Genomic DNA, 115,343 nt, shown 5'->3' on the forward strand with positions numbered 1-115,343 from the left:
GACAGCGCAGGCACCACAGGCAAGACAGCCGGGGCCGCAAATGCCGGGGCAACGATCCGCCCTTCTGCCCCATCTGATGCGGCGAACACTGCACCGAAGAGGTCGGGGGCTAGGCCGAAGACACCGGACAGCGCAGGCACCACAGGCAAGACAGCCGGGGCCGCAAATGCCGGGGCAACGATCCGCCCTTCTGCCCCATCTGATGCGGCGAACACTGCACCAAAGATCCCGGAGGCTGGGCCGAAGACGTCGGGGGCTGGGCCGAAGATACCGGACAGCGCAGGCACCGCAGGCACCGCAGGCACCGCAGGCAAGACAGCCGGGGCCGCGAATGCCGGGGCAACGTTCAAGCAGGGTATGAACGGCGTCGCCGGGAACCTGGCCGGAGGCGCGACCCAGAAGGCGATCGAAGGAGACGGCAGCAGCGCGACCCGTCGTAACGTCGGGCGTTACGCGGGAGCTGCTGTCTCCGGTGCCGTGGCCGGCGCACAGGCTGGCGGGCTTCCGGGAGCCGCCGTTGGCGCAGCGAAGAACGTCGCTGTCGAGGGGGCCCAGGACGCGGTCAAGGGCGTGTCCAAGGCCACCGGCGGCAGCCCGGACGCCAAGCCGGCCGACCAGCGCGAGCTGGGTGTCGGCGGCACGGGCTACGAGCGCAGTGCGACGAAGGACGACGAGGGCCTGGGCTCGAAGGCGGCCAAGGGCGTCGCCGTCGGCGGTGGTGCGGCGGCTGCTCCGCCAGCCGTGGGCGTAATCATGGCCATGGCCTTACTGAACTGGCTCAAGTCCATGTTCTTCGCAGCCATGGCGATGGCCGTCAACGCCGGGAAGCTGCTGTGGATGCTCATCGTCAACGTCGTCAAGGCGGTTGCTCACGCGATCGCTGCGCCGTTCATGGCGATCGGCAGCTTCCTGGCCAAGGGGGCCGGCGCGATCCTGGGCATCACCGTCACTGCGACGATGGCCCCTGTAGCGGCAGCGCTGTCGGGTGTGGTCGCGATGACCGCCACCGTGGCCCTGCTGGGCACGGTCTTGACCGGTGTCCTCAACTCGACGGCGTTGACCGAGGGACGCATCAACGCGAACAGGGCGGCGTGCGTCGTCAACGCGGGTAGCGTCGGCAACGGTTCCGGTGCCACCGTCCCGGCGGACGTGGAGAAGAACGCCAAGGAGATCTACTCGGTACTCAGCAGCTGGGGGATGCCGAAGGCGAACATCGCGGGCATCCTCGGAAACTGGTCGCAGGAGTCTGGGATCGACCCGACGAGTGTGCAGAACTTTCCGACGGGGACGTATGCCATGACCGCCGCGAAGGCCAGCGCCGCGCAGAACACGGACAACGGTATCGGTCTCGGGCAGTGGACGTTCGGCCGCAACACGCTGCTGCGCCAGTACGCGAACGGCAAGGGCGTCGACTGGTTCACGATCAAGGCCCAGTTGGCCTTCATGGTCGATGGTGACAACCCGGGCGACGTTGCGGTCTTCAAGGACATGCTCAGGAAGTCGCAGGGCTCGCCGCGTGCGGCAGCGCTGCACTTTCACGAGAACTGGGAGCGCTCCGCTGACGGCGCGGCCGGGATCTCTGCACGAGGCGACAAGGCCGAGATGTGGTTCGGCAAGATGAGCGGCTGGTCGGTCGACAGCTCGATCGTGGGTGGCGTCGAGGACATCGTCGGCGGGATCATCGAGAACATAGCGAACGGGATCGACACGATCCTGGGAAACTGCACCTCCACCGGCAGTTCTGTCTCGCTGAAAGACGGCGGGATGACGCAGGAGGAGGCCCAGGCCCTCGTCGACCTCTTCAACAAGGAGGGCGACAAGTTCCTCGACGACCGGTACGGTCCGGGCGGCGGCCCCGGTTCCTGCGGCGACAACCACGCAATGAACTGCGTGAGCTTCTCGACCTACTTCGTGAACAAGTACACGACGTTCCAGGCCTACCCGGCCGGTGATGGCAAGCAGACGGCCTACTCGATCGCACAGGGGACCGGCAAGACGATGCAGTCGACCCCTGCCCCCTACTCGGTCGGGTCCGGGCCGGGTTCCACTCCCGTCGGCCACACCCTCGTGGTGCTCGGCGTCCAAGGGGACAAGGTCATCGTCGGTGAGGCTGGCTACTGCGCCTACATGGGCCGGGTCCGCGTCGACAGCGCAGCGCGGCTGGCTGCCGAGGGCTGGAAGTTCGTGGACATGTCGGATGCGATGCTCACCTCCGACAAGATCAAGACGGCCTGATGCGCGGCATCTGACCTGGGAGGAAGAAGCCGGTGCTCGGCGATCCGGGCACCGGCTTCTTCGTGTCCGAGTCAGGCCCGCGCGCCAGTCCCACCTTCGATGCCCTCACTGAATGGATTCAGACTCGGCCGCGAATGGCTTTTGATATAGGCTCGAGTCGTTTATGAGGACAATGCGGAGTGAGGAGCGTTCCGTGACGACACCCCCTGACGAGTCCGAGAGCACCGGATCGGAGCGGGAGAGCGAGTCGATGCCCGAGAAGAAGCCCGCGGCATCGAAGACGCACACGAAGGTCACCGGAGTTGAGCTCGAAGAGCGCTTCGCGGGCTGGATGATGCGCCAGCGCGAGAAGGGCCAGGCCCGCGCCCCAGCGGACAACGCGCGCCTGCTCCGCCGTGGCCTCACCGCGGTGATGAGTACCGGGATCCTCGCCCTGGTCGTCGCTACGGGCGTGACCGGAGAGAGCTTCAAGGCGACCACAGCGGACAACGAGGCCCGGATCGTCCAGCTCGAGGAACAGTTGGACGATGCCCAGTCCACGCCCGTGAAGGCGGACGCCGGCGCGCAGTTGTCGAAGCTCGCCGAGGCGGCAGCCGCCGACGCGAAGAAGGTCGCGGCGGGCGAGCAGACCTTCGCCACGCTGTACCACCAGGCCAGTGTCCAGCCCAGCACGAACAACGGGGCTCCGAACCAGGCCACGTTGGAAATCGTCGAGCACCGACGGGACCTGGCGCCGCTCTTCGGCAAGGACTCCTTCCTCGTCAGCGACAAGGAGGCGTACAGCACCTCGTCACTGACGCCGTTCGATGCGACCACCGAGATCGATCCGCGCCACGCCTGGTACATCCGCTATGACGGCGAGAAGGCAGCTGCCCCGAGCACGTACGCATGGAAGGTCGAGACGGTGATGCCCGATCTGAGCGTGAAGGGCGGCCCGGGCGCGACGAACCAGGCAAGGGTCGTCTGGCTGTGCCGGGACACGACGAGCGGCGAGGTGCTCGCCTGGGCGAGCGCGCGCTACGTGCGCAACGGCACGGCGGGGGCCTTCGACCACTTGGCCCTCGTGGTAACCGCCGCCGGGGCTCAGTACGAGAACCCGGCGGTCAAGATGCCGGCCGGGTCCGGAGTACCCGAGCTCAGCGGCACGGGCACACAGGAGGAGGGCGGGAAGCGATGACGGAGCAGACGGCAGCACCCGCGCGGCGGGGATTCTTCCGGCGCAACATCTCGGTCCTGGGGACGGCAGCGGTCCTCGCGGTCGTCGCGACGGTTGGCGGAGCAACCTGGAGCAGCCAGCACGCGGCCGTGGTTGAGCAGGAAGCCCGGATCAACGATGTCGAGGGACGTCTGGCGGCAGTCCAGAAGAGTCGCGCCGAGCAGGCGAACGCGGACGTCATGGCGGCCCTGGGTGTCAGCCAGAGCCGGCTGAGCACCGACGGTGAGCGCATCAGGTCGCTGCTCTCGATGGTCTTCACGTGGGACTCGGGGCAGAGCTACGAGGCTGCGCGCGAGAGACTGAAGAGTCGGTTCGACCTCACCGAGAACGAGATGTTCCTGAAGTCGTTCATGCCCCCGTCGAGGTTCAACGAGGATTCCCAAGGGCGGCGCTACTACTACATCGACACGGTTGGCCTGAACTCGACCCTCGGCGCGGATCCGGACATAGAGGTCATCGACGCCAAGGCGGGCGTCTACACCTACGCCGTCCTTACCGACGTCGAGGCCACCTCCGACGCGACGTCCCAGAACAAGGCGAGCAAAGCCAGCGTCACGGCGCACCGGCGCGCGCTGCTCTTCGTCACGGTCGACGCCCAGGGCAAGGTCTCGAACCTCTCCGGCGTGCCGGCGAGCGGCGAGACTCGCCATTCCAAATGACTCACACTCCCTTTCGACTCGCCTCGCTGATAGAGTTGCGCTGATATTCGAGTGGAACGGTGAGTTGAGGTCTAATGGCATCGACACAGGCCGAGGAGTCGAGCGGGTCCACGGTACGCAAGACGCGCTTCGTCGCGACGTCCGGGTCCTCGCAGGAGGGCGCGGACGCTCCTGAGCACACGGAGCCCGCGGGCATCCTGCGCAAGCCCACCCTTGCGGCCGGCCTGAGCATGGGTGTCGGCGCACTGCTGTGCTTCGTACTCTCCGCAGGAATCTCCGGCGGCCAGAGCGCGGCGCGCGGTACGGCCGTACCGGAGATGTCCTCTCTGCAGGAGCAGATCAGGATCACCGAGGCGAAGACCGCGGCGCTACCGAAGGTCGGCGACGCCGAGCGTGGTCTGACCACGGCCCTGACGGCGGCTGGTCAGGTCGCGAAGCTGCAGAACGACTACCGCTACCTGACGCCCAACGTGGCGGCAGCCGGCGGCAAGCTCGACGCGGCGACGTCTCAGTCGACGCTGCGCAACCTCATCCCCTACTTCGCCCCCTCGGTACACCAGGGAGACCTGGGCCCGTGGTACCTGCTCGCCAGCGACAAGGACGTACCAGCCGGCGTCGGGATCCCCATGAGCTTCAACTCCGGCTTTGAGTGGGCCGTCCAGGCGCCTTACCTGGTCAACGACGACGGCACCATCGCGGTGACCTGGCTGGCGATGGAGACCAGGACCGGTGCGGGCGAGAAGCCGGCGGTGCTGGCCTGGGCCCGCGCCGACTACGACCTGGTCCGCAACGCCTTCGTGAACATCCAGACCGGTACGACGGCCACGGGCGAGGCTCTGGAGCAGGAGGTGAAGGCACCGTGAACGAGGAGACCAAGGACAAGTTGCGACTGCACGCCGGGAGGATCCTGCTCGGCGGCACCGGGGCGCTGCTCGCGCTCTCGGTGGTCACGCTCGGAGCCAGCCTGCTCAGCGACGCTCCGGCTGCGTCGGACGTCCAGGACGACGCGGTCGTTCAGAAGCTCGAAGGCAACCTCAGCGACGCCCAGACCGAGCTCGCGGCACAGCACAAGGCGCTGCTGGCCCAGCTGCCGGGCGTGGACATCGAGCGGGCGAACCGTGACAGGACGACGGGCCGGTCCCTTCTACTCGGCCTCACGGACAGCTCGGCGACGAGCCGGACCGTCAAGGAGCAGCAGGCGCTACTCGACGCGCGCTACGGCTTCCTCGACCACGAGTCCCGGGTACTGACCGAGTTCGTGCCCGAGTGGATGACTGCGACCGGAGCCACGAAGGGCGCTGGGACGACGTACGCGCTTGCTGATCTGGACGTCCACGTGAGTCGGGTGCAGGGCCTGAACTACTCCTACACGGGGGTGGCCCGTCTCGATCCGGTCCGCGTTGGCCCGACTCAGAGCAGCACTGCCAAGAGCGAGTTCGTGGTCCTCACTTACTCCACCTCTCAGGACGGCACGGCGACGTCGCTGGACGCCTACCGGGCCTCCAGCAAGACCCGCGACGCCCTCGTCGGCGCCAGCGAGGAACAGTCCTCCCCCAAGCCGAAACGGTGAGCGGAGCGCCCACCGCTTCGGCACGCACCCCAGAAGACCCCTACGAAACGTAAGGACACGAACATGTCGACTCAGGCCCTGGAGAAGACCGAGACGACTGTCCCGACGAGCACGGCCGCGGCGGCGAGGAAGACCACGGCGAAGCCCGAGGAGGAGCACGAGGATTCGAAGCTGCGCACCGGATGGCGGCGCCTGGCTCCGAAGAATCAGGCCGGTAGGTTCTCCGTCGTGGTGTGGGCGGGGTTCTTCCGGGCCGTCGTCCTTCTCGCCGACTATCTGCTGGCATTCATCACGGCCGTGGTCATCCTCCCGCTACTGGGCGCGTGGCTGCACCAGCAGTCGGGCGCATCCCGGGGTGCGCTCAGCGCGGATGGAACCATCGCCATGTGGCTGATGCCGCTCCTCTTCCTGGTCGTACTGCTCGCGGCGGGCGAGATCGTCGTGATGCGCGGCATGTGGCGCTGGGCAACTCGGATGATCGCGAAGATCCAGGACGTCCGGGGCGAGGCGACCGGGGCCGACGTCACACCGAAGTCCACGACCAGGCCCACCCACACGAACAAGACCAACCGCAAGAGGAGCAAGTGATGCGTACCGCAGGACTGACGATGAACGACGTATGGGCCCACCGCGTCCTGCGTGAACGAGGAGTGGAGACGTACCGGCTGGAGGGGGTGGTCGCCGAGCTCGGCGTCATGGTCGAATCGCTCGACCTCAAGCATCGGGGCGTGGAGGAGAACTATCGTCCGTATCTGCACATGACGGGCGAGCTGCGCTCGGTCACCCCGGCCGAGGCCCTGCCGTTCGGTATCTCCCAGGTGACCTACTCCCCCGGCCAGGGCGAGAAGGTGGACGCCTTCTACGAGTTCGACGACCAGCAGCTGGTGGTGCTGGCCGGCAAGGGATACTTCACGAGTGGTTTCACCGTGCCCGAGCAGGTCACCGGGATCGAGTGGGAGCTGCCGGCCACGGCGGACATGCTTGTCCTCGCTCCGTCGGAGGTTCAGACCGAAGGTGACGTGCCCGTGGTCTTCGCCCAGATCCACGGCATCGGGGGCTTGGAGATCGATCTCGAGTCCAGCGGCTATGACCTCGCCGGCTACTTCGCCGACCACTCCAAGAACGGCGTCCCGCGGGCCGAGGCCGTAGTCGATGCACGTGGGCTGAAGTCGCGCTCGGACGCGATCAACCTGCTGTTCACCGAGGACGAGCTGGGCCTGGACACCGAGGTCAAGCAGGTCGTCGGAGCGCCCGTGCCCGAGGCAGCGCCGGTCGCTGACGGCATGAACGCACGCTTGCGGCAGATCGAGGCGGAGATCGCCGCCGAACGGGAACGGTACAAGACCGAGCGTGCGAGCACCGAGGGCACCACGGAGAACCTCTACCGGGAGCGCGTGGCTGCACCACTGCACAGGGCTGAAGAGGAGAAGGTGCCGTCCGCTTCCTCGGTTCCGACCCGTGAGGCGCAGCGCGACCTGGACCTGGATCCCGACCTGGAGGCGGAGGAGCAGGAGACACGCCGACGTGAGGTCAAGCCCGTTCCGAGCCTGGACGAGCGCAAGCTCCAGGTGGCCCAGCGTGCGGCCGATCTGGACTTCGGCGTTGACGACGAGCAGAGCTTGGGCTCCTGAGGACGGATCAGGCATGACGTGCGCGGCCCCGGGTGCTGGCGGACAGCAGCCGGGGCCGTAGTGCATCGGTAGCGAGACGGGAAGGAGAGCGACGATGGGCCTGAAGCAGGACATCGTGATCGTGAACGAGTTCAGCGTGCCGCTGCCCGGTGGCAAGGGATCGCGCGGCGCGACGCCGGGCGACTACGTCACCCGGTACATGGCCCGCGCGCAGGCGACGGAGTCTCTGGCTCCGATCCAGCGTCTGCGCACCGACGACTTCATCCTGCGCTACACGGCGCGGGAGTCCGCCGTCGAGCGCGTCGGCATCTCGCGGGGTGCGACGAAGCACGAGATGCGCCAGGCCCAAGGCGACGGCGGCGTGGCTTTCGGCTACGGCTCGGTCTCGCTCTCGGACGAACAGCTCAAGGCGGCCAGCAAGGACATCCAGCGCTACTTCGACGCGGGGCACACCGTGTTGAAGACCGTGCTGTCCTTCGACGAGGAGTACCTGCGGAAGCAAAAGATCGTCGCCGATGACTTCCACTGCGAAGCCCGCGGTGACTACCGCGGCCACATCGATCAGATGAAGCTGCGCATGGCGATCATGTACGGCCTGGAGCGGATGAGCTCGGGCACCAGCGGCTTCGACGACCTGCGGTACGTGGGGGTCATCCAGGTCGACACCGAGCATGTGCACTGCCACCTGGCCATGGTCGACGGCGGCCGGGGCCAGGTGACGAAGAACGGCACACAGCGGGGCAAGCTACTGGACCGGCACAAGTTCCGGCTCCGCCGCGGCGTCGATGCCTGGCTCGACGAGAAGCAGGCGGTGGCTCACCTCTCCAGCGCCGTCGGCTACGAGCGGCGCAACGTCACCACCTTCATCAAGCGGTGGGCGCACGAGCGAATCCGTGCCGAGTCTCTGCCGCAGTTTCTGCTCGCCTGCCTGCCTGTGGACCGAACGCTGTGGCGCGCCGGCTCGAACGACGCTCGCATGCGCAAGGCGAACCAGCTGGTGACCGAGCTCGTGAAGGAGCAGCTCGAACGTGCTGGGTCCCCGATGCCGGAGGCCATGGGGCGCATCGTCGACCACGCCAACGAGCGCCGCGCGAAGGAGTCCCTGAGCGCGGAGGAATGGCAGGAGCTGGTCGAGCAGGGACGTACGCAGATCACGGAGCGCGCCGTCAACGGCATCTACCAGATGCTGCGAACCATGCAGGAGTCGGAACTGCGCGTGCGCACGCCGATGCTCGAAGTCATGGGGATGGACTATCAGCAGATGGCAGCGCTGGCTGCAGATCGTCAGGTCGACCACGGGAACACGGAAGCCGATCTGGTCTCCTTCGGCTTCCGGCTGCGCAGCTACGCCTCACGTCTGCAGCATCACCGGGAGAAGGTCGAGGTCTATCGCGATCTCGCTCACCAGTGGGAACGGGCCGACAAGGCCGGTGTTGCCGCCGAGGATTCGCGCCCGCTCTACGACTTCTATCGCTTCGAGGAGGACTACCACTGGAGGCTGGTGGGCAAGTACCGGCACTTCCTACCCTTCGTCGGGGATGCAGGCGCGTGGCACGAGCAGCAGCAGGACGTGGCGGCTTACGGCCAGCGGCTGCTCTCGCTCATGGCCCTGCGCGCGGATGCCTCTCTGCAGCGGACGAAAGACTCCGAGGAGGCCGAGAATCTGGGCCGGACGATCTACGATCAGCCCGGCGGCAGGCTCCTGACCGAGGGCAAGCGCGGCCTGGCGGTGCTGGACGCGCGCATTCGGACGATGAAGCAGTCCTACGACCAGAAGCTGGACGGCCTCCGGGCCGATCTCGCTTCCTCCGGCCTGGTGCTGCGCGTGGGGTCGAGCGCCGAGGACCGGGCGAGTACGGAGACCGACGCGGTCAGCACGGACTTCAAGGTCGTCGTCAGTGCCGCGTATGACTTCGACGAGGTCAAGGGCTTGGATCTACACCACCTGGGCTACGACTTCGTCACCGACGTCGCAATCGGGCAACGCGCACACCAGGCCTTCGTCGAGACGGCAAGGGATCGCCGACGGCTGCTGCTGGCGGCGATGGACTACCTGGACCAGTCCGGTCAGGCAGAGGCAATTCCCGATCTGCCGGTGAACGATGTCGCGGCGATGACACGGATCTCCCGGGAGCTGATGCCCCAGCAGTCGGGCGAGGGATCCGGCTCGCTCGTGTTGCGTTCCCGAATCGCGGAGCTGCGCGCCGGGCGCGGGCAGGCCGAGCGGATGCGGCAATCCACGGCTTCCTCGCTGGACGCCGGCCTCGTCGTGCGGGTCCAGGCCCGAGTCGATCAGGCTGTGACCACAGTAGATACCGAGATCGCCAAGGCCGCGGGGCCGAACACCGAGCCGATCCTGGACAAGGACGGCAACGAGGTCGGCACCGTCTACGACTTCAAGGGCAATGTGGTGCCCGCGACGCACGGCACCGGCCCGGTGGTCAACACCAAGTCCGTCGAGGCCTCCGACTTCAAGGTCGACAGCGAAACGCTGGACAACCAGTTCGCCTTCATGCGCGCAGCCCGCGATGCCCAGGCCGCGGCCAAGGAGTCACAGGCTCAGGCTTCGGCCCCCGAGATCGAGCGGGAGCAGGCAGCCGAGGTCGAGGTCGACCAGCCGACGGTCGGCTGAGACCAAGGTCGAGGCCGAGTTGACCCCTCGAAAGGCCCCTGGAACGACATCCAGGGGCCTTTCGGCTACACGGGACACGAGCGGGATGGGGCGACGAGCCATGACGGCTTCGCTGGAGCGCTATCGCGGGGCGCCTACCTGCCAGTCAGCTCACACCACCGAGAGCACTGATCGCGCGGCCGCCGGCTTCCGATCCAAGGCCCAGCCAGTGAGCGTTTCGACTACCAGCCCGAGCAGCCCCAGGCGCCGAAGGACAGCCAGCCCGAGTGCAGCGGGTGGGCAACCCTCGACCAGAGCGCAGAACGAAAGGACTCGGAATGCGCTCAACAACCCTTCCAACCCCCCATCAAGTGCCCTATCAAGTGCGACTCGTGATAGGTTTCGACTGATTTTCCAGTTGAATCATCAGTCCTGTCGAGAGGTCTTGTGTGGCATGTTTCAAGAGGTGCAGCTCGACGAGCGCTACCGGCTCCTGTCCAAGCTCTCGGAGCCACTGAAGAAGGCCGAGCGCGACATCGTCGGCCGCGAGCACGAGACGACACAGCTGCTGGCCTCGATGAGCCGTCCCGAGCTGTGCAACGCGCTCCTGTTGGCCGAGGCCGGCACGGGCAAGACGGCCCTGGTCCAGGCCACGATGCTGGTGGACAAGGACCGCCTCTACCTGGAGGTGGACCCAGCGCGCATGATCTCCGAGGCGGGCACCGCCGAGAACATGGCCGCGGTTCTCAAGGGCTTCTTCGACGAGGCCGAGGACTTCGTCAGGAACGAGAAGCACGAACTGATCCTCTTCATCGACGAGTTCCATCAGGTGGTTCAGCTCTCCGACGCCGCCGTCGAGGCGATCAAGCCGGTCCTCGCCGCATCGGGAACCCGCGGCATCAGGATCATCGCGGCGACAACCTACGAGGAGTTCCACAAGCACATCTCGCCGAACCAGCCGCTCGTCGAGCGACTGCAACGCATCAACCTGAACCCTCCCGACCAGTCGACGACCATCAAGATCCTGCAGGGCATGGCCGAACGATACGGGGTGGCCGACGAGTTCTACGACGACCACATCTTCCGGCAGATCTACGAGTACACCCAGCGCTACATGCCGGCCAGCGCTCAACCGCGCAAGTCGATCCTCGTGCTCGACTCCATGGTCGGCTGGTCTCGCCTGACGCACCGGCCGATGGACCGGGACCTGCTCTCGGACGTGCTCATGGAGACCCTGAACGTCAACGTGGCCTTCAAGGTCGACGGCGCGAAGATCAAGAAGCAGCTGGACGAGAAGGTGTTCAGCCAGGACTGGGCGACCAGCGCGGTGGCACGTCGCCTGCAGCTGGCGGTGGCGGACCTCAACGACAAGGGTAAGCCGATGGCGAGCCTGCTGTTCACGGGCTCCACCGGTGTCGGCAAGACCGAACTCACCAAGCAGCTGGCGAAGCTGCTGTTCGGCGATGACCAGCGGCACCTGATCCGTTTCGACATGACGGAGTACGCCGAGGACTCGTCATTCGCGGCCTTCCGCTCCGAACTCACCAAGCGGGTATGGGACCTCTCCCACGCCGTACTGCTCTTCGACGAGGTCGAGAAGGCCTCGGCGATGGTCACGCGCGTGCTACTGCAGGTGCTCGACGACGGCCGGCTCAACGACGACAACAACCGCGAAGTGAGCTTCCTCAACACATACATCGTCCTGACGACGAACGCCGGCACGGAGATCTACAAGAGCATCTCGCAGTACGCCGCCGACGACACCGGCTCGGGCAAACAGCTGATGGAGTACGAGAAGCTGATCCGCCGCTCCATCTCCTCGACGACGGGCGACAACCGGTTCCCGCCCGAGCTGCTGGGCCGCATCGACGCGATCGTACCCTTCCAGCCGCTGTCGCTGCCGACGCAGCAGAAGATCGTGCGAAAGAAGCTGCGGCAGATGGTGCAGGAGGTGTTCATCAAGCACAACGTGCGGGTCGACGTCGATGCGAGGGTCCTGCAGTACCTCATCGAGGACAAGGGTGACACCGACTCCGATGCCGGCGGCGCGCGTGCGGCCATGGCGAAACTGACCGACGAGGTCACCACCGCTGTGGCGACCTTCCTCAACGAGCACCCCTCAGAGCGACGGATCCGCATTGACGTCGTCGGCGACTTGGTCAGCGACGACAAAAACCTGCTGAGTTCCGATGCCCACATCGAGGTCAGTGCGGTGCGATGAGTCGGTCAAGGCAGGCAGGACCCAGTCGACTAACGAGTCGATAGCCCTTCGAGGTCTTGTAGTTGCCTACTCTGACAAGACGACGATAGGATGCTCATAAACCAGGCGGACTGTGTTCTTTTGGCGAGGGGATCGGCATCAATGGGCATTCTGGGAACGGCGGCGGTCCGCCAGAAGAAGGAACGGAAGAAGAAGCCCCACGAGCTTCTGGCCTCCGTGGTGAGGGAGACGGCGATCCCGGCAGCGGTCGAGTTGCTGCGGTCGAACACTCCGTTCGTCTTTCCCAGCGGCACGGCCTGGGTGATGCTCGTGCTTGCTGCCGACGAGATCGGCGGCTTGAGCATGCGGCACGGCCGGGACGAGGCGAAGGGCTCGATCATCGAGCTCATCAGCTCCGACCAGATCCGCACGGTGGCCACGGCAGAGATGATCGAAGAGGAGGTCTTCGGCATCATCCCCACCGACGAGACCCTCGCGCGCATGGAGGAGTACTCGCTGCTCACCGGCGCCACCTACGCCTGGGCCGTCGTGTGGCAGAAGCCCGGCGGCGATCTGCTCGTCGATCTGGTGAACGATGCGACCTTCGCACAGGCGCGTTTTGTCGCTGCAGGTACCACGAGCCTCGAAGAAGCCGTGGGCAAGAAGGCGTGGGAAGAGCACAGCGGCCTGGTCGCCGAGGCCGGGACCGCTGTCCCCGCCCCGGCGGTCTTCTGGGAGGACGAGGGGGATGCGATCTTCGATGAGATCCCCGGTGACGAGGGGGCTGGCGAGGGCCTGGACGACGAGCCGCGTTTCAGCGACGTCGTCGACGACGGTGAAGGGGTGGACGCACCCGTGTTCGACGGGGACGACGTGGGCACCGCTTCGGTCGAGCCAGAGCCGGACTACGACGGCGACGAGGTGACCGGCTACGAGGGCTTCGACGAGACCGACGCCGGCTACGGCATCGAAGGCGACCACCAGGAGGCCGGAGACGCTGTGCTGCTGGCGGATCAGGCCCAGGTGCGCGACGTCATCGCCCGCCGGTTCCTCTCCGAGGAACTGGACCTGGACGTCCGGCTCGATGAGTTCAACGCGACCTTCGCCATCGGCGCACCGGTCGTACAGATCGCCGTGCCCGAGGGAGCGACCGAGTGGCTCGGGGACCAGGTCGCCCAGCTCAACCGGCAGGCCAACGCAGACTTGATGCAGCTCCGTTCCGCGCACAAGGACGAGCTGCGTGCGCTCTACGTCAACCTCATGTCGGCACACACCGAGCAGGTCATCCGTGCGGTGGCCACCGACCGCGAGGGCTCCCGGTACAAGCTGTTGAAGGACGCGGCTGAGGCTGAGCACCAGCAGCGGCAGACGGAGAGGGAGGAAAAGATCCGAGCCCGCCGGGCGGAGATCGCCAAGGACTATGAGGCGCAGGCCACCAAGGTGGCCCAGCAGGCGGCGCTCTCGGCGGAGCTGCAGTACAAGGAGCGCAACCGCTCGCGGATGGAGCGCGAGCAGATTGACTCCACCGCCGAGATCGAGCGGGACATCGAGGACACCCACGCGCACAACCAGCAGGAAATCCTGCGGGTCCGGCGGTCGGACGCAACGCTGAAGATGCAGACCGGGCAGACGCGGATATTCGAGGTGCTGGCCGAGCGGCAGTCGGAGTACCTGGCGGCCGAGGAAGAGCGTCTGAGGCAGTGGAAGTCCGAGATCCAGCGAATCGTCGACGACAACCGCAAGGCCGACATCGCCCAGTTCGAGGCGCTGGCCGAGCAGCAGCGGACCACGGACGAGATCGGCATCCTGCGCCGGGAACAGCGGGACCTCCTGGAGTCGGTGCGCTCTGAGCACGCCGACCGGATCCGCCGTATGGAGGACGAGCTCGAACGCAACCGCAAGGACGCCATCGCGCAGATGACGACTCGGGACGCCGACTGGCAGCACAACCTCAACCTGGAGAAGGAGAAGACCAACTCCCAGGTGACGCGGGTCACCGACCTGCTCAAGCAGCTGTCGATGGTCGAGGATTCGGTGGCCAAGCGGTACGAAGCACGCCTGACGGAGATGCAGGCCGACAAGGAGTCCTACGCCAACGAGCTGGCGCGGGCTTCCGAGATGCAGAGCCGCTCGAACAAGATCCTCATCGTCTTGATCGTCACGCTCTCGCTCCTGATGGGCGTGGCCGGCTTCATCGTCGGGGTGGTCTCGATCCGTTGAGCGATCCGGTCAGGACCGACGGGGTGATCTGACGGCGCATGGGGCGCGTTCCCCATGCGCCGTCGTCGTCTGCGCAGCCGGGCGCACTGGACGGCGGGACAGCGAAATGAGCGAGGCTCGAGAGCAAGGAATCACGATGGCCACGAACAGGCGGAAGGCAGCACGGCCGAAGGCGAGCAGCTGGGAGAAGATCTCGGCGCGGACGCCCGTCGAGACGCTGACGAACCGAGACGTCTACGACAACCAGCAGTTGGACCGCAGCAAGTTCCTGACCCTGAGGTCGACCAGACCGGGCACCGTCGTCGCGGTGATCGCCGGAGTGCTGGTGACGGTCGTTGCCTGGGTCTTCTACTCGCTCATCGCCGCGGCGGTGCTGTCGGTGAGCGTGTCCGTGGGCTCGAGCGTGTCCGGCAGCGGCAGCGGCAAGCCGAGTGCGTACTACGTTCAGGACACCGCGACGGGTGCGGGCGGCTCGGTCGTGAAGTGTTACCGGCCCCTGACCAAGGACGGCAACCCGGACGTGAAGGCGAAGTGTTACCCCAGCGCTGAGGCTGTTCCGGTGCCCATCTGGTACACCGCGGCAAAGGACGACGAGCTCAGCGCCGGCAGGCCGGCTGAGCCCGAGAAGAGCGCGACGACGGTCGGAGAGCAGCTGGCCGACGTCTCGGGGTTCAAGCTCTTCATCACGCTCGGCTCGGGTCTGATGGTCGCCCTCATCATCGGCACGTGGTTCTCGCGGAGGGTCGCCGCGGCGAACCTGATGAACACCACGAGCGACATCAACCAGTACCAGAACGACCAGCACATCGCTCTGCCGGAAGAGATCCAGCAGAACTACGACTGGTTCCCCGACGCCGGCGCTCACTCGAGCGTGCAGGTCAGCTCGATGCTCAGCCACATGATGCTCAGGCAGAAGGGTCTGGGCACCGTCGAGGTCGCCCAGCGCGCCGAGAAGGACGTCATCGATGAGGAGGGCAACCTCGCCTATTACGCCGGCGAGGTCATGGACGACGACGAAGGCAGTCCGCTGACGCAGACCCTGCCGATCATCGACGAAGGCTTCGGCGACGAGCTGTTCGAGGCATCCGGGCTCCCCGATGTCAAGACCCTGCGGCAGAAGTACGACACCACTCGCATCCCGTACAACCCTGACGGCAAGAACCGGGACAAACTCGGCTTCGGATCGGACACGTACAAGACCGTCGCCGCCCTGATCAAGGAGGACTGGACGTTCCCGGCGTACGAGGTCCAGCGCCCTGCCGGGGCGTACGTGGTCGATACCGCGCCGGTGAACACCATGGTGCTGGCCATTACCCGAGCCGGTAAGGGCCAGACGTACATCGAGCCGGTCATCGACATGTGGTCGCGGGAGAAGAAGCCCTCGAACATGGTCATCAACGACCCCAAGGGCGAGCTGTTGGTGAAGAACTACGTGCCGCTGGTCACACGTGGGTTCGAACCGGTGCAGTTCAATCTGATCAACTCCATGAAGACCGACATCTACAACCCCCTGGGGCTGGCGGCCGACGCAGCGCGTGAGGGCAACTTCACCAAGTGCGCGCTCTATGTGGAGAACATCGCCGGGATCTTCTTTCCGCTCGACGCCGGCGAGGACCCGGTCTGGCCCAACGCCGCCAACAACGCCTTCAAGCGCGCGGCCTACGGACTCATCGACTTCTACCTGGAGGAGGAACGGGAGCTGCGCAGCGCCGCGGCCGCGCTGAGCATGGACCCGGCGCTGCTCGAGCAGAAGCTCGATGACCTCTGGGGCAAGGTCACGCTCTACAACTGCTACCAGCTCTTCGTGCAGATGAGCTCGAAGAAGATCAAGAACCCTGAGGCCGAACTGGAGAAGCGGGTCAAGGCCGGCGAGTTCGAGAACAACGGGGACGCCCTGGCCGAGGCGCAGGAGAAGGCAGCGGCCCAGGCCTTCATGTGGGAGGGCAAGGCCGATCAGGACATGCTCAGCCTGTACTTCAACGCGAGCGAGGAGCTGCCCCGCAACAACATGCGCACGTTGGTGGGCAACACCCACAACGCGCTGCGCTCGATGGCCGGGGCGGAGAAGATGCTCGCTTCGGTGTACGGCATCGCGATCACCGCCATGTCGTTCTTCACCGACCCCACGATCTCGACGCTGACCTCGGGCAAGCCGTCGCAGAACACCGACCTGGCCGGCCTGAGCTTCCCGCGCCGCCTCGGCGTGCGCTTCGCGCCGAACTACGTCAAGCGCGACCACCTCGTCGGTCAGCAGGCCGTGTGGTCGGCCTACGCGGACCCGATGTTCACCAAGAGCCTCGGCGAGGACTTCGAGCACGAGGAGATCGTCGGCCGCGAAGGTTGGGCCCGGTACAACTTCAAGGGCAAGTTCCCTGACGACGAAGCCTGGCTCAAGCTGGAGCTGGTCAACCCGCAGACGAAGATGCTGGTGCGCACCTTCTACTTCAGCTTCACGAAGACCCACCAGGTCTCGCTCAATGGCCGGCACTACGTGGTCGAGCCGGTGACTGGCAAGAAGATCGTGAAGAACGGCGTGATGCGTGAGCTGAAGCCGGTGCGTGAGGGTGGCACTCGGGACGGGAAGATCCTGTCCTTCCAGGCCGGGGACACGCTCTACCCGGACACGCGGATCGACTTCTCCGGCGGCGGCAACCCGGAGAAGGTCTCGTATCAGGCACGGGCGATCACGCAGAAACTGTCCCGCTACTCGGAGTCCCCGAAGGCGCTGTTCCTCGTGACTCCGCCGCACCTGATGAAGTACGCGAAACTGATCCTGATCTTGGTCAAGCAGCTGTTCGACGTGAGCGCCGACCAGGCGTACATGACGAAGTCCAACCAGAAGCCGCTCTACCGCACGCGGTTCATGCTCGACGAGCTCGGCAACCTGCAGTCGGAGGGCAAGGGCATCGACGGCTTCGCGACGATGCTCTCCATCGGCCTGGGCCAGGAGCAGCAGTTCACGCTCATCCTGCAGACCCTGCAGCAACTGCGCGACGTCTACGGCGAGAGCGTCGACAAGATCGTGCAGGGCAACACCTCGAACATCGTCTTCTTGAAATCCACGGACGACTCGATGATCGAGACGCTGGAGAAGATGAGCGGCAAGACTCACCGGTCGTACAGGGACAGCAAGCAGATCAGCCAGGATCTCGACAAGGTCATCGGCGGCAAGACCGAGGGCCGGGTCTCCTACACGATGAGCACCAAGGAAGAGCCGCTGATCAGCTACAACGACATGGCCTTCCTCTCGCCGCGCAACTCGATCGTCTTCCGGGCCGGCGATGCGCCGATCTGGAACCGCAACCAGACGATCCTGCCGATGTCGTTCCGGCTACTGGGGAACACGATCAAGCACCCGGGGCACACGTACTCGCTGCAGACGATCCCAACGCTGTCCAGTGCCATGGACTTCGACGTGCGGATGAATCAGCCGGACTTCGTGAAGATGCTGGAGAAGCGCATGCGGCAGGCGGTCAAGGCCGCGGACGCGAAGGCGCAGTACAAGGAGATCTACGGCTACCAGGAGGTCGACGTCGAGCGCCTGGACCCGGATGTCTACGCCGACGAGGTCATGGAGGTCATCACGACGATGACCACGGTCGACAAGGGCCAGGACCCCAACGCTCCGGTGGTCGTCGACCCCGACGAGTACGAGGGGATGAGCATGTTCGACGAGGACCAGTTCATCGAGAACGTCGAGGTCGGGGTCGCAGTCGCCGAGAGCCAGGCGGTCAGCGTCGAGCGGCAGCGTCTGCTCTACGCGGAGGGGACGATCAGCAAGGAGATGCTGGTCAATCCCGACGGCTCGGCAAAGGTCAAGAGCCTGGACATCGAGATCGGTGAGGCTTACAAGTCCGCGCAGACCGAGTTGGAGCAGGATCGCGAGCACTTCTCGGTCGGCGGCGACGGCGAACTGCGCAGCGCCGATGGGTCTCAGACCTACATCAGCCAGATCCGCTCGGACGCATACGCCAATGCCGCCCGCCGGATCAACGGCCACGTGAACGGCAAGGACTCGCGGGTGTTCGCGGAGGAGGACGTCACCGAGGAGGACCTGAAGTCGCTGGCGACGGTGAAGGTCTACTCGGCCTTCTACCAGTACCTGGCCTCGCTGCCGAGCTGGGAGGTGCTGGCCGACGGCCGGTTCGACAGGGCGATGGCCATCGAGATGAACTCGAAGTAACTGACGGCCACTCAGGGGCGGACAAGGATCACAACCAGTGCCGAAGCCATCTCTCACCTATGGGAGACAGCCTCGACACTCACCTTACAAATAGCCTCCGACTCTCTTTCGATAGGCGATGTAGTCTCTATGTAACCCGGAGCATTCACAGAAGGCTGATTGACTATGAAGAAGGCGCGCGGACTGCGCAGGTACTTCTACGAGTACGTCTACTACAAGGCAGTCGAGCAGGCCCGGGCGCAGACCGGACAGGTCGTTCCGATCTCCCAGGCCAAGGCGATCCGCGCCCGAGTCGACGAGATCCTCGGTCAACGGGGCACCGCACTGGCCGACCCGCGGCTGGGCATCACGGACTGCCTCTCCGCCATCGACCGGGCGTTCGAGGAGAAGGTGTCCGGCTACGAGCCGCAGTTCGGTGATCATTCCCCGCAGAACGAGCGCTATCAGCAGTCGCAGCGGGAGTTCACCCGCGTCACCGGTGTCGGTGCCCAGGTCGACCCGAAGTCGGCCGGGCTGCCGATCAGCCCCTATGACCCCGACTGGTCCGAACGCGCGACCGTGAAGCGCGCCGGGACCGCGCTGGTGTACCTGCCGGACGAGACCATCGGACGCGTGGCCGGCGGCGAGGTGGAGACCCTGGCCGATCCGCGGCACGGAAACATGGTGCTCTGGCGCATCGACGACGCTGGCAAGCCGTTCGAGGCGGGCCGCGCGATGACGAACGACGACGCCGCTGGACTCACCGCGCTGATGGACAAGATGAGCCAGCGGGAGTACGACCAGGTGCGCGAGTGGGTCATCGACGGCGCCCGGGACCCGCAGACGAACCGCGTCGACCGCAACCGCTTCATGTCCCGGCGCGCCGTGGCGCGCTCGGCAGCACTGCTCGAAGAGCTGAAGGCCCAGGGCGTGTCCTACGAGGTGGTGCGCGACCGCGAGCCAGGTCAGATCAAGGCGAAGATCGCCGGGACCGGCATGGAGATCCGCCTCACCGACACACGTCAGGAGGAGTACGCCGGAGCTCGGATATACGACAACGGCACCGTGCTGCGCTACTCGACGAACTACCGGGTTCCCGGCGGCATGGCGGTCTACTCTCCCTCGCCGGCGGAGGCCGTCCAACTACTGCGCTTCGCCCAGGGACGTCGGGTCGAGCGTACGGATCTGCCGGGGCGCGCCGCCGGCGAGACCGGCGCGACACACCGGGAGCGCGGCCGTGACGGCACGGTGGTGGATGTGCCCGACAGCTACCACGTTGCCCCTGAGTCGATGTTCGTGGTCGGCGACTACGTGGCCCCCGGTGAGTCCGGCCCTCGGCCCGGCTCGAAGGTGATGCTGCGCCGGGACGCGAAGAACCGCTCCCTGCCGGCGTTCTTCCTCGACACCGAGCCGGCCGAGGCCTATGCGAAGACCGCCGTCGAGAGCGCTCGGGAGAACCTGCAGGCAGCCCTTGGCGTCGAGGATCTCATTGCTCGTGCCGAGACGGAGCTGGAGCGAACCGGCGGACAGCTGGATGCGATCGAACCGCCGGAGTACTCGGCTGACTCTGAGGTCGCTGCCATCCAGCGCTCGTACTGGGACGTGCTCACGGGTGTGCGCAGCGAACTGCTGCGCCCGGGTGCGACCGAAGAGATGTACCAGGAACGGCTGGACGAGATCGGCGAGCTGCAGGCCGAGGAGGCGCCCGATATGGGCAACCTCGTCTACGGCGGCACCGCCGTCGAGAAGGTCCGACAGCACGCTGAGGACGTTCCCTTCGAACTCATCGGGACCTGGGAAGCGTTGCCCCATGACGTCGACGGCGAGTGGGTCGATCAGCGCTTCAACCCGGAGCGGGTGGCGCGATACATGACCAGCCCCACCGGGCAGTGGTCGAACCTCGACAACCTCGCCTCCGCGCTTCGTCGTTGCGAGATCTCCCCCGACGAGATAATGGGCTCGACCTTCCAGACGACCCGGTTCAAGGACCGGCTCGTCCGCTTCAACGCCGAGCGTTCCGTGCCGATCGCCGATCACGAATCTGCGTTCATACGGCGTATCGGGGTCACCGTGCGCGAGAGCATCGAGCGCAACGCGGCGACGGTCTCCGAGATCCTGGTCGACGAGCACGGCGTCATTCGCTGGAGCGGCGAGAAGCTGCGCCGTGACGGCAAGGGAACTCCGATCTCGGGTGAGATCGGCCAGGTCTTCGACGTCGGCGAGTACGGCGAGATCACCACTGCCTTCGCCAGCGGGCAGAACGCCCTCATCGTGCCCGGCTACGAGGCCACGATCACGGCCCAGACTCCGGGCGAGGCTCCGACCTCGGTCGAGGAGCGCACGCGCCTGCGCGGCTACGAGCAGCTCATGCACGAGCGCATCCAGTACCAGATCGCTGGTGACCTCAGCGCCTGGCGGAGCGAGACCGGCGAGCCCTCCTCGCTCAACACGGTCTACTCACAGCTGTACGGCACCAAGCACCCGATCGACTTCATCGAGCGCGCCACCACGTACCAGCGGGACGGGTCCACCGGCGAGATCAAGGCGCACCTGGAGGAGTGGACGGCAGCGATCCTGCAGACCGAGGCGCGCCGTGTGCGCTACTCCAACGAGATCAAGGCCGGCTCGACGGTCTACGCCGAGTACAGGGCCCAGCGCGACCGAACCGACCCGGCTGATGACAACCGCTTCGACGCCTGGCGGCTCACCGGCGGGCGGAACATGACGGTGCTCACCGGCAAGGACCGGAACAACGTGGCCGCGCCCAGCGGCTACTTCGACCCGGTGATGACCGGAGGCGCGACCAACCAGGGCATCGTGCGGTACCTGACCGCTCAGGCCCGGATCGACACCGACGGTCGGATCGTGCCGGGCGACGAGAGCGTGGCCGGACAGCGTGCGCCGCTCATGGCTCTCCCCGAGCTCGAGACGCTGCGGTACGACCCGTTCGACCGGCAGCAGATGACGGCCTCGACGATCATGCAGTCCTCTCAGGTCACCGCGCCGGCGAAGACGGCGCTGATGACCTTCGGCGGCTGGACGGCTGATGACCCGATCGTGGTGTCGAAGGAGTTCGCCGGGCGCCACCGCATCCGCGGGGCCGGCGGTCAGGAGCGCGATCTCGTCGTGGGCGACAAGATCTCGGATCTGCACGGCAACAAGGGCGTGATCTCGCTGATCGTCGACCGGGACATGCCTCTGCACGACGCGCAGCAGCAGGCCGTCGTCGAAGAGGTCAACTGGTTCCGGGCCAACCCGGGTCTGGACGTGGTGATGAGTCCGTTCAGCCTCATCTCCCGGCGCAACGCGGGCTCGGCGCGCGAGCTGATGAGCGGGAACGTCTCCGATCTACGCTCGCCCAACGGAGAACTGCGGCCGAGTGCCATGGGCGAGATGCGCTTCGTGGTCACCCATATGGCCGTCGACGAGAAGACGAAGATCTACAACGAGGAGCAGGTGCGTGCTGGCAAGGGCCGTAAGGCCTCTTCTCAGCTGGCCTGGGCGCTGCAGTCTCAGGACTGCCCGGCGATCATGCGCGAGTTCTACGGCCACAACAGCGGGGCCGAGTCGAGCCTGCGCGAGTACCTGCTGGTATCCGGCATGGACATGGACGCTGACGGCACGCTGCGCGTGATCGGCCAGGCAGAGGGCCTCGACGAGCGTACCGAGCGTCGGTTCATCCCGATGCCCGACTTGCTGCGCACGCAGCCGCGCAAGGCGGGCCAGCTCCCGGGAGTGAACACCATGGCGATGCGCCAGTCCTTCGGCCACCTCATCGGCGACCGCGGCGGCGACATGGAGATCCCGTTCCCGCTCACGTATCCGACGGGTGAGCAGACCGAGACGGTGAGCGCGAGCTCGTGGAAGCTGCCGGTGATGTCCTCGCATCTGCGCAGTGGTCAGGAGTTCGAGGACGGGTCCTCCGTCACGCACGACTACACCCGCGGCTACCAGGACGTCTTCGCGGAGGCTTGCCGCTACCGCTACATGGCCGAGCAGCTGGACGGCCAGGGGCTGTCCGCCGCGAAGCGCGCCGAGGTGCGTCGCGGCATGAGCGAATCGGTCTCGCGCGCTCAGCGCGCCTTCGAAGGGATCACGACCGACGTCCAGAAGCGAGTGCTGACGGGCAAGAGCAACATCTTCAAGACCGGGCTGATGGCCTCACGGCTCACCGACTCGGCGACGATGGTGTGGACCGCGGACCCACGACTGAACGTCGACCAGGTTGCGCTCAGCTCGGTCAAGGCTGAGCAGCTGGGGCTTGCCGAGGGCGACCACGCGCTGGTGTGGCGTGACCCGGTGCTCCGTGACGCCGGCGTGCGCTACATGCGGGTCGCGATCGACGACCGGCTCACCGGCGCCGCGATCAACCCGGTGATGGACGCTTGCTTCGACGGCGACTTCGACGGTGACGCCGTCGCCGTGGTGAAGCTGCACAGCGATGCCGCCAAGGCCGAGGCCCTGGCGAAGCTCTCGGTGCCGGCCAACCTGTTGGACACCGGAGTGGTCAAGGGCGATGGTTCACACCCGCTGGCCATGCAGGTGTCGCTGGACACCCAGGTCGCGCTGTCCAAGGACGCTGGATTGGCCCATGAGTTGGAGGGTTCGCGGAGCCAGGCGAACCGGCTCCGGCTACAGGCACTCACGGGTTCGGATTCGCCGGAGGACATCAAGCTCGCCCAGCAGGTCGTGACGGAGGAGCTGAGCGGGCTGTACCGCCAGGCGCAGCGTGGCGAGTTCGGCGCGGCACTGACGTTCTCGGATCGCGAGGCGCACCTGCAGAGCGTGCGCGAGGTCTGTGTCGAGACCGGCGCCAAGGGGAACGAGAAGAAGCTCTCCGACTACGCCCGGAACCTGGGCGACGCGCAGGGCACGCCCGGCATCACGCAGGCCGACCAGGAAGCCTCGATGTTCGCCACGGCGATCAAGTCCCACGGCACCGGCCTGGGCGGCTCGTTCAGCCAGCGCGCCGTGCGCGCGCTGCGCGGCGAGGACCTCAAGGCCGTCCTGGAGGTCACCTACCCGGTGACCCAGGCGATCCTGCAGGCCAAGCACGACGCCGCCGAGGCCCGACACAAGTACGCGATGCTCCAGGGCCCCGGCCGCGATCTCTGGAGGGGCCGCAGCATCGAACACGTCGGCCCGGGCCTGTGGCACACGGCATTCGTCGACGGTGAGCCCGTCCAGGCTAGGGCCGCGGAGTGGGAGAAGCAGTTCATCGAGTTCTACGAGTCCAAGGAGGGCTTCGGAGTCACGGTCAACCCGGAGTACGTGGCCCGCGTGGCCAGTGCGCTGGCGGACCCGACGACCGGGCTCATCCGCAACTTGGAAGAAGATGTGTCGCTGCGGGGCACCGTGATGGACCGGATGGCCTACGGCGGCACGTTCGCCGATCTGGTCGAGGCGGCCAAGAACCGCGAGAACGTCTACGACGGCGAGAAGAACGAGCAGTTCGCGTCCTCGGGGACTCGGAAGGCTCGGGCGGAGACTTCTCGGCAGCTCGATCAGCTGGGCTCCGCGGAGAAGCACGGCCTGGACAACGCCGTGATCGCTGTCGATGACTCGGTCGTCAAGCGCGACGTGATCTCTCAGGACGCGGAGGCCGCGCGCACCCGCGGCTCGCATCGCCGCTCCGCGCATGCCGTCGGCGTGGGCGCGGCGCGCCGGGTCTACACGCCGAGCATCGAGATCGATCAGCCGGAGGTCAACGACGACGGCTACGGGATGGGGTACTGAGATGGCACAGCCCAAGGAACTGGGAACAGGACCCGCGGGCCGCCGGCGCGCGATCAAGGTGCTTCCGGTTGGCGACGATCGGCTTCAGACCCGTGAGCCGCGAGGCAACACCTATGCCCGCTGGGACTCGCGCTCGGACGAGCCGATCGACGCCGAGGTGGTCGACGATCCGGGGCCGCAGGACGCAGACGGTGCGCGCGCCCGGCGCGAGCGGCTCCGGGACCGTGCCCGCGAGTTCTTCGGTGAGAAGACCCGGAAGCGGATGGCCGACCGTGAGCGCGTGCACGGGATCGACGTCGACCGAGCCGAGGGCGAGGGCGTGGATCAGCGCGAGCAGCTGCTCAAGCTCCGGGCGGAGACGCGGCTGGCCGGCGAGAAGTACATGGCCTCGCTGCGGGACTCGAAGCTGTTCGTGCCCGGCTTCAACGACGAGGAGCGGACGCAGGACCTCGGCGTCATGCACCACGTCTACATGCAGATGATGATGCAGTCGTGTCTCAAGTCGCTCTCGCGCGGAGTGAATGCCAACTCGGTCATCCAGGCGGTCGGCATGGTGATGACGATGCGGATGCTCGCCCCGGACTTCAAGAAGGAGATGGACAGCTACCTCCAACCCCTCAAGGACAAGGTCCAGGAGCGCATCGACACGAGGGCCCGTGGCATGGTGGCTTTTGCCGAGAGCGACATTGCGCACCGGCAGAGGATCTTCAAGGACCTGCCGAGCGACGCCCGGCGCGAGCGCCTCATCGGCAGCACGGATCCGCGTGACCACCTGACGAAGAAGTGGCGCAGGCGCTTCGACGCCATGCAGCACCGTGAGCGCGGCCACCGGGAGATGTTCACTCCGGACTCGGCAGCCATGACCGAGGTCGCGCTCATGGAGAACGCCTTCTGGAAGATGCGCGAGCCGGGCGCGGACGTTGGCCTGATCCGCGATGGCTACCGGGCGATGCGCAAGCGGCTGCACGAGCAGATGAGCGAAGACGGCCTGGAGCGCCGGGAGGTCGTCCAGCGCGCCCGAATGATCATCGGCGAGCGGATGGAGTACGAGCCCGAGCTGCGCACGATGTTCAACGGCGTGGCCCACGGACGGATCGTCAAGGCTCCTGCACACGAGCAGCAGATCGCGGGCTCCGACCGGGTCCACACCGTTTGGAGCGGGGAGTTCGACGACCAGCTGGGCCAGCGTCTGCCCGAGGACGGGATGTTCACACTGCGCCGACCCATGGACGCGGACGCCCACCAGGTTCAGCTCGCCGAGACGATGAAGACCTCGCTTCTCAACGCGCTGGGCCGCGGCGACCAAGAGGCCTACGGGGGCAACATGCTCGGTTACCTGGTCGGCTTCGCGGCGCAGAAGCAGGGTCTGGACACCAGCGGGCTGCCCGACATGCTCCAGCACCGCCTGGACCAGTCCGAGGTGATGATCGCGAGCATGGACATCGACGGTCTACCACCCGAGGAGCAGCAGCGGGTCTACTCCAACGCCTATGTCGACGCGATGGAGGCAGTGAACGAGGAGTACCCGGATCTTGAGGCTCAGCTGAAGCGGAGCCTCGGAGAGAACTGGCAGCAAACACTGCAGACGGCGGTCGACGACCCCGGGGCCTTCTTCGAGGAGCAGCGACTCAAGCCGCGGTCGCGCCCTACGGGGCCGTCGGCCGAGCAGGAGGCCGGCGCGCAGAACAACGGCCCGAACGCCGAGGCCGACTCCGAGGACTACCAGCCCACCTGAGCGCGATCCGAGAACACGAACAAGGAGCAGGAGGAGGGGGCATGAACCAGGAACAGAACGAGGGACAGCAGGTCAGGTTCGGATCGCGCTTCGCGCGGATGTTCGGCTACGTCACACCGGAGGATCGGAGCCGATGGGAGCAGCAGCGGGCGCAGAACAAGTCGAACGTCAGCGCGATCCAGCAGGGCGCGAAGTCGGCACTGAGTTCGCTGATGGAGTTCGGAGAGCGCAACATCGGCACGAAGCTCGATGCGGCCCACCGCGTGGCGGCGCAGCGGCGGTCCGAGGAGTCTCACAACAAGATCATGAACCACCGCCGCGATCCGAACACGCGGAACATCATCGAGTCGGTCGACTATGAGCCCGAGGACGATCGGGAGGGGATCGAGCCAGATCTGGAAATCTAGTCAAATGAGCAACGATAGGCATGCCGATTGCACTTGATACGCCCAACTCCCCTTCTCCACTCATGACCATATCCGATAGACTGGTTTCTAAGTGGAACTGCGTCATGAACAGTGATAGGACAGGGTGTAAACATGGAAACGACGAAGACACCGCGTGTCAATAAGCGCGAATTCATCTCGCGGGTCGCGACTCGTAGCAAGTTGCCCATCCCGGTGGTGAACAAGGTATACGAGTCGTTGCTTGGTGAACTCACTGGGGCGGTGAGCTGCGGAGAGGCGGTCGTACTCACGAGCTTCGGCCGCTTCTACCGGCAGGACCACAAGGGCCACAAGGTGCGCTTCGGCAAGAGCGACGTCGATGACTACGTGGTTCTCAAGTTCTCCGCATCGAGCACCTTCAACCGCCGACTGGGGAGCAATGCCGACGCCTCACCGGATACCTACGGGACGATCGGGGATGCCGACAAGTTCGAAAACTCCATTGAGGGTCGTGAGCTGCGGCCCGCATCGTAGACAGCGAGGAGCCGGCAGAAAAGAGAGTCCCCGTGATGCCCACAGGCAACACGGGGATTTTCTTTATGGATGAAATGAGTTCGGCCGCGAGGCTCAGCCGTCGGCGATGACGAAGATCAGCACGAGCGCACTGACCCCCCAGCGGGTGCGTGCCCGGCGCGCCTTGCTGGATCCGGGCCAGCTGGTTGAGGGCCACGCGCAGGAGCCGGCTTTCTGGTCCACGAGGTCGCGTCACCGCAGCGTCGTGGAGAGTCTGGAGGTCCTACTTGAGACCGACGGTCGGCACGAAACGGATGGCAGGCCGACGCTCACTCATGAGGCTTCTTCTGCTGGGCAGCACGGTAGTCATCCGCCCACTGCTGACCGAGCGGGCCGAGGCTCTCGGCCAGCTCTTCGGTGGTCATGCCCGCCTCGCTGGAGGCGTCGGACTCCTGGATGCGACGGGAGAGCTCGGCCTGGAAATCAGCCTCAGCGTGGACGTGGGCCGCGTGGTCGTACTTCATGAGCCTGAGCTGGTCCGTCGGGACGACATTGACAGAGAACTTCGGGAGCTCGGCGCCTGGAGTGCCGTTGTCGTGAGCATCGTCGTTGCGAGTCATGCCTTCAGTCTACTCAGTCGAGATCAACTTCTCGTCGACTCGCACACGAGGGTTCCCGCCGAGTCGATATGGGCGTCGAATGATGGCTCACTCCATCTCCGAGAGGCGGGCCAGGCAAGAGAAGGAGGAGCCCGTGGTCCAGTCCCGCACGGTGCGGGCTGGAGCACGGGCCCTGACCGATGGACAGCCACGACTTCAGAAGTTCCCCTCGTCGCCCTGCATGCAGACAATGCCGAGCGAGCGCCACCGGGCCACCACTCCTGCTCCAGGACCCGATCCGCCATCGCGCGGTCGAGCAGCGTGACGGCGCCGTCCGGCCGATGCTGGCCAGCCCGGGAGGTCGCTTCGGCGCTCAGTTTGTCGACGGCCGTCCCGAACCGGGCGAACGCCCGGGCCGGAAGCGCTTCGACGAGACCACCGCGCTGATACAGGGCGGGAGTCAAGCGGGGGCCGACGAGCACCAGGCGATGACCATTGGCTATCCATCAGACAGGATTCCGACTACCATTCAATCCCTTATTGCACCTACTTGGATTCAACTGTGAGTAGAATGTCAATGTCGGACATGGATGACTCTGCATGCTATTCATAGAGGAGTTGGGGTAGGGATGGCGGCTACGATTCAGAGGCCAGCGGGGACGGCGTCGAAGCCGACGGCACGGACGAGAGCAACGGCCGGGAGTCACGCCGGCCCGATGGGCTTCGGCAGCGGGCCGCTCATCGCAGCCATCGTCATGGCGGGCGGAGCGGCGCTCTTCGCCGGCTGGGGCCTGACGCAGCTCGCGACTTCCGACGGCGGCTTCACCCGGGCACTGCAGGGCAATCACGCCCCGGCCGAGGCACCGGGGAACCCTGACGAGACGAACGCCGGAGACAGCAGCGCCCAGCAGCCGAGCGAGGGCGGCGCGGGGAAGCCGGACGAGAGCGAGGCGAGTCGGGCTTCGCCGCCCGGTCGCGGCAACGAGGACGAGCGCAACGGATCGGGCGCACCGGCCGAGCCCGCGCCGAAGGCGAAGCCGCACACCATCGAGCCAGGCGATACGCTCGCCGCGATCTCGGGGGCGACGGGGGTTCCGATCGGCATTCTGGTCGAGGCGAACAAGATCCAGAATCTGGATCTCATCTACGCGGGGGCCTCGCTGCTCATCCCCCGGGTGTGACGACGCGACAGGGCAACACCGTCACGTACTCACGTACCGAGCCTGAATCGACGCCCTGGCGCCACGAGGCCGTCAGGGCGTCGCCGTCTCCTCAGGCGGGCTCATCGCCATGCGTCACCCGGGACCGGCGTGAGCCGGTCCACGGAACGCCTGCACTCCGCCCGGGTTCGACACCGGGATCAGCTGTGCCGATCCCCCTCGTTGCGAGAACGCAGCGCCGTAACAGCGTCAGAGATCAGGCGACCCCGCCGGCAGCCCGGCCAGCGGGGCCGTCTGATGTACAAGATCGTGGTCCCTCACGCCGCATCAGCCTCATCGGACTCACCTCGGCCGAACAGGAATCCGCGGACCTCGCCGTTCGTCATCATGTCCTGCAGATGCACCAAGAACACCGCGCGCTGCGTGGCCCGGCGATCGACCAAGGGCTCGTACTCGCGCAGTACCTTCAGGTCGACGACCCAGCCGTTCTCGCGAGAGATGGCCTGGTCAAGCTGCGAGTCCGGCACGACGTCCATCCCGGTGAAGTCGTGGTCGAACTCGGAAGCGATGTCGAGGTGTTGATTCGGCCCGTCGATGTAGAGCGTGTCAACGCCGACCTGCTGGCCGGCCTCGTCGAATGCCACGAGGAACACGCGGTCCGCCCTGGTGGTGTTGTCGACGTGGACCGCCGCAACGTTGGCATCACCAACGAAGCTCGTCTCCTCGAACCGCTCGCACACGCGGACACGAGCCTCGTAGCACCACATGATGCGCCGGGCTTCGTTGAAACCTTTGAACTCATCAGAGTTGGACGCCTCTGGGTGAGACTGGATCATCGGTGGGATCCTTCCAGGTTCCTAGGCCGTTGCATGACCGGGTCCGGTGGACCCGCCTTGAACAGGGCGGGTAGTTCAGCGATGGACTAACCACAGGGCATAGGATCGACGCGCGAGCAGAGCCCCATCATCAGGTGCGATACAGAAACGTACGGTAGATGCATGGATCGATCAAGCCTGTTGCCGTTAGGGTTCTCTCATCGCCACCCGAGGTCCAGACCGCCAAGTCGCAGGAGTTCATGTGCCACGTCAATTCGACGGCAGCCGAGTGCGAGCTGTCAGACGGGGTAGGGAGCTCAGCCAGAAGGAGTTGGGCGCGAGAGTAGGTGTCCGCGGCCCGACCGTGGCGCGATGGGAAAGCGGCGAGGAGTTCCCCAAGGGGGAGAAGCTCCCGGGGATCGCGTCGGCACTTGGTCAGGACCTCGACGTCCTCTTCCCCTACGACGGCGCCGTGGACCTGCAGTTGCTTCGCTGCGACGCCGGCCTCAGCGTGGCGCAGGCCTCCGAGGCCATCGACGCCAGTCGCGTGCCGCTGAGCAACGCGGAGTCCGGCAGGCGTCGGCTCCAGGATGCCTACGTGGGACCCCTCTCGCACGCCTACGGGGTGACGACGGAAGAGCTACTGGCCGCGCAGGACGTCTCGTTCGGGCTCCGCAGGGTGCGGCCGCTGAGGGAAGCCCGTCCGTCTGCACCTCGCACGGTCGGCGAGAAGATCAACTATCTCCTGGAGCACGGGTACGCAGGCCAGACGTCTCCGTCCAACGAGCAGATCGCGCAGGCCGTCAACGAGCACAGCGGCACGACGCACATGACTGCCGATGACATCGCCGCGCTTCGTTCGGGCGCCCCGACGGCTGCCTCGGACGCAGTACGTGCCGGCCTGGCTCATGCTCTCCAGGTCGACATCGCCCTCTTCCAGGACGACGCCGAGTTGAGCCCTGCGGCCGGTGAATTCCTCGAAGCCATCCGCTTCCTCGGGTCGATCCACCAGGGCCAGATCCTCGGCCTCGCCGCCCGCGGCAACCAGGCGGGGCTGTCGGCCGGCATGATGGCCAAGATCAACGAAGTCGTCGGAGAGCTGAAGAACAAGCTGCCGGGCAAGCAGAGCGAGCAGTGACGCCGGCGCCACGCCTCAACAGCGCCGCCGAGCCGTCCGCCCCTGGCCATGGCGGGGCCGGACGCTTCCCGCCCTCAGCCTGACGCCCTTCGCGGCTGAGCTGCAGCTTGGGGCCCGCCCGATGCGGCGTGTCGGGGTAGCCGACGGCCGGGCTTCGTCCGGGGTGAAACGGCACCTTCCGCGTACCAGATGTGGTCCCACGGTTCTGACGCGTACGACCAGGGTCCCGAGCCGCACCGGCACAACGCAGATCCCCGGCCGTTGACCACCTCGCAGTGAGGTGGCCAACGGCCGGGGACGGCTGGACCAGGCGCCTGCCCGGAGGCCGGCTACGGCGCGGCGGTGAGGTCCACGCCCAGCAGGTTCGACAGGTCGGCCACCGTCTGCTTGGGGTCCTTGTTGTGCACCCCCGCGAAACCGAGCCGCTCCGCCGCCTGGACGTACCCCTCGGTGTCGTCCACGAAGACGCACTGCTCGGCAGGCATCTCCATGAGCTTGAGCGTGATCTCGAAGAGCTCGGGGTCGGGCTTGCGCAGCTGGTGGTGCTCGGAGATCACCACGACGTCGTACAGCCCTTCGAGGTCGTAGCCGTCGTAGAGGTCCCAGGGCGCGAGGCCCACCGAGTTGGACAGGATGCCCACCTTGATCCCCGCTCGCCGCGCCGCGGCGGCCGCGTTGATCAGCAGCGGCTCCGGACGCAGGCCTCCGAAGATCCTGCCCATCAAGTTGTCGGGAGAGACGCCCAGCTTCTTGCCGGCAATCTCGTTCCACTCGGTCTGGCTGACCGCTCCACGCTCGAGGTCGCTGGTGATCCGGACGCCCTCTTCGTCCTGGTACAGGGCCGAGATGCATGCACCCTGGGGAAGCCCTTCACGCTGCTCGAAGGCGAGCACCACGGGCAGGAGCGGTGTGGTGAGCACGCCTCCGAAGTCGAGGACGAGGCCGGTGCGCTGAGACATGCAGGAACTCCAGTGCTGAGAATCTGGGCGCCGCCCGTGCTGGACAGCGTTCCGGCCCCGGCGTACGCGTGGCGGCGACAGCGCCTGCGCTTCGCTTTCCAGGGTCGGCGGTATTTACAGGGCGGAAAACGATGCCGCCCATTGTATGGCCACGGTACCAGCCACCTCTTTGCGGGACTGGCGGCCCCGCCCGAATCTGAAGGGCGGCAATAGCACCTGGGGCTAGGCTATTTCCTATTTCACGCGACCTCCCAATTGAGTCGACTTCTTCAGCCGCAAGGAGCAGCACCTGAAACTCGAATGGCGTTTTCGGGCTGCAACGTTTTACGCGTCCGGTTCAAGACTCAGCTCCGCAGACTGCTGCAGAAGCTCTTGAGCGTCGCCCGGGGTGATGACCGCGTATGCCTTGCTCACTCGCACGAGCCAGGCTGCCTCGCTGTTCGTGTCGACGAAAGGTTTCTCCTGGAGCGGGCCCGTCGCGTACTGGCTGGCCTTTGTGGAGGCAGCGGCACGCAGCGCCGCGGCGATCCAGTACGCCTCGGCGCCCGGCTCGGGGTCGGGGTGCGACGCGGTCGTCTCCTCAGCAGCCCACAGGAGCGTCTCCGGGGCGTAGTAACGGAGCTTCTCGCAGGCATCGGCGACGTCCTGGGTCCATCGGTCCAGGCGGACATCGCTGGGGACCCGCATGTGGATCAGCTCGGCCAGGCGCGACCCGGGCGGGTAGAGACTCGTTCCGGGGAAGGCCTTCACCAGGTCGTACCAGAGCGGGTGAAGCCGGTAGAGGGTCTTCCATGTCTTCCAGCGAGCAGCAACGACGCTGGTGGTGGGGATGCTCGCGCCTACAGCCACGATCAGGAAGAGCAGGTTCATCCACATCGCCGTGAGATCAATGAGCATCTCCATTGTCGAATGGCTCAACGGGAAAAATACCGCCGTCCACACGATGACGATTCGGGCAGTCGTGTGGAGGAGCCCCATCCACATCGAGATTCCCATGAGCCTGAGACCGATTCGCATGCTGGGCGTCTCGGCTTCTCGCGCCCCACGCGACCACTGGTAGCCGCAGACGGCGGTCGTGACGAGCGGGAAGAAGTAGAAGACGCTCATATACACAGCGGCGCCCAATTCCCCTGCATGATCGCTGAGAAAGTCTTCACTTTGCCGCTGGCGGTCCACAACGGTGAAAAAGAGAATGGTGAGCAGGGTCACGCCGATTGCGCCCACCGGGTAGGAGGCACGGGCGATCCAGCGCGACACCGTGACGTGTCGGGGCACCACGGCCTCGGAGCTCTTGCCGTAGCTGGTCGCAACGTACGTCAAGGACGCGATGATGGCGGCGGTGCTGGCGAAGTGCCTGAGGAGAGCGTTCAGGTCGATCACGGGGATGTGGTCCACGGCGTGCATCGCTGCTGGTGTGTAGAGCCACAAGGCCACGGAGAATCCGGCGTAGCCGCCCCAGAGGGCTCGGCGGTGGGCGTCACCGTACCGGACGGCGGGGAATCGCCAGACGGCTATGAGGGTCATCACTGCCGCGGTCAGGTACCTGAAGAAGTCGAGCATGCCGTCCGTTATTCGTTCTTGGAGCCACGCCGCGGCGGAGCAACCGGGTGGGAGAGAGAGGACTCCAAGAGGCTGACCATGTCGTCGCCGGCCACCTGCTGATGGCGGGCCAACCGCTTGATCAGGGACGCCGACAACTCGGCCTGCTGCTCCTCCGGGCTGTCGTAGTTCACGCGGCCTTGGACCAGAGCCGAGGGGAATCGACGAAGGACTTCGTCCCGGATGTGCTCAGGGACGTATCGCTCGACCTCTTCATCGGTCAGGGTGCTGCCGTGGTCCAGCCACTCGTGCGCCAGCTCGTGAAGGATGATGTGCTCGGTCTGGTTCCGGCTGGATCGGCGTCGGTAGAGCACGACCGTGAACTCCGGCGTCCTGACTCGGAGGCCGCAGGCTGTGCCCAGCCCTCCATCCGGGTCGTCAAAGGGCACCAGCCGAATCTGACGCTCCAGTGCATGCTCCATGTTCCGGACCAGCGCCTCGACACTGAAGGGAGTGGGCACGGGCAGATCGGCAAGCAGCTTCTCGCATTCCTTCAAGAGGGCGCGTCGCGAGGGGTCCCTGCGCCACCGCATGACTGCTCTCGCGAGGTGCATCGGCGTTCCACCGCCTGGTTCTGCACGCAACCCGCCACTCTCCCCGCTCCGGGCGGCCTTCCGTCGAGCAGCCCACCTCATCGCCCCGTCCCCCTCGCCCCTGCCCCGTTAACTCTCGGGGCGCCACCCGCCCCGTGCTCAGGCATGCGTTCGGCAGGCTGAGCCAGTAGTCGTCAGACTTTCCGCGTGTGCAGTGAACCCCCGCTTCGCTGCCCAGTGACCACGACGGCAGCGGTGCAGAGACAGAACAGGCCCATGCCTATCGGCAGACTCAGGACGCCGGCGTACGGTTCCATGAAGTACCGGACTTCAGCGACAACCTCGAACGCAACGGTGAACACGAAGGCCATCGCGATGACGGCGCCCGTGAGCGCCCGGGTGGCAATGCGGTGGACTGGTCGTGATCCGCGGACACTGCGCGGGCGGAAAATGTTGTCAAACGGCTGCGCCCGGCGCTTGGTTTTCTCAACAATGTTCCCGGCTGCTCTGCGTACGGCAGGGCGGCTGACCGCATGCCCCTTGCCGACGCGGCGAGCTTTCCACCGCATGTACTGGCCTTACCCCCCGTTGCGGAACTGAACAGTACGGCCAGGTCAACCAAAAATGTTGATCATCTAGCCCACTTGATGAGCGGTCGTACGATATCCCTACACGCAACGATCCTGTCAAGTCGATTGGATTTGGCCTACGTTCGGGTGCACCCGGGATCCGTGCTCGCCGTGGTCCTGCCCCAACCCTCATGCGGGGGGACGGCCACTTCTCCAATGGTCTGGTCGGCGGTTCGGCTGAGTGGACGCCACCGGAGGGTGGTCGGCAGCAGGGGTGAAGTGGCGGCGCGTGGCCCAGAGCACGACGGACCGGGCGGCAACACCTGCGGCTGCCGCGGGAGCAGTGGCCGGGCAGTGCGGCGGCCGTGATGGCCGGGACAGGGGCGGGGTCGGCAGGCGTCGGCAGGGAGCCGACCGCAAAGCCGCAACCGATCGCGCGGAGTTGACGCGAGGGCGAGCCGGGCCAGGTGCGGCGTCCGTAAAGGAGGCCGCCGATCAGGCTGCCGACTGCGAGCGCCGCGGGCCTCAACGCCGAGAGGTACTCGGCGTGGTGACGTTCGGCTGCGGCGAGGGCGACGACGTTGAGTGCTCCCAGGGTGATGCCCGCCCCGAACAGGGCTGCCGCCAGGGCGCGCAGGCCGGGGGTACGGATCGGGCCGAGCCCGTAACAGCGCGCACCCGGCGAGCACGATCGCCGCTGTGGCGATGAGCACGACGGTGGTGCCGGTCAGGGCGTGCAGGGCCAGGACGAGTAGCGGACCGCCGATGAACACGAGCTCCGGGGCGCAGGCGTCGAGCGAGAGCGCGGCTCGCCGTTCGTGCGGGCTGCGCACGACGTGCGGCCACAGAACGCGCAGCGCGGCCTCCAGCGGCGGGGTGCACAGGCCGGCGACCGCGGCGTTGGCCGCGGCCAGGTCGGGGTGGGTGCTGGACCGGGTGAAGAGGGTGGGCCTCCAACAGGGTGCCGATCTGGGCTTCCAGTGCCCGGCGCTGTTCGTGGACCGCGGCGAGCGAGCGGGCGGGCGAGGGGATGACCACGCCGAGGGTGCCCGTTCCCGGGACCACTACGGTCTGTTCGTCGAGGGCGTCGAAGACGTCCTCGATCAGCCGGGTGGCCATGCGCGGGGTCTTGGGCCGGGTCAGCTCGATGAGTCTGCGGCGGCCGGCCTTGCGCAGTGCGGCCGGGGATCCGTAGCGCTCGAGGAGCCAGGCGACGGCAGGGTGGTCCAGCCGTGGGCCAAGGACCCGCTCCAGTGACGGGTGGAACCGGGTGAGCAGGCCGCGTATCCGGTTGCTGGTGCGGGTGGCTTCTGCGGCGAGGTCTTGGTCGAAGCCGGTCAGGACGGTGAGCCCGGGCCGCATCCGCGATCACTGCCGCGTCCTTCGCATCCGTCTTCGCCTCGCCCGGGTAGAGGGCGGCGATCCGCCGCATGGCGAGCCCGGGCAGGTGGGCGACCTCGCAGCCTGCGTCGCGGGCGACGGTCAGTGGCGGGGCACCGATCGAGGCAGGCTGGTCCACGATCGGCACAACACGGTGCCGAACTTGGCCTTGAGCTTGTCCGGGGTGATCCCGTGGCCGTGGTGAGCCGTCCTGCCGACGTCCACCCCGAGGAAGACGCCCATGCCTTCGGTGTCCAACATCGCACCCCTCCGCAGGTGTTGACCGTCCCGGCCCCGGCAGTGTGGCTTTGTAGGTGAGTCCCGGGAACGCCTGTTGCTCGGAGGCGAGAAGGCATTCCGCGACGTGAAAATGATGTCGCTGAAATTGGGGAACGCCGCGGTGCTTGCTTCGGGCCCATGCTTGTGCTCTTCAGGGAGAGGTCCCCCAGGTCCAGGCCGACGCCGGAGCATTCGCCCGTCGCCCCACGGGCGGGATGCGGGACATCAGGAGGCGTGGGCAGAAGGGCTGTCGGATGCGGGGGCTATGGTCGGCGGCGTACGACCATCAGCAGCAGGAGACCTCATGCCGTCAGGGCACGTACAGCAGGACATCTCTGGGGCCCGGCCGGCCTGGCCGCGCCTGTTGGCGCCGATCCCCTTCGATGTCGAGTCGGTCTTTCCGGAGTTGGCCGGTGCGGCGCGCACGGCCACCCTCCTCTACCCCCGGGCCGGGCAGCCGGGCCCCGGCAACAGCTCCATCGGCGGGCCCCTGCTGTGGCCGGCCGGCGAGCCCTGGCCCATGTGCGCCGAACCGGACCACTACAAGCCGCTCGCCGAGCCCGTCGGACCCGACCCGGTCGCGATGGTCCCGGTGGTCCAGCTCTACGCACGGGACGTGCCCGGTCTCGTCTTCCCCGCCGGTACCGACCTGTTTCAGATCCTGTGGTGCCCGCTCGTGCACGAGGACGACCAGCACGCGGCCAACCCCCGCCTCCACTGGCGCAGCGCGACACTGACGGCCGCCGACGTCGCTGACGGGAAGGCGCCCCGCCCGCACACCGCGGAGGAGGACTACCTGCCCCGCCCGTGCACGGTGTCCCCCACACCGGCCGTGGAATACCCGCTTCGGGACCTGCCGGGCGAACTCGGCGAGCGCTTCGAGGCCCTCCATGAGGAACGCGGATTCGGTTACTTCGAGGTGGCCACCACTCAGCAGAGCAAGGTCGGCGGATATCCGAGTTGGACCCAGGCGCCGGACTGGCCTGACTGCGCGAACTGCGGCACGCACATGGAGCACCTGCTCAGCGTCACCGCGACCGAACCGGGCGCGGGCCGTTGGCTGCCGCTGGACGAGCGGAACCCCAGCCAGGACCAGGCCGCGACCCCGTCCTGGCGAGCCGAGGCGGACCCCGCCGCCCTCGACACGTTCGGACACCACATGTACCTGGGCGGCGGGGGCATCGACTTCTTCGTCTGCCGTACCTGCCTGGACACCCCCTACACCCACCGCTACGACCGCTGAACCCCGTGCCGCTCGGCCTGCGGCAGCTGGATCCGTCGCCGACGTCGATGAGGATCCGCGCTCCGGCCCTGACGCCGATCCCCGGCATCGACGTCACGACCTTGGAAAGGGGGTGGTCCTCCAGCAGTTCCTCGATCCGGGCGGCGAGGAGCTTCCGCTGGCCGAGAATTGCTCGGAGCGAGGTGGCGAGGTGGCGAGGCCGGGAAGGGTCAGCACGGCCGCGTCCGTGCCCGGGACGACGACGGTCTGTTCGTCCAGTGCGGTGAAGACGTCCTCGACCAGTCGCTCGGCCATCCGCGGTGCTTTCGGACGTATCAAGGTCACGAGTCGGCGGCGTCCGGACAGGCCGTCAGGTCCAGTGCGGAGGGCGCCATCGTTTTCAGAAGAGGCTGAGTACCTCGCTCACTGCATCGCGGACTCGCCTCCCGAAGCCTGGACTGCGCCTGGCGCAGTCCAGCCGGCGACCCGCCGGTAGAGCCCAAAGGCACACCCAGCGAAGGCCAAGTACAGGAGCGCCGCGGAGACGGGGTTCGCCAGAGCGAAGAGCGCCTGTGCCGGGACAACGGCGGCAGCGAGGTTGAAGCCCAGGTGCAGGAGCACGCAGGGCCACAGCACGCGGGTGTGTTCGTAGATCAGGGCCAGGAGCACCGCCAACGGCAGGGTCGAGGCGAACTGCACGGCGTTGCCGTGCAGCAGGCCGAACACCACGGCGGTGACCAGCGTGGAAGCGAGGATGCTCACCCGCTTGCGCAGCAATGGGTAGACCAGCCCTCGGAACAGGGCCTCCTCCCCCACAGGAGCCGCGACCATGGCGAGCAGCAGGGTCGCCAGCACTCCAGCCGCGTGCCTCGTCTGGTTCGACGTGTCGAAGCCTGTGGACCCGGTCGTGGCGTAGATCCACAAGGCCAGCGACTGCCCGGCGAGGAATGCCAGGACCGCGCAGCCGACGACGGTCCACCCGAAGCGCGGAATTTCCGTGCTCGGCCGCGGGGCCGGCGCATGCGCGAGCCACTGGGGCCGCAGGATCCTCACCGAGCCGACCAGGACGACAACAAGCATGCTCAGGACGGAGGTCGCGACGATCGGCTCTCCGATGAGGCGGACCGCGACGGCGCCCAGACCGAGGTAGACCGCGACGACGGCGAACGGCACGAGGGCGCACCACCCGATGCCGAGCAGACGCGAAGTGGTCGGTGGCGTCGTCATGGTCTTCTCCTCTACGGGGCTCAAGCAGCCCTGGTGATCTGTTCGTTGATGACGGCCTGGACGCGGGTGTCGCCGCGGAAGGTGTTCGGCTGCAACGTCGCCGTGAAGCGCAGCGTCCCGAGCTCGGTACGGCTGGCGCGCTGCACGAAGCTCTGGATCACGTCGAACTTCTCCTCAGCGACGTTCCACCACAGAAAGGACAGGCAGGACGGGCCGGACCGGGTGATCAGGCGCAGGTGCTGCGATTCGGATCCGATCCGGTCCACGCGCAGGCCCAGGGGCTCGATCGCGATCTCGACGACCGCCGTGGTGAAGCCGTGCCCGAAGGGCTTGAGGCCCCCGGTCCGGCGCACCAGCTCGAACAGCGACTGCAGATCTTCAAGGCCGGCGTCGCAGTCGGCGTCCGGGCCCAGCACGAGATCGCCTTTGGAGCCATCGGCGCTGACGGCGAGCAGGGCAACCTGGGTGGTCTCCTGGAGCACGGCGACTAGGCCGCCCGACTTCTCGGCCTTTTACCATGACGTCGGCACCGTCGGCGGTGAGCACCGCGAAGCACGGCTCAAGCGCGGCCCCCGTGCGGCGCGGGCTGTTCATCGCCGGGGCGGCGAGGTAGAAGCCGAAGAAGCCCTCATCGAGGTCGTCGACGTCTCGGATCTCGCCGACCCGGGCGAAGGCCTTGAGCACGAGCGCGAAGCCCTCGCAGGCCCGGAGGAAGACCGGGTGATGCGGCTCGGTGCGCAGCAGCTGCATCAGTATCGACTGTTCGATGTCGATGGCATCGGGGTCGGCGTCGAACCCACCCCAGGGATTGGGGATGGTCTTCGGCGCGGCGCCGCGCAGCAGGCGGATCTCCCAGAGCTTCTCGGGCCAATGCACACGGGTGCATGCCTCGATCACCTGGTAGAGGACGTGGGCACCGCAGATCCCAGTGTGGGCGTAGGTCTCGTCGATCCGGCACGGGTCGACAGTGATGTCCGCGGTCGAGCCCGGTGCGAGCTCCTCGTGGCGGTCGGCCGCCAACGTCGTCCAGCCCGGGGCACGCGCGGCGGCGATACCGCGGTGGGAGTTCACTCCGCCGTCACAGGTGAGCAGAACCCGGGTGTCAGGCGACTTCGCATGGATCTCGGCGACGTCCTCTTCGGTGAGCGAGTGGTCGTCGACGGCATGAAGCGTGGACATGCTGGAGGCCCTCTCGATCGGGGTCGCTGGTCGGTGGAGAACGGGGCATGAAACACCTTTCAACGCTGCTGCGATTCTAGCAGTAACAGTCACTCCCTCTGCCAATTCACCAGCATCTTTGAGTCTCATTCAGGCGCCAAATGGCGCACTTATGTCGAATGATTGCGACAGGCTTTCCAAAGTACTTGCGCATCGGCTACTCTCGCCGGTATGGCTATTCGAAGCATTGTCGAGTCAGATCTCAGCGGTAAGCCGGATGCGGCTACCGTGACCTTCGGCCTGGGAGACACCTGGTACGAAGTCGATCTCACAGTTGAGGAGAAGAAGGGCCTCGAGGCTGCGCTGAAGTCGTACCTGGAGGTCAGCCGGAAAGCCGGGAAGCCCGCGCCCAAGAAGCGAGTCGTACCTGAGACGACTGCCGAGGAGCGGGACAAGATCCGCGAGTGGGCCAAGGAGAAGGGTCACGAGTTCGCGGATCGGGGGCGCATCCCGAAGAAGGTCATGCAGGCCTACGACGAGGCTCACGACATCGATCGGAGCAACTAGCGCTGAGCCTGATGTTCGCCTCCTGGCCGACTTCTCCCGTTCGTCCCCGAAGGGCCCTGCAGCACCCTGCAGGGCCCTTCGCGCGTCTTCAGACCGGATGGATCACGTTGGTCGTCTTGATCCCAGCAGCTCGCGCTCGAGCCCTGCAGCGGACGGTGCCGTGCGAGAAGTGCCCCGGTGCATCCGGCATGAGCTGCTCCGGGCTCCGCTTCGGGCATCCGGGCTTCTGGCAAAGGCCGAGGAAGGCCGTGCACGGCACCTGAGCCCCGGCCTCGCGGAAGACCTGGGCGGCGTCGACCCTCACCCGGTTCCGCTGGAAGCCGGCTGCTCCCCCTGTGGGCCGACCGATCGGCGGGAAAGATGACGATCTCGAAGCCTGCGTCCCGTCACATCGGTTCAGCCATGGCGTCGGCCCCCTTGGGACAGTGCCCCGGAAGAAGCACCGGCCGGGTGACGTTCTTGGGCCCCCAGCCGCGCCAGGCGCCGTTGAACGTCTCACGCATGCTCTTCGCGTCGCTCCAGCTGCGGGAACCGGCGAAGAGGACGACGTGCGAGCACGATTCCGGAATCATTTCAGCAATCATTCGACTCTCCTCTCCTCATGACTCGGCGGTCTCCACAGCCGGAGTCGAGAGCTGTGGTCATGGCGTCTGGGCAGGCGCGGCGGCCTGCATGCCGCTGCCCCGTTCCGGCCAGCCGGTACTGGACCCGATCACGGCCAGGCCCTTCTCCCGATGGAGCTCGACGCGGATCTGATCGTCACTACCCATCGGCATGAGGTGGACGACGTACATCCCGTCACCGCTGCGGGGGATGTTCACGGTGACGAGCGCGCTGCTCTCGTCGTCGGTGGAGTCGACGTTACCGACGTCCCCAACTTCGCCGGAGCGCATCCTCGGCGACGGCTTCGCTGTTCGATTGCTACAACTTCGGCACGCAGCGGGCTCCTCCATCGCCGGACGAGTTCAGGCTGGGACTGTGTCGTGGTTGTGCCTCTTCGTGGACGTGGACTCGGGCGGGGTAGCGACCATCGAGTGCGGACCCGATGGGGTCCGTGCGATCTCGATGTTCAGCCCAGCTCCCGCGCCAGCCCTGCTGGCTGACGACCCGGTAGATCCCGCTGGAGTGATCCACCCCGGCCGGATCGCACTGCGAGCCACCGCGCGGAGCGTCACTTCTCGCCCGAGCCAGGCGCTGCGCGCCTGCCCATCCACTGCTGCACCCTTCGCCCCTGCCCGCGCGCCTGTGGACAACTGCGGCGGGGGCAGTGTTGGGGATCGTCTCTCAAGCGCAGGGCTGGGCATCGCCCGAGGGAGCGCCGGCGACCGACGGACCGGCGAGCTGAGCGACCGGTGGAGCCCGTCGGCCATGCCTGACACGTCATCGGAGCACAGTGAAGAGGCCGAGCGGAGCGAGGGTCCGCAGGACACGCGTTATCAGTTTCCCTTATGCCCTTTCACTTCCTTGTAGCCGTCCCCGCTGTTCCACGGCTGGAGCATGAGCGGAAGCCTGGAACATCAGGGGAAACGGTCCGTACCCTCTCGACTCGTACCCCTCCCCCCTTTCGGGCAGCGGGGGTACGGGTCTGGCTGTTTCCCCTGGTCATCACACCTTCTGGCGGTACTGATGTTTCGTCGTTCGGGATACGGCCGTACCCCCGTGCCGATCCGTCCTCGTGAGGCACGAACGAGGCGCGGTACGGGTCTGCTCCGGACGGGGCACAGCTCCGGTTCATCACCTTGCTGCCGCAGGCGGCACAGCCCTCGCCCAGCAGCGAATCCGCCCTCTCGCGACGCCGTCGCTTCGGCTGTGGACAACGCTCTGCTTCATCGCTCGCTGCTGACGGCGTAGCCGGCCTCGCACCATCGTGTTGCGCTAGTTGCACCAACCTGGATCTGCTGTGCCCTGGTCGTTGCTCCGGTGCTGCCGCGACAGCGTGCCAGCACGTCACGCACCGCGTCCGGGGCGGGCGTTCGGCACCACCTCGTCGACACACGATCCGGCCCCGGGCCGTGTTTCGTTTCGCGCTCGCGCGGCGAGCCCGGGGCGGTCTCTCGTGAACGCATCAGAAGAAGAGAGCCCCGGCTGCTGCGACCATCTGCCCATCGGGCACAGCGAGCACAGCGAGCACAGCGAGCAGCTCGAGGCGTATCGGAGCGTTGTCGCCTTCCTCCAAGGCGTGCCTCCGCAGCAATGCCTCCGCGCCTCTCCTACCCCACGGCCGATGCTGCGCAAGCACGTCGTTCCTCGCACGCTCGCTGGGCGTGGGGGCCCACTCCCCCCTTCGACCCTTCTCTCTCTGCCCAACCTTGTCGGCTCGATGACGCCCCTGTGCCGACCGCCGCACCAGCGCTGTGTCGGTGTCTCGGTGACAGCTGTGCTGGCCGCGCTCCGCCAGCGGTCCGTGACCGTCTCGACGTACCCGCCGGATGACTTTGGCAAGGGACGCGGTCAGGCCTCGCGGCCCCGTGAATCAGCACTTCCCTCGCGTCTCTGCGGTGACCCATCGAAACACGCAGGGGCCGCGACTGGGACACGTACAAGACACCGACTGCTGCTGTCGGGTCTCCCAGAGTCCCGTGCGTGTCCGCACAGCATCTCGCGCGCGCTCCAACCGTGCCGCCCCGGTGTCGCGCACAGTGCCCTCTGAGGACACATCTGCGTCGGGGAGCCGGGTGGCGTCTCTCAAGAGACACGGTCGGGACACCAGCGGGAGCTCACGTGTGCCCCCATGCGGCTTCCCCGGGACCACGCCCTGACGTCAGGTGTCTCGCAGGTGTCCCGCGGGAGCCCTTGTTGCGTTGCATGGGGGACTCATAGGCGCATGGCGCCCTCGGCTTGCGCCCAGTCGTCTCCAGCAGGGGCATTGCGGCGTCTCGCAGGTGTCCCCACCAGGGGCGACTGGGGACAGCAATGGCGTCCAACTCGCGTATCGAGTGGGACTTGCATGCGACTCAATAGGGACAATAGAGTGGGCTCATAGCGATTCGCATTCGAAGCGAAACATGAGGGGTGGCGAGCCCACGTGACAGGGCGAGAGGCATCCGGCGAACGATCGGATGGAGTGCAGGAGCGAGTGGCAGGGCGAGGTGAGTGCAATGGCGAATCAGCCGAGTGAACCTCGCAAGGTCCGCTGGACCGTGCCCGCTGCCGACACCTCGGTGATCGAGTGGCTCGCTCAGCAGGAGAACATCTCGCAGTCGCTGCGACTGCTCATTCGGGAGTCCATTCAGCGCGACGGATACGTCGACGTCTACTACAAGCCCGTCGAGCAACTGCCGCGTCGCGGCCGTCCGCCGCTGGAGAGCGCCGAGCAGCGCGAGGACGACGAGGTGGTCACCGAGCGCCGTCCGGCCGCCATGCCCGTTCAGCCACGGCCCGTGGTCGCCGACCAGGCCGACGCCGTCGTCGAGAAGACAGCACCAGCGCCGTTGGCCCAACCCGAGCCGGTTGCGACACCTGTTGAGACGGTCGCGGATCCTGCGGCAAGTACCCCCGGCCCAACCTCGGAGCCGCCGAAGCAGGCCTCCATTGACGAAATCATGGCGAGCACTCGGCGCTGAGTGGCGCGGTGAATTTCATTTTCCAGGCAGACAACACAACACCGAGGGACCGAATTCATGAGCGCCAACAGCAACGACATCATCACCCTCACCGGCGGCATCGACGTCGGCAACGGCTACGTCAAGGGCGTCATCCAGAATACGAAGCGGGAGATCTTCGACGAGATCGATCTGCCCAGCGCAGTCGTCTCGACTTCCCGCACCTCGCCGAAGGTGCCGCTCCCCGATGCGGATGCGGCCTCCGTGATGGCCGGCGACTTCTACAACCAGCTGGACTGCTCGCTCACCACGACCCTGGTAGCGGCGTCGGACCGCCGAATCTTCGGCCGGGCAGCGCTGAGCGTGCGCGGCTCGAAGTTCACCGAGTTCGAGGTACTGGGCAAGCACTCCAAGGCTGATCAGGAGCTGAGCAAGGTCCTGGTCCTGGGTGCCTTCGCCGCGAAGGCCCTGCGCGACTACGTCCGCGAGAACGGCACGCTGCCCGATCACGAGCTGCGCGTGCAGGTGCGCGCCGGCCTGGCGCTGCCGATCTCCGAGTTCGTCGCGCGCCGCCACTCCTACGCCGCCGAGTTCATCGGTCTGCTGGGCAGCTCCGACCCCGCGGTGCACCTGGTGACGATCAAGAACTTCAGCACCCCGGTCTCGGTGCGCCTGCAGTTCGTCGACGTTCAGGTGATGGCCGAGGGTGCCTCCGCGCAGTTCGCCATCACCGACAAGGGCGAGCCGCTGGCCCAGGCTCTTCTCGATGATCTGCGCACTCGCGACGCCTCCGTCGTGGAAGGGGTCTCGGCCTCCGATCTGGTGGCGGCGCGGAACACCATCGGCGTCGACGTGGGTGAGGGCACCGTGAACTTCCCGGTCTTCACCGACGGGCGGTTCAACCCCGAGGCGGCATCCACGCTCGACGAGGGCTACGGCTCCGCGCTGATGAACGCCATGGAGCGCATGAGCGAGTCGGACGCCACGCTGCAGTTCTCCTCGCGCAAGCAGCTGGCGGACTTCCTCCACGCGAAGCCGTCCGTGCTGGTGAAGAACCGTCACCAGCGCGCCGCCGGCTTCGTCGAGGACGAGGCCAGCTACCTGGTCGACGAGATCGCCTCCTCCTTCGGCGACGTCCTCTCCCAGGCCGGTGCGACGACCGAGGTCGTCTACGTCTACGGCGGCGGCTCGGGCCCTATCAAGCACCTGCTGCACCCTGCGCTTCTGAAGGCCGCTGGCGATGTGCCCGTGCTCTACCTCGACTCGAGCTACTCGCGGCACCTGAACCGCGAGGGCCTGTACATCGCGGCACGGCACGTCGAGCAGCAGGCCCTCGCGGCGAAGCCCGCGGGCAAGCACAGTTAAGGAGGTGGCCTGAGGTGCGAAGCGCTCGCATCCATCCACGATGAGGTCAAGGATCCTTACCGCTGGTCCGATTCGCTGCGTCTGGTCGGGATGGTCCACCTCAAATTGCGGGCAGGTCCCGGACCAGCGGGCAGCGGAACATGACGAACCAGCCCAGGGTGCTGGTGTCCGGACGCTCCACCTCGCGGGTCAGCGGCCGACGGTAGGCGCGCACGCCGAAGAGGTTCTTCGCGGCCCGCGCCTGATCGTGGGCATCGAGATGGGGCAGGTAGGAGGAGGCCGGACCACCCTGCCGGTCGTCCTTGAGCAGCGGGCAGCGGTCGTTCGAGTCGGACAGTTCGCCGATGTGTTCGCGGATCGTGGCGATCGCCTGGTCCACGGCATTGATGGATTCGGCAGTGAGACCCCCGGCGCTGCTCTGCAGCGGAGTCCCTAGCTCACGGCAGTACTCCTGGCGTGGACGTGATCTTCCGAAGGCCAGACCGGATCAGCTCCGCTGATCATGCAGAAGAGGAGACCCCAGTCGGCTACGGCTGGATACAGATCCGCCAGGAACGCGGGCCGGACGGGTGCGCGCTCACACCGGCTGGAAGGTCCGGAAGTTCTGCCACGGGACCGTACGCGCGGTCAATGTGGGCGAGGCGTTCGGCCGTTGCCGTGATGGCGTCCAGGTAGATACCGGCGGGGTGCGGTTCTCCCGACCGGCCGCGCCCCGCTCCGCCCCGCTCCGTGAGCGGGATCATGTGGCGTTCGGTCGTGCTGCCCTCGACGGTCATGAGCCGCAGCGTGGCGCCCCCACCGGCGAGCGGATACGCCATCCGGATTTCCGCGACGGTCGGCAGGGCGGCGAGTTGACCCGCACGCATTCGCTCCGGCCGCTCGGTCATGGTGGCCGACACCTGGGAACACTCGCCGCCGACTTCGCGCACCATCCGAACCAACTCCGCGTTTCTGGTGTGGTACACCGCACAGGTGCATTGCGGAAACCGGCGGCCGTTGAGCGTCTCACCGGGAGGGACCGGCCAAAGGCCCCGGATCCGGAGGCGCCGTGGCGTTAGAACGGAACGCGGTAGAAGCGCGTGCCATCGGCGCACACGTGCACGGCGGTCTCGGCTCCCGCCACACACGGCGCGTTGTCGCACCGGCTGTGACCGGTGATCCCGTCCGTGGACCGGTCAAAGTGGGTGATCACGCCGCGCTCTTCGCCCGAGCCGCACAGCGGTTCCGGGGCGTGCAGAGTCTCGCCGGACACGCGGGACAACGGGGCCAGGGCGGTGGCGAGGTCGATCTTCCGGCCTCGGACGATCTCGGCGGTTGGGACATCGATGCGGAAGCCGCCGGCCGGGTGGTCCGGGTCGTCGGAGAACACCACGGCACACGTCCAAGCGCCGGAGTGGCGCTTGCGCGGCAGCGGCTCCTCCTCGGCACCCCCAGGCAGAGCCTCCTCCCGGAACTCGATCGGCACCACGACGACGCGGTATGCCTGGTGAGTGCGCGGCTGCTGCCGGGGCAGTTCGACGAGCAGGTCCTTGGGCCACTCTTCGATGGTCACGGGCAGAGTTGACAGGTAGTGGTTCAGCGAGCCTTCGTCGGCCTGGGCCAGCCGGGTCCGCTCCTGCTCTTCGGTCTCGATGCAGCCGATGCGGCTGAGGAAACTCATGATGGTCCGTGCTCCTTGGTCAGTGCTTGTGTGTGTGGGGGGGTGGGCCGCCCGCATGGGTTCGAAGAAGACGAGTTCGTCGAGTTCGCAGCGCCCGCCGTAGATATGTGCGGCCTCCAGGGCGGCGAGGTCCTGGTGAACGAGGTCGTCCGGCTTCGTCGGGAGAGAAGCAGCCGCTCAGCGTGTTTCGCTGTAACCGCACTCGGAGCACGTGTGCGTGGCCTTCTTGCTGGCGCGGATGCCGTAGGCGCTCGACTCCATGTCGCTGGCGCAGTTGGGGCAGTTCATGGCTCGACTCCTGGGCGGAACAAGGACGTTCTTCAACGTCAGATCCGGATCAGCTCTGCTGATCCCTCGTGCTCACTGCCTTCACGGGGCGAGTAGGGCGAGCCACGAAAAAACCCAGCACCCCGGCGCCGCACCTGCCCGAGGGCAGAGCGCGCACCGGGGTGCTGGGGTAGTTGGAGCTGCAGAGATCTCCAGGGACACGCCGCAGGGATCACCTGCGGCGTGCGGGAATCGAACCTCTTCCGTGGTTGGTCTGCACGGTGTGCCCACTGGCGTACGCCGAGGATCAGCCGGCGCACTGCGGATTTGAACCGCTCCGTGCAGAATTCTGTGGTGGGTTTGTCAGGCCAACCGCCCTACGGCTAGCCGAAATCCTTCGAAGGTGACGGGCCAGACGGTCTTCCTCCCTGTCGCGCGGCATTCGCGCCCAGGAGGCCGAACCTCCAGCACCGCTTCACGCCCATTCGGACATGACCTCCTGGATCAGGGGCAGCACCGATGGAGGCTGGAGGTTGAGGGTGGCCAGGGCCTGGGGGGTGGTAAGGGGGGTCTCGACGAGTTCGTAAGTGCCGCGATCGACACGCGTGAACTCGCTGCCGGTACGGTCGTCGAAGGCCCAGGTGCGGACCTCGGCGAGATAGATGTGCTGGATCTCTTCGCGTTCGGTGTCGGCGAGAGTGCCCAGCAGCCGGACGATGTGAGCCTTCCCGGCAATCTCCTCGTGGATCTCACGGTGGAGAGCCGCTTCCGGGGTGGGGTCGCCGTCCTCGATGCCGCCGCCGACGAGGACGTGGTAGACGTCGCGGCCGGGGACGGTGCGGCGGATGACGAGCATGGTGTGGGCCGGGGTGATCAGGACGGCCCGCACGCGTTCTTTCACTGTGTCTCCTCAAGCGTTGCTGTCGAGGAGATCAGTTCATCATCCAGCCGCCATCAACGTGGAGACGTTGGCCGGTGATGAACCCGGCCGGAGGAGATCAGTTCATCATCCAGCCGCCATCAACGTGGAGACTCTGACCGGTGATGAACCCGGCCGAAGGACTTGCCACGAAGGCGACAGCGGCGGCGACGTCCTCCGGCCGCCCGCGGCGGGGAACGCACTGGCGGGCGATCTGGTGCTCGGGGGACACCCGGGCGGAGGGCGGGAGGAGATCTTCAGCAGGAACCTGGATCGCTCCGGGCAGGACCGAGTTGACGGTGATCCCGCTCGCGCCGACATCGCGGGCCAGTGACCGGGTCAGTCCGATCATCGCGGCCTTGGCCGTGGCGTAGGGGGTGAGCTGGCGACGGCCCACGAGGGCATTGATCGAGCCGATGTTCACGATCCTGCCCCACTGACGTTCCGTCATGCTCGCGGTGACAGCGTGGCACAGACGGCGCGGAGCGTGGAGGTTGATGGCGAAGGACTGTTCCCAGTCGGCCTCGTCCAGGTCCTCCCAGGGGATACGGGGGTAGGCACCGGCGTTGTTGATCAGGATGTCGACGGGTGCGAGGGCGTCGGTGACGGTGGCGATCAGGGCGGTCGGGAACATCGGATCGGTGAGGTCACCGGAGACGGCGATGCCTCGGGTGGGCAGCTGGTCCAGGAGGTCGGCGGCGGCAGCGTCCTCGTTGAAATGGGCGACGGCAACGCGGGCGCCGGCGGTGGCGAGGGCGCGGCAGATCGCGGCGCCGATGCCACCGGTGGCTCCGGTGACCAGAGCGGTGCGGCCGAGCAGGGGTCGGCTGCGCAGCGACTGATCAGTGATGGGGAAGGTGGGGTTCACGGAAGCTCCGTTTCAGAGGTGTGCTGAGTGAAGAACTCGGTGGCGTTGCTGCTCGTCTGATGGAGTTCGGCAGCTTTGATCAGCGTCAGGAGGGTGTCGGTCGTCGTCATGGGCTGGGGACTGACGACGCCGAGGACGCGGAGGGTGAGGAAGGGGCGCAAGTCGTCCCAGGGGATGTCGGGCAGGGCTTGCAGGGCGGTGGTGAGGGCGGCTCGGCGGCCGGGGCCGGTGTTCCAGCGGTAGTGGACGTCGAGGTGTCGGCGTCCGGGGTGGTGGTGCAGCTGGGTGATCCGGGGGGTCGTGAGGGGCGGGAGAGTGAGGCGCATGGTGCGCTGGTAGGTGTCGGGTTGATAGGTGGGGACGAGCCAGCCGCCCAGGCCCATCAGGTACCAGAGGAGGTTGGCGGCCTCGCCCGGAAGGGTGTTGAGGCCGGCGAGCGTGAAGTCGAGCCAGCACAGGGGGGCCGCGATGTTGGGCTCGGTGGGGTCTCCCTGAGTGTGTCCGCTCACCCAACTGCTGTCCGGTGTCAGGATCTGGCGGGTGGTGTGGACGATGTCGGGGAGGTTGATGGTGAGCGGCCGGCCGTTGACGGTGATCGTGTGGTCGGCGAGGTCAGCCGCAGTGAGAGCGGGAACGTTTCCTCCGGCCGGAACGAGGGAGTGGCCGGGGTTCAGGTACCAGGCGTCCAGGCGTCCACCCGGTCGGATGCGGTCGGCGTAGAGGGTGGGAACGCAGCTACTCAGGGGGGATCGGCGTTCGGGCATGAAGGCGGTGGTCAGGTCGTGGCACACGGCTTCAACGAGCCCGACGACACGGGGTATGTGGCTCGGGTCGCGGTCGGCGAGGGCGATGAGGTCGCCGAGGAGGAGTTCGCACCGTCCCTGAGCGAACACGTCGTCGAAGACCACCTGGCTGCCGTCCGGCCCGTCGTGAAGACCATGGAGCCGGGGAACGGAGAGTCGGTCTTTGACCAGGTAGTGGCCATCAACTTCCGCAATCGCGGCCGTGCGATCGGGGAAGTCCTTGGCGAAGACTGCGTCGGTCACTGCGTCGGTCACTGCTTCAGTCCTTTCATGGTGTCGTCCCACAGGTCGAGGACGATCCGGGCTACCTCGAGGGCGGCGGCGCGGTCGGTACGGGCGGTGCGGGCCAGGGAGGTGTCGTGGCCGTGGGCGCCGAGGAGCCTGGTCAGGGCGTCCACGTCGGCGGAGACCGGTACGCCGCGGAACTCCAACTGCACCTTCGCGGACACCCCCGTCACCTTGTAGAGGGCGTGCAGATCGCCGGCGCCGGCGAGGATCTGACGGCGGATGTCGAAGGTTGCTTGGACCCCGTTGGCGACGGTTGCGGCCACGATGGCGGCCGGGTCCGGAGCGGGGAGCCGCAGGCCGTTTCGGACCCACAGCGGGGTGATGGCACCAGCACCGATCTGGGCCAGCACATGCTGGAGCCGAACGGACACGTTGCCGGTGCGGCATTCGGCGAGCGTGACGACGCTGATGCCGAGCTTGACGCCCTCCAGGTCGGCGCGGAGTTCGGCCAGCACGTCGGCGAGGGCACCCAAACGGGCGTTGTCGGAGACGACGAACACATCGAGGTCGCTCCACCCGCTCTGGAACTCGCCCCGGGCACCGGACCCGGTGACGGCCAGCAGGTCCACCACCGGGTCAGCGCCGCCGGTGGTGCGGTCCAGCAGCTTGTGCAGGTAGGACTCCGGGCCGATCGGGAGGCCCAGCATGTTCACGGGCAGCGTCTCCGGCTGCCGTGCGGGCCAGTGGCGATCGAGGACCATCTCGTCCAGGCAGCGCTCCAGGTGGAGCCGTGTACCGGAGTTGTCGATCACCCGGTCCGCGATGTCCACGATCCTGTCCGCGCCTCGACTCGCCTTGACGACGTCGCGCACGACCACGTCGTCGGCTCCGGTTTCGCTGCGTGCGCGGCGGTCCGCCATGGGCGTGTGGAGGTACGTGACGGTGATCTGCTCTCCGAGCATTCGTCGCAGTGCGTCGGTGGACTTCTTGGAGTGCAGCGACTCGATCGTCACGCCGGTCACGTAGTAGTGGGCCGTCAGATAGCGATCCAGGGCGTCGACGATCATCTCTGCCTGGTCGACCTCCGTGACCGCGTACGGGTCGGGTATGCCGGCGTGCGCGGCGGCGGTGTCGAGCAGCCACCCGAGCTTGAGGCGGGCGTGGCCGTGTCGCGTGCGCAGATACTCGCCGGCGGTGCTCTTGCCGCTCTCGGACAGCCCGGCGAGCGCGATGATCTGCACCCCGTCCAGGGCACGGGCCGGGACGGCCGGGTGCCGCGGGTGCAGCAGACGCCGGATCTCCCGCTGCACCTGGACGATGGAGCGGCCGCCGATCGGCACCACGTGCTCGAAGCGACCCTCTCCGACCATGCCCTTGAGTCGTTCGTTCAGGGCCCACTGGTAGCGGTCGTAGGGCGGGGTGACGCTCGCCTGGTGGGCGAGGCTGTGGGCCACGTTCTTGCCGATGTCCTCGGAGAACGCCAGGTAGAGGGAAAGCTCCTTGTTCTCGGCGACGCGAAGGTCCGTGGCCCAAGGTTCGAGCAGGGCACGCGCCCGGTCGGCCGCCGCCGGGGCGGCCAGGTTCTCGCGAACGGCAACGGTGGCGGCGATCGACGCCTCCAGCATGGGGATTCCCCGGTCCAACAGTCGCAGGCTCTCGACGCCGGGGGCGGCGGATCGCGCGAGGTAAGAAGTCGCGAGGACGTCCACGACCTCCTCGATGCGGCCCGTCTCGAACCACCACCCGGCCATGTCGTCCCGGATACCGGTCCATCGGGAGTCGTGGTCGTGCAGGGCGCCGGCGGACGCCGCAGCCGGACCGATCCGGCGGGCCAGCAGGCCGATCTGCGTGGTCTTACCCGTGTTGTCGGCCCCATTGAACGCGACCGACAACATCGTGGACTTGTGATCCATCAGGTTTCTCCTTCTACGGCGTGGGCAGCACAAAGCGCCGCCCACCACATGGGTGTTCAGGGAAAGGGGGTCAAGTGCGGGATCCGGCCTGGTCACGGCCAACCCCGATGGGTTCAACACAAAGCCAAACGGGCCGTTTTGCTACACGCTCGGCATGAGCTGTTCTCCTCGAATGCAGCACTGCGCCCGGATCGACGACGTCGTCCGCGCGCAGTTGAGTGATTCGGGCTGAGATGTTCAGTTGTCCGTCATGTCGCCATCCGGATCGGCTTCGCCGATCAGACGTTTTTCTCTTTCAAGGCTTCATCCGAATCAGCTGCGCTGATCGAATGCCTCGTCAATCCGAGTCCCGGATCGGCTTCGCCGATCAAACTCGCGTTCTTCGCTGACCTACCGGCCACTCCCGACCAGACCCCGTCGCAATGCCCCCAAGCTCGGCATTCACTCGGCCCGCTTCAGGACATGCCCCAAACGGTTCTGACGGGCAATCACGTCAACATGGTGCGTCGTCATGAGCCGACGGATGTGGCGCGGGAAGCGCCGGGTTCAACACAAAGCCAAACGGACCGTTTCGCTACACGCTCGGCATGAGCTGTTCTCCTCGAATGCAGCACTGCGCCCGGACCGATGACATCGTCCGCGCGCAGTTGAGTGATTCGGGCCGAGATGTTCAGTTGTCCGTCATGTCGCCATCCGGATCGGCTTCGCCGATCAGACGTTTTTCTCTTTCAAGGCTTCATCCGAATCAGCTGCGCTGATCGAATGCCTCGTCAATCCGAGTCCCGGATCGGCTTCGCCGATCAAACTCGCGTTCTTCGCTGACCTACCGGCCACTCCCGACCAGACCCCGTCGCAATGCCCCCAAGCTCGGCATTCACTCGGCCCGCTTCAGGACATGCCCCAAACGTTCCTGACGGGCAATCACGTCAACATGGTGCATCGTCATGAGCCGACGGATGTGAAGTGGGAAGCGCTGTCCGGGCTGTTGTCGCGGTCGTCCTCGGGACGGCCGCGATTGGACGACCGGCGGGTGCTGAACGGGATCGCGTGGAAGCTGCGGACGGGGTCGGCGTGGCGTGATGCGCCGGCACGGTACGGGCCCTGGAGGACCCTGCACACATGTCCTTGTTCCGAGCTGGCCGGGCTCGATGGGGACCGGGTGCTGCTCGCCTGTCGCCGGGTCGGTGACTGTGGCGATCACGGGCGCTGTGCCCTCCGGGTCGGTCGGGTATCCGTCGGCCCGCTCGACGAGCACCTGGGCGAAGTCGGCGGCGGCCGCGGTGGTCTCGGTGCTCAGGCGTCGGCTTTCGTTCGCCGGGCGATCTCTTCTTCGAGTGGGTACGCCTCGCCCCACGGGTTCTGCTCCTCGACGGGGCGGCCCTGCCTGATGTCGCGCAGCCGTTCGCGGCGGCGGTCTTGGACGTAGCCGCGGCAAAGCAGGGCGTCGTGCTGGGGGGTGGACCAGTTCGAGGCGGTCGCGCACCACCCTCAGTGCGGCGTGCGGGTCAGGCTGTTCCTTATGGCGAGGGCGAGCAGAGCTGCGGCGCAGCCGAGCAGCGCGCCGATCGCGAACATCATGTCGTGTCTCCGTCCGTCGTAATGGCATTGGCGGCGAGGAAGACGCCGGCGGCATCTTCGCTCGTGTCGTATGTGAGGTCCTCGGGTGCCTCCTCGACCTTGCGGTTCGCGGTGGTGGCATTCAGCGCCGGGATGGGTTCACAGGCTCGGTGCTGACCGGTTGGGGCCAGCGCTTGCTGCGCCCTGGCGGGTCGTACCCCAGGCAGCGCCAAGGTCTGGGTAGTTCGCGCCGCGCCCTCCGGCGTTGGCCGCAAGGTCGTCGGCGAGGCGCTCGGGCTCGACCATGACCTGCCGCAGGGCCCGCGAAGCAATCGCGCCCGTGCGCGAGGGGGGATGGCGATGCCTCTGCAGATCTACTTCCGGATCGACTTCGTCGATCTAGATCAGTCACCACCCAGCCCCCGCTCGCAATGGAACTCGCTGATTCGGGCCACGGCTCCAGTTGGACGTTCGCCTACCTGCGGCAGCTTGCTGATCGCGATGTCGAGGTCTCTGACATCCGGCAACAGCGCGGGCCGCGGCATCGCTTCTCCTTCGGCGGTGAATGTGTGCCGGAGCAGTCGTCGTACCCGTCTTTGGGCTACACGGGCACTGTTGTCGGGCCCAGGCCTGTTGTGGGGGTGGTGGTGCAGCAGCCCGAACCCTTGGGGTGGGTGCGCTGGGGTACCGGTCCCCCGCTGGAGGAAGGTGGAGGCGGCCCATCGGTCGGGGGCTCGATCGCACAGTGGAGGCGCCCCCGAAGGAGCAGACGGAAGCGAACCGGTCAGGCCACGCGGCATTCGGGGAGGAGGGTCCGGCGATCCTCGAAGGGAATCGGCGCGCAGGAGATTTCCACGTCTTTGATCCGGAAGACTAGGAGGTCGGGAGGTCGCCTTCGCGGTTCTTGACCGTGGCGCAGGTTGGGGCGATTTCGGTCAGTTCACCGTGGGGCCGCCTGGATCGGGGCCCGGCGACCAGAACGCGGCGCCCCAGCACGATCTGGAGCCGGGCGCAGGTGGGTTTGGGAATGAAACGCGGACGGTGTCGCCCACTTGGGCAATGGATGTCGTGCTCATGACATTCTCTTTCGTGGGATTGGGCTGCCGAACTCAAGGCTTCGCGGGCGGCCTGCTCCAATGCACTCCCGGGGCCCATCGGTCAGCTCCGCCTGGGCCGTCACAGAGGTGGTGGCCGGGTGGGTCAAGGAGGTGTGGCCCTGCGCGGAAGACTCGCGGCGGTGCGTGGAGCCTGGCTCGTCTTCGAGGATGAAGCTGGGTTCTCCATGACGCCGCCGCAGGCGAAGACCTGGTCACAGCGCGGCCGGACCCCGGTAGTGCGGGTGCGGGGCCGCTCCCGCAGACGGGTGTCCATCGCCGCGCTGACCTGCTATAAACCCGGCCACAGGTCGCGACTGATCTACCGGCCACGCCGGGACGACGGCCGACGCGACGGGCGCAAGAGCTTCTCCTGGCGCGACTACCGGGACCTGCTGACCGCAGCCCACCAGCAGCTCGGCGGCCCGATCGTGCTCGTCTGGGACAACCTCAACGTCCACAAGGCCGCCGGCCTGCGGGAGTTCGTCGAAACCCGGGACTGGCTGACCATCTACTACCTGCCGCCCTACGCACCTGACGTCAACCCCGTCGAGGGGATCTGGTCACTGCTGCGACGCGGCTGGCTCTCCAACGTCGCCTTCAGCACCCCCGAACACCTCGTTCAGCGCATCCGACGCGGCCTGCGACACATCCAGTACCGCAGCGACCTCATAGACGGCTGCCTCGCGGAGACGGGCCTGACCATCAGACCCACATGAGCAACGACACGACTGTCCTGTCTCACTGGAGGTTGACCACTCTCACCGAAGATTGGCCACTGCCCGCCCTTCCGATCAGCGCAGGCGCGAGAGTCGCAACATGGCCTCGTTGCGGATCTCTGGGTCTGTATCCGACGTCAGCGTTCGCAGTTGCGTGATCAGCTCGACATCGCCCTCTCCGGTCGCCCAGCGCGGGTCACAGTCAAGTTCCGCAGCGAGCTGATCAGCCGTCCCCTCGTCAGACGCCACTGCACGGGCCGCGAGCACGGCACGTAGGCCGGCCAGATCCCTCCGAGCCAACAGAGCCGCAGCAGTATCGGAGGTCACTCCAGTGTCCTGATCGTCCAGGAGGAGACGGTGCAGGACACCGGCGACACTCTCGATCCGAGGCGCCGCCGCCAGCCGCCGCCCTGCAACTGCCCTCACGCGCCAGGCCGGAGAGTCGGCTTCAGCGATCGAGTGGCGAAGTCCTTGCTCTATGAAGTCTTCCACGGCACCAGGCTCCCAGTGTCCCGTCTCATTAGATCTTGACGGGAGAAGGCCACTGACCTGGGGGGTGACAGATTGGCTTGCGACTCAGAGCGCGGAGGCCGTGGGCTTCGGGAGGGGCTGAGCACGGCGCCGAGTTCGCGTCTCATCGATCATGGTGAGACCGGTGGTTCCTGAGCTGGGCTTTGTCAGGAAGGTGAGACGCCCTGCTCCAGGATTCGCAGTGAAGGTGGCAGTTTCCGGACCAGGCCCGACGCTAGTGCTCTGACGGCATAGGTTCACCGGGTTGCGGGTCATGCCGCGTTGGCAAGGGGGTGTCCCGCCCCATCGGATGCCCCGGAACCTTCCCGTGCGAAGGACTACTTCTCGCGCAGGCTCGCAATTTCGGCGGCCAGCACAGCCATGTCGCGCACGTGCGTGTAGTACTCGGCCGCGTACTCGTCGTCGATCGCCGGGAGGACCTTCCCGAACACTGACGTCAGCCGCGTCAAGCCTGCCCGGTGCTGCTCGCTGAGCGGGCCTTCACGAACGACGGCTGCATAGCCATAGGAGTCCGCGTCGAGCAACACCATGTCCTGGCCCTCGACGTCCAGGCCGCGGCAGCCGGGCGGGAACGGCCTGGTCATGTGCTCAGCCATCACTTGGGCAAGCGCGTCGAGCTTTTCTTCGAGCATGCGGGAGATCCTGCCAGACACGGGCTCGCGGCTGTGGACCGGATGCCCCGGCACACCCCAAACACAGGCGAGCCCCAAACCGGCGAACCTGTGAGGTCAGAGCACTAGCTGGGTGTCTGCGATGCCAAATCGGCGTGCTGTCTCTGTGGGCAGTTGGGGATGGTCTCGCCAGTGCGGGGAGGCGAACAGGCCGGTGAGCACGATGACTTCGGGGTAGGTGGCCACTTCGATCCGGGGCTCGGTGGGGCGGTGGGGATCACCGAACGGGTCCTCGCCGAGCACTTCGAGCCGGCGGTTCCACCTCTGCCGAAGAGGCTCTCCGCTTCTCTCACCGGTGAACCACCTGGTCAGGCGGTCGCGGGCATCGACGAAGGCCAGCTCGGTGAAGGGATGGGTGCCCCGGCGGACGATCCGGTGATGCTGGAGGTTGGCCCGCAGAACCTCGGGCAGCAGCGTCAGATCGTGTTGCTCCTCTCCGAGGAGCCAGCGGCGGTGGCAGACACCTTCATGGTGCGGGGTGCTGCGGACGACAAGCCCGCGGACGTGTCGCCGGGCCATGCAGAGGCGGCAGGCCGGGCGGCGTCGCGGCTCGATGACCTCTTCAATTGCAGACCGATGGTGTCGAAGCGGGGCGCCTATCGAGCCGAGCGGTGGCATCGCGTGGACCAGGGATGCCGGGCTCCAGCCGGTCAAAGCGGAGAAGCTGCTGGTCGGTATAGACGACCAGACCTGGCTTCATGGGCGTGGGGACGTGCGCGGCACGCATGGTCATGTCCGGCGCTCTCCATCCGGAAGCGGGCGCGCGTCAGGGTGTGCCCCCTGCATGAGCTGCTGGTCGCGGGCGATGGACACGGGCACTGCGTTGAAGGTCCGAGGGAGCCGACCGCAGCAGGTCGAAGCCCACCACAGCCGCCCGACAGGGGGCCGCCCGCAGCCGACACGCGCACGGCGTCATCGCAGTGCCCCCCGGATCAACTCCGTTGATCCCCAAGCGCCAGACAGGACCGCAGGCACTCCGCGCGCCCGAGTCCCGCCCTGCACAGCCTCTGCATCCTCTATCTCGCGACATTCCGACTCATCGCAGACAACCATTCAATGACCACTCGAATAAGATACCCTCAGAGACCAGTGGATCCAATCAGACTGGTCGGCAACAGGGGATGCGAGGCGAGATGAGGACCTGGAAGACGAGGAAGGCTGGACTCTCCACTGCGGCGCTGGCTGCGGGCGTCGTGCTCGTCGGGTGCTCCAGCGGCAACGGCGGAACGGCCAAGGAGGCACAGCCATCGCCTACATCAACCCCGACCGCAAACACGACCAAGGTCACCAACGAGGCCCTCAGCAAAGCGCTGGACAAGCTCGCCTTCCACGGCGCCGGAAGCTCCAGAGAGGACGGCGGAGCGTGCCTGGCTAGCGCAGTGCGGAAGGCGGGAATGTCGGAGAAGGCGCTGGCCTACATCATCAAGGCCGACAGCGACGACATGGGCGCGGTCATCGGCGGACTGAACAAGGTGAGCGAGGACGACGCCGCACTCCTGGCCTCGCGGTCGCTGCGCGAGGACTTCGACGGATGCATCAGCAAGGCTGCACTTCCGGACAGCGGTAGCGCCGAGGCTCAGAACTACGCGCCGCCGGAGGCAGCCGCGAAGCCAGTAGCGGGCAAGCCGAACCTGCAGCCGGCTTACCCAGTCCGCGCGGATCAGCCGGTCAGCTCGTCCATCGAGCTCACCAAGGGCCTGGTCTCGATGTTCTCCTCCTACGCCCGTGACGAGAGCCAGAAGAAGACCTACGCGGCGGCCGGCCAGTGCCTGTCGACCTTGGTGTACAAGGCAGGCTTCAGCCAGGAGGCGCTGCACTTCTTCGCCGGCGGTGCGCCGCTCGGCACCGGGTCAATCGTCGAACACCTGCCGAACGACAAAGACAAGGCGATCTGGCAGGCCCCGAGGTTCACCCAGGAGCTCGTCGACTGCACGACGAACGCGACGTCGACTCCCCTGTCCGGCTCCTGAGCGGGCGCTGAAGGGAATCGAGCAGGACCACCTGCTGCGGCCATGCGTGGCACAGGGGGGCAGCGGGGCACGTCTTCGACTCTACCGATGCCCGATAGGAAACATAAAGAGTGGCAGCTGTCTTATCCACTAGCGTCGATAAGGCGACTTCACGGATTGGCAAGGCAAGGCATGGAGAAGCCGCAGATGACTGCCGCACCCGAGTTGGACAAGACGACGCAACCTGCGCGCGGCGCGAAGGAGAAACTGCCGGGCGGGACACGGAGCAGCAGCGGTGGCCGCCAGGGCATGTTCGTCCGGCTGAGCTCGGACGAGAAGCAGCGCGCGGAGTACTGGGCCGACAAGCGCGGGTTCTCCTCGGTGAGCGAGTACGTGGCCGAGGCGGTGGTCGAGAAGATCCGGCGCGAGAACCTCGACTATGACCTGCCGACCCTGGAGATCGCGCGGCTCAATGAGCTCGTCGATCAGGTCGCGGCGCTGGCGAAGAACTCGGCGAACCTCGAACGCGTCGTCACCATGGGCTTCGACTCGCTGATCGGGCTCACCCGCGGCGACAACTACCTGCTCGACGAGGAGGACGGTGAGCTCGTATGAGCCGGGACTTCGCAGAGATGCTGGAGGCGGCCACGCCCACCGACGAGGTGATGGATGTGGACACGTCCTTCCTCGACGCCTACCGGCGTGGTGGGAGCGAGGAGTTGAAGCACGTCCAGGCTCAGGCCGCACGGCCTGGGCCTGAGACGGCAACACCCGAGCCGGAGGGGCAGTTCGATGAGACCGGCGACATCGGCTCTCAACTCGAGGCTGAAGGTCCGCAGGCTGATCTCGATGGGGAAGCCGAAACAGATCGCCCGAACCTGGAGCCGGACCGCGAGCCCGACGTTGGCGACTCCGAGCGGGCCGGCAGATCCAACCAGCGCGGTGGCGCTGGCTCTGGCGGCGGACAGAACACCGCTGACGGGGTGCTCCCGGGCGGTGTGCCGGCGGGCCCTGCGACTGATGCCGTTTCCGCTCCCGGGGCACAGCCGGACGTGGAGGGCGCCGCTACAGCCGAAATCGCTGCTCGTGACGACGTCGCCGCACCGGACGAACCCGAGCAGGTGGGGCCCGGATCGCTGCAGTTCACCGGTGATCAGCGCGCCGTGCGGAGCGCGCCCTCGAAGGGGGGCTCGAGCAGTACAGCCGGGACCGCCACGCTCCCCCAGTCGGGCTTCCGGCTCGTCGGCGTGCAGAGCCAGCCGCACATCAAGGCGCTGCCCGAGAGCGTCATGAACGCGCTGCGGGAGCAGCTGCGAGCAGCCGCAGTCCGTGAGCTGGGCGTGAGCGACAGCGCTGCTCGGGAGTTCAGCCGGCGGCTGAGCCAGGGCACGCTGGTGATGGCGTTCCTGTTGGCACAGCTCGACCTGCGTCTTGATGCCGATCCTGCCACCGAGCGCGCAGTGGAGCTGTTCCGCTCCCGCGACCCGCTGCTGGGCGGCGTGTTGACACGGTTGATGAGCATCGAGGCTGTCGAACGGGAGCGGGACGGGTTGTTGCGCAAGCTGCGCGACGAGCTGGGCGAGGTGCGCCAGACCAGCGCGGTGATCGAGCAGGCGCTCGCGTACTCCATCGCCGACCGCACGGAGAACTTCCTGCGGGGCTCGCACAACCTTCGTGACGCGCCGATCACACACAAGGAGGCGATCCATCTCCGGGACATGGCCCGTGAGGCCACCCGGAAGCAGTTGAGGATCGAACGCGAGCGGGAAGGGCGGCCGATCCGATGACCGCGACGAGCAAGGAGAAGCTCCTTTCGTCCGTCAGCGCTGCAAGCCTGGGGTTATCGGGTCTCTGTGTCCAGGACCCGGGTGCACCTCGGCTCGTACTGCACTCCGCGGTGTGCGGGTGTGGCCGCGCCGGCCTCGCACCCCGAGGACGCGCCGCGGATGCCGGACGCAGCGCGAAGGGGCGTGGGCATTCAAGCGCCCCCGACGATGAAGTGGCTCATGAAGCAGCTGGAGAAGCGCGGCATGGGTACAGGTGCGACCCGCACCTCGACATACTCGGAGGTCGCCAACGACAAGGCGAAGTACCCGCTGCTGACCGAGGAGGGCCGAAAGCTCAGGCTGGCGCAGGCCGGCGAAATGGAGCTGGAGGCTCCTGCCGGGCACGCGCATCGGTGATCTCGGGCTCACCGAGAAGGTCCACTCCGACATGCGCGCCGAGCTGGACGTGAAAGAGCAGGTCGGCGCAGCCCGCGCCGAGGGCGTGTGGCAGGCCGCTCCAGGTGGCCCGAAGAAGGTCGCCTTCAAGAAGGTCTGGTCGGGCCACGAGTTCAGCGATGACGAGGTGGCAAAGCTGCTCGCGGGCGAAACGATCTCGTTCGAGGCGAGGCCGAAGGAGAACAAGCCCTTCCCGGCCACCGGTGCGCTCGGCGTCGGCAACTTCAAGGGTCGCAAGTTCGTCGGGTTCCAGCTGGAGGTGCCGGACAAGCCGACGGAGTGGTCTGGCCGGACGTTCACGCCGGCGGAGGTCGCGGTGCTCCTGGCGGGCCAGGCGCTGGAGATCGACGACTTCGTCAGCGCGCGGACTCGCAAGACCTTCGGTTGCAAGGTCACCTGGGACGCGAAGGCCAGGAAGATCACCCCTGATTTCGGCTCCGACGACGAGCCACCTCGGTCCTGGTGCCAGGTGACCTTCACCGATGCGCAGCGCAAGGACCTGGCGGCCGGTAAGACCATCCAGGGCACGGGCTTCGTCTCGGCCAAGGGCAAGACCTTCGACGCCCGCATCTCCTGGAAGAAGGAGGGCGGCAAGAAGAAGATCGTCCCGTCGTTCGGTTGATGTCGGCCGGGTAGTGACGAGTTGCAGCGGGTCCCGGACCTCGGGGCCCGCTGCTGCCGTTTCACGACAGGAACGCTCTCGGTGCTCGATCGGGTCAAGGAGACGCTGCGCGGCGCCGGGCACGCACCCCCCTCGGTACTCGGAGCAGGCAGTGCTCGACGGGATGTCGGTTCGTCAGGAAGTCCTCGACCAGAGCGGCGATGACTCGGATCCACCAGTCAGACTCGCCCCACGCCGCCATCGGAGTCCCTTTCAATCTCGTTTCGAATGGCTTATCTAAGATAGGATGCCACCCACACGCCTCATGTATGAAGACTTCTCGATAGGTCGAGCAATGGCCATTGCGGTCGCAGGGGGGATCGGAGATTCATGGCGAAACTGTCCTATAAGGTGCCAAGTTCGCTGAACAGGAGCTTTCTAGATCACGAGATCACGCTCAGCAAGGGCGGCTGGGCGGCGAAGCCCTCCCCGATCAAGCAGCTGCTCTTCTTCGGTGGTGGCGCCCTCGCCCTGCTGTGGTTCAGCACGTCGACGTTCGTCGCGAGCTCGGGCCCAGTCGCCATCGCGTTCTTCGTGCTCTGGGGACTGGCGGCGATCGCCTACTTCGGCGGGCTGATGAAGACGAAGGAACTGCGCATCATGCGGGTGCCGGCCTTCCTTGCGTATCTGCCCCGCACAGCCCGCCACGTCCTCACCCGTCGCAGCTCGAACCCCACGGACTTCTACTCGATCGTCGGCATCGACGGGATCGACGAGGACGGGCTGATCCGTTTCTCCGACGGCGGCGAAGGCCGGGTCTACCTGGTCGTCGGCTCAGCGAGCTATCTGCTCTTCGACGAGGACCGGATCGGGATCCTCGACCGGGTCGACTCCTTCTGGCGCAAGGTTGAGACGACCTGCGAGCACAGCTTCATCACAACGAAGGAACCGCAGCGGATCTACCACCAGGTGGCGAACCTGGAGCAGCGCAACCAGGCCCTTCAGCTCCGTGACCCCGATCTGATCGAGCTGCAGAACGAGCAGTACGACATCCTCACGCAGCACGTGGGCGGGAAGTTCCCCTCGATCCACCAGTACCTGCTGCTCAAGGGCAAGAACACCGACTCACTGCGCAAGGGACACCAAGTCCTCCAGGCCGAGGTCGGCGGCTCCACCCTCATGATCAAGGAAGCCACGATGCTCGACCGCGAGGAGGCCGAGCCGATGCTGCGGGTCTTCTACCAGGGCATCGACGACGAACTGCTCGACCTCAAGGCGTCGCTGAACTGACAGCGCCAGGCCGACTCACACGACGAGGAACGAACGAAGGACACCATGGCGCTGATGACGAAAGTCCGGGCACAGCTCGGCATCCCGGGAAAGAAGCCTGACCAGACGAACGAGGGCGCGGAGCTTCTGGTCGACGATCTGCCCGCGGACGACGCTGCCCAGGCTGAGGGCGTGCAGAACACTGCGGCAGCTCACGGCGTCGCCGACGAAGCCGCAGAGCCGAAGAAGAACTGGTGGCAGCGCCGCCGGGAGGTGAAGCACCTCCAGGGCACGTTCGACGCCTATCCGCATCTGCTCGCGCTGAAGCCGAAGGAGAAGTACCTCTTCCGCTCCGACTACTTCGAGGTCGACGGCTCGGTCGCCTGCATCCTGGCGTACTTCCACGACGACGCCGCGCACGACAACTTCGCCGCCTTCTGGGGCATCGATCGGATCCCGGACGGCCTGGACGAGCGGGTCACCGCGGTCGTGCTTGAGCAGGTCAAGCGGATGGACGACAAGTGGATCGACTCCTATACGAAACAGTCCGAGAAGCTGGAACGGCTCGATGCCAACGAGCAGGAGGAGACGGGTACGACCTCCTCCAAGCGCAAGGCCGCGAAGATCTCCGGTGACCTCGGGGTCACGATCGGAGAGCTCCAAGACGGCGCGAGCTACCTCTCGGTGCACAACCGGCTCTTTCTCAAGGCCCCGGATCTGGCGACCCTGGACGACACGATCGACCGGGTCACGCGCCTGTACATCGACCGCTTCGGCACGCTGAAGGCTGCGCCCTACGCCGGCGAGCAGCGCCAGGAGCTCTCGGGCCTGTGGAAGAACAACGAGAAGAAGAAGGGCAAGGGCTTCCACTTCACCTCGACCGAGCTGGCCGGCTCGTACTCGCTCGTGACCAACGGCCTCAACGACAAGGGCGGCGAGTACGTCGGCTACATGGTCGGCGACGTCAACAACAGCGCCGTGCTCATGGACGTGAACGCCTACGACCACCACGTGATCGTCGCCGACGCCACCCTCAGCGAGTACCTCGACCGCCAGCGGGTGGCCAACATGTGGTGCTCGAAGATCTCGCAAGCGACGCTGCTGAACAACGGCCAGGTCGTCCACCTCGTCCTTGAGGGGGCGAACCTCGACAAGCTCGGCCCGAGGTTCGAGCGGCTCACCTCGCGCGTGGACCTGAACCAGGGCGACGTGAACATGTTCGAAATGTTCGGCGAGGAGGAGGACGAGCTGACGGTCTTCTCCGCTCAGATGGAGAAGCTCAAGCTGATGTTCGAGCAGCTCTACGAGACCACCGATGGTGCCGTCGGCTCGATCATCCGCAGTGCCCTCGAAGACACCGCCACGGACTTCTACATCGAGCAGGGCATGTGGCGGCACAACGCGCAGGAGCAGCGCAACCGCCTGCGCGTGGTGAACATCCCGCACACCCAGGTGCCGCGTCTTCAGATGTTCGTCTCCTACCTGGCGACCGCGCACAAGGCGCTGTTGAACTCCAGCAAGACCGACCCGGACCAGCTGCGCGCCTACAACGTGCTCAGAGGCATCGCCAACGCGATGCTGAGCACCAACGGCGACCTGTTCAACAACCACACGGCCTCGACCGTGGACGGGGTCCGGGATTCGCGGCGCGTGGTCTACGACTTCTCGCGGCTCATGCGCCGCGGCAAGGGCGTGGCAATGGCGCAGCTGGTGAACATCGTCGGCTTCGCCGTCGGCAAGCTGGGAATCGGCGACACGGTGATCATCCACGGCACCGAGCACATCGACGACCGGGTGAAGAAGTACCTCAAGGACCAGTTCGACCACATGCACGAGCGCGGCGGCCGGGTGGTCTACAGCTACAACGACGTCGACAAGATGCTGGCCGACAGCGACTTCAACAAGTTCGACGCTGCGGACTACACGCTCTTCGGCCCGATGCGCGACAAAACAGTGGCGGAGTACCAGAAGCAGTTGCACCAGCGGATCCCGCCGGATCTCGCCCGGCTCATCACGACCAAGGACGAGAACCTCACGTACCTGCGCCGGGGCGTCTCCAACGTGGTCTTTCACCTGGACCTGGCACTGGGGATCAACCCCTACCGCGAGGCCCAACGCAGGCAGGTCCGACGGGAGGCGGCCAGGGCCGAAGAGACGGCGCGGATGGACTCGATCATGCACGACAAGCCGGCACCGGGCGCGAACCTCACCAGCATCCGGAAGCACAGCGAGGGCGACGGCAACGAGGCTGACGCGGGCCACGCTGACGCGATCAGGCGCAACGAAGGCAAGAGCCTGCAGCAGCCCGAGAACAACGCAAAGCGACCAGCAACAAGGCCCAGGCCCAAGAAGCTGGAAAAGACATGAGCGAGGTCAGCACTGATACGAGGACGAGGAGTAGAGGAGAGACCATGAACGGGACGATCACGGCGGTGGCGAGGCTGCGTGCCCGGGCCGGCCACGGCGTGGAGGCAGGCCGCCCGGGCAGGCTCGCGCGCGGGCTCGCCCTCATGCTCCTGGCGGCGCTGCTCGTGCCGGTCTTCATGATGGCGACGTCTTCGCCGGCGTCCGCGGACGACAAGAAGGAGCGCGACAACTACAGCCTCTACCAGCTGGCCTCGAACGCGAGCTCGTACTTCAGCGAGAAGAACTCGCCGCAGAACGACAAGGGCATGCACGCGAACTGGAAGCCGGTCACGTCCAGCCCGGCCGCGGGCGGTTCCATTCTCGGCTACGCCGACCCGGAGTTCAGCCTGGGCGACATCGTTGGCTGGTTCTTCGCCGAGGTGTCGGGGTCCTCGCAGACCGTCACCTACGAGACCCTGGCCGCGAAAGACGACAAGGGCAACGCCAAGTACTCGGGCATGCTCGACTACGCGCACTTCGGGGCGGCCAACAACGACCTCGGCCTGGACACGATGTCCTCGGGCATCGGCGGCCAGATCGTGAGCGTGATCGGGGGGTCGATCATCTGGGTCCTCTACGCCCTGGCGCTGGCGGTCGGCACGCTGTTCTACGTCATCATCCAGTTCCTGAAGCTCATCAACCCCTTCGTGTGGTTCTACAGCGCGGTCGCGGCGGTAAATCCGACTCTTGCCGATGGTATGACCGGAGGCGATACCGGAGGCGGCGCGCTCTTGGGTCTGCAGCACTGGATCAGCGGCTGGTACGGCTTGCTCGTCGACATCTCGTGGCAGGCGCTCGTGCCGATCTTCATCGGCGTCCTGCTCATCGGCCTGGTCATGTTCAAGAAGATGGACCGGGGCTCGGCGATCAAGAGGCTCATCGTGCGCGTCGTCTTCATCGGCGTCGGCCTGCCGCTCGTCGGGTCGATGTACTCCAGCGTGCTCGGAAAGTTCGACGACTCCGTCCTCGGTCAACACGCCGGCCCGACGCGCGTCGTGCTGAGCACTTACGTCGACTTCGAGGCGTGGATGATGAACGACCGCCTGGGGATCCCGGACCAGGCCACTGTTTCCTGGGACGATGACCAGGCCAGCCCGGACGCGATGATGGCTGTGCGCACGAGTGCGCTGGCGATCAACAAGCAGTCCCACGGGGCGACGTTCAACGGCATCAACATCGGGACGAAGGCCAAGGACGCCGAGTCGGCTTGGAAGGACGGCACCGTCTCCGTCACCGGAAGTGCCTCGGACGACTTCAAAGCGGTGTTCTCGACCTTCGGGATCATCGGCAAGTACATCGCGAGCAACGAGATCGCAGCCTCCGACTTCGAGTCGGGGATCAAGAGCTCGATCACGCAACTGGACGAGAGCGCGGATACCAAGAAGCTCTGGTTTGTCCACGAGGACAGCTACGGCGACGTGAAGAGGTTCGGTGAGGAAGAGGGGCCGAAGCCGGTCGATCACCCGGTGATCTCGACCGACGGCACGGGCCTGACCTCCTCTCGTCCCGGTAAGGATTCGACGGTCTTCACCACGAGGGGGACGAAGGGTGGCTGTGGCTTTACGGTGGGCAAGACGCCCTCCTCATGCAACCTGTCTCCCCTGGCGGCGTACAACTACCTCAACACCGGGTTCAAGCCCAGCTCACTGGCCATGTACTCATCGAACAACGCCACCAGCGGGTTCACCCGCGAGAACCACATGGCGGTCAGCCAGGTGGGCACGGGGCCGGCGAAGTTCATGTACTGGAGCAACTCGGCCACGGTCCTGGGCTCCATCGTCCTGCTCGGCTTCTGGTACGCCATCGGCATGCTGACCGGGGCGATCAAGCGGACCTTCAGCCTGGTGGCCGCCGTACCGTTCGCGACGCTGGGCGCCATGCAGGCGATCGCCAAAGTGATCGTCTACTCCACGGCGATGATCCTTGAAGTCCTCGTCACGCTGTTCGTCTACCAGTTCGTCTCGGAGTTCCTGATCTCGGTCCCGGACATCATGGCTGGCCCCGTGTCGAGCTTCATGAGCCCGGGTGGCTTGTGGGGCAGCCCTGCGCTCGGCGGGATCATCGTGGTGGTCCTGACCCTGATCTCCTCGCTGGTGATCATGGGCATCACCTTCGCCCTGCTACGGGTGCGCAAGACCGTGCTGCAGGCGATGGACGAGGTGGTCACCAAGCTCGTGGACAAGTTCCTCGAGACGAACAACACGCCGAAGCCGGACAAGGGTGGGCTGATGCCTGCTCTGGCCTCGGGTGCGGGGGCTGGCGCGGGTATGGCCATGGGCAACAAGCTCGCCGACGGGTTCAACAGCAAGACCAGCGGTCCGGCGTCCCCGAACACGGGCAAGCCCACAGGCAAGCCCACGGGCAAGACGGCGCCGACGAACGCTGGCGGCACGAACGGTGACGCCATGGAGTTGACGTCCGGTAAGCAGCAGCTGACCCTCGAGGGTGGCGGGCAGGACGGACCGGATGGCCCGGACAGTCCGGCGCTGGATGGTGGTCCTGGTGGTGGCTCCGGCGGTGGCAGTGACGGCGTCAAGGCTCTGCCGGGCGGCACCGGTCCCGCCGGTGCTCTGGGCGCGCCCGGTCGCGACGGACACGCCGACAAGGGTGGTCCGCTGCAGCTGACGAGTGGCGGAGCGGGCAGCTCGCGCTCGGACAAGCAGACGGCGCAGAGTCTGAGCAACCAGGGTGGCCTGTCGAACTTCGGGTACAGCACGAACGGCCAGGACGGCCACAAGGTCATCCGCGGTGAGGTACTTTCCTCGTCGACGGAGCCGTCGAGTTCTCGTGGTGATGCTCAGGGCCAGAGCGGAGCCGGCGGCGCAGCTTCTGTCCCGACCAGCGGAGGCCGTAAGGCTGTCGCCGGTCAGACGGAACCGACGCAGTTCAGCACGGGTTCCCAGGGTGCGCAGAGCCAACAGGGCAGCAACGAGCAGGCTGCACCGCAGCGCTTCAGCGGCGAGGCTGTGCCTGCCCCGGCTCCTGCTCCGACGCGGTCGGGTGCGCCGAGCACGGGTCCGACGCGCTTCGCTCAGGGCACCCCTGCCCCGGCTCAGGCCCAGCCCCCCGTCCAACCGCCGGCAGGGCAGGAGCAGGCCGAGGCGCAGGCGAACCGTGACCGGCGGCCGTCCGTCATCAACGCCCGCCGCGACGGCGCCTCGGCTCCAACGCAGCTAGGGGCCGGTGCTCCGGCTGCGGGTCAGCCAGGGGCCAGTGCCACGGCTGCGGGTCAGCCAGGGGCCAGTGCCACGGCTCCAAGGAAGCCAGGGGCCAGTGCCACGGCTGCGGGTCAGACTCCGGCTGCGCCTGGTGCGCGGACTCCGGCTCCGAGGAAGCCAGGGGCCAGTGCTCCGGCTGTGGGTCAGACTCCGGCTGCGCCTGGTGCGCGGACTCCGGCTCCAAGGAAGCCAGGGGCCAGTGCCACGGCTGCGGGTCAGACTCCGGCTGCGCCTGGTGCGCGGACTCCGACTCAGACGCCACCGCGTCAGCCGGAGTCGATCCAGGCGTCGCCGTCGACGCCGCGCCAGACGCCTGCCCCGACGGCTCATGCTCCGCGGCCGCCGGCTCCCGCACCGGCTCCTGCACCGGCTCCTTCGCCGCGGCCGGCTCCGGTTCCGCGTCCGCGCGGGAATACCGATCCGACCCCTCAGAGCGTGGGGACCCCGGAGCCGCAGCAGCCGTCGGCCGGTGGCCCCCGCCGAGGCCGGCGCAAGAAGGAGGACTGATCGTCCGATCGAGGGCGAGCGTGGAGGCCTGACGCACCCGGTGAGAACGATCATCCTCACCGGGTGCGTCGCCCTTTGAGCAGCATGAGGAGAAGGAGGGGCCATGAGGCTCGGATCGAGGCTTCGCGGCGAGTTCCCGCTGGGCTGGTGGCGCTCGGCGCGATGGTGGCTCACCGGGATCCGTGAGCTGGCACTGAGTACTGCGGCGGCTGTGACTACCGTCGTGTTCGTCGGCGAGATGGTGCGCGCCGTGCGGCATCGCGACGAGCCGAGGATCCTGGCGCGTCTGGCCGGCACGTTCGAGGGGTACGTGTCGGGCCTTCTGGCCAACGGCGCAGGCTTGGGCGTTTTGGGCACCATGGAGATCGAGAATGATCTCCCTGTGGTGCTGATGGTGCTGCTGACGGGGTGGTGTCTGTCCAACATCGGCGTCAGCGCCGTGGTGTTCGTCGTGGTGGCCCGGTCGAGGATTCGGAGGCCAGAGGCATGGGCCGAACTCGATTTCGTCGAGCGGCATGCCCCGAAGTACGGCCAGCCGCCGGAGACTATCGAGGAATACCGGGCGCTGCAGCTTCAGGAGTAGACGTCAGAGGCTTGACCGGCCGAGGAAGGACAGAACCCCGTGGACGCGATGCCCACGGGGTTCCGTGCTGCTTGGCCGGCCGAGCGGGACGTCGACGCTACTTCTTGCACTTGGTCTTGAAGCCGTCCAGCAGAGCCTTGCCGGCATCGGAGTTGTCACGCACGTACACGCTACCGCCGATGCTGATCGAGGTGTTGCTGGTTGAGATGGACTCGCTGCCGGTCCGCCTGTTGCGGGTGTCGTCTCCGGCGACCGTCCAGATGATCTGGGACTGATCCTTGTTGAACTCGCCGGTGCTGGTCACGTCCGGCTCCTTGTAGACACCATCGCAGTTGTACTCATGATGCGAGACGCCGTTGCCATTGACGACCAGCTGGCCGAGTTTGGACGTGCCGTTGACGTCCTTGACGTAGTAGGTACCGTCGAGCTTGCTGGCGCTGTCGCTGCTTCCGCTGCAGGCGGTGAGTATGAGTGAGCCCGCGGCCAGGGCCGCGATGGACACGGTCATCTTGGCCCGCGTCGTACGTGCAGTGCTGGTGAACCTCATGGCGTTTTCCCTTCGTTCGTTATGGAAGTCGGTATGAGACAGAAGGCCAGTCAAAATAACCTATGGATAGGTGACTTTGGCGGATCGGGATCGTCTGTCAGGTGCCTTCTCGGAGGTTGTCGAGCCGATGCTCAGTCAGCGCTAGCGCGAACTCGGCCTGATTGAGCGTGTGTTCGCCGCCCTGGATGCGCCACCGCAGACGCTGCACCGGCGGGGCGTCTGCCTCTTGGACTGCCAGGTCACCGAGTTCACGCAGCCCTGCGTGCGCTCCCTGCAGCTGTTCCTCGTGGTGTGCCGATCGGCGGCGGGCTGCTGGCCGACACAAACTTCGGCTACTCCCACTGGCGGCCGGTCTCGCGCGGGCGACCAGCCTCCGAGGAGTTCGCGAGGATTCGCCCGGACCAGCCCCGCTGGTCATCTCCCGCCGCCCCCTTCCAGCGGTCCCTGCGACCGCGTACGCCGGGAAGCGGCTGTACCTGCTTCGCCACGGCGGCAAGGAGCGGCTCGACGAAGATCGACACAGTCGCATCGCCGTGGAGACCCGCATGGGCCACGAGGTCGCCGGCCACCTGTTCGCGTGAACCGCAGGCCGCTCGGGAACGTTCCCGGGCGGCCTGCGCGTCGTTGTTCCCGAAGAGAACGGAAGGCAAACAGCAGGGGGTGTGCCATGGGTCGAGTGGTGCTGGAGCGGTTTCCCGCCGGAAGTCCGCGGGGAAGCTGGCCCGCCGAGGAGTACGCGGCGCAGCGGATGCGCGAGGGCGTGCCGGCGGAGGTGGTCATGGACCTGGACAGCGATGCGTTCCTCGTCGTGGTCCGGCAGCGGGAATCCCGTTCCGGTCACTGACCACCCGCGGGAGGGTCCGGTGGGCGCACGGCCCTTGGCCTCGCGCCCGCGCAGCCCCACACTGACCCGATGACTCAGCGTGTGGATCTCGCGACGGTGATGGACCGGCTGGCGATCGACGAAGTGGTCACGGGCTACGCGGTGGCCGTCGACGACGGTGACTGGGAGGCGTACCGGGCCCTGTTCACCGCCTCCGGAAGGGTCGACTACAGCTCGGCCGGCGGGATCGAGGGTCCGGTGGCGGAGGTCGCGGACTGGCTGGCGGAGACGATGACGCTCTTCCCCGTCCGCCAGCACCTGATCGTGAACCGGCTGATCCGGCTGGAGGACCTGGGCGGCTCCCCCGGGGACAGCGCCGAGGTCCGGGCGGACTTCCTCAATCCGATGCGGCTGGCCGGGCCGGACTCCGACGCCGCGGTCACCTCGCCCAACTTCGTCGCGGCCGGGCGCTACGGCTTCGCGCTGGCCCGGACCCGTGACGGCTGGCGGCTCACCCGCGTCACCGTGCACGAGACGTGGCGGCACATGACCGCCTGAGCCGCGGGGGAACCGCTCGACTCGGCCGGGGCACCGGGCACTGCCACACTGGAAGCGGAGGCACGCCATGATCACGATGCGCACGCGGTGGTGGTCCCCTCGATGGCGTGCGCCCGCCGCCGTGGCCGCCGGGGCGCTGCCCGCCCTCGCCTTCCCGGCCCCCGCGCTCTGGTGGTTCGCCTACGCCGCCCTCGTGCCCTGGATGCTTCTGCTGCGCTCGGCCCCCACCGGGCGGCGGGCGGCGCTGGAGGGCTGGCTCGGCGGCGCGGGGTTCATCCTGGCCGTCCACCACTGGCTGCTGCCCAGTCTGCACGTGTTCCTGGTCCCGGTGGCCGCGTTGCTCGGGCTTCTCTGGATCCCCTGGGCGCTCCTGGTGCGGGAGCTCCTCGGCGGGACCCCGGCGGCGGGCCGGGCCTGCTGCGCGCTCGTCCTCGTGCCGGCGGGGTGGCTGCTGTCGGAGCTGGTCCGGTCCTGGCAGGGGCTCGGCGGGCCGTGGGGGCTGCTGGGCGCGAGCCAGTGGCAGGTGGCGCCCGCGCTGCGGCTGGCCTCGGTGGGCGGGGTGTGGCTGGTCAGCCTGCTGGTGGTGGCGGTGAACTGTGCGCTGGTGCTGCTGATCGCGGTGCCGGGGGCGCGGATTCCCGCGGTGGCGGGGATGACGGGGTGCGCGGTGCTGACGGGAGCGGTGTGGGTGTGGGCGGCGCGGCCCGAGGAATCGGGCCGGCTGCGCGTGGCCCTCGTACAGCCCGGCCCGGTGACGGACGGCCCGGACAGTGCGGAGCGGCGGTTCGACGTGGGTGAGCGGCTGACGCGGCCGCTGGCGGGGCAGCGGGTCGACCTGGTGGTGTGGGGCGAGAGCAGCGTCGGCGCGGACCTGACCGCCCGCCCGGACCTGGCCCGGCGGCTGGCCGCGCTGTCGGCACGGGTGGGGGCTCCGCTGCTGGTGAACGTGGACGCGCGGCGGGCGGACCACCCCGGTATCTACAAGAGCGCGGTCCTCGTGGGCCCCCAGGGCCCCACCGGCGACCGGTACGACAAGATGCGGCTCGTCCCGTTCGGGGAGTACGTACCGGCCCGTGGGCTGTTCGGCTGGGCCACGTCGGTCGGCAAGGCGGCGGACGAGGACCGGGTGCGCGGTGACGCCCCGGTGGTCATGGACCTGCCCGGGCGGCCGGAGGGGCCCGGCGGTGTCCGGGTCGGCCCCCTGGTGTGCTTCGAGTCGGCCTTCCCCGACATGAGCCGGCGCCTCACCCTGGACGGGGCCTCCCTGCTCGTCGCCCAGTCGGCGACCTCCTCTTTCCAGGAGAGTTGGGCCCCGGCCCAGCACGCCTCCCTGGCCGCGTTGCGGGCGGCCGAGAACGGCCGCCCGATGGTCCACGCCACCCTCACGGGCATCAGCGTCGTGAACGGCCCCTCCGGCGCGCGGGTCGGCGCCGCCCTGCCCACCTCCGCGAGCACGGCGGCCGTGTACGAGGTCCCGCTCGCCCGCGGCACGACCCTCTACGTCCGCTTCGGGGACTGGCCGGTGGCCGCCGCCCTCGCCGCCCTGGCGGTGTACTGCGCGGTCGCGGGCAGCCGTTCGCTCAGGAGGCCTGCTCCAGGGCCGAGCTCACCACCCGCTCGCACAGCTCGTGGGTTCGCAGGGCGTCGCGGGCGCTGAGCGTCGTACCCGCCGCGACCGCTTCCAGGAAGTGGTCGACGACCTGCTCGATGCCGCGCTGGCGGGCGACGGGGACCCAGTCCCCGCGGCGCCGCACGGTCGGCTGGCCCTTGTGGTCGATGACCTCGGCGAGGTTGACGACCTGCCGCTTGGTGTCGCGGCCGGACACCTCCAGGATCTCCTCGGTGGAGCCGGACAGCCGGTTCATGATGCCGAGTGCGGTGAAGCCGGCGCCGGACAGCTGGAGCACCACCTGGTGCATCAGCCCCTCGCGCACCACCGCTCGGACGTCGAGGTGTTCGGCCTCGCCGGGCAGCAGGAACCGCAGGGTGTCGACGACGTGGATGAAGTCGTCCAGCACCAGCGTGCGCGGGTCCTCGGGCAGCCCGACCCGGTTCTTCTGCATGATGATCAGCTCGCGGGCGTGGTCGGCGCACTGCGCGTAGGCGGGCGCGAAGCGGCGGTTGAAGCCGACGGCGAGGGAGACCCCGAGCCGCTCGGCCCGTTCCACGAGCTGCCGCGAGTGAGCGAGTTCGTAGGCGAGCGGCTTGTCCACGTACGTGGGCACGCCCGCTTCCAGCAGCCGCGTGACGATCTCCGGGTGGGCCACGGTGGCGGCGTGCACGAAGGCCGCGTCGAGCCCCTCGGCGAGCAGCCCGTCGAGATCGGTGTGGCGGCGCGCGGCCGGGACGTGGTGGGTGTCGCCGACCCGCTCCAGGGTGTCGGGGTTGCGCGTCTGCAGGTGCAGCTCGATGCCCGGGCGGGTGGTGAGGACGGGCAAGTACGCCTTCTGCGCGATGTCGCCGAGTCCGATGCAGCCGACCTTCACCGGGGCCTCCAAGTTCGGTCCGTGTGGATCTCGGCAGCATAATCCCTGGTGGCCGGGGCCCGGTTCGCTCAGGATGATCCTCATGACCACCAGTTCAGGATCACACCGCGAAGAACCCGCCACCACCGCCGCCGAACGGGAGATGCTCGACGGCTGGCTCGACTACCACCGTGCCACCCTCATGTGGAAGTGCGAGGGACTGCAGGACGAGGAGCTGCGCAGGACCCCGCTCGCCCCTTCCGAGTTGAGCCTCCTGGGCCTCGTACGGCACATGGCGGAGGTGGAGCGGTACTGGTTCCGGGAGGTCATGCTGGGCGAGGACCTGCCCGAGCTCTACATCACGGACGAGGACCGGGACGGCGACTTCCACTTCACCGAGGCGGCTACGTGGGCCGAGACCGAGCCGGTCTGGCAGACGGAGGTCGAGCTGGCGCGCCAGGCGGCCGCGGGCCGTTCGCTGGACCTGCTCTCGCAGGCCGAGAACCATCACCGCGGCGAGGTGTTCAGCCTGCGCTGGGTCTACACCCACATGATCGAGGAGTACGCGCGCCACAACGGCCACGCGGACCTGCTGCGCGAGCAGATCGACGGCGCCACCGGCGAATAGGCGGTCCGCCCGGGGGCGGTCCCGGACCGCCCCCGGGGCCCTGTCCGGCGGGTGCGTCCGTCACCCGTGCGGGGTGAATATCGGCTCCGGGTTTTCGCAACGGGGTCCTCGCACAGCAGAGTTGCGCGGGTGCATCCCACCCGAACCACGACAACGCTGCTGCTCGGAGTCGCCTGCGCCGTCTCGGCGGTCTCCGGCTGTGTGCAGGTGAGCCCCGGACCCGTGCGGCCCGCGGCGGCCCCCGCCGCCGGGGCACCGCCCCGCCATCAGCCCCGCGGCGGGCCCGGGGCCGCCCCCGTGACCGTCCGGGCGCCCGCCCTGGAGGCGCTGGAGGCCTTGGAGACGGCCCCGGGGCGGCCCGCTGCCCCGGCGGGCCCTGCGGCCGCCCAGCGGTCCGCGCAGCGCCCCGTACCGGGCGGCTCCGGCGGGCCCGTGGAGGAGGCTCCGCCGGTCCCGGACATCCCGGAGCCCCGGCGGACCGCCGAACCCGTCTCCGGGCACCCGGGCGGCCGCCCGCGGCGTCCCCGGCCCGACGCCGAAGCGGAGCGCGAGCTGATCCGGAAGCTGCCGGTGCGGCCGGCCGATGTGTGCGCACTGGGCCGCAGGCACGGCCAATGGCATCCCGACAGCCCGGAGGCCCGCATCTGCTCGGGCGTCCACGGGGACTGACCGCCCGCGGACCCAGGGCCTACGGGGACTGCTCGGGGAACGGTCGGGGTCCGGATCCAGGTCCGGGCCCGGCCTCCGGCTCCGCGGCCAGGCGCCGCTCCAGCCGGGCGATGGCGGCCCGTACGCCGTTCCCGTACCCGTCGTCGGACAGCGCCCCGGTGGCCGCGCGGGCCCGGGCCAGGTGGATCCGGGCCGCCTCGGGCCGCTGCAGTTTCACGTAGTCGGCGGCCAGGTTCAGGTGCAGGGACGGGTAGAACACCCGCAGCTGCGGATGCGGCTCCCAGCGCGCGGGCCGCCCGTCCCGGGGCGGCCCGGACCCGGGCTGGTCGCCGGGCTGATCGCCCGGGAGGTCATCCGGCAGGTCCACCGGCAGGTCGGCTGCGGCGGTCAGGGCCCGCAGGTCCCAGGCCAGCTCGTCGGCCGGATCGTCCTGTGCGTCGGCCATGTAGTGGGCCAGGGTGCACCGGTGGAGGGAGTCCCCCTCCTCACCGATCTCGGACCAGATCTCCCCGAGCCGGTTGCGGGCCTCCTCGCGGTCCCCGGCGTGCAGCAGGATGACCGCCTGGCCGATCCTGGTCATGACGGCATCCTGCGACGCCTCCTGCTGCTCCGTCACGGCGGCCTCCGGCTTGCTCTGCCAGACCTGCTCCGGTCTGATCATCTAGAAGCTAGCCGGAGGTACCGGCAATGGCGCCGAGGCGCGGGGGGACGTCAGCCGAGGTTCGGGATCCGCCAGTCGATCGGCTCATGCCCCTGGGCGGCAATGGCCTCGTTGATCTGCGTGAAGGGCCGGGATCCGAAGAACTTCTTGGCGGACAGCGGGGAGGGGTGGGCACCCTTGACGACCACGTGCCGCTCCTCGTCGATCAGCGGGAGCTTCTTCTGGGCGTAGGCGCCCCACAGGACGAAGACGGCCGGGTCGGGCCGCTCGGACACCGCGCGGATCACGGCGTCGGTGAACTTCTCCCAGCCCTTGCCCTTGTGCGAATTGGGCTCGGCCTCCCGGACCGTGAGCACCGCGTTGAGCAGCAGGACGCCCTGCTCGGCCCACGGCATCAGGTACCCGTTGTCCGGGATCGGCAGGTCGAGCTCCTCCTTCATCTCCTTGTAGATGTTGCGCAGCGAGGGCGGGGTCTTGACCCCGGGCTGCACGGAGAAGCACAGGCCGTGGCCCTGGCCGGCGCCGTGGTACGGGTCCTGGCCGAGGACGAGGACCTTCACCCGGTCGAAGGGGGTGGCGTCCAGGGCCGCGAACACCTGCTCGCGGGGCGGGTAGACCGGCCCGTTCGCCCGTTCCTTCTCGACGAACTCGGTGAGCTCTTTGAAGTAGGGCTGGTCCAGCTCCCCGCCGAGGACGGGGAGCCAGGACTCGGGCAGCATCTGGGTCACGGCGACAACCTCCGGTACAAGTTCGTGCAACTGCTCGTGCAACTGCTCCAGAACCTACCGGGGCCCACTGACAATGCGTCGGCCGCCCGGGGCGGCCGACGCATTGCTGCCGGTGCTACCAGCTGGTCTTGCGGTAGAACTCCCACATCTGCATGACGGTCTGCGGGTCCAGTGCCCGCTCGGAGCCCGCGATGTCCTCGCGCGCCGCGACGTAGAGCTTGCCCTGCCACAGGGGCAGCAGGCGGACGTCGTCGGCGAAGATCTTCTGGGCCTGCTCGAACTCCTGGACACCGGCCGAGCGGTCACCCTCGCGGCGGGACTTGGGCAGCAGGTCGTTCACGATCTCGGCGGGCTCGTACGGGGTGCCGACCGCGTTCTCCTTGCCGACGAACGGCGCGATGAAGTTGTCCGGGTCCGGGAAGTCGGGGAACCAGCCGCGGCCGAAGATCGGGTACTCACCGCTCTTGTAGCCGGTCTGGAAGGTCTTCCAGGGCTGGCTGCGCAGGGTGATCCGGAACAGCTGGCTCTCGTCCAGCTGCCGCTTGAGCTCGGTGAACTCGTCGGCGGTCGAGGAACCGTAGCGGTCGGTGGTGTACCAGAAGGTCAGATCGACCGGCGTGGCGATCCCGGCGTCCCTGAGGATCTTCCTGGCCTTGGCGACGTCCGCGGCGCCGTACTTGTCGTAGAAGGGCGTCTTGTGGCCGACGACCCCCTTCGGAACCATCGAGTACAGCGGCTCTGCGGTGCCCTGGTAGACCTTGGAGACGAGCGCACCGCGGTCGACGATCTGGGCGATGGCCTGGCGGATCGGGAGCTTGGCGACCTGGGGGTCCTTGGGGTTGAAGACCAGGTAGCGGATCTCGGCGCCGACGTTCTCGACGACCTGGACGCCCAGGGCGTGCGACGCGGGGGTCTGGAGGTCGGTGATCTCCGGGGCCGACAGGCCTCGGTAGGTGGCGTCGATCTCCTTCGCCTTCAGCGCCGCGATCATCTTCGGCGAGTCCGCGAAGTAGCGGATGGTCACCGCCTTGTTCTTGCGGTTGGCGAAGCCGGTGTAACTCGTGTTGCCGGTGAGCACCGCCTCGGCGCCGTCCTTGTACGAGTCGAGCACGTACGGACCGGAGCCGGTGATCTTGTCGCCCTCGCGGATCTTGTCGGCCGGGTAGTCCTTGGGCGCGACGAGCGAGGCGGCGGGCGAACCGAGGACGTACGGGAAGGTGGCGTCCGAGGTGTTCAGGTGGAAGACGACCGTCAGCGGGTCCGGCGTCTCGATCTTGTCGAGGGTGCCGAAGAGACCCTTGGGGCCGACGTTGGAGCCGATGGTCTTGATCCGGTCGAGGGAGTACTTGACCGCATTGGCGTCGAGCGGCTCGCCGTTGGAGAACTTCAGGCCCTTGCGCAGGGTGCACCGGTAGGCCTGGCTCGCCGCGTCCGTGAACTCGCAGCTCTGGGCCGCGTCGGGCTGGGGCTTGCTGGAGCCCGTCGGGAACGCCAGCAGGGTCTGGTAGACGTTCCGGTACAGCTCCCAGGAGCCGTCCCACGCGGCCGCGGGATCGAGGGTGCTCGGGGTGCTCGTGGTACCGACGACGATCCTCTTCATCTCGTCGCCGTCGTCCTCCGACAGCAGGCCGCAACCGGCGAGCAGGGATATGGACGCAAGGGCCGCAGTGATCTGCAGGCATCTGGTCCGGTTGAACACGTGCACGCTCCTCGATCAGCCAGGGGTGCGGCAGACCCTACCGCAGTGCCCCACGAATCCAATGGGGTGGTTTCGTGAGGCACTTGACCGGTTCCGTACATATTCGATACGCATTTACCTCTCTTTCGGAGGCAAATACGTCCGATTATCGGTCAGTGGACCCCGGCATTGAGGAACATCCCACCGTCGACGACGAGAGTTTGCCCGGTGATCCATTCCGCTTGTGCAGATGTCAGGAACGCCGCCGCCCCGCCGATGTCCTCCGGGACCCCGAGCCGGCCGAGCGGATAGGCAGCCGCGGCCTCCTGCTCCCGACCCTCGTAGAGCGCCTGCGCGAACTTCGTCTTGACCACCGCGGGGGCGATCGCGTTCACCCGGACCCCGGGCGCCATCTCGTGCGCGAGCTGGAGCGTGAGGTTGATCATGGCGGCCTTGCTCATCCCGTACGAGCCGATGAAGGGCGAGGCGGAGACCCCGGCGATGGACGCGATGTTCACGATCGCGCCGCCGTTGTCCTTCTGCCAGGCGTGCCAGGTCCGCTGGGCGAAGCCCAGCGCCGAGATCACATTGGTCTCGAAGACCTTCCGCGCGACCCCGAGGTCCAGGTCCGCGATCGGCCCGAAGACGGGATTGGTGCCCGCATTGTTCACCAGGAAGTCGACGCGCCCGAAGGCGTCCATCGCGCGCTCGACGGCGACGGCCTGGTGGGCCTCGTCGTGCGCCTTGCCCGCGACGCCGATCACCCGGTCCGCACCGAGCCGCTCGACGGCCTCCTTGAGGGCCTCCTCGTTGCGGCCGGTGATGCAGAGCCGGTCGCCGCGGGCGACCAGTGCCTCGGCGATGCCGTAGCCGATGCCCCGGCTCGCCCCGGTGATCAGCGCGACCTTGCCGCTGTCGATACCGCTGTACGTCATGTCTGCGCCCTGTCTCTCGTGGAACCGTCAGCTGAGCGGGCCGCCGGCCACGTACATGACCTGGCCGGAGACGAAGCCCGCGGCCTCCCCAGTGAAGAAGGCGATGGCGTTGGCGATGTCGTCCGGACGACCGACGCGCTGGACCGGGATCTGGGTGGCGGCGGCCGCCTGGAAGTCCTCGAACCCCATCCCGACGCGGGCGGCCGTCTGGGCGGTCATCTCGGTGACGATGAAGCCGGGGGCGACGGCGTTGGCGGTGACGCCGAACTTGCCGAGCTCGATGGCCAGGGTCTTGGTGAAGCCCTGCAGGCCGGCCTTGGCGGCGGAGTAGTTGACCTGGCCGCGGTTGCCGAGCGCCGAGCTGCTGGAGAGGTTCACGATGCGGCCGAACTTGGCCTCCACCATGTGCTTCTGACAGGCCTTGGACATCAGGAAGGCACCGCGCAGGTGCACGTTCATGACCGTGTCCCAGTCGGTCTCGGTCATCTTGAACAGCAGGTTGTCGCGCAGCACGCCCGCGTTGTTGACCAGGATGGTCGGGGCGCCGAGCTCGCTCGCGACGCGCGCGACGGCCGCCTCCACCTGCGCGCCGTCGGAAACGTCGCAGCCGACCGCGAGGGCCTTGCCGCCGGCCGCCTTGATGGCCTCCACGGTGTCCTTGCAGGCCGCCTCGTCGAGGTCGAGTACGGCAACGGCCCGGCCCTCGGCCGCCAGGCGTACGGCGGTGGCCGCGCCGATGCCCCGGGCCGCCCCGGTCACGATCGCGACGCGCTGCTCGGTGGTGGACATGCTGGATCTCCTCGCCCTTGAGAGACGGTCACCCAGAAATGAGCAACCGCTTAGTAGCTTCAGCTGAGGAGACGCTAGGAGCCCCGGCACCCGGTGTCAACGCCACCCGGTCCGGCCGCGTCGACGGTCCGGGCACGGTGCTCCGGAAAAGGACCCCGAAGCACCGCCGCGACCCTCAGCGGACCAGCAGGTCCAACAGCCGCTCCACCTCTGCCCCCGGATCGGCCGTCAGGCCGGTGTGCACCGGACCCGGCTGCACCACGGTGCTCCGCGGGGCGATGAGCCAGCGGAACCGCCGCCCAGCGTCGTCGCCCGCCGCCTGCCCCGCCTCGGCCCCGCCGCTGCACACGCCCTCTACCCCGCGCAGGGCCGCCCGTACCCCGGCCACATCGGCCCCGGGGTCCAGCGCGAGGAGCTTCGCCTCGTCGAGGTGGGTGCGGGCGGCCACGTACGTGTGCGCCCGGCAGTAGACGATCACGCCCGCGTTGAAGCACTCGCCCCGTTCCATCCGGGGCACCACGCGCACCAGCGCGTACTCGAACACGTCCCGCTTGGTCACTTGCTGCCGCTCTTCTTCTGGTGGGTCTTGTGGGGCCATTCCGGCAGGTGGTCGGTGAGCCAGCCGGGAGGTCCGGCAGGCGTCTTCACCTCGGCCTCCAGCGAGATCCTCTCGTGGATCGTGGCCGCGCGCGGAAGCAACGCCTCCACATAGGCGCGGCGCAGCGCATCGGTGGAGTCGAAGCCCGGCTCGTCGACCAGCCACTCGTCGGGAACGTCGGCCGCGACCTCCGTGAGCAGCTCCTCGGTCACCAGCGGCGCCAGCGCGGCGGCCGCGGCGGCGACGTCCGGGCCCACGGGGGCCAGTACGTGATCGGAGGCGTTGTAGAGCTTGGCGGCCGCGGCCGCGGCGGTGGGCCAGTTGTGGTGCCAGATCATGGTCGCGCCGTGGTCGATGAGCCAGAGGTCCCCGTGCCAGACCAGCATGTTCGGGTTGCGCCAGGAGCGGTCGACGTTGTTGATGAGGGCGTCGAACCAAACCACGCGCCCCGCCTCGACCGGGTCGACCTGGTACGCGAGCGGGTCGAAGCCGATCGATCCGGGCAGGTAGTCCATGCCGAGGTTGAGCCCGCCACTGGCCTTGAGCAGCTCCTGGACCTCCTGATCGGGCTCGCCGAGCCCGATCACGGGGTCGAGCTGCATCTGCACCAGCCGTGGGACCCTGAGGCCCAGCCGCTGGGCCAGGCGGCCGCAGATGACCTCGGCGACCAGGGTCTTGCGACCCTGGCCGGCTCCGGTGAACTTCATGACGTACGTGCCGAAATCGTCGGCCTCGACGATCCCGGGGAGCGAGCCACCCTCACGCAGGGGTGTGACATAGCGGGTCGCTACGACCTCTTGCAACACTTTCGCAGGCCATCCATCTCTTCAACCTTGCAATCCACGGACAACTCATCCGGAGTGTGGAGGCGCAGTTCACCGGTCAACCGCGCTGGGGAGAATCTGGGGAGCTTCGGCCGGCGGGCCATTCATCCCCGCTCCCCCAAACAGACCATCGATGGCGCCACGCCCCTTGCTGCCAGCTTCCGGCATGAAGTAAGCATAGTAACCGAGAGTGATCGCCGGCGAGGAGCGCCCGAGCCGCTTAGCCGCTCACGCCGCCGCATAGCTTGCACGGAACAGGTCATGGGCACGCTCCAAGTCCCGTTCGGTACGCAGCCGCACCTCCAGGTCGCCCGTTCCGTGATGCCTCAGGCCCGCAACGTTCCTGGTGAAGTCAGGCACGAGGTCAACCTCGGCCGGGTCGAGCGAGAGACACACGTGGACTTTCGTCCGCTGCGGCGGGCAGAGACTCGCAAAAGTTCTGCAGCCGGCGGTACGCGCTGTACTGCTTACGCTGGACCTTCGTGATTCCGTCGCCGAGACCGAGCAGGATCTCGTCCGCCGCTTTCGCCAGGGGAGTCCCGTTCGCGTCGAGTCCCAGCGAATCGATTCGGCCGGCATGAACCGGGCCCGTGTCGTACTCGGACGCCAGGAACCGGACCCCCAACAGCGCCTCCATGTTCGCCTCGACAAGACGCTGCACGTCCGCCTCAGCCTCTGCAAGCGTCGGCGCGAGCTCACGCGCATCCCCGTGCGCCGTCACCTCCCCTCCCCTGCAGACGCACCCGACGTAAAGCACTGCGCACATATTTCCCCGCGGCTGCGATCACCAGTCGCGCCCAAACACCGTCGGCCGCGGTACAGCGGAGGCAGAACTCCAAGGGGGACCCACAGCGAAAAGCCGCCCTCCAGCCGAACGTCATTCCGGTTGGAGGGGCGGCTCTCCGCTGCCCCCGGGTCAGGCGCCTTCTTGGAGCGCACGACCCTTCCCATGCGGGAGGCGAACGAAATCCCGGCGCGCCGGAGCTCATAGGGCCTTTTGGCGAAAAGCTCCTGGCGCAATGCCGAAGCGATCGATGTGGTTTCGCAGTGTGTGCACGAACGCCGGCGGTATCGGCACGGGACGCGTGACCTTGACGGCTCGCCGCTTCAAGGAGTGCACTTCGTGGACCGAGCCATCGTCCGTCCACTCCTTGCCGGCTGCGACGACACCTCCGCTCAGGTTGAGCATGCCCCAGCCGCTCTTACTGTAGTGAGACGGAAGCAACAGAGCCCCCGGGCTGTCGGTGGTGTGCAACGCAATCGTCACCGCCGACATCCAGGGACTCTGTCACGCCACTACCCCAGTGGATCAGGTCTCACAGCCCCTCAGGGAAGGGATGGAACCTGTCACTGTGACCTGGCCTTACACCCGACGCCAAGTCAGGAACTCGTGCCGATCCCCCGCTGAAAGCCGTTCGCTGAACGGGTTCACCTTGCCAGTCAGGACCGCCACGCAGAACGACGCCATTCCGCCATCGAACACGGTCCAGCGGTTCATCCCGTACGGCGTCTGCCTCCGAAAGATGGCCACGCGCCAGTCGTCGGGAGCGCCCTCGCACAGCCAGAATGCCACATCGCTGCTCGCCGAGTCCGCGAAGGGCAGCAGTGACGGCAGCTCACTTCCTGGCAAGAGCGCAATGAGATGTTCACGGTCCGGGGGCGAGAGGACGGAATCTCTTCTGTCCAGGAGGTCTCCGTACGCCGACCCGGGGACGGGCGGCGTACTGATGGACAGGTACTCGTCGATCTCTCCACCTCCGTACGACTCGACGAACTCGCGGTAATCGACAGGAAACGTCAGACCTGCCGTCCGCTCAATTTCCTGCCAGTCGATCGAGTCGCCGCCGGAGACGGGCGGCGGGAGAACTTCACGCAGGCGCGCGACAGCGCGGTGAGGCATATCAGTTTTCCTTCGCGTGGTAGTGGAAGGCCATCTCATGGCTGCCCCGGGAGGGGCACGTCTCCACCGGTTCGGCTGTCGATCGCGGTGCCCAGATTCTTCCAACCCCGGCCAGCGGTGTAAATCAGGTTGGATACTGCTGTGGCATCAGAGCCCACGTAGCGTCCCTTGCTGTCCCATGCCGTGTAGGACATGCGGAATTCGTAGGGCACAGTTCGGCCGTCTTTGTAGACCGGTGTCACCTTGTACCGCACAACATGCTTTGAATCAATGAGGGACCGGACTGTGTCCTCGAAGTTCAGCATGCTGTCCATGGGAGGAATCGGCGACTGGGGCTTGCCTACGTAGGAGTTCGCGTCAGTTCCACAGGTCGCAAGGTTGGCCAGGTCGGTCCCCGATCCGCTCAGCTGGGCGCCGAGGAGATGGCAGGCGTTGACGTCGCGGGGCCGACCTCCCAGATATCCGACGTAGGACCGGGCCCAGTCATACCCAGGTGGCTTGATTCCGGCACGAGTCTCGGGGGGGGTGCCGGGGTTGGCGGTTACATAGGAGAGGTCGAGGCATGCCTCCACCCCGGTGGCTCGATTCCCGTTCTTGCTGTCGACAGGACTGGGATCGACCCAACCCTTGCCTCCACGCCTGCAGTCCTGCGCCCCGTCGTCACTGCCGCCTGACCCCGGATCCGCGCCAGGAGCGTCCTGGGTGTCCAGGACCTGGTCCGGGTTGAGTACCGTGTCGGCGCCGCCCGCCAGCATGGCGAGGAGGTTGGCTCCGCTGACGGCCATGTCGACGGCCTTGGTGGCGGTCCAGACGGCCGTGGTCGGGTTCCAGTCCGGCTTGGGGATGTGCTTAGGAGCCGGCGGCGGGTTCTTGCCGGCGTAGGGGTTCTGCGGTGGGGCCGGCGGCCTCGGAGGTGCCGTCGGGCGCTTGGGACGGGTCAGCGTGGCCGTGTTACCGCGGCTTCGCCCGCCGCCCGAATAGTTGTGGCCGCCGCCCGAATAGTTACTGCCGGAGTTGCCGCGACTGGGTGCGGGAGACGACGTGGATCCACCGCCGCCCTTGCACTTGGCCTGCCAGGGAATGAGCATGCAGTCAGTACGACGCTGCTGGGGCTGTGGGTCCGGCTTGACCGGGCAGTTCGTCACGCCGGGGCAGAGGTCCCTTTCTCCGATGCTGTTCTCCTCCGCGATGAAGGCCTCCCAGAAGGTGCACGCGGCCGGGCCGGCAGCCCGCTTCAGCCACCACATCTTGCTATTCACGCGACGCGGGTCGAAGCAGTCCCAGACCAGGTGGCCCGTCGGGTCGATCCCGTTCATCGGGCTGGCGTTGGCGTAGGTGTAGCGGTTGGCCTGGACGGACGGGTTCGGGTCGAGCTGCCAGGTGTCGCGGCTGGTGAAGCCGCCGGTGCCGGGCTGGTACCAGCGGGCGGCCATGTTGACCTCGCCGGTGGACGAGTCCGTCCAGCCGGACTGGTAGCCGACCGACGGGTTGGCGCCGCTGCTCGCGGTGACCTTGCCGGAGGCGTCGTAGGCGCGGGAGGAGCTGACCGTGGTGCCGTCCGGGGACAGGCTGGCGACCAGGTCCGTGTGGCCGTCGGTGACGGCCAGCCGGGCCGAGTCCGGGGTCCCGGTGGCGGCGCTGGCGAGCAGCGTGCCGCCGGGGGTGCGGCTGTAGGTGGACGTGCCGTCGCTCACCAGGTTGTTGGAGCCGCCGTCGTAGCCGAAGGCGGTGCCGTTGTGGGTCATGACGCGGTCGAGCGAGTCGTAGGTGAAGGTGCTGGTGCCGTTGGTGACGGTGCGTTCGAAGGCGTCGGACTTGATCGTGCGGGTGGTGCCGCCGTCGGTGACCCCCTGGACGTTTCCGCGTGCGGAGTAGTCGAAGGTCTGGGTGCCCCAGACCGTGACCCGGTTGCGGGAGTCGTAGGTGCCGGTGATGTCTCCCTTCTTGGTGAGGTTTCCGGCCTTGTCCCACTCGTAGCCGGTGGTGGTGCCCCCGCTGGTTTCGGAGGTCATGCGTCCGGCGAGGTCGTAGGCGTACGTCTTGGCGCCCGCCCCGGCCGTGCCCGAGGTGGTCTTCTTGACCATCCGGTTGTCGAGGTCGTACTCGTAGGCCGTGCCCTGGACCTGGGCGCCTCCACTGGTCTTCTTGACGCTGTCGTCCGCGAGACGGCCGAGGGAGTCGTAGGTGTACGAGCGCTTCGAGCCGACCGCCCAGGTGCCGCCGGCGCCGGGGCGGGCGTACTCGTCGCGGGTCGGGCGTCCGGCCGCGTCGTAGTCGCTGCGCACCTGGGTGCCGGTGAGCGGGTCGGTCGTGGTGTCGAGGCGACCGGCCGTGTCGTAGGTGAAGGCCGTCGCGCCCGCCGCGTCGGTGCGGGAGGTCATCTTGCCGTCCGCGTCGTACGCGAAGGACGAGGTGCCGCCCGGACCGTCCGTGGACAGGAGCTGGCCGCGGTCGTTGTAGGTGTACGTGTTGCCCGCGAGGACGCCGTCACCACCGACGCCGGTCAGGCGCCCGGCGAGGTCGTACGACAGGCTGCGGGGCCGGGTGGCCACGGCGGTGCCGGAGCCGGTCTCACCGATGAGCCGGTCCAGGGCGTCGTACGTCTTCTGACGCTTGACGCTGCCGGGAAGCAGCTCGGTGGTGACCCGGGCTGCCGCATCGTAGACATTGGTCCAGGTGCGGCTGGAGAGGGCCGGGTGCTGTGCGGTGCTGGGCTCGATGGTCGATTCCGGCAGGCCCCACGTGTTGAACGTGTAGTAGGTGGCCTTGCCGCGGCCGTCGGTCAGGCGCGTGCGGTGGCCCGCCGCGTCGTAGCCGAAGGTCGTCGTGATCGAGTCCGCGGCCGTGGCCGTGACCGGTTCGACCTGCTTGGTGAGCTGGCCCAGCGCGTTGTACGTGTACGTGGTACGCGCGCCGCCGGGCGAGACCGACGCGGTGACGTTGCCGTCGGCGTCGTACTCGGTAGTGGTCGTCCGCAGGGCGGTCGTGCCCGTGCCGTAGTCCGTCACGGACACCGGCTGACCCGCGAGGTCGTACGCGGTGACCGTCTTGCGGCCGGTCGCGTCCTTGCTCTCTGTCTGGCGGCCGAGGCCGTCGTAGACGGCGCTGCTGACGCCGCCGGCCGGGTCGGTGACCGTCAGGGTCTGGCCGGCCTTGTCGTGGGTCGCGCTGGTGACCCGCCCGGCGGGCGTGGTCGAGGAGACCTGGTTGCCGGCGTCGTCCCAGGTGAAGCGGGAGACGAGGTTCTGCAGGGTGGGCCTGCGCTCGATGGTGGTGGCGGTGAGCTTGCGGCCCAGTTCGTCGTAGGTGGACTCGGTGCGTGCTCCTGTCTGGTCGGTCGCGGAGAGCGGCAGACCGGTCGGGGTCCAGGTGTAGGTGGAGATTCCGCCGCCGGACAGGGCGGTGGAGGTGCCGTTGAAGTTCGCGGTGCCCGGGGCCCGGAGGCCCTGCGCACCGGCGATCGCCGGGTCGGTCTTGCTGACCAGCTGGCTCAGCTGGTCGTACCCGTAGTACGTGACGCGGGCCAGCGGGTCGGTCGTGGAGGCCGTGTTGCCGACCTTGTCGTACGTCGTGCGCGAGACGGCCGTGATGGCCGCGGTCGCGCCCGGCGGGGTGTAGTCGGGCAGCGTGAGCGCGACGGTGCGGCCCAGCTTGTCGGTCTCGGTCTTCGTCACCAGGCCGCGCGGGTCACGCGACTCGGTGGCCTCGCCGAAGGTGTTGTAGCCGACGAGGGACTTGGGGGTGACGGCCGTAGCCGCACCGCCGTTCTCCTCGGCCTGCACCTGCGGCGCGGTCTGCTCGACCAGGCGGCCCAGCTCGTCGAACCGGCCCGTGCTGGTGATGCCGCGCGGGCTGGTCTGCGTGAGCGGGAGGCCCCGCTGGTCGAACGTGGCCGAGGAGACCCGGGTGGTGGTGCCGTCGGTGACGGTCTGCTTCGTCGGGTTGCCCGCCGCGTCGTACTCGGTGGTCGAGGTGATCTTCTTGCCGGTGCCGTCGACGGACTGGGTCGACTCGGTGATCCGGTCCTCCGCGTCGTACGCGAAGGTGGCGACCCGGTTCAGGCCGTTCGGGTCGAACACCGAGCGGGTGGTGCGGCCCAGGGCGTCGAGCGTGTTCACGGTGGTGGCCCCACCGTTCGCGATGGCCGACACCGGGTTGCCCGCGCCGTCGTACACCGTGGACCCGAGGACGATGTCCTTCTTCGAGCCGTCGGACTGGGTGACCTGCTTCGCCGTCGTCGTGGCCTTCAGGCCGTCGTCGTAGTAGGTGAAGGCGGTCGTGGCGCCCATGGCGTCGGTGGTCGAGGCCAGGCGGCCCGCCGGGTCGTACGCCTTGGATCCCAGAACCAGGTCGCGGGTCTGGCCTGAGGGGTCGCCGGTCCAGTTCTTCAGGACGGTCTCGGCGATCTGGCCGCGCTTGGTGTACGAGGTCGTCACGACGTTGCCTGCGGGGTCCGTCGTACTGATCACCCGGCCCAAGGCGTCGTGCGCGTACGTCGACTCGTTTCCGATTGCGTCCGTCACGCTGTCGTTGAGGCCGCGCGCGTTGTAGCGGTAGGTAGTGGTGCGGGTGGCGTCGCCGCCGGTGGTGTCCTCCGTGGATTCGGTGAGCAGGTGGCCGTCCGCGTCGTACGTGCGGCTGATCCTGGCGGTGTGGGTGACGCCGGTGATCTCGTTCTTGACGCCCGGACCGGTCTCCGCGATGACGCGGGACATGGTGTTGTAGGCGTACGAGGTGGTGACACCGTCCGGGGTGGCGTCGGAGACCTGCGTCTCGGTCAGCTTCCGGCCGATGCCGTCGTAGGTGTATGTCGTGACCGCGCCGGAGGGCGCCGTCGACTTGGCCAGGTCACCACTCGCGAAGTACGCGTAGGAGGCCGTGACGCCGCCGGTGCTCTTCTTCCTGGCGACCAGGCCGGCAGGGGTCGCTCCGCCGCCGACCGCGGGCTCGGCGCCCGTGGTGTAGGTGGTCGTCGCGGTACGGCCGTCGACCGAGGTGACCGTGTCGGTCAGGCCGAGGTCCGTGTAGGAGGTCGTCGTCCGGTAGCGGGTGTCCGCCGGGCCGGAGGAGCGGCCGTCGAGGATCGCGATCTGCTTGCCGTTGCGCAGGTCCAGCTTGTCCGCGGGGTTGTTGTAGTACTCGGCGAATGAGGTCCAGCAGGAGTCGGCGTCCCGGCAGGTCGTGGTCGAGACGGTGTTGCCGCGCTCGTCGTGACCGGTGATGGTCGCGTGCCCGTTGGGGTCGGTGACCGTATGCAGGAAGCCACCGCTGTCGTACGCGTACGTCGTGACACCGCCGTCCGCGTCCGTCGAGGCGACCCGGCGCTGGCCCCGGACCGCGTCGAAGGTGCTGTTGGTCTTCTCTCCCGTCGGGTTGGTGACCGTCACCGTCGAGGTGAGCGAGGAACCGGACGCGGAGGTACGGGCCTCGTACTGGGCTGCAACATCGCCGGCGGAGAGGCTGTGGCGGTAGACCGAGGCCTCGTCGAGCGCGCCGGTGAAGTAGCTGACGTTGGCCGGGGCGGAGGGCCAGTTCCTGGCGAAGCCGGCGCCGATGTAGGTGCGGGTGTTCGTCTCGTGGCTGACGGGCGCGCCCGTCTTCGTCGCGACCTGGGTGCCGTCCAGGTACAGGGTCTGCACCCCGGCCTTGGCGGTGATGGCCGCGTGGTGCCACTGATTGTCGGTCACGGTGCCCGGTGAGGCATTCGAGGGCTGTACCCCGGGGGAGGAGAAGTACTCCCCGTGCAGCTTGCCGTCGGCACCGACGTACAGGACCGGGACCCAGTTGCCGGAGGCATCGGTGGCTCCGGCCATGGGAGCCGACTGGTTGGCGAGCATGACGCCGGGCTTGTCGGTGCGGAACCAAAGGCTGGCGGAGACGTCAGTGGTGCCGATGCCGACGCCCGGGACCTCCGCGTGACCGTCGCCGTTGAACTGCACCGCGGAGCCGTCGCCGGGACCGAAGGCGCCGGTGACGCCCAGGGCGGCCCTGGTGTAGGTGCCGTTGGCACCGGCTGCGGCGACCTTGTTGACGACGGTCGTGCCACCGGCCTCGTTCAGCTGCCAGTAGCCAGCCGGAGCGTCCGCCATCACGACGCCCTCGTACTGGTCCCCGTTGCCGGACACCAGGCGGTTGCGGGCCTTGAAGTGGTCCGCGACGGCCTGCGCGTCCAGTTCCTTTGTGTAGAAGGCGGCCTCGTCGAGCTGGCCGTTGAAGTACCGGGTGCCACGCGCCTGCCCGTCCCACGCCTCGCTGGAATAGCCGGCGCCCAGGTAGGCGTGGACCAGGGTCTGCGGCTTGACCACACCGGACCTGGAGCCGACCTTGACGCCGTCTAGGTAGAGCGACTGCCCGGCGGAACCGCCGCTGATCACGACATGGTGCCACTTGTTGTCGGTGACCTTGTTGCCACCCATGACAGGCCAGGGATCGGTGGCATCCCACAGGTGACCGCGCAACTTGCCCTCGCCGTCGACGAGGAGACTCGCGTTCCACATCGCCGGATTGCTGCCCAGCTCGGTGTCCTGGAGGCCGAGGAGCACGCCGTTGGGCTTGTCCGTCCGGAACCACAGCTCCACGGAGAGCGAAGTGGCTTCGCTGATCGACTCGGACGGGACGGAGACGACGCCCTTGGCCCCGTCGAGGGTGACCGCGCCGTCGTCGCCGTCGAGGAACGCCCCGACGCCGCCGAGCGCGACACCGTCGCGGTAGGAGCCGTTGCCGCCGCCGGACATCTCATCCGCCGCCGAGGCGCCGCCGCTGTCACCGAGACGCCAGTAGTTGACCGGGCCCGATGCCCGGACGGCGTCGCTGTAGGCCTGAGAGCCAGCCGCGTAGCGGGGCTCGGAGATCTGCCACAGGCCGCCGCTCTCGTCGGTGACCTTCGTCGCGCGACCGGTGTCGCCGTCGTACTCGACCAGTGCGCTCACCCGGCCCGACGGCAGGGTGGACCTGGTCAGCTTCGACGATCCCGCACGGGCTTCGAAACGGGCCTTGACCACCCCGGCGTCGAGGGCACGGTGGTAGACCGCGACCTCGTCCATGGAACCGGTGAAGCGGCGTACCCCCGCAGGGCCGCCGTCCCAGCTCGGGTTGGAGTAGCCGGCACCCAGGTAGGTGAAGGTCTTGCCGAAGTGGTCGACCACACCGGGGATGGCACCCAGGCGCGCACCGTCGAGGTAGAGGACCTGCTCGGTGCCCGTGGCGGTCAGGACGGCGTGGTGCCACGCGTTGTCGGTGACCGTGGCGGGCGAGGTGACAGGGGTGGTCTCCACGCCCTTGAGCTCGAAACCGCCGTGCAGCTTGCCCGCCTGGTTGATGCCCAGGACCGGGTTCCACCGGACCGGCTGGCCTTCCGACAGCTGCTTGTCCTGGAAGCCGACGAGCGTCCCCGGCTTGTCCGTCTTGAACCACAGCTCGACCGAGAGGACGGTCGAGGCGGACAGGGAGGTGCCCGGCAGCTCCACGACGGAGTTGGTGCCGTTGAACGAAGCCGCCTTGTTGCCGGTCGCGCCCAGCACGCCCGCGGACCCGAGGGTGACGTCGCGGTAGTGGCCGGCGTTCATGCCCGTGCGGGAGACCGCCTCGCTGGCCGCGGATTCGCCCTCGGCCTCGTTCAGCCGCCAGTACCCGACCGGGCCCGCGTCCTGCACCAGGCCCCGGTAGTACGAGCCCGCCGTGTACTCGTACGTGGAACACGCGGTGGTCGACGTGGGGGGACAGACCTTCACCAAGCGGTCGCCGTCGTACGTGTACGACCAGGTGAGCGCCGGAGTGGTCGGACCTACTGCGTCCGTGGACACCGACGCGACGTGCGCGCCCGACCACGTGAAGGACAGCGCGCGCTTCGACAGCGCGTCCGTGGCCTTCGTCAGCTTCCCGGCCGTGTACGTGAGCAGCTGCTCACGCCCGTGGCCGTCCTTGACCTTGGTCAGGCGGCCCGCGGCGTCGAAGGTATGGACCGTGGCCGCCACGTCGCGCAGCGTCCAGCCCCCGCCCGCGACCTCGGTGAGTACGTCCACGGAACCGGCCGGCGCGCTGTAGGTGCCGTCGGCGTTGCGGCCGAACCGGACCTGGCTGCCGCTGTTGAGGGTGACGACGACGCTGCCGTCGGGCTCGGCGACCGCCCGCATGTCCCAGCGGGTGGCCCAGCCGGCGCCGAAGGCGTTCGCCTGGCGCGGGTCCTGCGAGTTGTACGTCCGGGTGACCGCCAGCTCCGGGCCGGCCGACGGCACCGCGGCGTCGGTGGCGGCGGTGGCGTAGTTACCGGCCCGCTCGCCGAACGTCCGGCCGCTGTCCGCACCGCCGAGGTGGGAGGTGATGACCGGCTGCGGGACCTGCGTGGTCAGGATCGACGGCTCGGTCCGCGCCGACGGGTCCTTGCCGTCGTTCGCGTAGGCGTACCAGGCGTACGTCTTCGCCCACTTCAGCCAGTCCGACGGAACCGTCCAGCTCTCGGACGCCGCATGCGTGTTGCCACGGCAGTTCTTGCGGACGTCCTTGCCCTCGACCTCGCAGACCTCGAACTGGTAGGTCAGCGCACCGGGGGACTTGTCCTGGTCGGTGGCCGTCGCCCACAGCGTCGGGGTGAGGGTGTTGACGACCGTGCCGCTCGGCGGGGCCACAGCGGTCAGGTAGGGGGGTGCGTTGACCGCGTCGAACCGCACCGTCGGGCCGGGGACGCCGTCGTCGACGAAGCTCCGCACCTGATACTCGTCCATGGTCCACTGGAGCGTGTACGTGCCGGGTGCCAGTGGCGCGATCTTGGCGTCGACGGTGGCCGAACCGCCGGGTGCGACGTCGTAGGGCATGGGCGTCCAGCGGATCTTGCTCCAGTAGTCGCCGCCCACCTTGTTGCCGTTGGCGTCGAACAGGTCGTAGCGCAGTGTGAAGTTGCTCGTCTTGCCCCAGGTCTGCTGCCCCTGGTTGGTGACGGTGACCTTGAAACTGCCCTCGGCGGTGGCCGTCGGGGGCTGGACGAAGCCGCCCAGCTCGTACGTGGCCCCGTACTTCGACCAGGTGACGTCGAGGCTGGGCTTGCCACTCGGGTAGTTGTCGGAGCCGAACTTCTTCCAGCTCCTGGAGTCGTCCGTGGCCGCCTTCACGGCCAGGCCGTAGTTGGCCTTGCGGCCGTGCGTCCAGTCGTCGACCAGCTTGCGGCCCGAGTCGCCGAGCGGGATCGACTCCCACGTCGCCGCGCCGCAGGGCCAGCTGCTCGAGCCGTCCGGGCGCCAGGCGTGGGCGAAGGACTTGGAGCCCAGCGCGTCGCCGGTCGCCGGACCGGGGTAGCTGTTGGTGCTGCCCTCGGACCAGTTCGAGGTGATCTCGTGGACCGTCACCGGGCGCGCGGTGCACGAGTACGAGAACGTGTTATACAGGCTCAGGTTCGCGTTGATCACGAACGCGTTCTTGAGGGTGGTGTCCAGACCGTTGAACTTCAGGAACGAGGCCGCCTTGTGGCCGCCCCCGTCGTACGTTCCGACCTTGAGCTCGGTGGAGCTGGAGAAGTTCTGGTTGAACGGCGACTCGACGTACGTGCCGGAGGCCGCCTCCAGGCCGTTCACCGAGGGATCGACCTTCACCGGGAAGACCCGCTCGGGAGCCGACAGCCACTTCCCGTCCAGCTTCACGACCAGGACCTGGCGGGAGCCCTCCCGCACTAGGTCGTAGGTGACGCCAGAAGAGATGACGCCCTCGTCGGAGTTCGGCGCCTTCTTCGAGTCTTCCATCCAGCCGGCCGGCATCCAGCCCTGCCGGCGGCCCGCCGCGTCGTCGAAGACGACTCCGCCATGGTCGTCGAGCTTCGCCGTGAGGCCCTTGAGTGCCAGCGGGAAGCGCCACTCGGTCGGCGCGCTCTTGTCCTTGAGGATCAGCGTCTCCTTGACGGAGTCGCTTCCTGCGACCAGTTCCACGTCGGTCTCGTGACGGACGTCCGGGTACGTGATCACACTGCCGTTCGCGCGGCCTTGCGAACGGGTCGCACCCTCGATCGAGTAGCCGATCGCGGTGGTGTCGTCCATACCGAGCCGTACGAGGGTGGCGGCATCGGCGAATTCGGAGAAGTAGACCTTGTCCTCGGTCGACCGGGCCTGCCAGCCGGGCCCCGGAGCGTCCTCGGCCCGCACGCCCGCGGCCGCCTTCGCCAGCCCGGTATCGATTTCCTTCCACTCGCCCTTGCTGTCACGGAAGTTGACCTGCTCGTTGTAGTAGCGGGTCGTGAAGGTGCCGTCTTTGTTGGCGAACGTACGCTCCTTCTCGGCGCGCTTTCCCGTCACCTCGGAACTGACCTTGGGGTCGAAACCCTTGGGTGCGGCCCGGTGCGGCGACGGGACCGTGTGGTAGGAGGCTGGCACCTGTGTCTCGGGCACCTTGCCCAGCTTCAGCCGAGTGGTGCCGGAGCCCGGCGCGAGTTCGCCGCGCCCCATCAGCGCGCCGGTGCGGCCGCCGGACGCGTCCGCGTCGGTGGCGTCGCCGGAGGCGGCGTGGCCGCGCCCGCGGGCCGACCCCCAGCCCTGTTCGGGTATGTCACCGGCGCCTGGGCCGGATCTGGAAGCAGACCACAGGCCGACGGCCTGCGCTGCCTGCTCCGTGCCCGCAAGCACGGTCATGGTGATCGCCATGGATATGACGAGTGGACGAGTGATACACACCGTTGCGGCCCCCACAGAATTGATCAGTGAGGGCAGTCCTATCCGTGCTCACAGGAAACGCACAAACTCCGCCCGAGAACTGACGAACTGGATCCCAGGCCGGGAGTGCGGCCAAAACGCTCATGTCGTGATGGATTCATCGAACGCACCGCCGACGACGGCCGGACCCGTGACGAAGGTCACCCCGACCCTGCGGGATCGACGGGTTTGCCGTGGCCGTGTGCGTGCCGCCCACGAGCTCACCGGGCTGTTCGTCGAGCTCTCAGGTCAACCGTTCAGGGGCGGCCGCAAGTTGCTCCCATGAAGGAGGCGCGCCCGCAGGGAAAGATGTGGAAATGAAGCCCGGCCGACCGCTTTTCTCTTCACGAACCGCTCGACGGCCGCAAACCGAGGATCTCAGCCGACCTCATCTGACGTTTCCTCAATTTTCCTTTTGCAACTGATAGTTTACTCAGCGTCAGGGTCCCGCCGCTCCCCCGGCGACGTGCGGAACTGTCACCGCTCTCTGCGCGTTTGCACGACGCAGGTCGGCGAAGGACCGCCGCCGGTCCTGGGGGTTCGGCGGTCTCAGGACGTGCCGACGACGAGGAAGTGTGCCGAGGCGTCGCGGAAGACGCCCTGGTCGTCCGCGAGGCGGGTGGCAGCCGTGATCACAACCACCGCGGAGTGAGAGCAGGGAAACCCGCCCGACCCGACTGACGCCCACCCAATGCCACCAAGGCACCCATTCACAGGAAGCCAGGGTCCTCTCCTTCCTGGCCTACAGCTACGCCACCCTCCACCTTGACAAAGGATCTCGACCGGGAGTGCGCATTCCCCGGCCTACTCCTGCTCGACAACCCCACCAACAAGGCATCGCCGCTGACGTGCTCCGAGCCCTCACAGAACTGGCCGCAGCCGCCCGCGCCACAGGAACACAGGTAATCAGCACCCAGACGCAGCAGCCGCCGAGCGACCCGCAGACGATCCGCGAGATCACCATGCCAAGGATCTACGCCACCCCGTAGCCCACCGGCTCTGACAAGGAGAAGGCCCCACCGGCCATCGAGGCGCTGCCCGTCACCGGAGAGCTGTCCTGGCCTTCCTACGCCAGCGGCCTCCAAGCGGGCGCGCTCGGCATCCAGCTGCCGGGTCAGCTCGCCCAGCTGGGCTGCGGAGAGCCCCGAGCCGAGCATCGACCCAGCAAAGCCCTTCCCGGGGGAGCCGCTACCTCTCCGCCTCAACGGCGATAGCACATGCGACTACGCCAGCCAAATCGACTTTGACTCGTACCCATTCGTCACCCGAGTCGACAGGGCCGAGCCCGACGCCGAGGACGCAACGGCACCAGCCGATCTGAACTGGTACGGCTGCTCCCCGGTAGAATTTGGGACGGCGCGAGACAGCCACGCCGGCGTCCTCTCGAAGCGCCAACCGTTCAGCAAGGAAGCCTGCGAGGCTGCCGCGAACGCGGGTGGACTCGAACGGATCCTCATGCACTCGAATGCAGTGGAGGAGGCCGGAATCATCGCAGGCAACTCGATCTGTGTGATCACAGACAAGGGCAGACTGGTTCGCGCTCAGATCGTTGAAGCTCCCTGGGCACCGAACCTATCCCTGAAGATCACCACAGTCTCGTAGCACTGGCTTGTTCTGAGTCTGAGTTATGGGGTGGCGGGGAGGCTACGCAGCCAGATGACGTCGCCCCGTAGGTGGAGTCCGGCCTCGTAGCCAGCTGCCCCCGAGCACGCCTGGCGAGGTGGACGTTCTCCGCCGGATGGGGGCGAGAGACGCTGGTGATCACGCTCGTTGAGCCCGAGCAGGTGGCTGAGATCGGCGGAGACACGGCTGTGGAAGAGGGCCGCTGGAGACATGCCGTCCGCATTCATGCGACGGGTCCAATAGGGCGACGACGGCGGACCCCGCCGCTGGTGCCATACCGCAGAAATTCCTGTCGCGGCCCGCTGGTGGGAGAAGCGCAGGTTCAGGCGTGGGTGAAGCGGCGCTGCCAGGCCGTGTCGAGCTAGGCCAACCCGGGCTCGGGTGGCGTGCCCCGCGCGGCGGCGGGCCGCCGGCGGGCGCGCCACCCGGGGCGGGCCGCGGAGCCGTCTCCTGCCGCTGCCCCAAAGTTTGGAGCAGCGCCCCTTCAGCTGCGCGGCGGCCGCGCTCACGGCCTCCACATCGGCATTTGGCTGTTCATGGCCGGATTCGGGGCCCATGCAGGGTGCTGTGATGAGGCCCCGACAGCGGGCCAGGCTTCTGCTGGCCCCGCCGGGCAGTCACTCACCGTACTCAAGGAGGTGCTTGCTATGGGCTGACCTCCGCGCCACACAGCCCGCCGCAGGAGCTCCTCCTGGGGAGAATCTGGGGAGTATCGACGGCTCTGGGGAGCGCGTGGGGAGAATCGACCGCGCAACGCAGCACAACCCTGAAAGACGCTGAAAGGCTCATCCGCCCAGGTCAGGGGCGCGTGCCGCCGCATCGATGCAGGTCAGCGCCACCAGGTAGACAACTTCATGACGTAGGTACCGAGGTCGTCGGCCTCGACGATCCCCGGGAGCGAGCCGCCTTCACGCAGGGGCGTGACGTAACGGGTCGCGATCACTTCTGTGAGCATTTTCCCAGGCTAAGGGCTGTCCCGTAATCCGCGGTGGGCCAGCGCGCGGCGTACGCGCCCGCCACCCACGCCCGCGCCACGGCGATCAAGGTCACCAACTCCCGACTGACCCGGGCGTGGACCGACACCGCCACGACGTCGACCCGGCCCGGTCCGTCCGTGCCCGGTATCGGAGGCTGCTCCAACACCGAACCCCAGACGGGTCAGATCGGCGGCCCGGCGCCGTACCGCCGGTCCTTCACCTACGACGTCACCGGCAACCGCACCTCCTCGACCGACCACGACCCCGCGGGCGACGCCTCGAGCAACACCGTGACCCGGAAGGACGCCGTCGGCAGCCCTCAGTCGCTGACCTGGAGTCCCGAGGGCAAGCTCGAATCAGCCGCCACCGCCACGGGTACCTCCACGTACCTCTACGACGCGGAGGGGACCGGGGAAGACCACCCTCTGCCTCGGCACGACCGAACTCACCCTCAACACCCCTACGACTACGGCCACAACGCGTCCGGAACCCTCCGGCAGTACCAGACGATGTACGCTCACGCGGACGGCCGTACCACGACGCAGAGTTGGGGAACGTTCGACGTGCACACCTGGCAGGGACACAAGTTCTCCAGTGAATCGCAGAACCAGATCAAACTGGAAGTCACGATATGCGGCCAGATGGGAACATGCAGGTGACGGCGCTCCGGGCCAAGGCAGGCCTCTACCTGGCAGCAGCCTCGGTCCTCCTCTCGGCCGGCTGCGGCACGCACCAGGAGCGGACGACCGACGACCCAGGGTCAGCGGCCTCGGCGCCGGCCACACGTCCGTCGACACCGCTGTCCGACCTGGCCCGGCTGGAGTCGGCCCTCGCGAACCAGGCGGGCGCGTCCGGATCCGCGCCCACGGGCAGCGGGCTCAGCCTGGCCCGGCACGTTGGTAACTCCGCCTCGTACCTCTGGGAAACGAGCGAGGGGAAGGTCTGCTTCGCCCAGGGAGCCGTCTCGGGCGCTGCCATGCACGAAACCGCGTGCCTGTACGCCGCCAAGACGACGGTCGAGGAACCCGGATCGCGTCTCGACACGTTCTTCGGCCCCGGTGACGGCTTCTCGGAGCCCTACGTCGTGTTCGCGGCCGCCCCGGAATCCAAGGTGACATCCGTGAAGTACGAGGCCAAGGACACTTCCTGGACGCTCGTCAGAAAACTGGATGCCCGGGCGTCGGGGCGCAACGTCTACTACGTGACGCTTCCGGACGGTCACAAGGGTTGGATCGACGTGACACTGGAACAGTCTGACGGCGCGAAGGTGGCGGACCGTCTTCCCGTCACCATGGGCAAGACGCCCTAGCGACCCAAGTCGATTCTTCGATCGCTGCGGCCCTTCCCATGCGGAGCGGGCGAACGGCCGCAGCGATAGAACGTAGATTCGAGGCCAACTCTTTCGAGGCGTCCGGCGCACGTTGCCGCTGGGCGGCCCGGCTCCGCGAGGGAGGCGGAGTCCGCGATCGCCTCGGCCATCCGACCCGCTGAGCGGCTCCCGCCCCGTTCCCCGTTCCCCGTTCCAGTCGCCGTCAGCGCTAAATTCGCCCAGGGCCGGGAGACGCGTATTCGTGCAAAGGATTGGGGGAGCATGCTTTCTCGACCTCGGTCGCGAGGCGCCCCGACTGACATGGCTCCATGAACCCGCCACACCGATCTCGTCTCAATTCACCGCGTGAGTAGACTCATTGAGCGCCGGCGCTTTCTCGTACGGGTTAAGTTGTTTTACAGGACGGCGATTTGGCGCGCAGGGGGCAGGAGATGGCGTCAGGTTCGCTCGCCGGCAGCGGAGTTCAGCAGGTCGGCCACCTTCCACCGGCGGTCGGCCGGAACGAGGCCGAGGAGCAGGACCTCCCACATCTCGTCGACACGCTGGTCCAGGTCACTGCGGCCGGTGAGCACCGAGGAGACCATCTGGATCCCGGCCAGACCGGAGATCACGAGATATGCCACGGCGTCCGGTGAGATCGTCGGCACGATGTCACCGTCCTCGATGGCCTTGCGGACCATGTTCTCGCACGCGTCGATCCACGTCCGGTACGCGACGGGCAGTTCGCCGGTGTAGGTGAGCTCCATCAGCAGCCGGGTACCGGCCCGGACGATGACGTCCTTGTCGATCATCCGCGCGGTCGTCTTGGAGATCGCCACGATCTGTTCGAGCGCGCACCCGTCGCTTCGGGTGATCTCCTCCACGACGGCGCTCATCCGGCTGGTGTGCTCGTTGAGGACCGCCCTGGCGAGGGCTTCCTTGGCCGGGAAGTGGAAGTGCAGCGCACCTCTGGTCGTCCCGGCCCGCTCGACGATCCGACCGAGGCTCGCGCCGGCGAACCCCTCCGTGTCGAACACGGCTGCGGCGCTCTCGATGATGTGCTGCCGGGTCGCGAACGCCCGTTCCTGCTGAACTTCTCTCATCCGTTGGACCCTCCCAACGGGGCAACTGTTGTTGACATCGCTCAAACATATCCGGACCGCTGTCATCGGCCCACGACATGGGTACGTCACACGTTCTGCCGGCCCGGGCCGACGGGCACGCGCGCCCGTGGGGTGGGGAACGTGCGGGGGACACGGGCGGCGCAGGCGCCGGCGTCTGCGCCGTCCGTGTCCGGTCGAGGAGCCGCGGGTCAGCGGACCGCCGCGGACTTCGCCAGGTGCCAGCCCTGCGCACGGCGGCGTTCCCGCCAGAAGTGCGCGTACCGGCCGTCGCGTGCGACGAGGTCGTCGTGGACTCCCTCCTCCACGACCCGGCCGTCGCCGAGCACGATGATGTGGTCCGCCTCCCGCAAGGTGTGCAGCCGGTGGGTGATGACCAGTACGGTGCGGTCCCGCGCCAGTGCCGACATCGCCTCTTGCAGGGCGTGCTCGTTCTCGGCGTCCAGTGCCGCGGTCGCCTCGTCGAACAGCACGATCGGGGTGTCCTTGAGCAGTGCGCGCGCCATCGAGATGCGCTGGCGCTCACCGCCGGAGAGCCGGCTCCCGCCCTCCCCGACGGGTGCTTCCCAGCCGCCCGGCAGCCGGTCGGCGATCTGGTCGACGCGCGCAGTGCGGGCCGCGGCGTGGACCTCCTCGTCGGTCGCGTCGGGCCTGCCGAGACGTACGTTCTCCAGGATGGTTCCGTCGAAGAGGTAGACGTCCTGGAACACGGCCGAGATGAGGGAGGTGAGGTCCTCGGTCCGCATCTCGCGCACGTCCACGCCGCCGACCCGCACGGCCCCGGCGTCCGGGTCGAAGAACCGCGCGATCAGCCTGATCACGGTCGTCTTGCCGGCGCCGGAGGGACCCACCAGCGCGGTCATCCGGCCCTGCGGCACCCGCATCGACAGTCCGTCCAGGACCGTGGATCCGTTGTAGCCGAAGCGCACGTCATTGAGTTCGATGTCGGCGCCGTCCGCCCGGCGCGACGTCCGCGGTTCGGGCAGCGTCTCCGTGTCGATCAGTTCGTTGATCTCGGTCAGCGCGTGCTCGGCCACCCGGATCGCACCGCCCAGCTCGGAGGTGAGCATGATGGGCTCGACGAACCGGGCCGACAGCACGAGCAGCGCGATGAACTCGGCCGCGTCCAGCGATCCGCCCAGCGCCAGGCGGGTTCCGAGGGCCAGCAGCACGACGAACGACGCCTGCGCGATGAAGGCGAGCCAGACCAGACCGGGCATGCTCGCGCGCAGCAGGCGCCGACCGGCCGCGTGCTGCGCGACCAGCGAGTCGTCGAGCGCGGCGTGCCCCTGCGCCGTACGGCCGAAGGCCCGGAGCACCGGCTGGGCACGGGCGAACTCCACGATCCGTACGGCCGCGTCGGCGTGGATGCGGTCCGCCTCCTTGTCTGCCGCCGCCATTCCGCGGCCCGCCACCCGGTACACCAGCGCCACGGCGATCGCGGCGACCGTCATCGACAGGGCAAGTCGCCAGTCGAACAGGAACATTGCCAGCACCACCACGGCGGGTGTGACGAAGGTGTCGACCAACTGGTGCAGCAGGTGGGCGGGCACGCCCATGATGTCGACGACGCGCTGCGAGGCCAGACGCCCGAGTCCGCCGACGCGGTCGGGGGTGAACCACGCCAGTGGGAGCCGGGCGACCTTGTCCCCGATCCGGTGGTGCAGGTCGCGGCTCATGGCCGCCCCCGTGCCGTAACCGGCCAGTGTCGCCGGGTAGCTCACCGCCGCGTAGCCGAGCCACAGCACCGCGAGGGTGATCACCCACGGCCAGGCCCGCTCCGGCTCGTCGCCGAGCAGTTCGCGCAGGGCGGGGACGAGCATGACGAACGCGACGCCTTGGATTGCGGCGGCTACGGTGAACCGGGCCAGCAGCCTGCGCAGCGCGCGGTCGTGCTTCGGGCCCAGCGCGGTGAACAGTCGGCGGATCATCGCGCTTCCTCCTTCGCGATGCCGGCGCCGGCGTGGGCGTCGTGGCCGTCGGTCTCCTCGGCGCCGGCCTGCTCCTGCAGGTTCCAAGTCCGCCGGTACCGCCCGCCGGCGGCGAGCAGCTCCTGGTGCGTGCCCTGCTCGACCATCCGGCCCTGTTCGAGGACCACGATGCGGTCGACGCCGACGACCGAGGCCAGCCGGTGCGCGACGACGAGCACGGTTCGCCCCACGGCCAGTTCCGACAGCGCGTCCTGGATCTGCGCCTCCGATTCCGGATCGGCATGGGCGGTCGCCTCGTCGAGCACCACGATCGGGGTGTCCGCGAGGATCGCCCGGGCGATGGAGATCCGCTGTGCCTCGCCGCCGGAGAAGCGGACGTCCTTGCCCACCATCGAGTCGTAGCCACCCGGCAGTTCCTCGATGCGCCGGTCGATGGCGGCCGCGCGAGCCGCGCGACGCACCGCTTCATCGTCCGCGTCGGGACGGGCGAGCCGGATGTTGTCCCGCACGGTGGCGTGCAGCAGCTGTACGTCCTGCAGGACGAACGACACCAGCCGGTACAGCTGGTCCGGGTCGATGTCGCACAGGTTCACGCCGCCGATGGTGACGGTGCCCGCGGTCGGGTCGAAGAACCGGGGCAGCAGCTTCGCGAGCGTCGTCTTGCCCGAACCCGAGCTCCCCACGAGGGCGGTCACGCTGCCGGGTTCGAGGGCCAGGTCGATGCCGCTCAGGACCGGCCGGTCCGCGTCGTAGGCGAACTCGACGCCGGACAGCTCCACGCGGACACCGCCATCGGTCTCCGGCCGCTGCGGCGCATCGGAAACCGCGAGTTCCGGCGCGGCGAGCAGTGCGCCCACGCGCTTGGCGGCCGCCCCGGCCATCTCCATGTCGTGACCGTGGAAGTCGAGCGCCTGCAGGGGTGCGGCCACGCTCAGGCCCAGGATGGCGAACGGCAGCAGGTCGAGCGGGTCGAGCGAACCGGACGAGACGAGTGCCGTGCCGCCGACCAGCACGGTGAGCAGGATCGTGACCGGGCCGAGGATCAGTGCCGACGCCGCGGTGGCCCGGTAGCCCTTGGAGATCCAGGCGATGAAGAACGTGGTGAAGTCGTCGGCGGCCTGCGCGTACTGACGGTGCGCTCGCCGGGCCTGGCCGAACATCTTGACGACGGCGATGCCCTCGACGAACTCGATGACCCTGGAGACGATGCGCTCCTGGGCCTGCTCGTAGGCGGCGGTCTGGGCGTCCAGGCTCACCATCATCTTGATGAACAGCCCGATTCCGATCACCAGCGGGATCATCAGGATCAACGCCATCCGCCAATCCACCACGAAGAGGTAGACCAGGGTCGCGAGCGGGGTGACCACGCTCGCGGTGAGGTTCAGCAAGGAGTGGGCCACCAGGTGGTGCATGGTGTCCACGTCGTGCTGGACCGCCTTCCCGATTCCGCCCGCTCCGCGATCGGTGAACCATCCCAGTGGCACCCGGCCGAGCCGGTCGACCATCCTGCGTCGCACCGAGAGCTGGAAATCCAGGTCCGCGGCATGGGCGATCGCTCCCGCCGCGGTGTTCAGCACCAGCCACAGCATCAGCGCGCCGCCCGCGGCGGCGGCGACCGTCCGTGCCGCGCCCTCGTCGACCGGGCCGTCCACCAGGAACACCCCCGCCAGTTCCGCCACCGCGGCGAACGGCACCACGGCGACCACCGCCGCGACGGCCTGCAGCCCGATCGCCGCGACCAGCCTCGACGTGACGGGGCGCAATAACTCGCCAAGCCCCACTGCTTCCAACGGTTGCACCTGCTCCGATTTCATCGCGTCCCCGTCACCTTCCGTCGGCTTCGACCCCTCCGCTCCGGCCGTCCGCCAGAGCAGTTGGGGCGCGCGGACACGGCCCTGCGTGGCACACGTCCGCGTCCGCCAACCTACCAAGAAACCGGCTGTTTAACCTGTTTCCGTTGTTCACGCTCGCTCCCCCGCCTACCGGGTGATCGACAGGCCGCCGCAGAAGGGGATCACCGCGCTGGACGGGTACGCCGAGCCTCGGGGCCCCGGAAACCCAGGACCCCAGTAACTGGATGGCGCCCGCGAGGTCGCCCAGCCAGCCGGGCCTGCTGCGCACGCGTGAACTCAGACGATCACTCCGGTCAGCAGTCGACCGGGCTACGGGCGTCAGGTCGCGGGAGCCCACTGATCGAGGAGCTCTTCGGCGGTGGTGATGTCCGCTACCAGCGCGAGGGAGTTGCGGATCACCTCGGCGGTGCAGGAGGCCGGCACCCCGGCGATGGCGTCCTCCGGGACCACCACCCGGTAGCCGAGGTTCACGGCGTCGAAGACGGTGTTCGGGATGGCGATGTTGGAGGAGACCCCGGTGACGACGAGGGTGCGGATGCCGAGATTGCGCAGCAGGGGGTCGAGGTCGGTACCGGCCATCGGGGAGAGTCCGTGCAGCCGGCGGACCACCAGGTCCTGCCCGGCGACGACGATGGGCGCGGCAACCTCCACCGCCCGGCTCCCGGTCAGCTGGCGCACGGGCAGCCGCTCCGCGGCCCGGAACAGCCGGGCGTTGGCGTTCGCGCCGAGCCCGTCGGGCCGTCGTTCGGCAACCGCGTGAAGCACCTGGACGCCGGCCCCGCGCGCGGCGTCGACGAGCGCGGCCACCCGGTCCAGCATCCCCGAGTCCCGGGCCTCCTTCGCCAGTTCGGGCAGCGCGCTCTCCTCGCCCACGACACCGTTCTGGCACTCGACGGTGAGCAGCGCGGTGGTGGCGGGATCGAGATCCGGCATGGCTCCCCCTGGCGTGGCGACGGAAGAGCGCTCATGATTCCTGACACACAGTCAGATGTGAAGGGGTGCAGTACGGATGGACGTGGACGGGTCAGGAACCGGAACCTCGCAGCGGCGGGGCCGGCGCATCATGATGAGCGACGCGGAAGTGGACTCCTTCCTGCGCGAGCAGAGGACCTGTCGGGTCGCGACGGTCTCCCCCGACGGGCGCCCGCACGTGGGCGCCCTGTGGTTCGCGTGGGACGGCAGCTCGCTGTGGCTGTACTCGATCACGCGCAGCCGCCGCTGGTCCGACCTGAGCAAGGATCCGCGGATCTCGGTGGTCGTGGACGCCGGCGAGTCGTACGACGAACTGCGCGGGGTGGAGCTGTCCGGCAGCGCCGCCTTCGTGGGCGAGGCCCCGCGCACCGGCGAGCCCTGCCCCGAGCTCGCGGAGGCCGAGCGGATCTTCCCGGTCAAGAACTTCGGCATCGAGGAGATGCCGCACGACGGGCGGCACGCCTGGATCCGGCTGACCCCCGACTCGATCGTCTCCTGGGACTTCCGCAAGCTGTAGGCGTGTCGTGTCGGACCGGCGGACCGCGAACCGCAGACCGGCAGACCTACCGAAGGCCGGCGGCCGCCTGCCGCAGGGCGTCGACCGCGGCCCGGATGGAGGGCCTGCGGTCGGCGTCCGCGCGCCAGACGGCGTAGACGTGGCGGCGTACGCTGTCGCAGACCGGCAGCAGCCGCACGCCCGGCGGCACCGGGCCGCGGCCCAGCTTCGGTGCCACGCACACGCCGAGTCCGGCCTCCACGAAGGCCAGCTGGGTGTGGTGCTCCTCGGCGATGTGGGCGATGCGCGGCTCGATGCCCGTACCGCGCAGGGTGAAGACCAGCCACTCGTAGCAGAACTGCCCCTCGTTCCAGGAGATCCAGTCGTCGTCGCCGAATTCGGCGAGGGAGATCCCGGACTTCGGGGAGCTCGCGGTCCGGTCGGCCAGCCGGTGGCCGGCCGGGACCGCGATGTCGACGGTGTCGTCCAGCAGGTGGGTCCGGGTGAGCTCGGCGGGCACCGGCATCCGCTTGTTGTGCCAGTCGATCGCCAGGGCCAGGTCGAGGTCCCCGCGCACGACGGCCGCCATGCTCTCCTCGGGCTCCTGCTCGCGCACCCTGACCCGCAGCTCCGGATGCCCCGCCCGCAGTGCGGCCAGGGCCCGGGGCAGCAGCCCGCGCATGGCGGTCGGGAAGGCGCCGATCCGCAACTCGCCCACGGCGCAGCCCCGCTGGGCTTCGACATCGGCCTGGGCGAGCTCCACCTGGGAGATGATCCGGGCGGCGTGATCGGCGAGCAGCCGCCCGGCGTCGGTGAGCCGGACCCCGCGCCCGTTCCTGGCCAGCAGCGGCTGTCCGACCTCGCGCTCCAACTTGGCCAGCTGCTGGGACACGGCCGAGGTGGTGACGTGGAGGCCGTCGGCCGCACCGCTGACCGAGCCGTGGCGGGCGAGGGCGTCCAGGGTGCGCAGCCGCTCCAGGTTCAACATGTAAGCAATGCTACGACGCCACCCCGAGAAACTCTCGCTTGTCCTACGAAGTTGATGCACGCACAGTAAGGGGCATGAGCGCACCGACCACCGCCGGACCGACCCTCCCGGCCGCCTCCCCGTCCCCGGCCTCCCCCACCACGACCGCAGCCCCCACCACGACCGCCGCCCCCTCCACCGGCCGGCGCCGGGGCGGCCTGCTGGACTGGCGGATCCGGTTCGCGATCCTCTCGGTCGTCTGGGGCTTCAGCTTCCTCCTGATCAAGGTCGGCACGGAGGCCTACGCTCCGTTCCAGGTGGCGCTCGGCCGGGTCCTGTTCGGCGCGCTCGCCCTCCTCACCGTGCTGCTGGTCCGCCGCGAGCCGCTCCCCCGGGGCCTGCGCACCTGGGGCCACCTGACCGTGGCGGCGCTGCTGCTCAACACCGCCCCGTTCTCGCTCTTCGCGTACGCGGAGCTGAGCATCCCCTCCAGCCTGGCCGGCATCTGCAACGCCACCTCGCCACTGTGGGGCATGGCGCTGTCGCTGGTCGCGCTGTCCGAGGACCGCCCGACGCGCCGCCGGTTCGCCGGACTGGGCCTGGGCTTCCTCGGCGTCCTGACCGTGCTCGGTGCCTGGCAGGGCTTCTCCGGCGTCGACGCCAAGGGCACGGCGTTCGCCCTGCTCGCGTCCCTGTGCTACCCCGTCGGCTGGATCTACGTCCGGCGCACGCTGGCCGGGACCCCCGGCTCCCCGGTGGCTCTGACCGGCGGCCAGCTCATGGTCTCCACGCTCCAGCTCGCGCTCGTGAGCGCCGTCTTCACCTCGACCCCGAGCTCGTTCCCGCTCTGGCCGACCCTGTCGGTGATCGCGCTGGGCGCCCTCGGTACGGGCATGGCCCTGCAAATGCAGTACGGGCTGGTGACGGAAGTCGGCCCGACCACTGCGCAGATGGTCACCTACTTCATCCCGGTCATCGCCACCACGGCGGGCGTGTTGGTCCTCGGCGAGCAACTCCACTGGAACACCCCGGTCGGCGCCGCGATCGTCCTGGCCGGCGCGGCCCTGACCCAGACCCGCCCCGGGGCCCGCAGGCCCGCCTGACCTTCCCCGACCCCGTCGGGGCGGCATGGGGTCCCGCCCCGACGGGGTCGGTCGACCGCCGGGCCCTACCGAGCAGGGGATCCGCCCGGCCCGCAGGATCTCGCGACGGCCGCCGACGCCGGTTCGGTGTTCAGCCCGTACGGAACCGGCATCCCGTCGAGCAGTCTCCCCCCGCTCCCCCGGCCGGCCCCGGATCCCGCTGGCAAACCCGGCGGCCCGGGCGCGGCCCGGGCGGGGCCGACCGCCAAGGCCGGACTGGCGAGCCCCGGGTTCCACTGCGCCGCGGGTTCCCTGCCGGAGTCCGAAGTCCGGCTCCGCGGCGCCGGAGCGCCCGGTCGCTCGGGCGCTCGGGCGCTCGGGCGCTCGGGCGCCCGTCAGTCGTACCGCACGCCCGCCGCTCCCACACTGGCCGCCGCGGCCACCGCGTCCGCCAGGCCCGGCACCTCGTCGGCCGACAGCTGCGAGACCGTCAGCCGGACCCCCGGCCCCGCCTCGACCCGGAAGACAGCCCCGGGGGACACCGCCCATCCGGCGGCGAGCAGCCGGGTCACGACCACCGTCTCGTCGACCACCGGCACCCAGACGTTCAGGCCGCTGCGCCCGTGCGCCCGGACCCCCCGCTCCCGCAGCGCCTCGACCAGCGCGTCGCGCCGCTCCGCGTACGAGCGGGACACCGCCACCGGGTCGACCGCGCCCGAGGCCCACAGCTCCACCACCGCGTACTGCAGCAACCGGCTCACCCAGCCCGGCCCCAGCCGTTGCCGACCCCGCAGCCGGTCCAGCGTGACCGCATCGCCGGTCAGCACCGCGAGCCGCAGGTCCGGCCCGTACGCCTTCGCCGTGGACCGCACCAGCACCCAGTGCCGGGTCACTCCGCCCAGCGGATGCAGCGGCAGGTCGACGATCCCGTTCCCGTGGTCGTCCTCGATCAGCAGCACCTCGGGGTGGTCCGCCAGCAGGGCCCGCAGCTCCCGCGCCCGTTCCGCACCCACCGCGGCCCCGGTCGGGTTCTGCGCCCGCGAGGTCACCACCAGCGCCCGCGCGCCGGCCTTCAGCGCCCGGGCCACCGCCTCGGGCCGGGGCCCGTCGTCGTCCACGGCCACCGGCAGCACGCGCAGCCCGAGCGCCGGGACCAGGTCCAGCGCCCCGCCCCATCCCGGGTCCTCGACCGCCACCGCGTCGCCCGCCCGCAGATGGGCGGTGAGCACCCGTTCGATCCCGTCCAGCGCACCGGAGGTCACCGCCACCGGCCCCGGCGGCACGCCGTCCGCGTCGAAGCCGGCCCGGGCCAGCTCCGCGAGCTCCGGGGCGACCGGGGCCGCCCCGTAGAGGGTCGGCGCCAGCGCGTAGCGGCGGGCGGCCGCGGCGAGGGGCCCCTCCAGCGCGGGGAGCAAGGACACGTCCGGGCTGCCCTCCGCGAGGTCGCGCACGCCCTCCGGCACCACCATGCGCAGCGCGTCCCGCGGCGTGCTCGACGGGCGGGCCCGCACCCGGCTGCCTCGCCGCCCGTCGGTCTCGATGACCCCGCGCTCGCGCAGCGTCCGGTAGGCGGCGGCCACGGTGTTGGGGTTCACCCCCAGCTCGCCCGCCAGCTCCCGCATCGGCGGCAGCAGCGAACCCGGCGGGAGCGCACCCGAGGCCACGCCCGTCTCCACGCCGGCGGCGATATCCGCTGCGCGACGTCCTGTGATCCGATAGTCTCCTAGCACAAACCCCAGTATGCACTAGTGCAATGGAGTCGGCACCATGACCGCCACGCCCGCGACGGAACCGCCCGCAACGACCGCACCCACCGAGAGGACCGAAGGGACCGAGGGGCCCGCCGCGGACGGATCGGCCGGAAGCTACGAGCCCACCGACCTCACCGTCCCCAGCCGTTCCCGCGACCGGGCGCGCTACGACCGCGAGACGGTGCACTCGATACTCGACGGCGCCTACGTCTGCCACCTCGGCTTCGTCCGCGACGGCGCGCCCGTGGTCCTGCCCACGCTGTACGCCCGGGTCGGCGAATCGCTCTACATGCACGGCTCGACCGGCTCGCGCCCGCTGCTCGCGGCCCGCCGCACCGACCCGGGCCTGCCCGTCTGCGTGACCGTGACCCACGTCGACGGACTGGTCCTGGCCCGCTCGGCCTTCCACCACTCGCTCAACTACCGCTCGGTGGTCGTGCACGGCACCGCCCACCAGGTCACGGACGAGGCGGAGTGCCGGACGGCCCTGGACGCCATGGTCGACGCCGTCGCCCCGGGCCGCTCCGCCGACACCCGGCCGGCCAACGCCCGGGAACTCGCCGCCACCTCGGTGATCCGCGTGGACCTCGCCGAGGTGTCAGCGAAGATCCGCAGCGGCCCGGTGAACGACGACGCCGAGGACCTGGACCTGCCGCACTGGGCGGGCGTGGTCCCGGTGGCCCCGGCGTACGGAACCCCGGTGCCCGCCGCGGACCTGACCCCCGGCATCGCCGTACCGGACTACCTCAGCGCGCTCTGAGGGCTGCGCCGCACGGGGGTGGGCGCGGCCACCGGCCCGCGGGCCTCCGCCACGATCAGCGCGCCCACCGCCGTCAGCAGCAGTACGGTACCCAGCACCACGGCGCCGGTCAGCCGCTCCCCGAGCAGCAGGACCGCGATCGCCGCCGCGCTCACCGGCTCGATCAGCATGATCACCGACACGGTGGCGGCCCGTACCGCGGCGGCACCCGTGAAGTAGAGCGCGTACGCCAGTGCGGTCGGCACGGTGGCGACGTACACGAGCAGCCAGAGCACCCGTCCGAGATCGGCGGTGTGCGGCAGCAGCCCCTCCACCGCGGCGAGCGGCAGCAGGCACACCGTGCCCACGGCCACCGACCAGGCGGTGGTCACCAGCGGGTCCCCGCCCGCCCCGCACTGCCCGAGCCAGCGCGCCCGCAGGGTCATGCCCGCGTACCCGGCGGCCGACAACAGCGCCCAGCCGACGCCGAGCGGCCGCACCTCGCCGCCGCCGCTGCCCAGCACCAGTACGGCCAGTCCGGCCAGCGCCCCCACGACGGCGACCGCGCCGCCGCGGCCGAGCCGCTCGCCCATCCAGTACCGGGCCCCCAGCGCGATGATCACGGGCCCGGCGCCGAGGGTGACCACGGTGCCCACCGCGAGGCCCGTATCGCGCACGGCGGCGAAGTACGCGGCCTGGAAGAGGGTGAAGAGGAGCCCGGTGACGATCAGCGAAGCCACCGGGGGCCGCACCCGCCCCGGGACGGACCGGGACCCGCGCACGGCGAGCACTCCGAGCAACACCAGGAGGCCGCCCGCGCACCGCCAGAAGGACAGGGCGAGCGGGCCGAGGTCACTGGCCAGGAAGAGGAGGGAGGCGGCCGCCCCGGCGGTGCCCCAAGCGGCTCCGGCGACGACGAGGTACAGCAGACTGCGCCCGGCAGCGGGCGAATGGTTCGACACGAGATGTCTCCGCGCATGCGTGAAGGATGAAAGAAGCAGGTCATCGCTTCGCGGGCAGCACGGACCCGCCCGGGGAGCTCCCGGACCGGGTACCTGTCGTGGTGGCGCCGCCCGCGCTAGGCGGCGGGAGGCGGAAGCACGGTCGAATGCATGTCCGCCACCCTAGCCCTTGCCGACCGCGGCCGCCTCACGGCCCGGCACGGCCTGCTCGGCGACGACCGGCACCGGCGAGACCGGCCGGGCGGACTGCGCGATGAAGGCGCCGCCCAGCACCAGACCGCCACCGACGATCTGCCAGGTGGAAAGGTGCTCTCCGAGCAGGATCCAGGCGAACACGGTGGCGACGACCGCCTCCAGGAAGGCCACGACGCCGGCGACCTGCGGCGAGAGCCTGCGCACCGAGACCACACCGGTCAGGTAGGCGAAGACGGTCGCGACCAGCACCACCCAGGCGAGCAACACCGGCGCGGGCACCATCGTGCCGCCCACGGAGGCCTCGCCGCCCAGCACCTGCCAGTCGATCTCCCAGGGCCGGGCGATCACGGTCATCACCAGGGCGCCGACGAGCATGCCGTACGCGATCACCCCGAGCGGGTCGGGGGCGTCGTCCCCGTCGGCGCCCTGGTCGGCGAAGACGAAGTAGAAGGCCTGGCAGCAGGCGGCGGCGAGGCCGAAGAGCACGCCGAGCAGGTCCAGGCTCAGCCCGGCCCAGATCTCGACCACGCAGGCCAGCCCCACGACGGCCACGGCCGCGCCCGCGGCGGCGGCGCGCGTCACGGGCTTGCGCTGCACGAAGCGGATGTAGCCGAGCAGCAGCGCCGGGCCCAGGTACTCCAGCAGCAGGGCCACGCCGACGGGGATGCGGGACAGGGAGGCGAAGTAGAAGGCCTGCACACCCGCGACGGCGACCAGCCCGAAGCCGGCGAGCAGCGCGGGCCTGCGCAGCACGAGGTCGCGGTGGCGCCAGGCCAGCGGGGACAGCACGAGCGCCGCCCCGGCCACCCTGAGCCAGACCATGTGGAGGGGGTCCAGACCCGCCTCGATCAGCGGCTTCGCCGCGACTCCGGAACCACCGAACGCGAACGCCGAGACGAGGGCGAGGCCCAGTCCGGCATTTCTCCCTGACGCTTGCATCCCGCCATCATGACAGGGTGGGTCAGGACCGTCACGGGGATGACACCTGTTGAGACGGAGTCGAGATCACGGCCGGTCGACCGCGGCCACGTCTGACAGGTCGTCAGTATTGAATGTTCCGCCCGCCGGGGCTACCTTCCGCCGCACGTACCCGACGAGAAGGGGTGGCCGCATGGCCGAAGTCACCGCGGAATCACGCATCGAGGCGTCCGCCGCGCTGCTCTGGTCCCAGCTGACGGACTGGGACGCGTACGGGCAGTGGAGCATGACCCACACGAACTTCCCCGGGGGCGGACCCGAGACCCTCGCGGTCGGCGCCACCTTCGCGGAGAACATGAAGATGATGGGCTTCCCGGCCGAGGTCGTCTGGACCGTCTCGGAGCTGGAGGCCGAGCGCCTCTTCGCCATCACCGGCAAGGGCCCGATGGGCGTGGCGGTCCTCACCCGGTACACCTTGATCCCGGACGGCGAGGCCACCACGGTCCGCATCGACGGCGAGTTCACCGGGGCCGCCGTCTCCCTGATGGCGGGCAAGCTCAAGGACTCGGCCACCGCCGCACTGAACGAGTCGCTGCGCAAGCTGGCCGGCCTGGTCGTCTGACCTCCGGGCCGTACGCTCCGCACGCGAAGGCGCGCCCCGCGAGACGAACTCGCGGGGCGCGCCGCCGCACGCCGGGGCCGGTCGGGCTCAGTGCTCGTCGGCCAGGATCAGGTAGAGCTTCTTGCGGGCGTCGTTGATGACCCCGAGGGCCTTCTCCCGCTGCTGGGGCGAGCCGGTCTTGAAGACCTGCCCGAAGGCCTCCATCAGACCGATGCCGGCCGTCCGGACCTCCTGCATCGCCTCGAAGTCGAAGCCGCGCCCGGCATCCGCCCACGGGGCGTCCGGGCCCGACTCGGCCTCGGTGCGGCCGGCGTCGGTGAGCGTGAACAGCTTCTTGCCGCCCTCGCTCGCACTCGCGATGAGCCCCTCGTCCTCGAGCAACTGCAGGGTCGGGTAGACCGAGCCCGGGCTGGGCTTCCAGGCCCCGCCGCTGCGCTCACCGATCTCCTGGATCATCTCGTAGCCGTGCATCGGCCGGTCGGCGAGCAGCGCCAGGATCGAGGCGCGCACATCGCCGCGCCGGGCCCGACCCCGCGGTCCGCCACGTCCGCCGCGACCACCGAAGGGGCCTCCGCCGAAGGGCGGGCCGAACGGGCCGAAGGCGGCGCGCCGCCCCTTGAAACCCTCCCGACGATCGGGCCCGCAGTGGTCGTGGCCCCGTCCGTGGTCATGGCCGTGCTCGTGTCCGTGCTGTCCGCGTGAACGCATGACTGCGCTCCTTTCGTCACGTTGTCGTTGCTTCATCGGTTGTCCGATGTCTCCACTATCGGCGACACCTCGCGACCTGTCAACGATATATCGGAACCTGTCGTCGATAGTGCGGCGGGGCAGCGGTCCCGCACCCGGTCGTGCGCCTGGCCGACGGAGGAGGCGCGACGGGTTCCGCCGACTGCCCGGATCGCAGAGCTTCCCAAGAAGGCCGCTGACCAGGCTCGTTGCCGGGAGGGGCGCATCCTGGAGGTGCTGTACGGTCTGCCTCCGGATGCCCCCAAGGGGCAATGCCGTGACCGGAGTTCGACCGACAAGCTGGCTACCGTCACACACGCGACCGGCTCGGCGACCACGCGCCGCTCGCTGCATGCACGTCCATCCAGATGCGGGGCGCGCCCGCCGCGGGCCCTTGGCGACATTCGTACAAGACCGGCAGCCGCCGCCCCCCGCACCATCGCCCCATGGACGACCACGACGCACAGCACGCGCAGTCGATGCATGTGGACCGCGACGGACCGCGGGACGCGCCGCCGCTGCTGCTCATCCACGGATCTGGAGCCTCGGGCGCCTCCTGGGAGCCGGTGGTCCCGGCCCTCGCCGCCCGCCATCATGTCGTCCGGATGGACCTCGCGGGCTGCGGCCAGTCCCCGCCCGCCGTGTCCTACGACGTTCGGGCGCAGGCGGGCCGCGTGGCGGCGCTGCTCGACGAACTCGGGCTGCGCTCGGTCACCGTGGCCGGCCACTCCAGCGGCGGTTACGTCGCCACCGCGCTCGCGGAGCAGCGCCCCGACCTGGTGGGTTCGCTGGCGATGATCAGTACCGGCCCGCGCATCGACGCGCTCCTGCCGCAGCCGGCCATCCTCCGCGCCATGCTGGCACCGCCCTTCGGGCCGCTGCTGTGGTCGCGACGTTCGGATGCGATGATCCGCAAAGGCATCGGCGCCACGCTCGCCGGCCCTGCGCCCATCCCGCCCGGCATGGTCGCCGACGTGCGGAGCACCACGTACCGCGCGTTCCGCAAAGTGCTGCGCGAGAACACCGCTTACCTCGCCGAGCAGCCGGTGCCCGAGCGGCTCGCCGCCCTCGGGCTCCCGGTACTCGTGGTCTTCGGCGCTGCCGATCCCCGGTGGGATCCTGCGTCGGCGCGCCAGTACGACGTCGTGCCGGACGTGCGGGTCGAGATGATGCCGGGCGTCGGGCACATTCCCGTGCTGGAAGCGCCCGAGCCGGTGGGCCGGCTGCTACTGGACTTCGCGGCCCTTTGCGCCGGAAACCCGCCAACGGGCCCGGCCTAGACTGGTGTCGTGTCGTCGCAGGGCGTGCCCCCCGTGTGGTCGGGCGTTGACATCGCGGTACCGGTGCCTTCGAACCGGCTGCCGGGCATCAGCATGGCCGGATTCCGCCAGCGTGTCCCCACGCCCGTCGACATCGCCATGGTCGCGCATCCGTCCGTCACCTTGCTCATCGATCTGAGCGACGATGACGGCCTGGTCTACGACACGCGGGGCCGGCGCGGACACGGCAGTGTCGTGATCGGCCTGGCCCCCGGGGAGCTACGGGCGTCCGGCCTGGTGGGCGAGTGCCTGCAGATCCGGCTTCAGCCGGGTGTGGCGGCCGCGGTGCTCGGCTCGTCGGCCGGGGCCAGCGGGAGCGTGGAGTCCTTGGCTGACGTCTGGGGCTGCGACGCCGGACGCATCGAGGAGCGGCTGAGTGCAGCCGGGTCGTGGGACGAGCGGTATGCGATGGCGGCGGACATCATCCGCCGGCGGATCGGGGACGGCCTGCGGGTCGATCCGGAGGTCGCCCACGTCTGGAGGCGGACGGTCACCGGCGGCGGCCGGGTGCGTATCGACAGCCTGGCGGACGAGGTCGGCTGGAGCCGCAAGCGCCTGTGGGCGCGTTTCCGGGCACAGCTCGGCATCACCCCGAAGCGCGCCGCCCAGCTGGTGCGGTTCGACCGTGCGGCCCATCTACTCGCGGCGGGTCTCCCTCCCGCCGGTGTCGCGGCCGAGAGCGGTTACGTCGACCAGCCCCATCTGCACCGCGACGTGAAGGCGTTCACGGGGCTTACGCCGACTGCCGTCGCCGCCGCGCCGTGGCTGGCGATCGACGACGTCGCGTGGCCGGACTTCTGGCGGGCAGGGAGGCCCGTGACAGGTGGCGCACGCGGTTCCGGCCGGCGCTGAACCGCTCAGCCGCGGCCCTCGCCTTGCTCCCGACCGACAACTCTCCTTTGACATCCACCCTCAGGGCTGTCCCGTAATCCCCCCAGGTCAGGCCATCGCATGGACTGACTCGGCTGTCAAAGGGCAGGTGCCCCGTGCCACCGAACTCGGATCGGTCATCGACGTGGGACCGAACGCAGTTCGTGGAGCCGACGATGGACCGCTGCAGACCGAGGTCGATGCGCCGGCAAGGACGCTGCCCCTCGCACGGCCCGCCGTCCGGACCGTGCTGTGCTCGACCCGAGCGTCCGCGGCGGCCGGATGTGGACCCCGAACGGTTCGGGCTGCGCGGTCGGCCCGGGATCGAAGCTCTGTGGAACCACCTCGTCGACACCACGACCGCAGCACGTCCGTGGGGCCCGGTGGGACTGGAGGCCCGGCAACCGAGCGAACGGAGCGGACGGAGTGGACAGAGCGGACGGAGTGACGCGACGACCACTCCCCGTGGGTTGGCCGTGTCCTGGCCCTGCGCTGGAGCCCGCTTGCACCGTTCCTGGACCGTGGCCGGCGAGTCTGGAGCCGCTTCCCCCGAGGGCCTCCCGGCAGGGACTTCCCGACGGGAAGCAGACCGCTCCGACCCGCCTCACCCTGGAGATGCGTTGACCCGTCGTTCCCTCAGCAAGCGCGCAGCCGTCGTCGCCGCCGCCACGGTCCTGACCCTAGGTACCGTCGGCACCGTCGCCGCGACGGCCGGGCCCCAGCACCGGGACCCCCAACCCACAAAGGTCCAGGTCGCAGGCCTCTTCGACACTTGGAACAAGGCCCTGCAGACCGGTGACCCGAAGAAGGTGGCCGACCTCTACGCGAGCGACGCGGTCCTCCTGCCCACGGTTTCCAACAAGATCCGTACCGACCGTGCGGAAATCGTCGACTACTTCGAGCACTTCCTGCAGAACAAGCCCGTCGGCGTGAAGGTCGAAACCATAGTCAACGTCCTCGACAAGAACTCCGCCATCGACACAGGCGTCTACGCATTCACGCTCACCGACCCGAAGACCGGAGCGAAGAGCACCGTGAAAGCCCGCTACTCGTACGAGTACGAGAAGCGGAACGGCAAGTGGCTGATCGTCAACCACCACTCCTCGAAGATGCCCGAAGGGTGATGACCACCCACAAACCCGAGCCGGGAGCGTCCTGCAGGGTCACCGTGCCGCCGTCGTCCGTCACCAGCTGCTTGACGACGGCGAGGCCGAGGCCCGAACCGGAGCGCCCGGTCAGGCCCTGACCGCGCCAGAACCGGTCGAAGGCGCGGGACTTCTCCGCATCCGACATGCCGGGTCCCTCGTCGAGGACGGAGAGCACGGCCTCGGCACCGCGGGGGTCGATCCGGACGGTGATCGTGCCGCCGTCCGGTGAGACCTCCAGCGCGTTCGAGAGCACGTTGTCCAGCACCTGGTCCAGATGGCCGGGGCTGGCCAACACCGCCGGCCGGCCGTCGACGCCCGCCC

90 protein-coding genes and 3 pseudogenes (1 of these 93 only partly in view) are annotated in these 115,343 nt (G+C 68.2%); 46 read left to right on the forward strand and 47 right to left on the reverse strand.

The window, feature by feature from the left end; genetic code table 11:
* Positions 1-357 precede the first annotated feature (357 nt).
* The 15 genes from ACIQK6_RS29320 to ACIQK6_RS29390 all read left to right on the forward strand — a co-directional run bounded on the left by ACIQK6_RS29320 (position 358) and on the right by ACIQK6_RS29390 (position 26,895).
* Positions 358-2,235, forward strand: a complete 1,878-nt coding sequence (locus tag ACIQK6_RS29320) for a phage tail tip lysozyme (RefSeq protein WP_402695732.1) — start codon at positions 358-360, stop codon at positions 2,233-2,235.
* Positions 2,236-2,428: 193 nt separating this feature from the next.
* On the forward strand, positions 2,429-3,412 hold the full coding sequence (locus ACIQK6_RS29325; protein ID WP_329104452.1) for a hypothetical protein: 984 nt from the start codon (positions 2,429-2,431) through the stop codon (positions 3,410-3,412).
* Positions 3,409-4,110, forward strand: coding sequence for a hypothetical protein (locus ACIQK6_RS29330; RefSeq protein WP_402695733.1), 702 nt, complete (start codon positions 3,409-3,411; stop codon positions 4,108-4,110). Before ACIQK6_RS29325 ends, ACIQK6_RS29330 begins: the two co-directional genes overlap by 4 nt.
* A gap of 74 nt (positions 4,111-4,184) precedes the next feature.
* Positions 4,185-4,973: a hypothetical protein gene (locus tag ACIQK6_RS29335; protein WP_329104447.1), complete on the forward strand. Its 789-nt coding sequence runs from the start codon at positions 4,185-4,187 to the stop codon at positions 4,971-4,973.
* Positions 4,970-5,680: a hypothetical protein gene (locus ACIQK6_RS29340; protein ID WP_402695734.1), complete on the forward strand. Its 711-nt coding sequence runs from the start codon at positions 4,970-4,972 to the stop codon at positions 5,678-5,680. Before ACIQK6_RS29335 ends, ACIQK6_RS29340 begins: the two co-directional genes overlap by 4 nt.
* A 63-nt stretch (positions 5,681-5,743) precedes the next feature.
* Positions 5,744-6,268: a hypothetical protein gene (locus tag ACIQK6_RS29345; protein ID WP_402695735.1), complete on the forward strand. Its 525-nt coding sequence runs from the start codon at positions 5,744-5,746 to the stop codon at positions 6,266-6,268.
* Positions 6,268-7,311, forward strand: a complete 1,044-nt coding sequence (locus ACIQK6_RS29350) for a hypothetical protein (RefSeq protein ID WP_402695736.1) — start codon at positions 6,268-6,270, stop codon at positions 7,309-7,311. The genes ACIQK6_RS29345 and ACIQK6_RS29350 overlap by 1 nt, the downstream gene beginning before the upstream one ends.
* Positions 7,312-7,405: 94 nt before the next feature.
* A complete protein-coding gene (mobL, locus tag ACIQK6_RS29355) occupies positions 7,406-9,943 on the forward strand; it encodes a relaxase MobL (RefSeq protein ID WP_402695737.1) in 2,538 nt (845 codons plus the stop codon).
* 433 nt (positions 9,944-10,376) lie between these two features.
* The gene (locus tag ACIQK6_RS29360) at positions 10,377-12,143 is read left to right on the forward strand and encodes an AAA family ATPase (protein ID WP_402695738.1); all 1,767 of its coding nucleotides are present in this window, start codon (positions 10,377-10,379) and stop codon (positions 12,141-12,143) included.
* Positions 12,144-12,284: 141 nt separating this feature from the next.
* A complete protein-coding gene (locus ACIQK6_RS29365; RefSeq protein WP_329104434.1) occupies positions 12,285-14,342 on the forward strand; it encodes a hypothetical protein in 2,058 nt (685 codons plus the stop codon).
* 136 nt (positions 14,343-14,478) lie between these two features.
* Complete coding sequence (locus ACIQK6_RS29370; RefSeq protein ID WP_329104432.1) at positions 14,479-18,525, forward strand: type IV secretory system conjugative DNA transfer family protein; 4,047 nt, start codon at positions 14,479-14,481, stop codon at positions 18,523-18,525.
* A 165-nt stretch (positions 18,526-18,690) separates the two neighbouring features.
* Positions 18,691-24,240, forward strand: a complete 5,550-nt coding sequence (locus tag ACIQK6_RS29375; protein ID WP_402695739.1) for a hypothetical protein — start codon at positions 18,691-18,693, stop codon at positions 24,238-24,240.
* Position 24,241: 1 nt separating this feature from the next.
* Positions 24,242-25,975 carry a hypothetical protein gene (locus tag ACIQK6_RS29380; protein WP_329104428.1) on the forward strand — a complete coding sequence of 578 codons (1,734 nt, stop codon included), beginning with the start codon at positions 24,242-24,244 and terminating at the stop codon, positions 25,973-25,975.
* A gap of 41 nt (positions 25,976-26,016) precedes the next feature.
* Complete coding sequence (locus ACIQK6_RS29385) at positions 26,017-26,382, forward strand: hypothetical protein (protein WP_329104426.1); 366 nt, start codon at positions 26,017-26,019, stop codon at positions 26,380-26,382.
* A gap of 132 nt (positions 26,383-26,514) precedes the next feature.
* A complete protein-coding gene (locus ACIQK6_RS29390; protein ID WP_329104424.1) occupies positions 26,515-26,895 on the forward strand; it encodes an HU family DNA-binding protein in 381 nt (126 codons plus the stop codon).
* A 93-nt stretch (positions 26,896-26,988) separates the two neighbouring features.
* On the opposite strand, the gene ACIQK6_RS29395 is transcribed toward ACIQK6_RS29390, so the two are convergent.
* Positions 26,989-27,117, reverse strand: a complete 129-nt coding sequence (locus tag ACIQK6_RS29395; protein ID WP_329104422.1) for a hypothetical protein — start codon at positions 27,115-27,117, stop codon at positions 26,989-26,991.
* 86 nt (positions 27,118-27,203) lie between these two features.
* Positions 27,204-27,494 (reverse strand): hypothetical protein, encoded by a 291-nt coding sequence (locus ACIQK6_RS29400; RefSeq protein WP_402695740.1) that lies wholly within the window; start codon positions 27,492-27,494, stop codon positions 27,204-27,206.
* A 695-nt stretch (positions 27,495-28,189) separates the two neighbouring features.
* Between ACIQK6_RS29400 and ACIQK6_RS29405 the strand changes: the two genes are divergently transcribed.
* Positions 28,190-28,654: a LysM peptidoglycan-binding domain-containing protein gene (locus tag ACIQK6_RS29405; protein ID WP_402695741.1), complete on the forward strand. Its 465-nt coding sequence runs from the start codon at positions 28,190-28,192 to the stop codon at positions 28,652-28,654.
* 296 nt (positions 28,655-28,950) lie between these two features.
* Here ACIQK6_RS29405 and ACIQK6_RS29410 read toward each other — a convergent pair whose 3' ends face one another.
* The gene (locus ACIQK6_RS29410; protein WP_329104414.1) at positions 28,951-29,469 is read right to left on the reverse strand and encodes a hypothetical protein; all 519 of its coding nucleotides are present in this window, start codon (positions 29,467-29,469) and stop codon (positions 28,951-28,953) included.
* Between the two features lie 268 nt (positions 29,470-29,737).
* Between ACIQK6_RS29410 and ACIQK6_RS29415 the strand changes: the two genes are divergently transcribed.
* On the forward strand, positions 29,738-30,586 hold the full coding sequence (locus ACIQK6_RS29415; RefSeq protein WP_402695782.1) for a helix-turn-helix domain-containing protein: 849 nt from the start codon (positions 29,738-29,740) through the stop codon (positions 30,584-30,586).
* 329 nt (positions 30,587-30,915) lie between these two features.
* Here ACIQK6_RS29415 and ACIQK6_RS29420 read toward each other — a convergent pair whose 3' ends face one another.
* The 4 genes and pseudogenes from ACIQK6_RS29420 to ACIQK6_RS29435 form a co-directional block, all read right to left on the reverse strand.
* Entirely contained in the window at positions 30,916-31,545 is a 630-nt protein-coding gene (locus ACIQK6_RS29420; protein ID WP_329104410.1) for an HAD-IA family hydrolase, read from the reverse strand.
* Between the two features lie 324 nt (positions 31,546-31,869).
* Positions 31,870-33,105: an MAB_1171c family putative transporter gene (locus ACIQK6_RS29425; RefSeq protein WP_329104408.1), complete on the reverse strand. Its 1,236-nt coding sequence runs from the start codon at positions 33,103-33,105 to the stop codon at positions 31,870-31,872.
* Between the two features lie 8 nt (positions 33,106-33,113).
* On the reverse strand, positions 33,114-33,641 hold the full coding sequence (locus ACIQK6_RS29430) for a hypothetical protein (RefSeq protein ID WP_329104406.1): 528 nt from the start codon (positions 33,639-33,641) through the stop codon (positions 33,114-33,116).
* A gap of 1,502 nt (positions 33,642-35,143) precedes the next feature.
* A pseudogene (locus ACIQK6_RS29435) lies at positions 35,144-35,887 on the reverse strand (IS110 family transposase); the annotation flags it as partial.
* 322 nt (positions 35,888-36,209) lie between these two features.
* Here ACIQK6_RS29435 and ACIQK6_RS29440 point away from each other — a divergent pair.
* Complete coding sequence (locus ACIQK6_RS29440) at positions 36,210-37,148, forward strand: hypothetical protein (RefSeq protein WP_402695742.1); 939 nt, start codon at positions 36,210-36,212, stop codon at positions 37,146-37,148.
* Between the two features lie 25 nt (positions 37,149-37,173).
* Here ACIQK6_RS29440 and ACIQK6_RS29445 read toward each other — a convergent pair.
* From ACIQK6_RS29445 to ACIQK6_RS29460, 4 genes and pseudogenes are all read right to left on the reverse strand, one after another.
* Positions 37,174-37,490 (reverse strand): annotated as a pseudogene (locus ACIQK6_RS29445) (IS110 family transposase); the annotation flags it as partial.
* Positions 37,491-37,550: 60 nt separating this feature from the next.
* Positions 37,551-38,354 (reverse strand): CPBP family intramembrane glutamic endopeptidase, encoded by an 804-nt coding sequence (locus ACIQK6_RS29450; RefSeq protein WP_329104400.1) that lies wholly within the window; start codon positions 38,352-38,354, stop codon positions 37,551-37,553.
* 20 nt (positions 38,355-38,374) lie between these two features.
* Positions 38,375-38,836, reverse strand: a complete 462-nt coding sequence (locus ACIQK6_RS29455; protein WP_329104398.1) for a hypothetical protein — start codon at positions 38,834-38,836, stop codon at positions 38,375-38,377.
* Positions 38,733-39,533: a hypothetical protein gene (locus ACIQK6_RS29460; RefSeq protein ID WP_402695743.1), complete on the reverse strand. Its 801-nt coding sequence runs from the start codon at positions 39,531-39,533 to the stop codon at positions 38,733-38,735. The genes ACIQK6_RS29455 and ACIQK6_RS29460 overlap by 104 nt, the downstream gene beginning before the upstream one ends.
* Before the next feature lie 210 nt (positions 39,534-39,743).
* Between ACIQK6_RS29460 and ACIQK6_RS29465 the strand changes: the two genes are divergently transcribed.
* Positions 39,744-40,079, forward strand: a complete 336-nt coding sequence (locus ACIQK6_RS29465) for an Lsr2 family protein (protein WP_329104394.1) — start codon at positions 39,744-39,746, stop codon at positions 40,077-40,079.
* A 386-nt stretch (positions 40,080-40,465) separates the two neighbouring features.
* On the opposite strand, the gene ACIQK6_RS29470 is transcribed toward ACIQK6_RS29465, so the two are convergent.
* On the reverse strand, positions 40,466-40,663 hold the full coding sequence (locus ACIQK6_RS29470; RefSeq protein WP_329104392.1) for a hypothetical protein: 198 nt from the start codon (positions 40,661-40,663) through the stop codon (positions 40,466-40,468).
* A 57-nt stretch (positions 40,664-40,720) separates the two neighbouring features.
* Positions 40,721-40,972 (reverse strand): hypothetical protein, encoded by a 252-nt coding sequence (locus ACIQK6_RS29475; RefSeq protein ID WP_329104389.1) that lies wholly within the window; start codon positions 40,970-40,972, stop codon positions 40,721-40,723.
* 2,205 nt (positions 40,973-43,177) lie between these two features.
* Here ACIQK6_RS29475 and ACIQK6_RS29480 point away from each other — a divergent pair.
* Complete coding sequence (locus ACIQK6_RS29480) at positions 43,178-43,642, forward strand: hypothetical protein (RefSeq protein ID WP_329104387.1); 465 nt, start codon at positions 43,178-43,180, stop codon at positions 43,640-43,642.
* 57 nt (positions 43,643-43,699) lie between these two features.
* Positions 43,700-44,986, forward strand: a complete 1,287-nt coding sequence (locus tag ACIQK6_RS29485; protein ID WP_329104385.1) for a ParM/StbA family protein — start codon at positions 43,700-43,702, stop codon at positions 44,984-44,986.
* Positions 44,987-45,086: 100 nt separating this feature from the next.
* Here the strand turns inward: ACIQK6_RS29485 and ACIQK6_RS29490 are convergent, their stop codons facing one another.
* The 7 genes from ACIQK6_RS29490 to ACIQK6_RS29520 form a co-directional block, all read right to left on the reverse strand.
* Positions 45,087-45,365, reverse strand: coding sequence for a hypothetical protein (locus ACIQK6_RS29490; protein WP_329104383.1), 279 nt, complete (start codon positions 45,363-45,365; stop codon positions 45,087-45,089).
* Between the two features lie 148 nt (positions 45,366-45,513).
* A complete protein-coding gene (locus ACIQK6_RS29495; protein ID WP_329104381.1) occupies positions 45,514-45,918 on the reverse strand; it encodes a hypothetical protein in 405 nt (134 codons plus the stop codon).
* A gap of 122 nt (positions 45,919-46,040) precedes the next feature.
* Entirely contained in the window at positions 46,041-46,646 is a 606-nt protein-coding gene (locus ACIQK6_RS29500) for a hypothetical protein (protein WP_329104379.1), read from the reverse strand.
* Positions 46,647-47,388: 742 nt separating this feature from the next.
* Positions 47,389-47,814, reverse strand: coding sequence for an NUDIX domain-containing protein (locus ACIQK6_RS29505; RefSeq protein ID WP_329104377.1), 426 nt, complete (start codon positions 47,812-47,814; stop codon positions 47,389-47,391).
* Between the two features lie 97 nt (positions 47,815-47,911).
* Positions 47,912-48,700 (reverse strand): SDR family oxidoreductase, encoded by a 789-nt coding sequence (locus ACIQK6_RS29510; RefSeq protein ID WP_329104375.1) that lies wholly within the window; start codon positions 48,698-48,700, stop codon positions 47,912-47,914.
* Positions 48,697-49,758, reverse strand: a complete 1,062-nt coding sequence (locus ACIQK6_RS29515; RefSeq protein ID WP_329104373.1) for a hypothetical protein — start codon at positions 49,756-49,758, stop codon at positions 48,697-48,699. Before ACIQK6_RS29515 ends, ACIQK6_RS29510 begins: the two co-directional genes overlap by 4 nt.
* Complete coding sequence (locus ACIQK6_RS29520) at positions 49,755-51,644, reverse strand: nucleotidyltransferase domain-containing protein (protein WP_329104371.1); 1,890 nt, start codon at positions 51,642-51,644, stop codon at positions 49,755-49,757. Before ACIQK6_RS29520 ends, ACIQK6_RS29515 begins: the two co-directional genes overlap by 4 nt.
* 931 nt (positions 51,645-52,575) lie before the next feature.
* Here ACIQK6_RS29520 and ACIQK6_RS29525 point away from each other — a divergent pair.
* Both ACIQK6_RS29525 and ACIQK6_RS29530 read left to right on the forward strand, forming a co-directional pair.
* Positions 52,576-53,070 (forward strand): transposase, encoded by a 495-nt coding sequence (locus ACIQK6_RS29525; protein WP_402695784.1) that lies wholly within the window; start codon positions 52,576-52,578, stop codon positions 53,068-53,070.
* A 1,413-nt stretch (positions 53,071-54,483) separates the two neighbouring features.
* Positions 54,484-55,014 (forward strand): transposase, encoded by a 531-nt coding sequence (locus tag ACIQK6_RS29530; protein ID WP_402695786.1) that lies wholly within the window; start codon positions 54,484-54,486, stop codon positions 55,012-55,014.
* Positions 55,015-55,089: 75 nt separating this feature from the next.
* Here the strand turns inward: ACIQK6_RS29530 and ACIQK6_RS29535 are convergent, their stop codons facing one another.
* The 3 genes from ACIQK6_RS29535 to ACIQK6_RS29545 form a co-directional block, all read right to left on the reverse strand.
* Positions 55,090-55,506 (reverse strand): hypothetical protein, encoded by a 417-nt coding sequence (locus ACIQK6_RS29535; RefSeq protein ID WP_329104367.1) that lies wholly within the window; start codon positions 55,504-55,506, stop codon positions 55,090-55,092.
* Between the two features lie 356 nt (positions 55,507-55,862).
* Positions 55,863-56,177 carry a hypothetical protein gene (locus ACIQK6_RS29540; protein ID WP_329104365.1) on the reverse strand — a complete coding sequence of 105 codons (315 nt, stop codon included), beginning with the start codon at positions 56,175-56,177 and terminating at the stop codon, positions 55,863-55,865.
* A gap of 96 nt (positions 56,178-56,273) precedes the next feature.
* Entirely contained in the window at positions 56,274-56,870 is a 597-nt protein-coding gene (locus tag ACIQK6_RS29545) for a hypothetical protein (RefSeq protein WP_329104364.1), read from the reverse strand.
* 479 nt (positions 56,871-57,349) lie between these two features.
* Here ACIQK6_RS29545 and ACIQK6_RS29550 point away from each other — a divergent pair, with 479 nt between their 5' ends.
* The 9 genes from ACIQK6_RS29550 (at position 57,350) to ACIQK6_RS29590 (ending at position 68,971) form a co-directional block, all read left to right on the forward strand.
* Positions 57,350-58,186: a hypothetical protein gene (locus ACIQK6_RS29550; protein ID WP_329104362.1), complete on the forward strand. Its 837-nt coding sequence runs from the start codon at positions 57,350-57,352 to the stop codon at positions 58,184-58,186.
* 186 nt (positions 58,187-58,372) lie between these two features.
* Positions 58,373-58,780, forward strand: a complete 408-nt coding sequence (locus ACIQK6_RS29555) for a hypothetical protein (protein WP_329104360.1) — start codon at positions 58,373-58,375, stop codon at positions 58,778-58,780.
* Positions 58,777-59,952 (forward strand): hypothetical protein, encoded by a 1,176-nt coding sequence (locus tag ACIQK6_RS29560; RefSeq protein ID WP_329104358.1) that lies wholly within the window; start codon positions 58,777-58,779, stop codon positions 59,950-59,952. The genes ACIQK6_RS29555 and ACIQK6_RS29560 overlap by 4 nt, the downstream gene beginning before the upstream one ends.
* A gap of 219 nt (positions 59,953-60,171) precedes the next feature.
* Positions 60,172-60,348, forward strand: a complete 177-nt coding sequence (locus ACIQK6_RS29565; protein WP_329104355.1) for a hypothetical protein — start codon at positions 60,172-60,174, stop codon at positions 60,346-60,348.
* Between the two features lie 31 nt (positions 60,349-60,379).
* A complete protein-coding gene (locus ACIQK6_RS29570) occupies positions 60,380-61,009 on the forward strand; it encodes a DUF3945 domain-containing protein (RefSeq protein ID WP_329104353.1) in 630 nt (209 codons plus the stop codon).
* A 390-nt stretch (positions 61,010-61,399) separates the two neighbouring features.
* Complete coding sequence (locus tag ACIQK6_RS29575; RefSeq protein WP_329104351.1) at positions 61,400-62,278, forward strand: hypothetical protein; 879 nt, start codon at positions 61,400-61,402, stop codon at positions 62,276-62,278.
* 54 nt (positions 62,279-62,332) lie between these two features.
* Positions 62,333-64,624: a hypothetical protein gene (locus ACIQK6_RS29580; protein ID WP_402695744.1), complete on the forward strand. Its 2,292-nt coding sequence runs from the start codon at positions 62,333-62,335 to the stop codon at positions 64,622-64,624.
* Between the two features lie 44 nt (positions 64,625-64,668).
* Positions 64,669-68,388, forward strand: a complete 3,720-nt coding sequence (locus tag ACIQK6_RS29585) for a hypothetical protein (RefSeq protein ID WP_402695745.1) — start codon at positions 64,669-64,671, stop codon at positions 68,386-68,388.
* A 103-nt stretch (positions 68,389-68,491) separates the two neighbouring features.
* The gene (locus tag ACIQK6_RS29590) at positions 68,492-68,971 is read left to right on the forward strand and encodes a hypothetical protein (protein ID WP_329104345.1); all 480 of its coding nucleotides are present in this window, start codon (positions 68,492-68,494) and stop codon (positions 68,969-68,971) included.
* Between the two features lie 97 nt (positions 68,972-69,068).
* On the opposite strand, the gene ACIQK6_RS29595 is transcribed toward ACIQK6_RS29590, so the two are convergent.
* Complete coding sequence (locus ACIQK6_RS29595) at positions 69,069-69,518, reverse strand: hypothetical protein (protein WP_329104343.1); 450 nt, start codon at positions 69,516-69,518, stop codon at positions 69,069-69,071.
* A 667-nt stretch (positions 69,519-70,185) separates the two neighbouring features.
* On the opposite strand from ACIQK6_RS29595, the gene ACIQK6_RS29600 reads away from it, so the two are divergent.
* The 3 genes from ACIQK6_RS29600 (at position 70,186) to lnt (ending at position 72,556) form a co-directional block, all read left to right on the forward strand.
* The gene (locus tag ACIQK6_RS29600) at positions 70,186-70,362 is read left to right on the forward strand and encodes a hypothetical protein (protein ID WP_181382610.1); all 177 of its coding nucleotides are present in this window, start codon (positions 70,186-70,188) and stop codon (positions 70,360-70,362) included.
* Between the two features lie 69 nt (positions 70,363-70,431).
* Entirely contained in the window at positions 70,432-70,899 is a 468-nt protein-coding gene (locus ACIQK6_RS29605; protein WP_402695746.1) for a nuclear transport factor 2 family protein, read from the forward strand.
* Positions 70,900-70,966: 67 nt separating this feature from the next.
* Positions 70,967-72,556 carry an apolipoprotein N-acyltransferase gene (lnt, locus tag ACIQK6_RS29610; protein ID WP_329104336.1) on the forward strand — a complete coding sequence of 530 codons (1,590 nt, stop codon included), beginning with the start codon at positions 70,967-70,969 and terminating at the stop codon, positions 72,554-72,556.
* Here lnt and ACIQK6_RS29615 read toward each other — a convergent pair.
* A complete protein-coding gene (locus ACIQK6_RS29615) occupies positions 72,480-73,385 on the reverse strand; it encodes a Gfo/Idh/MocA family oxidoreductase (protein ID WP_329108120.1) in 906 nt (301 codons plus the stop codon). The two genes, lnt and ACIQK6_RS29615, sit on opposite strands and share 77 nt — an antisense overlap.
* An 82-nt stretch (positions 73,386-73,467) precedes the next feature.
* Between ACIQK6_RS29615 and ACIQK6_RS29620 the strand changes: the two genes are divergently transcribed.
* Complete coding sequence (locus ACIQK6_RS29620; protein WP_329104334.1) at positions 73,468-73,992, forward strand: DinB family protein; 525 nt, start codon at positions 73,468-73,470, stop codon at positions 73,990-73,992.
* Between the two features lie 129 nt (positions 73,993-74,121).
* On the forward strand, positions 74,122-74,661 hold the full coding sequence (locus ACIQK6_RS29625; protein WP_402695747.1) for a hypothetical protein: 540 nt from the start codon (positions 74,122-74,124) through the stop codon (positions 74,659-74,661).
* Between the two features lie 19 nt (positions 74,662-74,680).
* On the opposite strand, the gene ACIQK6_RS29630 is transcribed toward ACIQK6_RS29625, so the two are convergent.
* The 12 genes and pseudogenes from ACIQK6_RS29630 to ACIQK6_RS29685 all read right to left on the reverse strand — a co-directional run bounded on the left by ACIQK6_RS29630 (position 74,681) and on the right by ACIQK6_RS29685 (position 96,019).
* Entirely contained in the window at positions 74,681-75,322 is a 642-nt protein-coding gene (locus ACIQK6_RS29630) for a hypothetical protein (RefSeq protein ID WP_402695748.1), read from the reverse strand.
* A gap of 50 nt (positions 75,323-75,372) precedes the next feature.
* Positions 75,373-76,041 carry a uracil-DNA glycosylase gene (locus tag ACIQK6_RS29635; RefSeq protein WP_189973646.1) on the reverse strand — a complete coding sequence of 223 codons (669 nt, stop codon included), beginning with the start codon at positions 76,039-76,041 and terminating at the stop codon, positions 75,373-75,375.
* 124 nt (positions 76,042-76,165) lie between these two features.
* A complete protein-coding gene (locus ACIQK6_RS29640) occupies positions 76,166-77,749 on the reverse strand; it encodes an ABC transporter substrate-binding protein (RefSeq protein ID WP_329104329.1) in 1,584 nt (527 codons plus the stop codon).
* 152 nt (positions 77,750-77,901) lie between these two features.
* On the reverse strand, positions 77,902-78,663 hold the full coding sequence (locus ACIQK6_RS29645) for an SDR family oxidoreductase (RefSeq protein WP_329104327.1): 762 nt from the start codon (positions 78,661-78,663) through the stop codon (positions 77,902-77,904).
* Positions 78,664-78,690: 27 nt separating this feature from the next.
* Entirely contained in the window at positions 78,691-79,452 is a 762-nt protein-coding gene (gene fabG / locus ACIQK6_RS29650) for a 3-oxoacyl-ACP reductase FabG (protein WP_329104326.1), read from the reverse strand.
* A 175-nt stretch (positions 79,453-79,627) separates the two neighbouring features.
* Complete coding sequence (locus ACIQK6_RS29655) at positions 79,628-80,011, reverse strand: DUF3037 domain-containing protein (protein ID WP_329104324.1); 384 nt, start codon at positions 80,009-80,011, stop codon at positions 79,628-79,630.
* Positions 80,008-80,856 (reverse strand): HipA family kinase, encoded by an 849-nt coding sequence (locus ACIQK6_RS29660; protein WP_402695749.1) that lies wholly within the window; start codon positions 80,854-80,856, stop codon positions 80,008-80,010. Before ACIQK6_RS29660 ends, ACIQK6_RS29655 begins: the two co-directional genes overlap by 4 nt.
* Positions 80,857-81,102: 246 nt before the next feature.
* Positions 81,103-81,640 (reverse strand): annotated as a pseudogene (locus tag ACIQK6_RS29665) (DUF5655 domain-containing protein).
* 219 nt (positions 81,641-81,859) lie between these two features.
* The gene (locus ACIQK6_RS29670; protein WP_402695750.1) at positions 81,860-82,150 is read right to left on the reverse strand and encodes a hypothetical protein; all 291 of its coding nucleotides are present in this window, start codon (positions 82,148-82,150) and stop codon (positions 81,860-81,862) included.
* Positions 82,151-82,237: 87 nt separating this feature from the next.
* Entirely contained in the window at positions 82,238-82,774 is a 537-nt protein-coding gene (locus ACIQK6_RS29675; protein WP_390426829.1) for an SMI1/KNR4 family protein, read from the reverse strand.
* A gap of 35 nt (positions 82,775-82,809) precedes the next feature.
* The gene (locus tag ACIQK6_RS29680) at positions 82,810-93,381 is read right to left on the reverse strand and encodes a LamG-like jellyroll fold domain-containing protein (RefSeq protein ID WP_402695751.1); all 10,572 of its coding nucleotides are present in this window, start codon (positions 93,379-93,381) and stop codon (positions 82,810-82,812) included.
* A gap of 2,512 nt (positions 93,382-95,893) precedes the next feature.
* Entirely contained in the window at positions 95,894-96,019 is a 126-nt protein-coding gene (locus ACIQK6_RS29685; RefSeq protein ID WP_267883928.1) for a hypothetical protein, read from the reverse strand.
* A gap of 33 nt (positions 96,020-96,052) precedes the next feature.
* On the opposite strand from ACIQK6_RS29685, the gene ACIQK6_RS29690 reads away from it, so the two are divergent.
* Both ACIQK6_RS29690 and ACIQK6_RS29695 read left to right on the forward strand, forming a co-directional pair.
* The gene (locus ACIQK6_RS29690) at positions 96,053-96,700 is read left to right on the forward strand and encodes a hypothetical protein (RefSeq protein WP_329104319.1); all 648 of its coding nucleotides are present in this window, start codon (positions 96,053-96,055) and stop codon (positions 96,698-96,700) included.
* The gene (locus ACIQK6_RS29695) at positions 96,697-97,350 is read left to right on the forward strand and encodes a hypothetical protein (RefSeq protein ID WP_402695753.1); all 654 of its coding nucleotides are present in this window, start codon (positions 96,697-96,699) and stop codon (positions 97,348-97,350) included. The genes ACIQK6_RS29690 and ACIQK6_RS29695 overlap by 4 nt, the downstream gene beginning before the upstream one ends.
* Before the next feature lie 458 nt (positions 97,351-97,808).
* Here ACIQK6_RS29695 and ACIQK6_RS29700 read toward each other — a convergent pair whose 3' ends face one another.
* From ACIQK6_RS29700 to ACIQK6_RS29715, 4 genes are all read right to left on the reverse strand, one after another.
* Positions 97,809-98,453: a ScbR family autoregulator-binding transcription factor gene (locus tag ACIQK6_RS29700; RefSeq protein WP_329104316.1), complete on the reverse strand. Its 645-nt coding sequence runs from the start codon at positions 98,451-98,453 to the stop codon at positions 97,809-97,811.
* A 209-nt stretch (positions 98,454-98,662) separates the two neighbouring features.
* Positions 98,663-100,402, reverse strand: coding sequence for an ABC transporter ATP-binding protein (locus tag ACIQK6_RS29705; protein WP_329104314.1), 1,740 nt, complete (start codon positions 100,400-100,402; stop codon positions 98,663-98,665).
* A complete protein-coding gene (locus ACIQK6_RS29710; protein ID WP_329104312.1) occupies positions 100,399-102,216 on the reverse strand; it encodes an ABC transporter ATP-binding protein in 1,818 nt (605 codons plus the stop codon). Before ACIQK6_RS29710 ends, ACIQK6_RS29705 begins: the two co-directional genes overlap by 4 nt.
* 357 nt (positions 102,217-102,573) lie before the next feature.
* Entirely contained in the window at positions 102,574-103,188 is a 615-nt protein-coding gene (locus ACIQK6_RS29715; RefSeq protein ID WP_329104310.1) for a cysteine hydrolase, read from the reverse strand.
* A 76-nt stretch (positions 103,189-103,264) separates the two neighbouring features.
* Here ACIQK6_RS29715 and ACIQK6_RS29720 point away from each other — a divergent pair, with 76 nt between their 5' ends.
* Positions 103,265-103,744 carry a pyridoxamine 5'-phosphate oxidase family protein gene (locus ACIQK6_RS29720; protein ID WP_329104308.1) on the forward strand — a complete coding sequence of 160 codons (480 nt, stop codon included), beginning with the start codon at positions 103,265-103,267 and terminating at the stop codon, positions 103,742-103,744.
* Between the two features lie 46 nt (positions 103,745-103,790).
* Here ACIQK6_RS29720 and ACIQK6_RS29725 read toward each other — a convergent pair whose 3' ends face one another.
* A complete protein-coding gene (locus ACIQK6_RS29725) occupies positions 103,791-104,711 on the reverse strand; it encodes a LysR substrate-binding domain-containing protein (protein WP_329104306.1) in 921 nt (306 codons plus the stop codon).
* Between the two features lie 74 nt (positions 104,712-104,785).
* Between ACIQK6_RS29725 and ACIQK6_RS29730 the strand changes: the two genes are divergently transcribed.
* Positions 104,786-105,793: a DMT family transporter gene (locus tag ACIQK6_RS29730; protein ID WP_329104304.1), complete on the forward strand. Its 1,008-nt coding sequence runs from the start codon at positions 104,786-104,788 to the stop codon at positions 105,791-105,793.
* A 374-nt stretch (positions 105,794-106,167) separates the two neighbouring features.
* Here ACIQK6_RS29730 and ACIQK6_RS29735 read toward each other — a convergent pair whose 3' ends face one another.
* On the reverse strand, positions 106,168-107,502 hold the full coding sequence (locus ACIQK6_RS29735) for an aminotransferase class I/II-fold pyridoxal phosphate-dependent enzyme (RefSeq protein WP_329104302.1): 1,335 nt from the start codon (positions 107,500-107,502) through the stop codon (positions 106,168-106,170).
* Positions 107,503-107,539: 37 nt separating this feature from the next.
* On the opposite strand from ACIQK6_RS29735, the gene ACIQK6_RS29740 reads away from it, so the two are divergent.
* Positions 107,540-108,283 (forward strand): pyridoxamine 5'-phosphate oxidase family protein, encoded by a 744-nt coding sequence (locus tag ACIQK6_RS29740; protein WP_329104300.1) that lies wholly within the window; start codon positions 107,540-107,542, stop codon positions 108,281-108,283.
* Here ACIQK6_RS29740 and ACIQK6_RS29745 read toward each other — a convergent pair.
* Both ACIQK6_RS29745 and ACIQK6_RS29750 read right to left on the reverse strand, forming a co-directional pair.
* Positions 108,265-109,224, reverse strand: a complete 960-nt coding sequence (locus tag ACIQK6_RS29745; protein WP_402695757.1) for a DMT family transporter — start codon at positions 109,222-109,224, stop codon at positions 108,265-108,267. The genes ACIQK6_RS29740 and ACIQK6_RS29745 overlap by 19 nt on opposite strands.
* A gap of 162 nt (positions 109,225-109,386) precedes the next feature.
* Positions 109,387-110,358, reverse strand: a complete 972-nt coding sequence (locus tag ACIQK6_RS29750) for an EamA family transporter (protein WP_402695759.1) — start codon at positions 110,356-110,358, stop codon at positions 109,387-109,389.
* A gap of 172 nt (positions 110,359-110,530) precedes the next feature.
* Here ACIQK6_RS29750 and ACIQK6_RS29755 point away from each other — a divergent pair, with 172 nt between their 5' ends.
* Positions 110,531-110,959: an SRPBCC family protein gene (locus ACIQK6_RS29755; RefSeq protein WP_329104294.1), complete on the forward strand. Its 429-nt coding sequence runs from the start codon at positions 110,531-110,533 to the stop codon at positions 110,957-110,959.
* Positions 110,960-111,046: 87 nt separating this feature from the next.
* Here ACIQK6_RS29755 and ACIQK6_RS29760 read toward each other — a convergent pair whose 3' ends face one another.
* Positions 111,047-111,667 (reverse strand): PadR family transcriptional regulator, encoded by a 621-nt coding sequence (locus ACIQK6_RS29760; RefSeq protein ID WP_329104292.1) that lies wholly within the window; start codon positions 111,665-111,667, stop codon positions 111,047-111,049.
* Between the two features lie 464 nt (positions 111,668-112,131).
* Here ACIQK6_RS29760 and ACIQK6_RS29765 point away from each other — a divergent pair, with 464 nt between their 5' ends.
* From ACIQK6_RS29765 to ACIQK6_RS29775, 3 genes are all read left to right on the forward strand, one after another.
* A complete protein-coding gene (locus ACIQK6_RS29765) occupies positions 112,132-112,965 on the forward strand; it encodes an alpha/beta fold hydrolase (RefSeq protein WP_329104290.1) in 834 nt (277 codons plus the stop codon).
* A 9-nt stretch (positions 112,966-112,974) separates the two neighbouring features.
* Positions 112,975-113,856: a helix-turn-helix domain-containing protein gene (locus ACIQK6_RS29770; protein ID WP_402695761.1), complete on the forward strand. Its 882-nt coding sequence runs from the start codon at positions 112,975-112,977 to the stop codon at positions 113,854-113,856.
* A 638-nt stretch (positions 113,857-114,494) separates the two neighbouring features.
* Positions 114,495-114,998 carry an SgcJ/EcaC family oxidoreductase gene (locus ACIQK6_RS29775; protein WP_329104286.1) on the forward strand — a complete coding sequence of 168 codons (504 nt, stop codon included), beginning with the start codon at positions 114,495-114,497 and terminating at the stop codon, positions 114,996-114,998.
* On the opposite strand, the gene ACIQK6_RS29780 is transcribed toward ACIQK6_RS29775, so the two are convergent.
* Positions 114,964-115,343: the 3' end of a sensor histidine kinase gene (locus ACIQK6_RS29780; protein WP_402695763.1), read on the reverse strand. 985 nt of this gene lie beyond the right edge of the window; 380 of the gene's 1,365 nt are visible here — the last part of the coding sequence; the start codon falls outside the window, past its right edge — the gene reads right to left on this strand; the stop codon is at positions 114,964-114,966. The two genes, ACIQK6_RS29775 and ACIQK6_RS29780, sit on opposite strands and share 35 nt — an antisense overlap.

This window comes from Streptomyces sp. NPDC091682 (assembly GCF_044756625.1).
Classification (GTDB): Bacteria; Actinomycetota; Actinomycetes; order Streptomycetales; family Streptomycetaceae; genus Streptomyces.

Excerpts from the sequence above, each read along its gene's own strand:
- ACIQK6_RS29555 (WP_329104360.1), top strand. The coding sequence starts at position 58,373 with ATGACTGCCGCACCCGAGTTGGACAAGACGACGCAACCTGCGCGCGGC.
- ACIQK6_RS29590 (WP_329104345.1), top strand. The coding sequence starts at position 68,492 with ATGAGGCTCGGATCGAGGCTTCGCGGCGAGTTCCCGCTGGGCTGGTGG.
- ACIQK6_RS29765 (WP_329104290.1), top strand. The coding sequence starts at position 112,132 with ATGGACGACCACGACGCACAGCACGCGCAGTCGATGCATGTGGACCGC.
- ACIQK6_RS29755 (WP_329104294.1), top strand. The coding sequence starts at position 110,531 with ATGGCCGAAGTCACCGCGGAATCACGCATCGAGGCGTCCGCCGCGCTG.
- ACIQK6_RS29605 (WP_402695746.1), top strand. The coding sequence starts at position 70,432 with ATGACTCAGCGTGTGGATCTCGCGACGGTGATGGACCGGCTGGCGATC.
- ACIQK6_RS29375 (WP_402695739.1), top strand. The coding sequence starts at position 18,691 with ATGAAGAAGGCGCGCGGACTGCGCAGGTACTTCTACGAGTACGTCTAC.
- ACIQK6_RS29350 (WP_402695736.1), top strand. The coding sequence starts at position 6,268 with ATGCGTACCGCAGGACTGACGATGAACGACGTATGGGCCCACCGCGTC.
- ACIQK6_RS29645 (WP_329104327.1), bottom strand. The coding sequence starts at position 78,663 with ATGACGTACAGCGGTATCGACAGCGGCAAGGTCGCGCTGATCACCGGG.
- ACIQK6_RS29620 (WP_329104334.1), top strand. The coding sequence starts at position 73,468 with ATGACCACCAGTTCAGGATCACACCGCGAAGAACCCGCCACCACCGCC.
- ACIQK6_RS29365 (WP_329104434.1), top strand. The coding sequence starts at position 12,285 with ATGGGCATTCTGGGAACGGCGGCGGTCCGCCAGAAGAAGGAACGGAAG.
- ACIQK6_RS29500 (WP_329104379.1), bottom strand. The coding sequence starts at position 46,646 with ATGAGTTTCCTCAGCCGCATCGGCTGCATCGAGACCGAAGAGCAGGAG.
- ACIQK6_RS29470 (WP_329104392.1), bottom strand. The coding sequence starts at position 40,663 with ATGATTGCTGAAATGATTCCGGAATCGTGCTCGCACGTCGTCCTCTTC.
- ACIQK6_RS29525 (WP_402695784.1), top strand. The coding sequence starts at position 52,576 with ATGGTGCATCGTCATGAGCCGACGGATGTGAAGTGGGAAGCGCTGTCC.
- ACIQK6_RS29460 (WP_402695743.1), bottom strand. The coding sequence starts at position 39,533 with ATGTCCACGCTTCATGCCGTCGACGACCACTCGCTCACCGAAGAGGAC.
- ACIQK6_RS29495 (WP_329104381.1), bottom strand. The coding sequence starts at position 45,918 with ATGGTGCGCGAAGTCGGCGGCGAGTGTTCCCAGGTGTCGGCCACCATG.
- ACIQK6_RS29450 (WP_329104400.1), bottom strand. The coding sequence starts at position 38,354 with ATGACGACGCCACCGACCACTTCGCGTCTGCTCGGCATCGGGTGGTGC.
- fabG (WP_329104326.1), bottom strand. The coding sequence starts at position 79,452 with ATGTCCACCACCGAGCAGCGCGTCGCGATCGTGACCGGGGCGGCCCGG.
- ACIQK6_RS29420 (WP_329104410.1), bottom strand. The coding sequence starts at position 31,545 with ATGTCTCAGCGCACCGGCCTCGTCCTCGACTTCGGAGGCGTGCTCACC.
- lnt (WP_329104336.1), top strand. The coding sequence starts at position 70,967 with ATGATCACGATGCGCACGCGGTGGTGGTCCCCTCGATGGCGTGCGCCC.
- ACIQK6_RS29600 (WP_181382610.1), top strand. The coding sequence starts at position 70,186 with ATGGGTCGAGTGGTGCTGGAGCGGTTTCCCGCCGGAAGTCCGCGGGGA.
- ACIQK6_RS29405 (WP_402695741.1), top strand. The coding sequence starts at position 28,190 with ATGGGCTTCGGCAGCGGGCCGCTCATCGCAGCCATCGTCATGGCGGGC.
- ACIQK6_RS29360 (WP_402695738.1), top strand. The coding sequence starts at position 10,377 with ATGTTTCAAGAGGTGCAGCTCGACGAGCGCTACCGGCTCCTGTCCAAG.
- ACIQK6_RS29715 (WP_329104310.1), bottom strand. The coding sequence starts at position 103,188 with ATGCCGGATCTCGATCCCGCCACCACCGCGCTGCTCACCGTCGAGTGC.
- ACIQK6_RS29480 (WP_329104387.1), top strand. The coding sequence starts at position 43,178 with ATGGCGAATCAGCCGAGTGAACCTCGCAAGGTCCGCTGGACCGTGCCC.
- ACIQK6_RS29560 (WP_329104358.1), top strand. The coding sequence starts at position 58,777 with ATGAGCCGGGACTTCGCAGAGATGCTGGAGGCGGCCACGCCCACCGAC.
- ACIQK6_RS29475 (WP_329104389.1), bottom strand. The coding sequence starts at position 40,972 with ATGCGCTCCGGCGAAGTTGGGGACGTCGGTAACGTCGACTCCACCGAC.
- ACIQK6_RS29380 (WP_329104428.1), top strand. The coding sequence starts at position 24,242 with ATGGCACAGCCCAAGGAACTGGGAACAGGACCCGCGGGCCGCCGGCGC.
- ACIQK6_RS29335 (WP_329104447.1), top strand. The coding sequence starts at position 4,185 with ATGGCATCGACACAGGCCGAGGAGTCGAGCGGGTCCACGGTACGCAAG.
- ACIQK6_RS29485 (WP_329104385.1), top strand. The coding sequence starts at position 43,700 with ATGAGCGCCAACAGCAACGACATCATCACCCTCACCGGCGGCATCGAC.
- ACIQK6_RS29730 (WP_329104304.1), top strand. The coding sequence starts at position 104,786 with ATGAGCGCACCGACCACCGCCGGACCGACCCTCCCGGCCGCCTCCCCG.
- ACIQK6_RS29685 (WP_267883928.1), bottom strand. The coding sequence starts at position 96,019 with ATGCTCACAGAAGTGATCGCGACCCGTTACGTCACGCCCCTGCGTGAA.
- ACIQK6_RS29700 (WP_329104316.1), bottom strand. The coding sequence starts at position 98,453 with ATGAGAGAAGTTCAGCAGGAACGGGCGTTCGCGACCCGGCAGCACATC.
- ACIQK6_RS29670 (WP_402695750.1), bottom strand. The coding sequence starts at position 82,150 with ATGTCGGCGGTGACGATTGCGTTGCACACCACCGACAGCCCGGGGGCT.
- ACIQK6_RS29550 (WP_329104362.1), top strand. The coding sequence starts at position 57,350 with ATGAGGACCTGGAAGACGAGGAAGGCTGGACTCTCCACTGCGGCGCTG.
- ACIQK6_RS29720 (WP_329104308.1), top strand. The coding sequence starts at position 103,265 with ATGGACGTGGACGGGTCAGGAACCGGAACCTCGCAGCGGCGGGGCCGG.
- ACIQK6_RS29760 (WP_329104292.1), bottom strand. The coding sequence starts at position 111,667 with ATGCGTTCACGCGGACAGCACGGACACGAGCACGGCCATGACCACGGA.
- ACIQK6_RS29390 (WP_329104424.1), top strand. The coding sequence starts at position 26,515 with ATGGAAACGACGAAGACACCGCGTGTCAATAAGCGCGAATTCATCTCG.
- ACIQK6_RS29345 (WP_402695735.1), top strand. The coding sequence starts at position 5,744 with ATGTCGACTCAGGCCCTGGAGAAGACCGAGACGACTGTCCCGACGAGC.
- ACIQK6_RS29705 (WP_329104314.1), bottom strand. The coding sequence starts at position 100,402 with ATGATCCGCCGACTGTTCACCGCGCTGGGCCCGAAGCACGACCGCGCG.
- ACIQK6_RS29320 (WP_402695732.1), top strand. The coding sequence starts at position 358 with ATGAACGGCGTCGCCGGGAACCTGGCCGGAGGCGCGACCCAGAAGGCG.
- ACIQK6_RS29330 (WP_402695733.1), top strand. The coding sequence starts at position 3,409 with ATGACGGAGCAGACGGCAGCACCCGCGCGGCGGGGATTCTTCCGGCGC.
- ACIQK6_RS29725 (WP_329104306.1), bottom strand. The coding sequence starts at position 104,711 with ATGTTGAACCTGGAGCGGCTGCGCACCCTGGACGCCCTCGCCCGCCAC.
- ACIQK6_RS29570 (WP_329104353.1), top strand. The coding sequence starts at position 60,380 with ATGCGCGCCGAGCTGGACGTGAAAGAGCAGGTCGGCGCAGCCCGCGCC.
- ACIQK6_RS29425 (WP_329104408.1), bottom strand. The coding sequence starts at position 33,105 with ATGCTCGACTTCTTCAGGTACCTGACCGCGGCAGTGATGACCCTCATA.
- ACIQK6_RS29440 (WP_402695742.1), top strand. The coding sequence starts at position 36,210 with ATGCCGTCAGGGCACGTACAGCAGGACATCTCTGGGGCCCGGCCGGCC.
- mobL (WP_402695737.1), top strand. The coding sequence starts at position 7,406 with ATGGGCCTGAAGCAGGACATCGTGATCGTGAACGAGTTCAGCGTGCCG.
- ACIQK6_RS29540 (WP_329104365.1), bottom strand. The coding sequence starts at position 56,177 with ATGCTCGAAGAAAAGCTCGACGCGCTTGCCCAAGTGATGGCTGAGCAC.
- ACIQK6_RS29710 (WP_329104312.1), bottom strand. The coding sequence starts at position 102,216 with ATGAAATCGGAGCAGGTGCAACCGTTGGAAGCAGTGGGGCTTGGCGAG.
- ACIQK6_RS29680 (WP_402695751.1), bottom strand. The coding sequence starts at position 93,381 with ATGACCGTGCTTGCGGGCACGGAGCAGGCAGCGCAGGCCGTCGGCCTG.
- ACIQK6_RS29750 (WP_402695759.1), bottom strand. The coding sequence starts at position 110,358 with ATGCAAGCGTCAGGGAGAAATGCCGGACTGGGCCTCGCCCTCGTCTCG.
- ACIQK6_RS29410 (WP_329104414.1), bottom strand. The coding sequence starts at position 29,469 with ATGATCCAGTCTCACCCAGAGGCGTCCAACTCTGATGAGTTCAAAGGT.
- ACIQK6_RS29595 (WP_329104343.1), bottom strand. The coding sequence starts at position 69,518 with ATGAGGTTCACCAGCACTGCACGTACGACGCGGGCCAAGATGACCGTG.
- ACIQK6_RS29635 (WP_189973646.1), bottom strand. The coding sequence starts at position 76,041 with ATGCTGCCCGAGTCCTGGCTCCCCGTCCTCGGCGGGGAGCTGGACCAG.
- ACIQK6_RS29585 (WP_402695745.1), top strand. The coding sequence starts at position 64,669 with ATGAACGGGACGATCACGGCGGTGGCGAGGCTGCGTGCCCGGGCCGGC.
- ACIQK6_RS29530 (WP_402695786.1), top strand. The coding sequence starts at position 54,484 with ATGACGCCGCCGCAGGCGAAGACCTGGTCACAGCGCGGCCGGACCCCG.
- ACIQK6_RS29630 (WP_402695748.1), bottom strand. The coding sequence starts at position 75,322 with ATGATCAGACCGGAGCAGGTCTGGCAGAGCAAGCCGGAGGCCGCCGTG.
- ACIQK6_RS29740 (WP_329104300.1), top strand. The coding sequence starts at position 107,540 with ATGACCGCCACGCCCGCGACGGAACCGCCCGCAACGACCGCACCCACC.
- ACIQK6_RS29465 (WP_329104394.1), top strand. The coding sequence starts at position 39,744 with ATGGCTATTCGAAGCATTGTCGAGTCAGATCTCAGCGGTAAGCCGGAT.
- ACIQK6_RS29675 (WP_390426829.1), bottom strand. The coding sequence starts at position 82,774 with ATGCCTCACCGCGCTGTCGCGCGCCTGCGTGAAGTTCTCCCGCCGCCC.
- ACIQK6_RS29400 (WP_402695740.1), bottom strand. The coding sequence starts at position 27,494 with ATGACTCGCAACGACGATGCTCACGACAACGGCACTCCAGGCGCCGAG.
- ACIQK6_RS29565 (WP_329104355.1), top strand. The coding sequence starts at position 60,172 with ATGAAGCAGCTGGAGAAGCGCGGCATGGGTACAGGTGCGACCCGCACC.
- ACIQK6_RS29385 (WP_329104426.1), top strand. The coding sequence starts at position 26,017 with ATGAACCAGGAACAGAACGAGGGACAGCAGGTCAGGTTCGGATCGCGC.
- ACIQK6_RS29370 (WP_329104432.1), top strand. The coding sequence starts at position 14,479 with ATGGCCACGAACAGGCGGAAGGCAGCACGGCCGAAGGCGAGCAGCTGG.
- ACIQK6_RS29580 (WP_402695744.1), top strand. The coding sequence starts at position 62,333 with ATGACGAAAGTCCGGGCACAGCTCGGCATCCCGGGAAAGAAGCCTGAC.
- ACIQK6_RS29520 (WP_329104371.1), bottom strand. The coding sequence starts at position 51,644 with ATGGATCACAAGTCCACGATGTTGTCGGTCGCGTTCAATGGGGCCGAC.